General features: G+C 51.1%; 97 protein-coding genes, 1 rRNA gene and 1 riboswitch. Of the genes, 55 read left to right on the forward strand and 43 right to left on the reverse strand.

What is annotated here, in order from left to right:
- The 3 genes from J1781_RS10180 to btuB all read right to left on the reverse strand — a co-directional run.
- Nucleotides 1–68 (reverse strand): 16S ribosomal RNA (locus J1781_RS10180); the annotation flags it as partial.
- A 402-nt stretch (nt 69–470) separates the two neighbouring features.
- On the reverse strand, nt 471–1,352 hold the full coding sequence (gene murI, locus J1781_RS10185; protein ID WP_129955347.1) for a glutamate racemase: 882 nt from the start codon (nt 1,350–1,352) through the stop codon (nt 471–473).
- Nucleotides 1,297–3,174: a TonB-dependent vitamin B12 receptor BtuB gene (gene btuB / locus J1781_RS10190; protein WP_129992178.1), complete on the reverse strand. Its 1,878-nt coding sequence runs from the start codon at nt 3,172–3,174 to the stop codon at nt 1,297–1,299. The genes murI and btuB overlap by 56 nt, the downstream gene beginning before the upstream one ends.
- A 71-nt stretch (nt 3,175–3,245) precedes the next feature.
- Nucleotides 3,246–3,518: riboswitch (cobalamin riboswitch) on the reverse strand.
- A gap of 141 nt (nt 3,519–3,659) precedes the next feature.
- Here btuB and trmA point away from each other — a divergent pair.
- Nucleotides 3,660–4,760 (forward strand): tRNA (uridine(54)-C5)-methyltransferase TrmA, encoded by a 1,101-nt coding sequence (trmA, locus tag J1781_RS10195; RefSeq protein WP_217233506.1) that lies wholly within the window; start codon nt 3,660–3,662, stop codon nt 4,758–4,760.
- Between the two features lie 66 nt (nt 4,761–4,826).
- Here the strand turns inward: trmA and bglB are convergent, their stop codons facing one another.
- The 4 genes from bglB to fabR all read right to left on the reverse strand — a co-directional run bounded on the left by bglB (nt 4,827) and on the right by fabR (nt 8,867).
- Nucleotides 4,827–5,966: a beta-galactosidase BglB gene (bglB, locus tag J1781_RS10200; RefSeq protein WP_129955342.1), complete on the reverse strand. Its 1,140-nt coding sequence runs from the start codon at nt 5,964–5,966 to the stop codon at nt 4,827–4,829.
- 24 nt (nt 5,967–5,990) lie between these two features.
- Nucleotides 5,991–7,577: an MFS transporter gene (locus J1781_RS10205; RefSeq protein WP_129955340.1), complete on the reverse strand. Its 1,587-nt coding sequence runs from the start codon at nt 7,575–7,577 to the stop codon at nt 5,991–5,993.
- A gap of 274 nt (nt 7,578–7,851) precedes the next feature.
- Nucleotides 7,852–8,211 (reverse strand): YijD family membrane protein, encoded by a 360-nt coding sequence (locus tag J1781_RS10210; RefSeq protein WP_129955338.1) that lies wholly within the window; start codon nt 8,209–8,211, stop codon nt 7,852–7,854.
- Nucleotides 8,212–8,231: 20 nt separating this feature from the next.
- Complete coding sequence (gene fabR / locus J1781_RS10215) at nt 8,232–8,867, reverse strand: HTH-type transcriptional repressor FabR (protein ID WP_165383770.1); 636 nt, start codon at nt 8,865–8,867, stop codon at nt 8,232–8,234.
- A 212-nt stretch (nt 8,868–9,079) separates the two neighbouring features.
- Here fabR and sthA point away from each other — a divergent pair, with 212 nt between their 5' ends.
- Nucleotides 9,080–10,480 (forward strand): Si-specific NAD(P)(+) transhydrogenase, encoded by a 1,401-nt coding sequence (gene sthA / locus J1781_RS10220; protein WP_015699169.1) that lies wholly within the window; start codon nt 9,080–9,082, stop codon nt 10,478–10,480.
- On the opposite strand, the gene oxyR is transcribed toward sthA, so the two are convergent.
- Nucleotides 10,463–11,386 (reverse strand): DNA-binding transcriptional regulator OxyR, encoded by a 924-nt coding sequence (oxyR, locus tag J1781_RS10225; RefSeq protein WP_129955334.1) that lies wholly within the window; start codon nt 11,384–11,386, stop codon nt 10,463–10,465. The two genes, sthA and oxyR, sit on opposite strands and share 18 nt — an antisense overlap.
- 160 nt (nt 11,387–11,546) lie before the next feature.
- On the opposite strand from oxyR, the gene J1781_RS10230 reads away from it, so the two are divergent.
- A complete protein-coding gene (locus J1781_RS10230; protein WP_129955332.1) occupies nt 11,547–12,308 on the forward strand; it encodes a glutathione peroxidase in 762 nt (253 codons plus the stop codon).
- 112 nt (nt 12,309–12,420) lie between these two features.
- Here the strand turns inward: J1781_RS10230 and argH are convergent, their stop codons facing one another.
- From argH to argC, 3 genes are all read right to left on the reverse strand, one after another.
- Nucleotides 12,421–13,794 carry an argininosuccinate lyase gene (argH, locus tag J1781_RS10235; RefSeq protein WP_129955330.1) on the reverse strand — a complete coding sequence of 458 codons (1,374 nt, stop codon included), beginning with the start codon at nt 13,792–13,794 and terminating at the stop codon, nt 12,421–12,423.
- A gap of 104 nt (nt 13,795–13,898) precedes the next feature.
- Nucleotides 13,899–14,672 (reverse strand): acetylglutamate kinase, encoded by a 774-nt coding sequence (gene argB, locus J1781_RS10240; RefSeq protein WP_129955328.1) that lies wholly within the window; start codon nt 14,670–14,672, stop codon nt 13,899–13,901.
- 131 nt (nt 14,673–14,803) lie between these two features.
- Complete coding sequence (gene argC / locus J1781_RS10245; protein ID WP_217233507.1) at nt 14,804–15,808, reverse strand: N-acetyl-gamma-glutamyl-phosphate reductase; 1,005 nt, start codon at nt 15,806–15,808, stop codon at nt 14,804–14,806.
- Between the two features lie 137 nt (nt 15,809–15,945).
- Here argC and argE point away from each other — a divergent pair, with 137 nt between their 5' ends.
- Together argE and ppc are read left to right on the forward strand one after the other, a co-directional pair.
- Nucleotides 15,946–17,097 (forward strand): acetylornithine deacetylase, encoded by a 1,152-nt coding sequence (gene argE, locus J1781_RS10250; RefSeq protein WP_129992180.1) that lies wholly within the window; start codon nt 15,946–15,948, stop codon nt 17,095–17,097.
- Nucleotides 17,098–17,402: 305 nt separating this feature from the next.
- Nucleotides 17,403–20,048 (forward strand): phosphoenolpyruvate carboxylase, encoded by a 2,646-nt coding sequence (gene ppc, locus J1781_RS10255; protein WP_129955323.1) that lies wholly within the window; start codon nt 17,403–17,405, stop codon nt 20,046–20,048.
- Nucleotides 20,049–20,119: 71 nt separating this feature from the next.
- Here ppc and metF read toward each other — a convergent pair whose 3' ends face one another.
- The 3 genes from metF to metB all read right to left on the reverse strand — a co-directional run bounded on the left by metF (nt 20,120) and on the right by metB (nt 24,906).
- Complete coding sequence (gene metF / locus J1781_RS10260; RefSeq protein ID WP_129955321.1) at nt 20,120–21,028, reverse strand: methylenetetrahydrofolate reductase; 909 nt, start codon at nt 21,026–21,028, stop codon at nt 20,120–20,122.
- Nucleotides 21,029–21,307: 279 nt separating this feature from the next.
- Nucleotides 21,308–23,743, reverse strand: a complete 2,436-nt coding sequence (locus J1781_RS10265) for a bifunctional aspartate kinase/homoserine dehydrogenase II (protein ID WP_217233508.1) — start codon at nt 23,741–23,743, stop codon at nt 21,308–21,310.
- Nucleotides 23,744–23,745: 2 nt separating this feature from the next.
- Nucleotides 23,746–24,906, reverse strand: coding sequence for a cystathionine gamma-synthase (gene metB, locus J1781_RS10270; protein WP_217233509.1), 1,161 nt, complete (start codon nt 24,904–24,906; stop codon nt 23,746–23,748).
- A 329-nt stretch (nt 24,907–25,235) separates the two neighbouring features.
- Between metB and metJ the strand changes: the two genes are divergently transcribed.
- A complete protein-coding gene (gene metJ / locus J1781_RS10275; RefSeq protein ID WP_004392248.1) occupies nt 25,236–25,553 on the forward strand; it encodes a met regulon transcriptional regulator MetJ in 318 nt (105 codons plus the stop codon).
- Between the two features lie 152 nt (nt 25,554–25,705).
- Here metJ and rpmE read toward each other — a convergent pair whose 3' ends face one another.
- Nucleotides 25,706–25,918, reverse strand: coding sequence for a 50S ribosomal protein L31 (gene rpmE / locus J1781_RS10280; protein ID WP_129955316.1), 213 nt, complete (start codon nt 25,916–25,918; stop codon nt 25,706–25,708).
- Nucleotides 25,919–26,119: 201 nt separating this feature from the next.
- On the opposite strand from rpmE, the gene priA reads away from it, so the two are divergent.
- The 7 genes from priA (at nt 26,120) to rraA (ending at nt 34,204) form a co-directional block, all read left to right on the forward strand.
- The gene (priA, locus tag J1781_RS10285) at nt 26,120–28,315 is read left to right on the forward strand and encodes a primosomal protein N' (protein WP_217233510.1); all 2,196 of its coding nucleotides are present in this window, start codon (nt 26,120–26,122) and stop codon (nt 28,313–28,315) included.
- A gap of 203 nt (nt 28,316–28,518) precedes the next feature.
- On the forward strand, nt 28,519–29,547 hold the full coding sequence (gene cytR / locus J1781_RS10290) for a DNA-binding transcriptional regulator CytR (protein WP_129955312.1): 1,029 nt from the start codon (nt 28,519–28,521) through the stop codon (nt 29,545–29,547).
- 99 nt (nt 29,548–29,646) lie between these two features.
- Nucleotides 29,647–30,582, forward strand: coding sequence for a cell division protein FtsN (gene ftsN / locus J1781_RS10295; protein ID WP_217157654.1), 936 nt, complete (start codon nt 29,647–29,649; stop codon nt 30,580–30,582).
- 115 nt (nt 30,583–30,697) lie between these two features.
- The gene (gene hslV, locus J1781_RS10300; RefSeq protein WP_015699184.1) at nt 30,698–31,228 is read left to right on the forward strand and encodes an ATP-dependent protease subunit HslV; all 531 of its coding nucleotides are present in this window, start codon (nt 30,698–30,700) and stop codon (nt 31,226–31,228) included.
- A gap of 11 nt (nt 31,229–31,239) precedes the next feature.
- Nucleotides 31,240–32,574 (forward strand): ATP-dependent protease ATPase subunit HslU, encoded by a 1,335-nt coding sequence (hslU, locus tag J1781_RS10305; RefSeq protein WP_129992182.1) that lies wholly within the window; start codon nt 31,240–31,242, stop codon nt 32,572–32,574.
- 97 nt (nt 32,575–32,671) lie between these two features.
- Nucleotides 32,672–33,598 (forward strand): 1,4-dihydroxy-2-naphthoate polyprenyltransferase, encoded by a 927-nt coding sequence (locus J1781_RS10310; RefSeq protein ID WP_129992183.1) that lies wholly within the window; start codon nt 32,672–32,674, stop codon nt 33,596–33,598.
- A 120-nt stretch (nt 33,599–33,718) separates the two neighbouring features.
- Nucleotides 33,719–34,204, forward strand: coding sequence for a ribonuclease E activity regulator RraA (rraA, locus tag J1781_RS10315; RefSeq protein WP_129955306.1), 486 nt, complete (start codon nt 33,719–33,721; stop codon nt 34,202–34,204).
- A gap of 64 nt (nt 34,205–34,268) precedes the next feature.
- On the opposite strand, the gene zapB is transcribed toward rraA, so the two are convergent.
- Nucleotides 34,269–34,508, reverse strand: a complete 240-nt coding sequence (zapB, locus tag J1781_RS10320; protein ID WP_129955305.1) for a septal ring assembly protein ZapB — start codon at nt 34,506–34,508, stop codon at nt 34,269–34,271.
- Nucleotides 34,509–35,085: 577 nt separating this feature from the next.
- On the opposite strand from zapB, the gene J1781_RS10325 reads away from it, so the two are divergent.
- From J1781_RS10325 to glpX, 3 genes are all read left to right on the forward strand, one after another.
- Nucleotides 35,086–35,934, forward strand: coding sequence for an MIP/aquaporin family protein (locus J1781_RS10325; RefSeq protein ID WP_129955304.1), 849 nt, complete (start codon nt 35,086–35,088; stop codon nt 35,932–35,934).
- A 45-nt stretch (nt 35,935–35,979) separates the two neighbouring features.
- Nucleotides 35,980–37,503, forward strand: a complete 1,524-nt coding sequence (glpK, locus tag J1781_RS10330) for a glycerol kinase GlpK (protein WP_129955303.1) — start codon at nt 35,980–35,982, stop codon at nt 37,501–37,503.
- A gap of 145 nt (nt 37,504–37,648) precedes the next feature.
- Nucleotides 37,649–38,659 carry a class II fructose-bisphosphatase gene (gene glpX / locus J1781_RS10335; RefSeq protein ID WP_129955302.1) on the forward strand — a complete coding sequence of 337 codons (1,011 nt, stop codon included), beginning with the start codon at nt 37,649–37,651 and terminating at the stop codon, nt 38,657–38,659.
- A gap of 54 nt (nt 38,660–38,713) precedes the next feature.
- Here glpX and emrD read toward each other — a convergent pair whose 3' ends face one another.
- Entirely contained in the window at nt 38,714–39,907 is a 1,194-nt protein-coding gene (gene emrD, locus J1781_RS10340) for a multidrug efflux MFS transporter EmrD (protein WP_129955301.1), read from the reverse strand.
- 309 nt (nt 39,908–40,216) lie between these two features.
- Here emrD and fpr point away from each other — a divergent pair, with 309 nt between their 5' ends.
- The gene (fpr, locus tag J1781_RS10345) at nt 40,217–40,963 is read left to right on the forward strand and encodes a ferredoxin--NADP(+) reductase (protein WP_217157658.1); all 747 of its coding nucleotides are present in this window, start codon (nt 40,217–40,219) and stop codon (nt 40,961–40,963) included.
- A 14-nt stretch (nt 40,964–40,977) separates the two neighbouring features.
- Here the strand turns inward: fpr and J1781_RS10350 are convergent, their stop codons facing one another.
- Entirely contained in the window at nt 40,978–41,400 is a 423-nt protein-coding gene (locus J1781_RS10350; protein ID WP_129955299.1) for a DUF805 domain-containing protein, read from the reverse strand.
- Nucleotides 41,401–41,558: 158 nt separating this feature from the next.
- Here J1781_RS10350 and J1781_RS10355 point away from each other — a divergent pair, with 158 nt between their 5' ends.
- Entirely contained in the window at nt 41,559–42,167 is a 609-nt protein-coding gene (locus J1781_RS10355) for a DUF1454 family protein (protein WP_217220933.1), read from the forward strand.
- 127 nt (nt 42,168–42,294) lie between these two features.
- A complete protein-coding gene (gene tpiA, locus J1781_RS10360) occupies nt 42,295–43,062 on the forward strand; it encodes a triose-phosphate isomerase (RefSeq protein ID WP_129955297.1) in 768 nt (255 codons plus the stop codon).
- A 66-nt stretch (nt 43,063–43,128) separates the two neighbouring features.
- On the opposite strand, the gene J1781_RS10365 is transcribed toward tpiA, so the two are convergent.
- The 3 genes from J1781_RS10365 to cpxP form a co-directional block, all read right to left on the reverse strand.
- A complete protein-coding gene (locus tag J1781_RS10365) occupies nt 43,129–44,118 on the reverse strand; it encodes a sulfate ABC transporter substrate-binding protein (protein WP_129955296.1) in 990 nt (329 codons plus the stop codon).
- Between the two features lie 183 nt (nt 44,119–44,301).
- On the reverse strand, nt 44,302–45,288 hold the full coding sequence (gene pfkA, locus J1781_RS10370; RefSeq protein WP_015699196.1) for a 6-phosphofructokinase: 987 nt from the start codon (nt 45,286–45,288) through the stop codon (nt 44,302–44,304).
- A 346-nt stretch (nt 45,289–45,634) separates the two neighbouring features.
- Nucleotides 45,635–46,144 carry a cell-envelope stress modulator CpxP gene (gene cpxP / locus J1781_RS10375; protein WP_129955295.1) on the reverse strand — a complete coding sequence of 170 codons (510 nt, stop codon included), beginning with the start codon at nt 46,142–46,144 and terminating at the stop codon, nt 45,635–45,637.
- Between the two features lie 152 nt (nt 46,145–46,296).
- Here cpxP and cpxR point away from each other — a divergent pair, with 152 nt between their 5' ends.
- From cpxR to trmL, 3 genes are read left to right on the forward strand one after another with little or no spacing between them, the layout of a single operon-like run.
- The gene (cpxR, locus tag J1781_RS10380) at nt 46,297–46,998 is read left to right on the forward strand and encodes an envelope stress response regulator transcription factor CpxR (protein ID WP_129955294.1); all 702 of its coding nucleotides are present in this window, start codon (nt 46,297–46,299) and stop codon (nt 46,996–46,998) included.
- Nucleotides 46,995–48,365: an envelope stress sensor histidine kinase CpxA gene (gene cpxA / locus J1781_RS10385; RefSeq protein WP_129955293.1), complete on the forward strand. Its 1,371-nt coding sequence runs from the start codon at nt 46,995–46,997 to the stop codon at nt 48,363–48,365. Before cpxR ends, cpxA begins: the two co-directional genes overlap by 4 nt.
- 37 nt (nt 48,366–48,402) lie before the next feature.
- Nucleotides 48,403–48,876, forward strand: coding sequence for a tRNA (uridine(34)/cytosine(34)/5-carboxymethylaminomethyluridine(34)-2'-O)-methyltransferase TrmL (gene trmL, locus J1781_RS10390; protein ID WP_129955292.1), 474 nt, complete (start codon nt 48,403–48,405; stop codon nt 48,874–48,876).
- Between the two features lie 52 nt (nt 48,877–48,928).
- On the opposite strand, the gene cysE is transcribed toward trmL, so the two are convergent.
- The 5 genes from cysE to J1781_RS10415 all read right to left on the reverse strand — a co-directional run bounded on the left by cysE (nt 48,929) and on the right by J1781_RS10415 (nt 52,128).
- Nucleotides 48,929–49,750 carry a serine O-acetyltransferase gene (cysE, locus tag J1781_RS10395; RefSeq protein WP_120133124.1) on the reverse strand — a complete coding sequence of 274 codons (822 nt, stop codon included), beginning with the start codon at nt 49,748–49,750 and terminating at the stop codon, nt 48,929–48,931.
- An 87-nt stretch (nt 49,751–49,837) separates the two neighbouring features.
- The gene (gene gpsA / locus J1781_RS10400) at nt 49,838–50,857 is read right to left on the reverse strand and encodes an NAD(P)H-dependent glycerol-3-phosphate dehydrogenase (protein WP_129955291.1); all 1,020 of its coding nucleotides are present in this window, start codon (nt 50,855–50,857) and stop codon (nt 49,838–49,840) included.
- Nucleotides 50,857–51,327 carry a protein-export chaperone SecB gene (gene secB / locus J1781_RS10405; RefSeq protein ID WP_129955290.1) on the reverse strand — a complete coding sequence of 157 codons (471 nt, stop codon included), beginning with the start codon at nt 51,325–51,327 and terminating at the stop codon, nt 50,857–50,859. The genes gpsA and secB overlap by 1 nt, the downstream gene beginning before the upstream one ends.
- Before the next feature lie 64 nt (nt 51,328–51,391).
- Nucleotides 51,392–51,643, reverse strand: a complete 252-nt coding sequence (gene grxC / locus J1781_RS10410) for a glutaredoxin 3 (RefSeq protein WP_129992184.1) — start codon at nt 51,641–51,643, stop codon at nt 51,392–51,394.
- 53 nt (nt 51,644–51,696) lie between these two features.
- Nucleotides 51,697–52,128, reverse strand: a complete 432-nt coding sequence (locus tag J1781_RS10415; RefSeq protein WP_013577604.1) for a rhodanese-like domain-containing protein — start codon at nt 52,126–52,128, stop codon at nt 51,697–51,699.
- A 303-nt stretch (nt 52,129–52,431) separates the two neighbouring features.
- Here J1781_RS10415 and gpmM point away from each other — a divergent pair, with 303 nt between their 5' ends.
- The 5 genes from gpmM to J1781_RS10440 all read left to right on the forward strand — a co-directional run bounded on the left by gpmM (nt 52,432) and on the right by J1781_RS10440 (nt 58,683).
- On the forward strand, nt 52,432–53,976 hold the full coding sequence (gpmM, locus tag J1781_RS10420) for a 2,3-bisphosphoglycerate-independent phosphoglycerate mutase (RefSeq protein ID WP_129955289.1): 1,545 nt from the start codon (nt 52,432–52,434) through the stop codon (nt 53,974–53,976).
- A 172-nt stretch (nt 53,977–54,148) separates the two neighbouring features.
- A complete protein-coding gene (gene envC / locus J1781_RS10425; protein WP_370278366.1) occupies nt 54,149–55,414 on the forward strand; it encodes a murein hydrolase activator EnvC in 1,266 nt (421 codons plus the stop codon).
- 2 nt (nt 55,415–55,416) lie between these two features.
- Nucleotides 55,417–56,346, forward strand: a complete 930-nt coding sequence (locus J1781_RS10430; protein WP_129992186.1) for a divergent polysaccharide deacetylase family protein — start codon at nt 55,417–55,419, stop codon at nt 56,344–56,346.
- Nucleotides 56,347–56,527: 181 nt separating this feature from the next.
- Nucleotides 56,528–57,751, forward strand: coding sequence for a glycosyltransferase (locus J1781_RS10435; RefSeq protein WP_129955286.1), 1,224 nt, complete (start codon nt 56,528–56,530; stop codon nt 57,749–57,751).
- 2 nt (nt 57,752–57,753) lie between these two features.
- Complete coding sequence (locus J1781_RS10440; protein ID WP_129992187.1) at nt 57,754–58,683, forward strand: hypothetical protein; 930 nt, start codon at nt 57,754–57,756, stop codon at nt 58,681–58,683.
- Nucleotides 58,684–58,750: 67 nt separating this feature from the next.
- On the opposite strand, the gene tdh is transcribed toward J1781_RS10440, so the two are convergent.
- Together tdh and kbl are read right to left on the reverse strand one after the other, a co-directional pair.
- Nucleotides 58,751–59,773 carry an L-threonine 3-dehydrogenase gene (gene tdh / locus J1781_RS10445; RefSeq protein WP_129955284.1) on the reverse strand — a complete coding sequence of 341 codons (1,023 nt, stop codon included), beginning with the start codon at nt 59,771–59,773 and terminating at the stop codon, nt 58,751–58,753.
- Between the two features lie 9 nt (nt 59,774–59,782).
- Nucleotides 59,783–60,979, reverse strand: a complete 1,197-nt coding sequence (gene kbl, locus J1781_RS10450) for a glycine C-acetyltransferase (protein ID WP_129955283.1) — start codon at nt 60,977–60,979, stop codon at nt 59,783–59,785.
- Between the two features lie 242 nt (nt 60,980–61,221).
- Between kbl and rfaD the strand changes: the two genes are divergently transcribed.
- The 12 genes from rfaD to coaD all read left to right on the forward strand — a co-directional run bounded on the left by rfaD (nt 61,222) and on the right by coaD (nt 73,704).
- Nucleotides 61,222–62,154, forward strand: a complete 933-nt coding sequence (gene rfaD, locus J1781_RS10455) for an ADP-glyceromanno-heptose 6-epimerase (RefSeq protein ID WP_129955282.1) — start codon at nt 61,222–61,224, stop codon at nt 62,152–62,154.
- A gap of 30 nt (nt 62,155–62,184) precedes the next feature.
- Nucleotides 62,185–63,234 carry an ADP-heptose--LPS heptosyltransferase RfaF gene (rfaF, locus tag J1781_RS10460; RefSeq protein ID WP_129955281.1) on the forward strand — a complete coding sequence of 350 codons (1,050 nt, stop codon included), beginning with the start codon at nt 62,185–62,187 and terminating at the stop codon, nt 63,232–63,234.
- Complete coding sequence (rfaC, locus tag J1781_RS10465) at nt 63,234–64,217, forward strand: lipopolysaccharide heptosyltransferase RfaC (protein ID WP_129955280.1); 984 nt, start codon at nt 63,234–63,236, stop codon at nt 64,215–64,217. The genes rfaF and rfaC overlap by 1 nt, the downstream gene beginning before the upstream one ends.
- A 2-nt stretch (nt 64,218–64,219) precedes the next feature.
- Nucleotides 64,220–65,317 (forward strand): glycosyltransferase family 9 protein, encoded by a 1,098-nt coding sequence (locus J1781_RS10470; RefSeq protein WP_217233511.1) that lies wholly within the window; start codon nt 64,220–64,222, stop codon nt 65,315–65,317.
- Nucleotides 65,310–66,314, forward strand: a complete 1,005-nt coding sequence (locus J1781_RS10475) for a glycosyltransferase family 8 protein (protein WP_217219148.1) — start codon at nt 65,310–65,312, stop codon at nt 66,312–66,314. The genes J1781_RS10470 and J1781_RS10475 overlap by 8 nt, the downstream gene beginning before the upstream one ends.
- Nucleotides 66,311–67,597, forward strand: coding sequence for an O-antigen ligase family protein (locus J1781_RS10480; protein ID WP_217233512.1), 1,287 nt, complete (start codon nt 66,311–66,313; stop codon nt 67,595–67,597). Before J1781_RS10475 ends, J1781_RS10480 begins: the two co-directional genes overlap by 4 nt.
- 67 nt (nt 67,598–67,664) lie before the next feature.
- A complete protein-coding gene (locus tag J1781_RS10485; protein WP_217233513.1) occupies nt 67,665–68,672 on the forward strand; it encodes a glycosyltransferase in 1,008 nt (335 codons plus the stop codon).
- A gap of 160 nt (nt 68,673–68,832) precedes the next feature.
- The gene (gene rfaQ / locus J1781_RS10490; protein WP_129955275.1) at nt 68,833–69,915 is read left to right on the forward strand and encodes a putative lipopolysaccharide heptosyltransferase III; all 1,083 of its coding nucleotides are present in this window, start codon (nt 68,833–68,835) and stop codon (nt 69,913–69,915) included.
- Complete coding sequence (locus tag J1781_RS10495; RefSeq protein ID WP_129955274.1) at nt 69,908–71,053, forward strand: glycosyltransferase family 4 protein; 1,146 nt, start codon at nt 69,908–69,910, stop codon at nt 71,051–71,053. Before rfaQ ends, J1781_RS10495 begins: the two co-directional genes overlap by 8 nt.
- A 120-nt stretch (nt 71,054–71,173) precedes the next feature.
- On the forward strand, nt 71,174–72,448 hold the full coding sequence (gene waaA / locus J1781_RS10500) for a lipid IV(A) 3-deoxy-D-manno-octulosonic acid transferase (RefSeq protein ID WP_129955273.1): 1,275 nt from the start codon (nt 71,174–71,176) through the stop codon (nt 72,446–72,448).
- Nucleotides 72,448–73,215 (forward strand): glycosyltransferase family 2 protein, encoded by a 768-nt coding sequence (locus J1781_RS10505; protein WP_129955272.1) that lies wholly within the window; start codon nt 72,448–72,450, stop codon nt 73,213–73,215. The genes waaA and J1781_RS10505 overlap by 1 nt, the downstream gene beginning before the upstream one ends.
- 6 nt (nt 73,216–73,221) lie before the next feature.
- Complete coding sequence (gene coaD, locus J1781_RS10510; protein WP_129955271.1) at nt 73,222–73,704, forward strand: pantetheine-phosphate adenylyltransferase; 483 nt, start codon at nt 73,222–73,224, stop codon at nt 73,702–73,704.
- Between the two features lie 8 nt (nt 73,705–73,712).
- Here the strand turns inward: coaD and mutM are convergent, their stop codons facing one another.
- The 4 genes from mutM to radC form a co-directional block, all read right to left on the reverse strand.
- Nucleotides 73,713–74,522 (reverse strand): bifunctional DNA-formamidopyrimidine glycosylase/DNA-(apurinic or apyrimidinic site) lyase, encoded by an 810-nt coding sequence (gene mutM, locus J1781_RS10515; RefSeq protein ID WP_217218714.1) that lies wholly within the window; start codon nt 74,520–74,522, stop codon nt 73,713–73,715.
- A 141-nt stretch (nt 74,523–74,663) separates the two neighbouring features.
- Nucleotides 74,664–74,831: a 50S ribosomal protein L33 gene (gene rpmG / locus J1781_RS10520; protein WP_004392084.1), complete on the reverse strand. Its 168-nt coding sequence runs from the start codon at nt 74,829–74,831 to the stop codon at nt 74,664–74,666.
- An 11-nt stretch (nt 74,832–74,842) separates the two neighbouring features.
- On the reverse strand, nt 74,843–75,079 hold the full coding sequence (gene rpmB / locus J1781_RS10525) for a 50S ribosomal protein L28 (RefSeq protein WP_004931195.1): 237 nt from the start codon (nt 75,077–75,079) through the stop codon (nt 74,843–74,845).
- A gap of 266 nt (nt 75,080–75,345) precedes the next feature.
- Complete coding sequence (gene radC / locus J1781_RS10530) at nt 75,346–76,026, reverse strand: RadC family protein (RefSeq protein WP_129992192.1); 681 nt, start codon at nt 76,024–76,026, stop codon at nt 75,346–75,348.
- Between the two features lie 183 nt (nt 76,027–76,209).
- Between radC and coaBC the strand changes: the two genes are divergently transcribed.
- The 3 genes from coaBC to slmA all read left to right on the forward strand — a co-directional run bounded on the left by coaBC (nt 76,210) and on the right by slmA (nt 78,631).
- Nucleotides 76,210–77,427, forward strand: coding sequence for a bifunctional phosphopantothenoylcysteine decarboxylase/phosphopantothenate--cysteine ligase CoaBC (coaBC, locus tag J1781_RS10535; RefSeq protein ID WP_217157268.1), 1,218 nt, complete (start codon nt 76,210–76,212; stop codon nt 77,425–77,427).
- The gene (gene dut, locus J1781_RS10540; protein WP_013577627.1) at nt 77,405–77,863 is read left to right on the forward strand and encodes a dUTP diphosphatase; all 459 of its coding nucleotides are present in this window, start codon (nt 77,405–77,407) and stop codon (nt 77,861–77,863) included. Before coaBC ends, dut begins: the two co-directional genes overlap by 23 nt.
- A 171-nt stretch (nt 77,864–78,034) precedes the next feature.
- Entirely contained in the window at nt 78,035–78,631 is a 597-nt protein-coding gene (slmA, locus tag J1781_RS10545) for a nucleoid occlusion factor SlmA (protein ID WP_013577628.1), read from the forward strand.
- A gap of 80 nt (nt 78,632–78,711) precedes the next feature.
- On the opposite strand, the gene pyrE is transcribed toward slmA, so the two are convergent.
- Both pyrE and rph read right to left on the reverse strand, forming a co-directional pair.
- Complete coding sequence (gene pyrE / locus J1781_RS10550; RefSeq protein ID WP_129955268.1) at nt 78,712–79,353, reverse strand: orotate phosphoribosyltransferase; 642 nt, start codon at nt 79,351–79,353, stop codon at nt 78,712–78,714.
- Between the two features lie 83 nt (nt 79,354–79,436).
- The gene (gene rph, locus J1781_RS10555; RefSeq protein WP_129992194.1) at nt 79,437–80,153 is read right to left on the reverse strand and encodes a ribonuclease PH; all 717 of its coding nucleotides are present in this window, start codon (nt 80,151–80,153) and stop codon (nt 79,437–79,439) included.
- A 126-nt stretch (nt 80,154–80,279) separates the two neighbouring features.
- On the opposite strand from rph, the gene J1781_RS10560 reads away from it, so the two are divergent.
- Nucleotides 80,280–81,143 carry a YicC/YloC family endoribonuclease gene (locus J1781_RS10560; RefSeq protein WP_015699232.1) on the forward strand — a complete coding sequence of 288 codons (864 nt, stop codon included), beginning with the start codon at nt 80,280–80,282 and terminating at the stop codon, nt 81,141–81,143.
- 80 nt (nt 81,144–81,223) lie between these two features.
- Here the strand turns inward: J1781_RS10560 and fabF are convergent, their stop codons facing one another.
- Both fabF and J1781_RS10570 read right to left on the reverse strand, forming a co-directional pair.
- Nucleotides 81,224–82,498, reverse strand: coding sequence for a beta-ketoacyl-ACP synthase II (gene fabF / locus J1781_RS10565; RefSeq protein WP_129955266.1), 1,275 nt, complete (start codon nt 82,496–82,498; stop codon nt 81,224–81,226).
- Nucleotides 82,499–82,641: 143 nt separating this feature from the next.
- Complete coding sequence (locus tag J1781_RS10570) at nt 82,642–83,262, reverse strand: TetR/AcrR family transcriptional regulator (RefSeq protein ID WP_129955265.1); 621 nt, start codon at nt 83,260–83,262, stop codon at nt 82,642–82,644.
- Between the two features lie 345 nt (nt 83,263–83,607).
- On the opposite strand from J1781_RS10570, the gene J1781_RS10575 reads away from it, so the two are divergent.
- Nucleotides 83,608–84,225, forward strand: a complete 618-nt coding sequence (locus tag J1781_RS10575; RefSeq protein WP_129955264.1) for a trimeric intracellular cation channel family protein — start codon at nt 83,608–83,610, stop codon at nt 84,223–84,225.
- A 19-nt stretch (nt 84,226–84,244) separates the two neighbouring features.
- On the opposite strand, the gene ligB is transcribed toward J1781_RS10575, so the two are convergent.
- Complete coding sequence (gene ligB, locus J1781_RS10580) at nt 84,245–85,942, reverse strand: NAD-dependent DNA ligase LigB (protein ID WP_217233514.1); 1,698 nt, start codon at nt 85,940–85,942, stop codon at nt 84,245–84,247.
- Between the two features lie 278 nt (nt 85,943–86,220).
- Here ligB and gmk point away from each other — a divergent pair, with 278 nt between their 5' ends.
- The 6 genes from gmk (at nt 86,221) to J1781_RS10610 (ending at nt 93,643) form a co-directional block, all read left to right on the forward strand.
- A complete protein-coding gene (gmk, locus tag J1781_RS10585) occupies nt 86,221–86,844 on the forward strand; it encodes a guanylate kinase (RefSeq protein ID WP_217219258.1) in 624 nt (207 codons plus the stop codon).
- Between the two features lie 54 nt (nt 86,845–86,898).
- Nucleotides 86,899–87,174, forward strand: coding sequence for a DNA-directed RNA polymerase subunit omega (gene rpoZ, locus J1781_RS10590; RefSeq protein ID WP_015699238.1), 276 nt, complete (start codon nt 86,899–86,901; stop codon nt 87,172–87,174).
- Nucleotides 87,175–87,193: 19 nt separating this feature from the next.
- Nucleotides 87,194–89,302 (forward strand): bifunctional GTP diphosphokinase/guanosine-3',5'-bis pyrophosphate 3'-pyrophosphohydrolase, encoded by a 2,109-nt coding sequence (spoT, locus tag J1781_RS10595; RefSeq protein ID WP_129955261.1) that lies wholly within the window; start codon nt 87,194–87,196, stop codon nt 89,300–89,302.
- A 5-nt stretch (nt 89,303–89,307) separates the two neighbouring features.
- Nucleotides 89,308–90,006, forward strand: a complete 699-nt coding sequence (trmH, locus tag J1781_RS10600) for a tRNA (guanosine(18)-2'-O)-methyltransferase TrmH (protein WP_129955260.1) — start codon at nt 89,308–89,310, stop codon at nt 90,004–90,006.
- On the forward strand, nt 90,003–92,084 hold the full coding sequence (gene recG / locus J1781_RS10605; RefSeq protein WP_217219259.1) for an ATP-dependent DNA helicase RecG: 2,082 nt from the start codon (nt 90,003–90,005) through the stop codon (nt 92,082–92,084). Before trmH ends, recG begins: the two co-directional genes overlap by 4 nt.
- A gap of 233 nt (nt 92,085–92,317) precedes the next feature.
- Nucleotides 92,318–93,643 (forward strand): PTS sugar transporter subunit IIC, encoded by a 1,326-nt coding sequence (locus J1781_RS10610; protein WP_217233515.1) that lies wholly within the window; start codon nt 92,318–92,320, stop codon nt 93,641–93,643.
- Between the two features lie 55 nt (nt 93,644–93,698).
- On the opposite strand, the gene gltS is transcribed toward J1781_RS10610, so the two are convergent.
- Nucleotides 93,699–94,910, reverse strand: coding sequence for a sodium/glutamate symporter (gene gltS / locus J1781_RS10615; protein ID WP_129955257.1), 1,212 nt, complete (start codon nt 94,908–94,910; stop codon nt 93,699–93,701).
- Between the two features lie 238 nt (nt 94,911–95,148).
- Between gltS and J1781_RS10620 the strand changes: the two genes are divergently transcribed.
- Together J1781_RS10620 and J1781_RS10625 are read left to right on the forward strand one after the other, a co-directional pair.
- A complete protein-coding gene (locus J1781_RS10620; protein ID WP_129955256.1) occupies nt 95,149–96,540 on the forward strand; it encodes a nucleobase:cation symporter-2 family protein in 1,392 nt (463 codons plus the stop codon).
- 154 nt (nt 96,541–96,694) lie between these two features.
- Nucleotides 96,695–98,389 carry an AsmA family protein gene (locus J1781_RS10625; protein ID WP_129955255.1) on the forward strand — a complete coding sequence of 565 codons (1,695 nt, stop codon included), beginning with the start codon at nt 96,695–96,697 and terminating at the stop codon, nt 98,387–98,389.
- A gap of 66 nt (nt 98,390–98,455) precedes the next feature.
- On the opposite strand, the gene fabY is transcribed toward J1781_RS10625, so the two are convergent.
- The 5 genes from fabY to typA all read right to left on the reverse strand — a co-directional run bounded on the left by fabY (nt 98,456) and on the right by typA (nt 103,332).
- Complete coding sequence (fabY, locus tag J1781_RS10630) at nt 98,456–99,388, reverse strand: fatty acid biosynthesis protein FabY (RefSeq protein WP_129992199.1); 933 nt, start codon at nt 99,386–99,388, stop codon at nt 98,456–98,458.
- A gap of 33 nt (nt 99,389–99,421) precedes the next feature.
- Nucleotides 99,422–99,859, reverse strand: a complete 438-nt coding sequence (dtd, locus tag J1781_RS10635) for a D-aminoacyl-tRNA deacylase (protein ID WP_129955253.1) — start codon at nt 99,857–99,859, stop codon at nt 99,422–99,424.
- 18 nt (nt 99,860–99,877) lie between these two features.
- Entirely contained in the window at nt 99,878–100,747 is an 870-nt protein-coding gene (locus J1781_RS10640) for a virulence factor BrkB family protein (RefSeq protein WP_129955252.1), read from the reverse strand.
- An 11-nt stretch (nt 100,748–100,758) separates the two neighbouring features.
- Nucleotides 100,759–101,346 carry a glucose-1-phosphatase gene (gene yihX, locus J1781_RS10645; protein WP_217157263.1) on the reverse strand — a complete coding sequence of 196 codons (588 nt, stop codon included), beginning with the start codon at nt 101,344–101,346 and terminating at the stop codon, nt 100,759–100,761.
- 162 nt (nt 101,347–101,508) lie between these two features.
- The gene (gene typA / locus J1781_RS10650; protein ID WP_129955250.1) at nt 101,509–103,332 is read right to left on the reverse strand and encodes a ribosome-dependent GTPase TypA; all 1,824 of its coding nucleotides are present in this window, start codon (nt 103,330–103,332) and stop codon (nt 101,509–101,511) included.
- 471 nt (nt 103,333–103,803) lie between these two features.
- Here typA and glnA point away from each other — a divergent pair, with 471 nt between their 5' ends.
- The 3 genes from glnA to glnG all read left to right on the forward strand — a co-directional run bounded on the left by glnA (nt 103,804) and on the right by glnG (nt 107,936).
- Nucleotides 103,804–105,213 (forward strand): glutamate--ammonia ligase, encoded by a 1,410-nt coding sequence (gene glnA / locus J1781_RS10655; RefSeq protein WP_129955249.1) that lies wholly within the window; start codon nt 103,804–103,806, stop codon nt 105,211–105,213.
- A gap of 253 nt (nt 105,214–105,466) precedes the next feature.
- Nucleotides 105,467–106,516 carry a nitrogen regulation protein NR(II) gene (gene glnL / locus J1781_RS10660; protein ID WP_013577653.1) on the forward strand — a complete coding sequence of 350 codons (1,050 nt, stop codon included), beginning with the start codon at nt 105,467–105,469 and terminating at the stop codon, nt 106,514–106,516.
- Between the two features lie 7 nt (nt 106,517–106,523).
- A complete protein-coding gene (gene glnG, locus J1781_RS10665) occupies nt 106,524–107,936 on the forward strand; it encodes a nitrogen regulation protein NR(I) (protein WP_095924078.1) in 1,413 nt (470 codons plus the stop codon).
- The last annotated feature ends 38 nt before the right edge of the window (nt 107,937–107,974 follow it).

The raw sequence follows: 107,974 nt of genomic DNA on the forward strand, positions 1-107,974 counted from the left end.
CGCTCGACTTGCATGTGTTAGGCCTGCCGCCAGCGTTCAATCTGAGCCATGATCAAACTCTTCAATTAAAAGTTCGATTTGCTTAAACATGTTAAGCGGTGCTCAGAGATTACTTCGTAATAATTCACTAAATGAATTACTGCTTGGTCACTCTAAGACTTGATATTTTTTGCCACCGAAGTGGCTGATATCGTCTTGTGAGTGCCCACACAGATTGTCTGATAAATTGTTAAAGAGCATGCCGCGGTTCGCAAGGAATCTTATGCGGCGCGGGAGGCGTATATTACGTTTTCCCGCTGAAGAGTCAAGAGATTATTCATTCGAACATTCTTCTTTTTCTCTTCCTGGCCAGGCGACTTGTCAGTCGTTGTTCCCGGTCAGTGGAGGCGCATTATAGGGAGTTCTCAAAAGCCCGCAACCCCTAAAATACAAATAATTTACTGACCGCTGAATCTTTCATCAAATGCCGTTTAAAGCGGCAATTCCTGGATACTTCTGAAGCCATATGCTTGTAAAACAGGCAGCAAACTTTGCGCTTCTGCAGTCATCGCCATGCAATAAGCGACACACTCGATTTCCACATCGGCTTTTTTTACCGGGACCGGCACATGAGAAGTCTCAATTAGCCAATGTGCGCGCCTCGCAATCGCAGAACCCGAGTCGATCATACGCGTGCCATCGGGCAAAACCTGTGACAGCTCCTGCGAAAGCAACGGGAAATGGGTGCAACCTAACACCACCGTGTCGGGCGGTTCACGTAAACGCAGCCACGGATGCAGGATTTTCTTTATTGCGACTAACGAAACCTCTTCGCCATGCAGCTTCGCTTCTGCCAGTTCCACCAGTTCCGCAGAACCCAGCATCAGAATCTGACAATCCGTCGCAAAGCGAGCAACCAGGTCATGAGTATAAGGACGCTGAACTGTCGCACGAGTCGCCAGCAATCCGACCACGCCATTACGGGTTAATTTAGCCGCAGGTTTGATGGCGGGGACAACCCCGACAACAGGGCAACTGAATTTAGCGCGTAATGCAGGAAGGGAAACGGTACTCGCGGTATTACAGGCGATGACAATAACAGAGAGGGGATGACGTTTTGCGACAGCGCTGACAATTTCAACCACACGCTCAACGATAAACGCTTCGGATTTCTCCCCGTAGGGGAACGCCACATTATCGAAGGCATATATATAGTGCAGGTCCGGCAACATTTGCCGGACCTCATCATAAACCGATAACCCGCCGACGCCGGAATCGAAAACCAGCACTGTCGGGCGATCAGGCACTTGGGTTGTATCAGAAGGTATAGCTTCCAGTAAGGTTGTACTCACGTCCTGGTGTTTCGTAGCCATAAACCGTCTCGTAATCTTTATCAAAGAGGTTGGCAATTCTACCACGAACCGTGAGATGTGACGTTACCGGATATGACACCGCAAGATCCCAAAGACTCACGCCTCCCAGACGTACATTTTCACTGGTGTTGTAATTCTTATCGTATCGTTCACCCAAATACTGATAATTGAGCGACCAGTCAAAATCAGCGACTGTCCAGTCGAGCTGATATTTCGCCTGCTGTTTAGCGCGGCGTAATAAAATCTCGTTGGTTTCAGCATTGCGGGGATCTAAATATTCCAGTGTGACCTGATGCCTCAACGGGCCAGTATCGAAAGATCCGGTCCATTCAACCCCCTTGATTGTTGCCTTATCGACATTGTAATAACCGGATTGCTGATTGTCGTAACTGATCATCTGATCGATGTCATTACGATAAGCGGACAAACGCCAGTTTAATGGCCCGGTCAGGCCTTCCAGCCCACCTTCCCATTCTTTACTTTCTTCAGGCTTAAGATCGGCATTACCGCCAAAACTGCCATATAGCTGCCCCAGATTAGGCGCTTTAAAGGCTGTCCCGTAAGACGCAATCAAACGATAGCCGTCAATAAACTCCCAGGCAGCACTACTTTGCCAGGTACCATGTGAACCAAACTGTGAGTTATCGTCATTACGCACTGCGCCTTCAAAAGTGAAATCGCTCACTTTTTGCTGAGCTGTCGCGTATACACCCGTGTTTCGTTGGGTGTAGCCATCGGTAATATAATTGGTGCCTGGCTGAGTGCTGAGTTTCTGCCAGTCAGCGCCAGCGCTGAGGGTCCCCTGCCCTACCTGGAAAGTATTCCCCCATTGCAGGTTGTATTGATCCGAATCGTCCAGCGTTGCAGAAGCGGAATACGGACCGTATTTCGGGTCATAATTATAGTCTTTAGTATTGCTGTAGCTTCCGCTGATTTGCGTCGAATAGATCCCTTGCTGGAAGCGCAACCCGGTATCGTAAGTCCGGCTGTATAACTGGCGCGTGTCAGGCAACGCATCACTGTGTGCCGGGTCTGCGTAACTGTATGTTCCGTCATAGGCCGTGCGGTTATCAAAACCGTATGCGCGGGCAAAACCGCTGAACTGATCATTGAACTGATGCTCAAGACCTGCCCAGAGTGTCTTACTCATGAAGCCATCACGATCGGGCTGACGCGGATCACCGTAAGTATCCGGCAGATTCGCCACCACATCGGTCCCTTTTGTATAGGTATAGTTCCCCGCCAGCGTCAGAACCGTATTCTCACCGAGTTTCTGCTGCGTTGAGCCATCATAAGTCTGATAGCCATTTGATCCGATACCGGCTGTCAAAGTCGTGCCTAATTTATCGCGCGTGGTAATGATGTTAACCACGCCACCAATGGCATCGGAACCATAAACTGCGGAGCGTGGGCCACGAATAAACTCAATACGCTGAACAAGAGAAATAGGGATCTGACTGATATCCACCGCGCCGGAAATACCCGCCTGGTTAAGACGCACGCCATCCATCAGCACTAATGTGTGACTGGCATTCGTTCCGCGAACGAATAATGAAGTCTGCTGGCCCATTCCGCCGTTCTGAGCAATATCCACGCCTGGTAAACGACGCAATACATCAGCTACGGATTTGGACTGCCATCTGTCAATATCTTCACGCGTGACGATATCCGTCGGCGCTAATACAGAAGAAACAGGTTGTGGAAAACGGTTGGCAGTAACGACCATGTCATCGCTGCTGTTTGTGGAAGTGTTGTCCTGCGCCCACCCTGAAAAAGCCGTGACGGATAATGCCGTCAGCAGCACATGCTTTTTAATTGTCATAAATCGAGCATCCAAACTTAATTGGCGGATGCCGCAGAGGATCACCGACGGTATTTCGCGACGACGATGATTAATGCGACGTAACATCGGCAGGTCTTCGGACTTAGGATTTGCAGGCTAATTAATTACATCGTAATCAATTAAAATATCCGCACCGGGCGATGACTTCCCATTTCCTCTTCTCTCTTGCCTTTATATAAAAAGGGAAAGAGAAAAAAGAAACAGTGTCTGCATAATAAAGAATGCTATCGCCGTGATTTCCCCATACCGCTGCGCGCCAGTTCCGGATTCACACCGGATTCCCTTTTAACTCAGTCAATGAGGCCGAAACGCAATCCTACGATCAACCCATTTGGAAATCCAGACATCCGTAATGTCGGATGAACTTTCCTGATATAAATACAACAAAGGTAGACATAGGGGAGACTTTCCCTACAATCCCCCGCAAAGTTTGCCCATTTACTTCCTGTTAGACGAGATAACCGATGACGCCTGAAAACCTGCCCATTGAACAATACGACGACCAGCTGGCGGAAAAGACCGCACGTCTCACGGCGATGATGTCGCCTTTTAATGCGCCGCAGCCTGACGTTTTCCGTTCTCCTGTCAGCCATTACCGTATGCGCGCCGAGTTCCGCGTCTGGCATGATGAAGGCGATTTGTACCACATCATGTTCGATCAGCAGACCAAAGCCCGCGTGCGTGTGGATCAGTTCCCGATCGCCAGCGAATTGATTAACCGTCTGATGCCAGTGCTTATCGCGGCCATCAGGCAGGATCCGGCATTGCGCCGCAAGATTTTTCAGATCGACTATTTATCGACCCACAGCGGCAAAATCATCGCCTCGCTGCTTTACCACCGTAAGCTTGATGACGAATGGCAGCAGGCTGCCAGTACTCTGCGCGACCACCTGCGCGCCGAGGGATTTGATATCCATCTGATTGGCCGTGCCGCCAAAACCAAAATCATGCTCGACCAGGATTATGTCGACGAGGTCCTTCCGGTGGCTGGCCGCGATATGATTTATCGTCAGGTGGAAAACAGTTTCACCCAGCCAAACGCTGAGATGAATATTCAGATGCTGGAATGGGCGCTGAAGGCCACGGAAAACTCGACCGGCGATTTGCTTGAGCTTTACTGCGGTAATGGCAACTTCTCGCTGGCTCTGGCGCGTAACTTCCGCCGCGTGCTGGCAACAGAAATCGCCAAGCCTTCCGTGGCTGCGGCACAATTCAACATTGCAGCTAACCAGATTGATAATGTGCAGATTATCCGCATGGCGGCTGAAGATTTTACCCAGGCGCTCAATGGGGTGCGCGAATTCCGTCGTCTGCAGGATGTGGATTTAAGCGGATATGAATGCAACACGATTTTTGTCGATCCGCCACGCAGCGGACTGGATGATGAAACCGTGAAAATGGTCGCGGGCTACGAACGTATTCTTTATATCTCCTGCAATCCGGAAACGTTGTGTGCAAATCTGGAAACCCTGAGCAAAACGCACCGCGTGACCCGTCTGGCGTTGTTTGATCAGTTCCCGTACACCCACCATATGGAATCGGGTGTGCTGCTGGAAAAATTCTGACGGCGAATACAAAAAAACGGGCACCTTCTGAGTGCCCGTTTTTATATTATTCCGTTATCCACAATATTATAAATAAACACGCATATATTCTGACAGACACAGGATAGCCATCGCCTGCCCGTAAGGCATTGAGGTCAGCGCGATTTCACGATAAAAATCGAGATCGTTACCCATCGCCGTACCGAATGACGTTTGCGTCAGTTCCCCTGCGGGATTGATGTGCTTAATTACGCCCTGAATGGCTTTTTCCGCTACCGGCGCATATGACGCGTCAATGTAGCGTTTACGCACGGCTTTCAGAATGCCGTAGGCGAAACCGGCAGTCGCTGAGCTTTCAAGATAAGACTGCGGGTCATCAAGCAGCGTATGCCACAAACCGCTATCGTCCTGACATTTTGCCAGCGCACTGACCTGACTTTCCAGCACCTGCAATAAATAGCGGCGGGTGGCGTTGTTTTCCGGCAAATCCACCAGTTCAAGAAATTCCGGGATAGCAATCGTCAGCCAGCTGTTACCGCGCGCCCAGCGGGCCTGAGCAAAGTTATGATGGCCGTCAAATGTCCAGCCGTGGAACCACAGACCAGTCTCGCGATCCATGAGATATTGCACGTGCATCAGGAACTGATACGTCGCTTCTTCGACAAATTCCGGGCGACCCAGCAATGTACCGATTTTCGCCAGCGGCAGCACGCTCATCATCAGCGTGTCGTCCCACATTTGCTGATGATTTTCGTTGTTATAAACAATGTGCTGCATCGCACCTTTGTCTGTGCGCGGCATTTCGTACATTACCCATTCAGCCCAGCGCTCCAGATAAGGACGCCATGCCGCATTACCGGTTTCCTCGTAGCGATACGCCAGCGTCAGGAACGGGCTCATGGTATTAACGTTCTTGGTCGGTGTACCTTCCGCCAGACGCGCAGTAAACCAGTCATCTATCACCGCACGCATTTTTTCGTCGCCGGTCTGTTGATAATACTGATAAATTCCATAAAGCCCGATGCCGTGCGTCCATTCCCAGCCCGCCCAGCCTTTGGTATCAATCACGCGGCCATCGTCCAACCGCAGCAGGAACTCACCGGTTTTATCTTCGATATTCACCAGATTGTTGGTCACGTTGTGGATCAGCGATTTCAGTTCCCCGCGGGAAATGAAATGTTCCGGCTGTCGCAGCAAAGCACTGTGTTTAACTTCAAAAACTTTCATGGTGTTCTCCTGTGAACTCAAAATTTATAAACGTCCCTGGACCGGCATTTCGGCAGTATTTTCACGGGTAAGCTTTTCAGGGGGCGGGTTATTGCGATGCAGATAACCGATGTTGTTATTACCCCACAGCGATTCATATTTCATCCCCGTCAGCATTTCGACCGTAGCGCGGTCTTCCGGCGTAATTTGCTCCGGCACGATACGGTTAGCATCACGCATTTTCTGCGTTTCGCGGGTCAGCACGCCGTGTGTTTTCTGGTTAAGACGGAAGAACAGAGAGATGGTGAAACCGATACTGAGCATCAGCAGGGAACCCACCACCAACACGCCAAGGATAGTATGACCGACTGCCGGAACCTGCTGGCTTTGTCCGGAAACAAACCCGGCCAGTTGTAAGATAATACCCACCAGCATCACCGCACCGGCCTGTGACGCCTTACGGGTCAGTGTCATCACGCCGGCGAAAATCCCTTCGCGGCGCTGGCCGGTGATAGTTTCATCAACGTCAGCGATATAGGTGTAAATGTTCCACGGCACGTAGTTGATCCCCCCACGGCCCAGACCGGCCAGCGCGGAAATTAACAACAATAATGACATCGAGTCATTCATGCCTGCGTAATAGAGTAAGCCGTAAGAGATAGCGGCCAGCCCGAACAGAGAAACAGCCAGACGATAAGAAGGCGCAGGGCCAAAGCGGATACACAGTGGGATCATGCCGATCACCGCCACAAATTGCAGGATGGCCATCATGCCCATAAGGTTGGAGGCCGTGGCAGCACTTTGCATCAGCACGAACACCACGTAATAGGTGAACACGGCGTTAAACACGTCCTGCGCGATATACCCGCCCAGATATAACCCCAGATGCTGACGGAAAATTTTGATGCGCAGCGTCGAGGATAATTCGACTTTCAGGCGTTTCAGGCTTTGCGCCAGGGTCAGTTGCTGACGTTCGCGCTCAATTTTCTTCGTGGCTTCAGATTTGAGCTCTTCCGGTCTTTCCCAGGTAAAGAAATACACCAGCGTCAGAACGAATGCGCAGATTACGGCAAAGACCAGGCTCGAATAGAAGAAGGAGATGGCGTTATCTTTACCAAAATGCTGCAACAGAATACCCGGCAGGAAGGCCGCCAGAATCGCTGACAACTGTGCCAAAGCAATACGGGCGCCGGAAAATTTAGTTTTCTGTTTGAAATCATCGGTCATTTCCGGCACCAATGTTTCATACGGCACCAGAATCATCGTGTAAACAATATCAAACAGCAGATAGGTCAGCAGATAATAGGCATATCCCATATCGCCCACCCACATGAAGCTGTAGCTGAACACGCAGGGAATGCCTAACAGGATGAAGAATTTGCGGCGACCAAATCGCTTACCGAGCCAGGTATTGCCGAAGTTATCGGTGAGATACCCCATCAGCGGACTCAGCACAGCATCAGCGACGCGTGCGGTGGCAAAAATAAATGTCGCTTCGATGGGCGAGAGCCCGCAGAACGTGGTGTAAAAATAGAGCAGCCACGCTGCGGTCAGGGCTGTCGTCCCCGCCCCCAGAAAATCGCCTGACCCGTAGGCGATGTAATTAAAGAATCCGATTTTACGTGTTTTCATTGCCGTGTTGCCTCTGTTAAATCACCTATAGGCGTAGGCGGAATGCGAACGAAAATATTTCGTCCGGCCATGATTCAAATTAACGAGGAGCAGGAATGAAAACCTTTTGGTTTTTGCCACTCAAACGAACTTTATGGCAAAAAAATGAAGAAGTGGGCGATCAATCTCTAAATATTGAACATCGGTTTGATATTAATGAAATGACAGTTCATTAACTGGCGGGAAATAATAAAAGGCAATCCGCAGATTGCCTCGTTGGGTTATCAGAAAGGGACTACTGCGAGGAAGACTTACGTTTTTTAAGCTTCAGACCTATCCAGAAGATCAGCGCCACACAAATCACCGACGGCACGAAGTTCGAGCCCAGTTCAGGGTATTCCGCGCGCACAATGGTGCTGTACAGCAACAGCCCCAGCAGAAAGCAAGCCGCGGCTAAAACCGGTAACCCTTTCGGCATTTCACTGCGGTGGTAACGAACGTGCAGGCAATACACCGCTAACACCAGAGAAATGATCGGGAAGATCGAAAACGTTACGACAGAACTGAATAACGCATCGAAAGTGCCATTAATCGACAGCCCGGCAATCAAAGCCAAAACCAGAGTGCCATTATCCTGGTTCGGTTGTTCGGTCATTTTCTTTACCTCTGGTCATATTATTGAGGGGGAGTCACGGCCGTCCGTTCCTGCTGACGGCGATACCAGTAATATGCGCCTTTGGAAATCATCCGCAGCTGCAATACCAGCCGCTCTTCCAGCTGGCGGCGCTGTGCAATATCCACATCCAGCGCTTCCGCACCGGCGTTAAAAACGATGATAACCATCGCTTCAGCCTGCGCTTCGGTAAAACTGCGCGGCATATGGTTTTCGAGTTGCAGATAATCGGCAAGTTCCGCAATAAAATGCTGAATTTCGCGGGCGACGGCGGCACGAAACGCCGATGACGTACCGGAGCGTTCACGCAACAACAGACGAAATGCGTTGGGATTGTTACCGATGAATTCCATAAATGTGGAAACTGAGGTGCGGATCACGCTGCCACCTTTCGCAATGCGCTGGCGTGCCTGGCGCATCAGCTGACGCAGCATCAGCCCGCTTTCATCAACCATTGTCAGGCCCAGTTCATCCACATCGCGAAAATGCCGGTAAAAGGAGGTTGGCGCGATGCCTGCCTCGCGGGAAACCTCACGCAGACTCAGACTCGCAAAGCTGCGCTCGGCACTGAGCTGGCTGAAAGCCGCCTCAATCAGTGAACGACGCGTGCGCTCTTTTTGTTGTGCTCTTACGCCCATAACCTTCATCCGGATAGTATTCTTCTTTTTGATTATTCGCCTGATATCGCTTCACTATATCAAAATTTTTAGCGGTCGGAGCCAAAGATACAACAGCATAAAGTGGGTCAGAATGTTGCTGCATTACCATTAAATGACAACTGCATGTGGGGTAAATAGGTGTAATATGTTACTTTCTCGTTGTGATTTTGTATAAAAATAGGTTTCGAACTATGCCACAGCACTCACATTTTGATGCCATCATCATTGGCTCAGGTCCTGGCGGAGAAGGCGCTGCCATGGGACTGGTTAAACAAGGCGCCCGGGTTGCTGTCATCGAACGCTATAACAATGTCGGTGGCGGATGTACTCACTGGGGAACCATCCCTTCCAAAGCATTGCGCCACGCCGTCAGCAGAATCATCGAATTTAACCAAAACCCGCTCTACAGCGATAACTCCCGCACAATGAGCTCCACTTTCCCGGACATCCTGCGTCACGCCGATTCAGTGATTAATCAGCAAACACGTATGCGCCAGGGTTTCTATGAGAGAAACCAATGCCAGCTGTTCTCGGGTGATGCCAGTTTTGTGGATGCCAATACCATCAGTATCCGCTACGCCGATAACACACACGAAGTGATTACCGCAGATAACATTGTGATTGCCTGCGGCTCGCGCCCGTACCGGCCTGCCAATGTCGATTTTGGTCATCCGCGCATTTACGACAGCGATTTGATCCTCGAACTGAGCCATGAGCCACGCCACGTGATTATTTACGGCGCGGGGGTGATCGGCTGCGAATATGCGTCAATCTTCCGCGGTCTGAACGTCAAAGTAGACTTAATCAATACCCGTGACCGCCTGCTGTCTTTCCTCGATCAGGAAATGTCAGATGCGCTGTCCTATCACTTCTGGAATAACGGTGTGGTCATCCGCCACAACGAAGAGTTCGAGATGATCGAAGGCGTGGAAGACGGTGTGATCATGCACCTCAAATCCGGTAAAAAAGTGAAGGCTGATGCGCTGCTGTATGCCAACGGACGCACGGGTAACACCGATAAACTGGGTCTGGAGAATATTGGTCTGGAAGCTGACAGCCGCGGGCTGCTGAAAGTGAACAGCATGTATCAGACTGCGCTGTCACATATTTATGCGGTAGGTGACGTCATTGGCTATCCAAGTCTGGCATCAGCGGCTTATGATCAGGGCCGGATTGCCGCGCAGGCCATGATTCAGGGCGAAGCGAAAGTCCACCTTATCGAAAACATTCCGACCGGTATTTATACCATCCCTGAAATCAGTTCCGTGGGTAAAACCGAGCAGGAACTGACGGCGATGAAAGTGCCATACGAAGTGGGCCGCGCACAGTTTAAACATCTGGCACGCGCACAAATTGCGGGTATGAACGTGGGCAGCCTGAAGCTCCTGTTCCACCGGGATACTAAAGAAATTCTGGGGATTCACTGCTTTGGTGAACGTGCGGCCGAGATTATTCACATCGGCCAGGCGATTATGGAACAGAAAGGTGAAGGTAATACTATCGAGTATTTCGTTAATACCACCTTCAACTATCCGACCATGGCAGAAGCCTATCGCGTTGCGGCACTGAACGGATTAAACCGCCTTTTTTAACACTGCGGTTCGGTCCATGTAAGGCTGCATGTGCTCTTTGATGGCTTCCGCAAGTTGCTCGTAACGCCCGCGCAGTGGCGAACCGGGACGATATACCAGCGCGATTGTGCGTCGCGGTTCCGGTTTGTCACACGTCAGATACGTCACTCCGTCACGGCTGCGCTCATTGGGCACAGCCAGGGATGGCAGCAAGGTAATCCCGCTGCCCGCCGCCACCATATTACGCAGCGTTTCCAGACTGGTTGCCCGGAAATGGGTATCTTCATCCGCCCCCGCCTGGAAGCAGAAACCGAGTGCCTGATCACGCAGGCAATGCCCGTCTTCCAGCATCAGTAATTTTTCACCCGCCAGATCGGCCATCGCCACACGATCGCGCGATGCCCACGGATGATCATCGTAGATCGCCAGCCTCATCGGCTCATCAAACAACGGCACTTCAATAAACGCTTCGCTCTCTTTTACCAGCGCCAGAATCGCACAGTCGAGTTTTCCGCTGTCAAGCTGAGACAGTAACTGATGGGTTTGCGCCTCATGCAGATACATTTCCAGTTTCGGGAAGGTTTTATGCAACGAGGGGATAATCTGAGGCAGCAGATAAGGCCCGACTGTCGGGATCAGGCCGATATGCATCGGGCCGGACATCGCTTCGCCTTGTTGACTCGCCATCTCTTTCAGAACTTTCACTTCACGCAACACCGTGCGCGCCTGATCCACCAGCAACAAACCGGCTTGCGTAAACAGCACTTTGCGGCTGGTTCTTTCAAGCAACATAACGCCAAGTTCATCTTCCAGTTTACGTATCTGACCACTTAATGTCGGCTGGCTGACATGGCATGAATCTGCTGCGCGTCGAAAATGACGAAACTCAGCCAGTGCCACCAGATACTCTAGATCACGAATGTTCATTTTTCCTCCAGTCCCTAAAAGGCAATGCGATAGTCGTTAACGATAGATAAGATAGCAATCAACGATTATATCTATCAACTACTATCGTGAATAATGCTTTCCAACAAGGCAGAAATGCCGAAAAAACTTTCTATTTTATTGATTAATTAAGAGGTTATTCATGTTTGCAAGCCAGGAAGGTAGACACGTACCGCACGTTACTTTTCACACCCGACAGGGCGATCAATGGGTAGATCTCTCCAGCGACAATCTGTTTAAAAATAAAACAGTGATCGTATTTTCATTGCCGGGTGCATTCACCCCGACCTGTTCTTCGAGTCACCTGCCACGTTACAACGAACTGGCTCCGGTGTTTAAAAACCACGGCGTCGACAGCATCCTGTGCGTTTCCGTGAATGACACCTTCGTGATGAACGCCTGGAAAGCCGAACAGAACGCCTCCAACATCACTTTCATCCCGGACGGTAACGGTGAATTCACCAAAGGGATGGACATGCTGGTAGAGAAAGCGGATTTAGGCTTCGGCCCGCGTTCATGGCGTTATTCCATGCTGGTACGCAACGGTGTCGTCGAGAAAATGTTCGTTGAGCCAAATAAGCCAGGCGACCCGTTTGAAGTGTCTGATGCTGACACCATGCTCAAGTATCTGGCACCAGAATTTAAAGTGCAGGAATCCGTGTCCGTATTCACCAAACCGGGCTGTCCGTTCTGTGCGAAAGCCAAACAAATGTTGCAGGAACGCGGCATTCAGTATGAAGAAATTGTATTAGGTAAAGACGCGACCACCGTCAGCCTGCGCGCCGTGACGGGCCGGGCAACAGTGCCGCAAGTCTTTATCGGAGGACGCCACATCGGGGGAAGTGACGATCTGGAGGTTTACCTCCATTCAGAAACACAAGACGTGTGCGAAGTGGCACAGTAAGCGTCAATAAGGATCTGCTGTAAGAAGTAAGGCAAGAAATCCCTGCATTACCGACAAAAAAGCAAAGTAAGACTAGTGAATTTTCGGCGGATCTATGATCCGCCTTTTTTATTTACGCTAAACGCGCCTTCGCATCAGCAATCGCCTGTGCAACCTGCTGCGGAGAAACACCGCCTTTAGCGGCTCGTTTGTCGAGACAAGATTGCAGTTCGAGAATGGCGTAAACATCGTCGCCAATCACGCTGCTGAATTTCTGCAAATCTGCCAGCGGTAATTCTTCCAGCGCTTTGCCCTGATTAATCGCTTCCACTACCGCTTCACCCACAATATGGTGCGCCTCACGGAACGGAACACCCTTGGCAACCAGATAATCTGCCAGTTCGGTGGAGTTAGCATAGCCCTGTTGCGCGGCTTCTTTTGCCCTTGGGCGTTTTACCTGAATACCATCCAGCACCAGCGATGCCATGTTCAGACAATCCATCCAGGTATCGAGTGCGTCGAACAGCCCTTCTTTATCTTCCTGCATGTCTTTGTTGTACGCCAGCGGAAGACCCTTCATCGTCATCATCATACCGGTAAGCGCGCCCTGCACACGACCACACTTACCACGGATCAGCTCCAGTGCATCCGGGTTCTTCTTCTGTGGCATCAGGGAAGAGCCGGAGGTGACACGATCGGACAAATCGATAAACGCCGCTTCACCGGTATTGAAGAAAATCAGGTCTTCTGCAAAACGTGAAAGGTGAACCATGCTGATGGCCGCGTTGGAAAGCAGCTCCAGAACATGGTCACGATCAGAAACACTGTCGAGGCTGTTACGTGTCGCAGAAGCGAAACCTAACCAGCCAGCCAGTTGTTCGCGATCCATCGGATAGGCAGTACCGGCCAGTGCGCCACAGCCCAGCGGACTGACGTCCAGACGAGCCAGCGTGTCTTTCAGGCGGCTTTCGTCACGCGCCAGCATTTCAACATACGCCATGCACCAGTGTGCAAACGTCACCGGCTGGGCGCGTTGCAGATGGGTGTAACCCGGCATCACGGCGTCCTGATTAGCTTCGGCCGTGGCGACCAGCGCCTGCTGCAAATGATGCAGCGCCTCACGCAGTTCAACCACCTGTGTTTTACACCACAGTTTGATGTCAGTCGCGACCTGATCGTTACGGCTGCGGCCGGTGTGCAATTTCTTACCGAGATTGCCAACTTTGTCGATCAGTTTGCCTTCAACCCAACTATGAATATCTTCGGCATCACTGGCTAAAATAGCGCGGGGATTGGCACGGACTTCTTCCAGCAACACAGTCAATGCGTCTTCCAGCTGAAGCTGTTCGTCAGCGGTTAATACATTCACAGTCACCAGCGCTTTGGACCAGGCTACCGAGCCCACAATATCCTGCTCCGCCAGTCGGTAATCGAAACGCAGTGAGTCATTCAGTTCTTTAAACCGCTGATCTGCTGCCTGAGTAAAACGTCCGCCCCAAAGTGCCATTTTCCTGCTCCTGAAATTTTTTATGCAAAAGGGCGCAATATGGCTGCGCCCTGACAAAAGTGTGTACCGAATGCGCGTCAGATTTAAACCTGCCGGGAGGTGAATTACCCCAGAATGCGTGTTCCGATCGCAACGCCATTAAACAGTGCGGGTAATTGCTCAGCGTGACGCCAGCTGGCGATATCCACAGGACGTCCGAGAGAACGTGCAGCGTCCAGCGCAGCGTTAACTTTGACGATCATGCCATCGGTGATAATACCCTGCCCGATAAGCTGTTCGGCTTTCTCTGCACTCATTTCCGGAATACGCTGGCCTTTGCCATCAAGAATTCCGCTGACATCAGACAGCAGGATCAGATCCGCGCCCAGCGTGGCCGCCAGTGCAGTTGCTGCCTGATCGGCGTTAACATTCATCAGCTCACCGGTTGCGGTGATGCCAATAGAACTGACAATCGGCAGGTAGCCTGCGCCATGCAATGTGTTAATCAGCGCCGGATCACCCGCTTCGGCTTTACCGACGAAGCCCAGTGATGCATCCAGTTGCGTAACGCTGACGGTGCCGCCGTCAGCCAGAGACAGGCCAACCGCGTTGATGTGATTTTTGACCGCCCACGCCAACAGAGTTTTGTTCGCGCTGCCGGCGAGTGCACCCGTGATAATGTCAATCTGATCAGCCGGTGTCACGCGCAGACCGGCTTTTTTCACGACAGGCAGATTCAGCTTTTTCATCAGCTCGTCAACCAGGCAGCCACCACCATGAACAATAACCAGCGGGCGGTGATATTCCTGGCGATAAGCCACTATTGCCATGAACAGGCGCTCAAGTGCTTCTTCATTGTCCAGCAACACACCACCTAACTTGATGACTAACGGATTCATAGCTGTTCGCGCCCCGACCGGTTGAGAATGTTAATTAATAACAATACGTTTAATTTAATCTAACACCCCTGCGCGTCTGAATAAACGCTCAGGGGCGGTTGTTTTCTGTTTACAGTCAATCTGACGGCTGGTTAAAGCAATGATTGTGTTTCCGGGAAGCCGAAACGGATATTCATGCACTGAACTGCCTGAGCAGACGCGCCTTTGAGCACGTTATCTTCCGTCGCTACCACAATCAGATGTTCACCTTTCACCGCAAAACCGATATCGCAGAATGGCAGACCGACCACATCTTTCAGCGCCGGGACGCCTTTGGTGTACAAACGTACCAGCGGTTTATCGTGATACGCATTATGGAAGGCTTCCGCCACGTCCTGCTCCGTCACACCCGCGTTCAGACGGCAGGTGATAGTCGCCAGAATACCGCGCGGAAAATTGCCCAAATGCGGCGTGAAAATCACCGGCACGCCAAGATGTTCGGCAATTTCTGGCTGATGACGGTGGCTGAAGAGTTTGTAAGGCTGAAGACTGACTTCGCAGAAACTGTTGCCGAGTGTCGCTTTACGGCCAGCGCCGCTGACACCGCTGGTGGCATTGATGACCGGCCACTGGCTGTCATTAAGCAAACCATTGTCGATAAGGGGTTTGAGCGCCAGCTGTGACGCGGTCGGGTAACAGCCCGGAACAGCAATCAGCTGTGCGTCTTTTAATTTGTCAGCCTGCCATTCGGCCAGGCCGTATACAGCCTGATCGAGCAGTTCGAGATGCTGATGCTCAAAGCCGTAGAATTCAGTGTAAAACTCAGGTTTGCTGACGCGGAAAGCACCGGACAGGTCAAACACCACGCAGCCCGCCGCCAGAAACTGTGGTGCTAAATCGTGGCTGACTTCATGCGCTGTCGCCAGAAAAACAACATCGACACCTTTCGCTGCTTCAGCCACATCAGTCAGAGGCAAAACAGGCAAATCGACGATGCCTTTTAATTGAGGATGCAAATCAGAAAGTGATTTTCCTGCATCTGCACTTTGCGCTGAAACCGTTAAACCGGTTATGTTCATCTGTGGATGGCGATTCAGGTAAGCAGCGAGTTCAGCTCCGGCATAACCTGTGGCACCAACAATCAGCGTATTCAACATAGGGCTTGTTCACCTTCTCAATTTTGGGGTAGGGCCGGATGAATTTTTTTCCGGTTTCCTTACGCGCTGGCTTATTGTATTTTTATTCACAATTATTGCATGAATATGAATACTACCCTAACTAAAGGCTGTCAACAGTGAAGATGAAATTACCTCCTTTTATTGAGCTCTACCGGGCGTTAATCGCCACCCCTTCCATCAGCGCGACAGATGCTGCACTGGACCAGAGCAATGAAACGTTAATCAATTTACTGGCAGGCTGGTTCGGTGATTTAGGCTTCAAAGTCGAAGTGCAACCCGTTCCAGGAACACGCCATAAATTCAACATGTTAGCCAGTACTGGCGAAGGCGCGGGTGGTTTACTGCTGGCAGGCCATACCGATACCGTTCCGTTCGATGATGGCCGCTGGACACGTGATCCTTTCACCCTGACCGAGCATGAAAATAAGCTCTATGGTTTAGGGACTGCCGACATGAAAGGTTTCTTCGCCTTTATCCTCGATTCACTGCGCGATGTTGATCTGACTAAACTGACTAAACCGCTGTATATTTTGGCGACTGCGGATGAAGAAACCACGATGGCCGGTGCCAGCTATTTTTCCAAAAACGCAAAGATCCGCCCTGACTGCGCCATCATCGGTGAACCTACTTCGCTCAAGCCGGTTCGTGCACACAAGGGACATCTGTCAAATGCTATTCGTATCACCGGTCAGTCCGGCCACTCCAGTGATCCGTCCCGCGGCGTGAACGCTATTGAACTGATGCACGAATCGATTACCCATTTAATGACGCTGCGCAATACGCTGAAAAGCCGTTACAACCACAGTGGTTTCGTGATCCCGTACCCGACCATGAACTTTGGTTATATCAACGGCGGCGATGCGCCAAACCGCATTTGCGCGTGCTGCGAAATGCATATGGATATCCGCCCGCTGCCGGGTCTGACGCTGACTGAGATTGACGGTCTGCTGAACGAAGCGCTGGCCCCGGTCAGTGAACGCTGGCCGGGACGTATTGAGATTGAAGAACTGCATCCGCCCATCCCAGGTTATGAATGTCCGCCGGATCACCCGCTGGTACAGGTAGTCGAAAAACTGCTGGGTGTGGAAACAGAAATTGTTAACTACTGCACCGAGGCACCGTTTATTCAGGAACTGTGTCCGACACTGGTACTCGGACCGGGTTCTATCGATCAGGCGCATCAGCCAGATGAATATATTGATATGGCGTTCATTAAACCGACTCGCGAGCTGATTTCTCAGGTCGTTCATCATTTCTGCTATCACTGATACTGAATGACGCACTGATGAAGAAACAAACAGGGCGCTTACGGGCGCCCTTTGATACTGTACAACGTTGCTATTGAACAAAAGCAGGATTAGCCAAACTGATATCGTCGCGGTTGTAATTAAATTTCAGCGACATGGCCAAAAAGACCATTTTTCACGTGAGTGATGAGGGGTTTTTGGGTTAAAACAAGTGCTGCATTTAAAAGTATGGCCAGGTTGGCAGGGTGAACGGGGCAAGAATGCCTGACGGGTGAAAGTTATTTACAGAATATAAAAATTAAACGAGAGAACGGGTCAGAGGTAATATGAACGAACAATATTCCGCAATGCGAAGTAATGTCAGTACCTTAGGTAAATTGCTAGGCGACACGATCAAAGATACGTTGGGAGAGCATATCCTGGATCGTGTTGAGAAAATCCGTAAGCTGTCGAAATCCTCCCGTGCCGGAAACGACGCGGATCGACAAGAATTACTGTCAACGTTGCAAAATCTCTCCAATGATGAGCTGCTGCCTGTTGCCCGTGCTTTTAGCCAGTTTCTGAATTTAGCCAACGTGGCTGAACAATATCACAGCATTTCGCCACATGGCGAAGCGGCCAGTAATCCTGAAGCCCTGGCACAATTGTTCGATCGCCTGAAATCCAAAAATCTCTCAGAACAACAGCTGCGTGATGCTGTCGACCAGCTTTCTATTGAACTGGTACTGACCGCGCACCCGACAGAAATTGCCCGCCGCACACTGATCCACAAACTGGTCGAAGTGAATAACTGCCTCAAGCAGCTCGACCATAACGATCTGGCCGATTACGAACGCAAACAAATCATGCGTCGTTTGCGTCAGTTGATCGCGCAGTCATGGCACACCGATGAAATCCGTAAAAACCGGCCTTCTCCTGTGGATGAAGCTAAATGGGGCTTTGCGGTCGTTGAAAACAGCCTGTGGGAAGGCGTACCCGCTTTCCTGCGTGAACTGAACGAACAACTGGAAACGTCACTGGATTATAAAATGCCCGTGGAAGCCGTGCCGGTTCGCTTCACTTCATGGATGGGCGGCGACCGCGACGGTAACCCGAACGTGACGGCCGATATTACCCGCCACGTGCTGTTGCTGAGCCGCTGGAAAGCGACTGACCTGTTCCTGCGTGATATCGCGGTGCTGGTATCAGAATTGTCGATGACCGAATGTACGCCGGAACTGCGTGAGCTGGCGGGAGGGGCGGATATCATCGAACCTTACCGTGAAATCATGAAACAGCTGCGTGCTCAGCTGACCAATACGCAGGTTTATCTGGAAGCTCGTCTGAAAGGCGAACGCGTTGCGCGCCCTCATGATTTATTGGTGAAAAATGACCAGCTGTGGGCACCGCTATACGCCTGTTACCAGTCGCTGCAAGCCTGCAATATGGGCATTATTGCCAACGGCCAGTTGCTGGATACCCTGCGCCGCGTGCGCTGCTTCGGCGTGCCTCTGGTGCGTATCGACGTGCGTCAGGAAAGTACCCGCCACACCGATGCTATCGCTGAAATCACCCGCTATCTCGGTCTGGGCGATTATGAAAGCTGGTCAGAATCCGATAAACAGGCTTTCCTGATCCGTGAACTGAATTCAAAACGTCCGCTGGTGCCACGTCACTGGGAACCGAGTGCCGACACCAAAGAAGTGCTCGATACCTGTCAGGTGATTGCCGAGGCACCGGAAGGCTCGATTGCAGCGTATGTCATTTCGATGGCGCGTACACCGTCTGACGTGCTGGCCGTACACCTGCTGCTCAAAGAAGCCGGTTGTCCGTTCCCGATGCCTGTCGCGCCGCTGTTCGAAACGCTCGACGACCTGAACAATGCCGACGATGTCATGAAACAGTTGCTGAGCATTGACTGGTATCGCGGTTTCATTCAGGGCAAACAAATGGTGATGATTGGCTATTCCGACTCCGCAAAAGACGCGGGCGTGATGGCCGCATCATGGGCACAATACCGTGCTCAGGATGCTCTGATCAAAACCTGCGAGAAAGCCGGGATTGCCCTGACACTGTTCCACGGACGCGGCGGTTCTATCGGCCGTGGCGGTGCACCGGCACAGGCAGCGTTGTTATCTCAGCCTCCGGGCAGCCTGAAAGGCGGCCTGCGCGTGACCGAACAGGGCGAAATGATCCGCTTCAAATTCGGATTGCCGGAAGTCACTATCAGCAGCCTGGCGCTGTACACGTCTGCGATTCTGGAAGCCAACCTGTTGCCACCGCCTGAGCCGAAGCAAGCCTGGGTAGATATTATGGAACAGCTGTCTGACGTGTCCTGCAAAATGTACCGGGGTTATATCCGCGAGAATAAAGACTTCGTGCCTTACTTCCGTGCAGCAACTCCGGAACAGGAACTGGCGAAACTGCCGCTGGGTTCACGACCGGCGAAACGTAAAGCCAGTGGTGGCGTCGAAAGCCTTCGCGCCATCCCGTGGATTTTCGCCTGGACGCAAAACCGTCTGATGCTACCAGCCTGGCTGGGCGCCGGTGCCGGTTTACAGGCCGTGGTCGATGGCGGGAAACGTGACGAGCTGGAAACCATGTGCCGCGACTGGCCGTTCTTCTCCACCCGCATCGGCATGCTGGAAATGGTATTTGCGAAAGCGGACCTGTGGCTGGCGGAATACTACGATCATCGTCTGGTAGAGAAAGAGCTGTGGCCGCTCGGTCAGCAACTGCGCGATCAGCTGGCAAGCGACATTAAAGTGATCCTGGCGATTTCTAACGACGATCACCTGATGGAAGATTTACCGTGGATTGCGGAATCTATCGCCCTGCGTAACGTCTACACTGACCCGCTGAACGTATTGCAGGCTGAATTGCTGCACCGTTCCCGCGAGCTGGAAAAAGACGGTAAGCAGGATGCGAATGTAGAGCAGGCGTTGATGGTGACGATTGCCGGCGTGGCAGCGGGTATGCGTAATACCGGCTAATGTCTGCTGAAGCTATCTAAAGAAAAACCCGCGAATTCGCGGGTTTTTTGTATTCAGCGTAGGGCAAAATATTAGGCGCGAACCGGCACGTCAATTTCCGGACGCACACCCAGTGTGTGGCAAATTGCGTAACTCATTTCTGCACGGTTCAGGGTATAGAAATGGAAGTCCTTTACACCTTCACGGCTGAGGATTTTCACCATGTCCATCGCGATGTTGGCGCCAACCATTTTGCGGGTTTCGGCGTCGTTATCCAGCCCTTCGAACAGGCTGTTCATCCAGTGCGGTACACGCACATTGGTCATCGTCGCAAAGCGGGTCAGCTGTTTGAAGTTGGACACCGGCAGAATACCCGGCACAATTTCCACATCAATCCCCTGACCGGCACAGCGGTCACGGAAACGCAGATAGCTTTCCACATCGAAGAAAAACTGCGTGATAGCGCGGTTCGCACCGGCATCAATTTTGCGTTTCAGGTTAATCAGATCTGACTGTGCGCTTTTAGCTTCAGGATGCACTTCCGGATAGGCCGCAACGGAAATATCAAAGTCACCCACTTCTTTCAGCAACTTTACCAGATCGGTGGCATACATTTCCGGCTTGCCGCCGCCTGCCGGTAAATCACCACGCAGAGCTACAATGTGGCGGATGCCACTTTCCCAGTAATCCTGTGCGATTTGACGTAGTTCATCACGGCTGGCATCAATACAGGTCAGATGCGGTGCAGCTTCCAGACCGGTACGTTCTTTAATACCTTTGATGATGCTGTGTGTACGGTCGCGTTCACCGGAGTTTGCCCCGTAGGTGACAGAAACAAACTTAGGCTTAAGGCTGCTGAGGCGGTCAATAGAACTCCACAACGTATCTTCCATCTCGCTGGTGCGTGGCGGGAAAAATTCGAAAGAAACGTTAATCTGACCCTGTAACTCTGCCAGATTCTGGTTCAGCGCTTCGCGCTGGTTTGCGTGGAAAAAGCTCATAAACACTACCTCATGGATCACTGCGTTTTGATTATGGTTCGTTATAATGGACGTTTGGACGTCTAAACGTATAGATAGAAAATGACGGAAAGCGGGCAAAGTGTCAACGTTAAAATGAGGCCAGGGGATGATTAATATTCACGCTTTCTGAAAGAATTTCATTTTGAGGACGTTTTGCTGGGGGGAATTAAGCTCCTCCCCCTGCGAAGGGGGAGGCTGGGAGGGGGTTTAGCAGACCACTTCGCCCCCCATTCCCATGAGAAGGACAGGCGCAGGGAATTACAGAAGTTGCGTCAAGCGGTTAAGATCAGACTGCAACGCACCTGCGGTGACGTCACGCCCTGCGCCCGGCCCGCGGATCACCAGCGGATTATCACGATACCAGCGGCTTTCGATAGCAAACACGTTATCACAAGGCAGCAACGCAGCCAGAGGATGGTCGTCACGCACGGCTTCAACACCCACACGCGCTTTGCCATTAGCATCGAAACGCGCCACATAGCGCAGCACAAGACCCATTTCGCGGGCCGCTTCCAGACGTTGCAGCATTTGCTGGTTCAGCGCCTCACCGTCTTCGAAGAACTGATCAACCGATCCGGTCACACAGCTTTCCGGCACCAGCGATTCCACACGAACCTGCGTCGGTTCAATATCATACCCGGCCTCACGCGCCAGGATAACCAGCTTGCGCATGACGTCCTGACCGGATAAATCATCGCGCGGATCAGGCTCCGTTAACCCCTGCTGCCAGGCTAAATCCACCAGTTCGGTGAACGGCAGCGTGCCATCGAATTGCAGGAACAGCCATGACAAGGTACCGGAGAAAATTCCGCTGATGGCCAGAATGCTGTCACCGCTTTCACGTAAATCGCGCACCGTATGGTTGACCGGCAAACCGGCACCTACCGTGGCGTTATACAACCAGTGGCTGCCAGTTTTGGAAAACGCATCGCGGATCTGACGATATTTATTCGTATCCGATGCCCCCGCCAGTTTATTGGCGCTGATAACATGGAAACCGTAACTGGCAAAATCCAGATACTGATCTGCCAGTTCAGCGCTGGCGGTGACATCGAGAACCACTAAATCGTCATAAGGATGCGCACGCATCCACAGGAACAGCGATTCTTCATCGTGTGCCTGCGCTTCATCATCAAAGAAAGCCAAAGCACGGCTGGCGTCCAGCCCGTCGTAATTGAGCAGGCTACGCTTGCTGTCAACCACACCCGCCAGTACAAACTCAAAACCGCTGCGGGCAGAAATATTCTTTTGTTCACGGGCGAACAGTTCCAGCCAGCGTGAACCGATATTGCCTTTACCAAACAGCATCAGACCGATTTGCTTTTCAGCACGGAACAGCGTTTTGTGCAGCCCCTGAATCAGGTGCGCGGTCGGGCCGATACGCAGCACGGCCACCAGACTGATACCGTCTTCGGCCTGCCAGATAAACTCCACCGGCTGATCTTTCATCTCCTGATAGAAACGGTGACTGTGCAGCGGGTTCTTGCACACGCCCGCACCGACCAGCGCCACCAGCGCCAGCCCTTCACGCAGCGTCAGACGCGCCGGAAGGGCCGCCTCTTCGAGAACCTGCAACGCACTGCCCGCCACTTCAGAGGTGTAGCACAGTTGCAGTAAATTACGATCAGGATGAATGCCGGTACACAGCGGTTTGATCTGCGCCCGTTTGAGCAGCAGTTCGACATCTTTTTGCGCCAGACCGAAATCATGACCTGACGGAATGACCATTTCGATCAGACAAATATCATCGTGACTGGTGACAATTTTCGCACCGGTGCCGGAAGCCAGTACACGTTCGATACGCGTTGATCCTTGCTCCGGCTGATAACTGCAACGCAGCTGTAAATCGATATCGCTACCGGAAACCGGTTGAAGAGTACGGGTGTGAAGAACCGGTGCGGCCAGGCGTGCCAGTTCACTGGCCTCATCGAGACGCAACAAGGGCAGCAGACAGGCATCTTTTACTTTACGCGGGTCAGCGCTGTAGACGCCGGCCACGTCACTCCAGATGGTCACGCGGCTGGCATTCGCCAGTGCACCAATCTGGGTGGCGGAATAGTCACTGCCGTTACGGCCAAGCAGCACGGTTTCACCCGCGTCGCTGCGGGCAATAAAACCGGTCACCACCAGATATTGCTGAGGGTGCTGCACGAGAAGTTGTTGCAGCAGCGGGTAAGAACGGCCTTCATCAACCTGAGGTTGTGCAGCACGTTCAGCCCGCAGAAATTCACGGGCATCCAGCCAGGCGGCCGGTAATTCCAGTTTGCATAACACCGCAGACATCAGGCGTGCGGACCAGACTTCGCCGTGCCCTACCACTTCAGCATAAATTGCATCGGTCATTTTGCCGTCAAGCAAAACAGCCAGACGTTCGAGATCATGAATAAAAGAAGCAATAAGCGGTTCGGCCATTTCCGGCGGCAACAGGCCGGTTATCAAATCACTCTGATAACGGCGCAAAGCTTGCTGAACCTGATGCGCGGAAAGTCTGTCTGTCTGGCTGAGCTTCAGCCAGCTGATCAGCTGGTTAGTTGTACTGCCAGCCGCCGACACCACCATCATGTCACCCGGCTTCGCATACTCGGCCATAATACCGGCGACGCGCAAATAACATTTCACGTCGGCCAGACTGCTACCACCAAACTTGTGCAACTGACGGCTTCCCGCCGGCGCTGCAACCGCTATTGCATTCATACTTACCTCGTTGCCACTGACTGGAATGCATTTTCCAGATCAGCAATCAAATCTTCGCTGTCTTCAAGACCTACAGAAATACGGAGCAAGCTGTCAGAAATCCCGGCGGCTTTGCGCGCTTCCGGCGCCATGCCAGCGTGTGTCATGGTCGCGGTATGAGAAATCAGGCTTTCGACGCCCCCCAGTGATTCTGCGAGGGTAAATAACTTCAATTCTTTCAGGAAATGGCGCAACTGAGCTTCATCTCCGTTAAATTCAAAACTGATCATGGCACCGAAGCCACGTTGCTGACGGCGGGCAATTTCATGTCCCTGGTTTTCCGGCAGCGACGGATGATACAGCTTTTTAACCTGCGATTGTTTCTGTAAATAAGCCACAATCGCCAGGGCATTTTCCTGTTGCTGTTTCACACGAACCGTTAATGTGCGCAAACCCCGCAATAACAGGTAGCTGTCAAAGGCTGCGGCGGTCACGCCAATGTTGTTCGCCCACCATGCCAGCTCTGTCGAGTGTTCTGCGGTCTTAGATATTACCGTACCGGCGACCACATCAGAATGCCCGTTCAGATATTTAGTACAGGAATGGACGACTAAATCCGCACCAAGCTGCAACGGGTTCTGCAACGCCGGGCTGAGGAAGGTATTGTCCACTACCGTCAGAGCACCGGCGGCACGTGAGGCATCGCAAATCGCCTGTATATCCACCACACGCAGCAAAGGGTTGCTCGGGGTTTCAATCAGCACCAGCTTCGGTTTTTCTTTCAGCGCATCCGCCAGCGCCTGCGGATCACCCTGATCCACAAACAGTACGCGATACGCGCCACGTTTGCTCAGACTGTCGAACAGACGATAGCTACCGCCGTAGCAGTCATGCGGCGCAATCAGTAAATCGCCAGGTTTCAGGAATACCGTACACACCAGGTGAATGGCAGACATCCCACTGCTGGTCAGAACCGCACCGGCACCGCCTTCCAGATCAGCCAGCGCCCGCTGGACAACATCGCGTGACGGGTTGCCGCGACGGGAATAGTCATGCGCTCTTGGCTGGTTGAAATCTTCAAAGTTATAAGTGCTGGAAAGGTAGATTGGCGGAACTACACAACCATATTGCTGATCATTGTTCAGGCCACTGCCCACGGCAATGGTGGCTTGCTTGTGCGTCATAATCGTTTATTCCTGACGAATTGCGAAGGATGAGGATATAAAGAGTAACCGCCGGAGATATAGACGTCAATACATCTGGACATCTAAACTTCTTTGCGTATAGATTGAGCAACAGCGCAATACCCGCTAAAATTATGCCATTAATGAAGATGTCAGGCAGATGTGTCGCGCCGGAAGATTTAAGCGCAAGGTAGCAAAATGAACAGTGCCGCAGGGAAAACGTGAGATATCCCTGTTAAATTCCGACATTTACTTAGTGAGAACAGGGAAAATCGGGCATAATCACGCGGTTTTCAGAATTTTATTTTTTGATAAATTTAAGGTGTCCCATGGCTGAGTGGAACGGCGAATATGTCAGCCCTTACGCTGAACACGGTAAGAAAAGCGAACAAGTTAAGAAAATCACGGTATCCATTCCGCTGAAAGTCCTCAAAATTCTCACCGATGAACGCACCCGTCGGCAGGTGAACAACCTGCGTCATGCGACCAACAGTGAATTATTATGTGAGGCTTTTCTGCATGCCTTCACCGGCCAGCCTTTGCCGAATGACGAAGACCTGCGTAAAGAACGCAGTGACGAAATACCGGAAGCGGCGAAGATCCTGATGCGTGAATTGGGTGTGGATCCTGATACCTGGGAATACTGATCGCTGCAACGCAGAGATATGCTGAAAAGACCGTGCGACCCCGTCGCGCGTTTTTTCAGTATCTTTGTGAGAAAAAAATTGTTTGTCAGGAAGTGAAACGGCAGGCAACAAAAAAGGCGCCAAAGGCGCCTTTTTTTGCTCTCAAGCGAAGCTTATTTGCTGCTTGGAACGCTGAAACGCTTGTTGAAGCGGTCAACGCGGCCACCGGTAGCCACTTCACGTTGCTTACCAGTGTAGAACGGGTGACATTCGCCACAAACGTCCAGGTTCAGATCGTGACCCACAGTTGAGTGAGTTTTGATAACATTACCGCATGAGCAAGTTGCAGTAATTTCTACATATTTAGGGTGAATACCTTGTTTCATGGAAAACCTCTTCTTAAGGCCGCGTCGCTATCCAACCCTGTTCTGTCAGACACCACGCGTAGTGGATGATAGGCTTTGAGTACGAAATGCACCAAAGGCGGCGAATCATACAGAATCTCTGAGTACCGCGCAATGATGTTCATGCATTTCGAAGGACACAGTGTACACTATCTCGTCATTTTTTTATAGTCTGGACCCCCAATGCCTGTTGCCCACGTTGCTTTACCTGTCCCGCTCGCCCGTACTTTTGACTATCTGTTGCCGCCTGATATGCAGGTTTCACCGGGTTGCCGGGTCAGTGTGCCTTTCGGTAAACGTGACGCCATCGGCATCGTGACCAAAGTCAGTGACTTCAGCGAATTTGGCCTGGAAAAACTGAAACCGGTACGGGAAATCCTCGACAGTGCCAGCCTGTTTACCCCCGATTTGTGGCGCATCCTGTTCTGGGCTGCCGACTATTATCATTATCCGATCGGCGAAGTGCTGTTCCATGCGTTGCCGGTGTTATTACGTCAGGGAAAAGCCGCTGAACTTACGCCGCTGTGGCAATGGTTCGCCACCGAGCAGGGGCGGGCCACGCCGCTCGACAGCCTGAAACGGGCACCCAAACAGCAGCAGGCAATGGCCGCACTGATGCAAAAACCGTTGTATCGTCATCAGGTCGCCGACCTGGATCTTACTGATACCGCCTTGCAGGCACTCCGTGCCAAAGGGCTGACGGATTTACGCAGTATCGCGCCCGCCACGCACGACTGGCGGCTGGATTTCTCGGTGATCGGTGAGCGTTTACGGCTCAATACCGAGCAGGCCACCGCCGTCGGTGCGATCCGCAGTGAAGATCAACAATTTTCCGCCTGGTTGCTGGCCGGTGTGACCGGCTCGGGTAAAACCGAAGTGTATCTGAGTGTGCTGGAAAACATTCTGGCGCAAGGTCGGCAGGCGCTGGTGATGGTGCCGGAAATTGGCCTGACGCCGCAAACCATCGCGCGTTTTCGCGAGCGTTTCAGTGCGCCGGTGGATGTACTCCACTCCGGTCTGAACGACAGCGAACGCCTCGCCGTCTGGCTGCGGGCGCGCAATGGCGAAGCAGGCATTGTGATTGGCACCCGCTCGTCGCTGTTTACGCCGTTTGCACGCCTTGGTGTCATTATCATTGATGAGGAACACGACAGTTCTTATAAGCAGCAGGAAGGCTGGCGCTATCACGCCCGTGATCTGGCGGTATACCGCGCTCACGCTGAAAATATTCCGATTATTATGGGCTCGGCAACCCCGGCTCTGGAAACGCTGCACAATGTTGAACGGGGAAAATATCGCCAGCTCAGACTGACCAAACGAGCCGGAAATGCCAAACTCGCCCGGCAAAATCTGCTGGATTTAAAAGGGTTGCAGCTAAAAGTCGGGCTGTCTCAACCGCTGATCCAGAAAATGCAGGAACACCTGAAGGCCGATAATCAGGTGATGTTGTTCCTCAACCGCCGTGGCTATGCGCCTGCCCTGCTGTGCCATGAGTGCGGCTGGATAGCGGAATGTCAGCGCTGCGATCACTATTACACCCTGCACCAGAATCAGCGTCAGTTGCGCTGCCACCATTGTGACAGTCAGCGCGCCGTGCCGCATCAGTGTCCGCATTGCGGCTCAACACAACTGGTCTCGGTCGGCGTCGGTACAGAACAGCTGGAAAATGAACTGGCACCGTTGTTCCCGGATACGCCTATCACGCGGATTGACCGCGATACCACCAGCCGTAAAGGTTCACTGGAACAGCATCTGAGTGAAGTCCATCGTGGCGGCGCACGTATTCTTATCGGTACGCAAATGCTGGCAAAAGGGCATCACTTCCCTGACGTCACGCTGGTATCACTGCTGGATGTAGACGGTGCCTTGTTCTCAGCGGATTTCCGTTCTGCCGAGCGCTTTGCCCAGCTTTATACGCAGGTGTCAGGCCGTGCCGGTCGCGCAGGTAAGCAAGGGGAAGTGGTATTGCAAACTCACCATCCCGAACATCCTCTACTGCAGGTATTGTTGCAACAGGGCTACGACGAGTTTGCCAGACAGACGCTGGCGGAGCGCAAAAGCGTCTTTCTTCCTCCCTATACCAGCCATATTATGATCCGTTCGGAAGACCACGATAATCAGCAATCGGCGCTGTTTCTTCAGCAGTTACGCAATCTGATCGAATCCAGTCCGCTGAAAGATGATTCGCTGTGGATCCTGGGGCCGGTTCCTGCGTTACAAGCCAAACGCAGCGGACGCTTCCGCTGGCAGCTTTTATTGCAGCACCCTTCACGTCGCGTTTTGCAGCATCTGATCAAAAGCTCCCAGCCGCTGATTTTAAGTCTGCCACAAGCCAAAAAAGTGAAATGGACCCTGGATGTCGATCCGATTGATAGCTGATCTCCAAAGCAAATATGCATAAAGAGTCAGGTTTTTTGCGTGATGGATCGAAAAAAGCATCTGCGTCACACTTTTAATGCAAATTAGGTAACAAATCCTACTCACATTCTGTTTAGAATGTGATGAGCTACACATCATGCGTAGCCAGGTGAGGAATGTTGATGTTGTTGTGTCAGTTTGATGCTGTTGCAAGGAGAGAGACGTTGGAGCACAAGAAAGAATTACCCGCCGCAACAATGAAAGATGTGGCTGAACAGGCAGGCGTTTCAACAGCAACCGTATCCCGTGCGTTAATGAATCCGGAGAAAGTCTCCGCCGCGACCCGTCAGAAAGTTGATCAGGCTGTGATGGCCGTAGGGTATTCTCCTCATGCACTGGCCCGCAATCTGAAACGTAATGAATCACGCACTATTCTGGTGATCGTCCCCGACATTTGCGATCCGTTTTTCGCCGACCTGATCCAGGGGATCGAGCGTACAGCCGCCGAAAGCGGTTATCTGGTGTTGATCGGAGATTGTGCTCACCAAAATCAGCAAGAGAAAACCTTTATCAATCTGATTATTACCAAGCAAATTGACGGTATGCTCCTGCTTGGCTCTGATTTACCTTTCGATGCCAGTAAAGAAGAACAACGCAACTTACCGCCGATGGTGATGGCCAATGAATTTGCGCCGGAACTTGAACTGCCGACAGTCCATATTGATAACCTGACAGCCGCGTTCGAAGCCGTGCATTATCTTCTTAAACTGGGGCATCAGCGTATTGCCTGCATCGCCGGCCCGAAACATATGCCGTTGTGCCAGTACCGTTCGCAAGGTTATGTACAGGCACTGCGCCGCAACGGACTGAGTGTCGAGAGTTCGCTGACCATTGATGGCGATTTCAGCTATGAATCGGGGGCGCAAGCCGTCACCGAGCTGATGGCACTGCCCGTCCCGCCGACGGCGATTTTCTGTCACAACGATGTGATGGCGATTGGCGCTATGTTCCAGGCGAAAAAAATGGGTCTGCGCATTCCGCAGGATTTGTCGGTTGTCGGTTTCGATGACATTAAGGCCAGCCAGTATACCGATCCTCCGCTGACCACCGTTGCGCAGCCGAGATTCCAGCTTGGCCGTCAGGCCATGTTATTATTACTTGAGCAGTTACAGGGGAATCCGGTACAAAACGGTTCACTGTTGCTTGATAGCGAGCTGGTGGTGCGGGAAAGCACCGCTGCCCCCAAAGCGTGAGTCCGTTTTTATGTTCTTCGACAGTTTTAGTTTCAGTAAATGTTCAGGGTTGAGTAACATGACGCACTTCTTCATTCATCACGACACAGCGAAACGATAGTGGCACAAAGAGACTATGTAAGCCGTGGGCGCTCAGGAGCGCGGCGGAAAAGTACCAGCCGGAGTAAAAAACGCAGTTCCACAACGATCTCCAAAACCATGGTGGTGTTAGCCGTTGCGGTACTGGTGGTGTTTGTCGGTGGCCTCTATTTTATTGCGCACAATAAACGTGAAGAAGCGACAGTGTTGCCAACGCACGCTGTCCGTCCGGGTAATGGATTGCCGCCTAAACCGGAAGAACGCTGGCGTTACATTAAAGAATTGGAAAACCGCCAGATGGGCGTGACCACGCCGACAGAACCGACAGCGGGCGGGCAGGTCGAATCCAAAACACAACTGACGCCGGAACAGCGCCAGCTTCTCGAACAGATGCAGGCCGATATGCGCCAGACGCCAACACAGTTGTCTGAAGTGCCGTATAACGACCCTAACCAGGTGGCGCAGGCGCCGGCACATACTCAGCGCCAGGTTCAACAACAGCAGCCAACATACGCACAGCAACAACCGGTGCAAACTCAGCCGCGCCAGGTTCAGCCGCAGCCGACGTATACGCCACAAACGCAGCCGGTACGCGCGCCGCAAGCTCAGGTGCAAGCGCAGCCAAAACCGAAGCCACAGGTTAAAGAGCCGGTGAAAGAAGTACCGAAACCGCAACAGCCAGCCGCCATTACTCAGGCTGAGCCGGAAAAACCAAAAGCACAGGAAAAAACCCAACGCTTTATGGTGCAGTGTGGTTCTTTCAAAGGTACGGAACAGGCAGAATCGCAGCGCGCGAAGCTGGCATTTGAAGGCTTTGAAGGCCGGATCACTACCGGCGGTGGCTGGAACCGCGTGGTGATCGGCCCTTACAACAATCGCTCCGGTGCAGACAGCACCTTATCCCGCCTGAAGAGCGCAGGCATCTCCGGTTGCATACCCCTCGCAACCGGGGGTTGAAAACCCGTAATCCTTCCCCAATCTATACTTTCAATATGCCTCGTAAGCTTGTGAGACACCCGACGTGTCCCCCAAGCCTGCGGGGATCTTTTCAGTCTGCAACGAGGAACCGCTCGTGACAACAATTGTAAGTGTACGCCGCAACGGCAAGGTCGTTATCGGTGGTGATGGCCAGGCCACATTGGGAAATACCGTCATGAAGGGCAACGTCAAAAAAGTACGTCGCCTGTATAACGACAAAGTGATTGCGGGCTTTGCTGGCGGCACGGCTGATGCCTTCACGCTGTTTGAGCTGTTCGAGCGCAAGCTGGAAATGCATCAGGGTCATCTGGTGAAAGCTGCCGTTGAACTGGCAAAAGACTGGCGAACCGACCGCATGCTGCGACGTCTGGAAGCCCTGCTGGCCGTCGCGGATGAAAACGCGTCGCTTATCATCAGCGGTAACGGCGATGTTATCCAGCCGGAAAACGACCTGATCGCCATCGGTTCCGGTGGCCCGTATGCCCAGGCCGCGGCACGCGCATTGCTGGAAAATTCCGAGCTTGAAGCGCGCGACATCGTTGAAAAATCGCTGAGCATCGCCGGTGACATCTGCATCTATACCAACCATTTCCACACTATCGAAGAATTATCTTCTAAAGCGTAAGGATCGAAATTATGTCTGAGATGACCCCGCGCGAGATTGTCAGCGAATTAGACAGTTACATTATTGGCCAGGATAAAGCGAAACGCGCCGTGGCCATTGCTTTGCGTAACCGCTGGCGCCGCATGCAGCTCGATGAAGCGCTGCGCCATGAAGTCACCCCGAAAAATATTCTGATGATCGGCCCGACCGGTGTCGGCAAAACCGAAATTGCCCGCCGTCTGGCGAAACTGGCTAACGCGCCGTTCATCAAAGTAGAAGCGACCAAATTCACTGAAGTCGGTTATGTGGGTAAAGAAGTGGATTCTATTATCCGCGACCTGACCGATTCCGCTGTGAAAATGGTGCGTCTGCAATCTATTGAAAAAAACCGTTATCGTGCTGAAGAACTGGCCGAAGAACGTATTCTGGACGTACTGATCCCGCCGGCTAAAAATAACTGGGGGCAGCCTGACGAAGCGCAGGAACCTTCTGCTGCGCGCCAGAACTTCCGCAAAAAACTGCGTGAAGGCCAGCTCGACGACAAAGAAATTGAAATCAGCCTGGCATCCGGCCCGATTGGCGTTGAAATTATGTCTCCGCCGGGCATGGAAGAAATGACTAATCAGTTGCAGTCGATGTTCCAGAGCATGGGTGCTCAGAAACAGAAACCACGTAAACTGAAAATCAAAGAAGCGCTGAAGCTGCTGATTGAAGAAGAAGCGGCGAAACTGGTGAACCCGGAAGATCTGAAAGAACAGGCGATCGAAGCCGTTGAACAACACGGTATCGTGTTTATCGATGAGATCGACAAAATCTGTAAACGTGGCGGTCAGAGTTCAGGCCCTGACGTATCCCGTGAAGGTGTTCAGCGTGACCTGTTGCCACTGGTGGAAGGCTGCACGGTGTCTACCAAGCATGGCATGGTGAAAACCGATCATATCCTGTTCATCGCATCCGGCGCATTCCAGACGGCCAGTCCGTCAGACCTGATCCCAGAATTGCAGGGTCGTCTGCCCATTCGTGTGGAACTGCAGGCGCTGTCGACTGAAGACTTCGAACGTATCCTGACCGAGCCAAGTGCTTCGCTGACACATCAGTACAAAGCATTGATGGCGACCGAAGGCGTAACCATTGATTTCACCGCTGACGGTATCCGGCGCATTGCAGAAGCCGCATGGCAGGTAAACGAAACCACCGAGAATATCGGTGCGCGTCGTCTGCACACCGTTCTGGAGCGTCTGATGGAAGATATCTCTTACGACGCCAGCGAAAGTAACGGAATCTCCATAAACATTGATGCAGATTATGTTAGAAGCCACCTTGACCAGCTGGTAGCTGATGAAGATCTGAGCCGTTTTATCTTATAATTTGCTCATACGTTCCGAAAGTGATCTTCAGGGAGGCGTTTGCCTCCCTGATTTTTTTTAGATTTCGGACTGATTCTTCACCTGAGCGAAATCATCTATGAGCATAATCACTTCCTGCACACCGACGACGCCCGCCCGCGCCTGGCTGGAAAGCTTGCGCCCGAAAACCTTGCCACTGGCGTTTGCCTCTATCGTCATGGGTTCTGCCATTGCCAGCCTGCAAAATACCTTCCATCCGCTTATTGCATTGCTGGCACTGCTGACTGCCGGCTGTCTGCAAATCCTGTCGAATCTGGCGAATGACTATGGGGACGCAGAGAAAGGCAGCGATACCCCGGATCGCGTCGGCCCTCTGCGCGGAATGCAAAAGGGGCTGATTACCGCTGCGCAGATGAAGCACGCCATTATCCTGACCATCGCGCTGACCATAATTTGCGGTATCGCGCTCATCGCCGTGGCCTGCCATAAACCCAGTGATGTGGTCGGGTTTTTGGTTCTCGGCTTGCTGTCGATTGGTGCGGCGATTACCTATACCGTCGGCACACGGCCTTATGGCTACATGGGGCTTGGCGATATTTCCGTTCTTATTTTCTTCGGCTGGATCAGTGTCGCGGGGACGTTTTATTTACAGGCAGGCTATTTCGACTGGATCGTGATGCTTCCGGCGACGGCAACCGGTTTGCTCTCCACCGCCGTGCTCAATATCAATAATTTGCGCGATATCGAAACCGACAGTATCAATGGCAAGAATACACTGGCGGTTCGCCTCGGGCCGGTTAACGCCCGCCGTTATCACACTATCATCCTGACCGCCGCCGTGCTGTGTCTGGTCATTTTCTCCGCCGTATACCTGCATCATTGGACCGGCTGGCTGTTTATTCTGGCGATTCCGATGCTGGCGAAACATGTGGCGCGGGTGATGAAATCCACAACATCCACCGAAGTCCGCCCGTTACTGGAACATATGGTAAAAACGGCGTTGCTGACTAACGTCTTGTTTGCAGTAGGACTGTTACTCAATTGAACAAAGTTGGCCTGATGTGCGTTTATCAGGTCACTTTTCACATTTAACAATTGATGATTTTGCCAACATCCGCCGGAAAGGGATATACTGAGCATTCATGCAGCAACCAGATGAAAACCTATGAAATACGATACTTCCGAACTTTGCGACATCTACCATGAAGAAGTGAATGTCGTCGAACCCTTGTTCTCCAACTTTGGCGGCCGTACTTCATTTGGCGGGCAAATCACCACCGTGAAATGCTTCGAAGATAATGGCTTGCTTTATGACCTGCTGGAAGAAAACGGCCGTGGCCGTGTGTTAGTGATTGATGGCGGCGGTTCTGTGCGTCGCGCACTGCTGGATGCCGGACTGGCACGCCTCGCGTTCCAGAACGAATGGGAAGGCATCGTGATTTATGGTGCAGTCCGTCAGGTTGACGATCTCGAAGAGTTGGACCTGGGTATTCAGGCGATGGCGGCTATCCCGGCTGGCGCAGGCAGTGAAGGAATCGGCGAAAGCGACATTCGTGTCAATTTCGGCGGCGTCACCTTCTTCTCCGGCGACCATCTTTATGCCGATAATACCGGTATCGTGCTGTCAGAAGACCCGCTCGATATAGAATAATTTTCTTCTGTGCACAACAAAAAAGGACGCCTTGGCGTCCTTTTTTATTTGGAATATGAAGTCATTAAACTTCTTCCATTTTTCCCAACAGTGCACGCAGACGATCCTGCCATACGTGTTGTTCTTCTTTCAGCTGCGCATTTTCACGCACCAGAGACTCATGATTGCCGCTGGCTTGCTGAACTTCCTGAGACAGGGCGTTGTTCTGCTCTTTCAGTTCTTCGATTTCCATCTGCAACAGAGTAATGGTATCGATCGCTTGCTGAACTTTAGCTTCTAATTTCTCAAATACTTCAAATGACATTTTTCGGTCCCCTTATGTTCGCAAGGCGCACATCTTATGTTCTGCCGCATCGTCCGGACACGGCTCAAAAATTCCTGCACTCCGTCGATTTTTATAACGAATTCATCAGAGAATTGCATAAAACCGGCAGGTGTCTTAACGGGTGATTGTATGTAGCCAGCTTTGATCTGTCTACCCGCAACCCCTCTATCCACGCAGTCTGTTGCAATTTTACAGTGCCGGGTATCAGGAAATGCCTAAAAAGCAGCGTCACACGCCAGAAATAGCCTTTAATGCCGAATAACCGTAGCCACCGTGCAACACGTAATAGTGATGCTCGTTTGTCAGCAACGCGCGCTGAAAATGTTAAATCCAGGCCTTTTGGCGCGGCATCATGGTCCGACAATACGCGAAATCGCTCATTTTTATGACGCAACACACAAAATTTGATTTCGCTATTTCTCGTTTATGCTCGTTAACGATAAATTCACATTACGTTCTCATTTAATGATGAACGCCAAAATCCGATTACGTTCACAAACGATATAACAGAAAAACTATAACTAACCATTAACATCATCCTTAGCAGGATCAAACTATGAGCCAAACCATGAGTTCCACATTAAAAGGTCAGTGCATCGCTGAGTTTCTGGGTACCGGGCTTATCATTTTCTTTGGTGCGGGCTGTGTCGCAGCAATGAAACTTGCCGGGGCAACCTTTGGCCAGTGGGAAATCAGTATTATCTGGGGTCTGGGTGTGGCAATGGCCATCTACCTGACAGCCGCCATCTCCGGTGCACACCTGAATCCGGCGGTGACCGTTGCACTTTGTTTGTTTGCAAACTTTGAAGGACGCAAAGTTCTGCCTTACATCGTGGCACAGGTCGCCGGTGCTTTTTGCGCCGCTGCACTGGTTTATGGCCTTTACTACAATCTGTTCTTCGATTTTGAGCAAAGCCACAATATGGTCCGCGGCAGCGTCGAAAGTCTGGATCTGGCCGGTATTTTCTCTACCTATCCGAACCCGCACATCAGCGTATTGCAGGCGTTTCTGGTAGAAACGGTGATTACAGCCATTCTGATGGCGTTAATCCTCGGCCTGACTGATGATGGCAACGGTATTCCACGTGGCCCGCTGGCACCGCTGCTTATCGGTATCCTGATCGCGGTTATCGGTGCATCCATGGGGCCACTGACCGGATTCGCCCTGAACCCGGCCCGTGACTTCGGTCCGAAAGTGTTCGCCTTCTTCGCTGGCTGGGGCAAGGTTGCCTTCACCGGTGCGCGCGATATTCCTTATTTCCTGGTGCCAATTTTTGGCCCGTTGCTCGGGGCTTCTCTGGGTGCCATCGCCTACAAGGCGCTGATTGGTCGCCATTTACCAAATCAGATTAATGAACCGGCAGAAGAAAAAGCACCTCAGCCATCCAAACAACGTAAGGCCTGATCGGCTAAACTGTTCCACAGCTTACTCATTCGTAGGATGAATATTATGTCAGCAGATACGACTCACGAAAAAAAATACATTGTTGCACTCGACCAGGGTACAACCAGTTCACGCGCCGTAGTTCTGGATCACGATGCCAATATCGTCAGCGTGGCACAACGCGAGTTCACCCAGATCTACCCGAAATCGGGCTGGGTTGAGCATGACCCGATGGAAATCTGGGCATCGCAAAGCTCGGTGCTGGTGGAAGTGTTGGCAAAAGCCGACATTAATTCCGATCAGATTGCCGGTATCGGTATCACCAACCAGCGCGAAACCACCATTGTGTGGGAAAAAGAAACTGGCAAGCCAATCTATAATGCGATTGTCTGGCAATGCCGCCGCACTGCTGACATCTGCGAAACGCTGAAAAAAGACGGTCTGGAAGAATACATTCGCCACAACACCGGCCTGGTTATCGACCCGTACTTCTCCGGTACCAAACTGAAATGGATCCTCGACCACGTTGAAGGCTCACGTGAACGCGCTAAACGCGGCGAACTGCTGTTCGGCACCGTCGACACCTGGTTGGTCTGGAAAATGACGCAGGGTCGTGTTCACGTGACGGATTACACTAACGCCTCACGTACCATGTTGTTCAACATCCATGACCTTCAATGGGATGAGCGCATGCTTGAAGCGCTGGATATTCCGCGTGAAATGCTGCCGGAAGTTCGCCCTTCTTCTGAGATTTACGGCCAGACCAACATCGGGGGTAAAGGCGGTACGCGTATCCCTATCGCCGGTATCGCCGGTGACCAGCAGGCGGCCCTGTATGGCCAGCTGTGTGTCCAACCGGGTATGGCGAAAAATACCTACGGCACCGGTTGCTTCCTGCTGATGAATACCGGTACTGAAGCGGTAGCGTCTAAAAATGGTTTGCTGACTACCATCGCCTGCGGTCCGCGCGGCGAAGTGAACTATGCGCTGGAAGGTGCTGTGTTTGTCGGCGGTGCGTCCATTCAGTGGCTGCGAGATGAACTGAAGCTTTTCAGCGATGCAACCGACTCCGAATATTTCTCCATGAAAGTGAAAGACACCAATGGTGTTTACGTGGTGCCCGCCTTCACCGGCCTCGGCGCGCCTTATTGGGACCCGTATGCCCGCGGCGCTATCTTCGGTCTGAGCCGTGGTGCGAACAGTAACCACATTATCCGCGCGACGTTGGAATCTATCGCCTACCAGACCCGCGACGTGCTGGATGCGATGCAGGCCGACTCAGGCGCTCGTCTGCAGGCGCTGCGAGTGGATGGCGGTGCGGTTGCCAATAATTTCCTGATGCAATTCCAGTCAGACATTCTCGGCACCCGTGTAGAGCGCCCTGAAGTGCTGGAAGTGACCGCGCTGGGTTCTGCCTACCTCGCCGGTCTGGCCGTCGGTTTCTGGAGCGATCTGGAAGAGGTGCGCAGCAAAGCAACTATCGAACGTGAATTCCGCCCAAGCATTGAAACGACGGAACGTAATGTCCGCTATAAAGGCTGGCAAAAAGCGGTGGCACGTGTTCGTTCCTGGGAAGATCACGACGAGTAATCGCCGGGTATTTTATCGCCAACACCTCTTTCTGAAACTCCCCGCCTGGGGAGTTTTTTTATGTGCCTTTTCCCATTGTGCTAAAATCTGCGGCACAGATGAGCCTCGTCTCACCGACCTCTTTTTTCTTTCTACAGGCTTTCCAATGAAACGTGAATTAGCAATCGAGTTCTCCCGCGTGACCGAAGCTGCTGCGCTGGCTGGTTACAAATGGCTGGGGCGTGGTGATAAAAACCTTGCCGATAATGCTGCCGTTCAGTCCATGCGTATCATGCTCAATAAAGTTGATATTGATGGCACCATCGTGATTGGTGAAGGGGAAATTGATGAAGCGCCGATGTTATACATCGGCGAAAAAGTCGGTACCGGCAATGGCGATGCGGTAGATATTGCTGTCGACCCGATTGAAGGCACACGTATGACGGCCATGGGGCAATCCAACGCGCTGGCCGTGCTGGCCGTGGGCGACAAAGGTTCCTTCCTCAATGCGCCGGACATGTACATGGAAAAAATTGCCGTCGGGCCGGGCGCGAAAGGAGCGATTGATCTGCAACTGACACTGGCTGAAAACCTCGCAAATATTGCGAAGGCGCTGAATAAGCCGCTCACCGAACTGACTGTCGCGGTTTTAGCGAAACCACGCCACGACGATGCGATCCGCGAAATGCTGGCGTCAGGCGTGCGAGTGTTCGCGTTTCCGGACGGTGATGTGGCGGCGACGATCCTGACCTGTATGCCGGAAAGCGAAGTGGATGTGCTGTATGGCATCGGCGGCGCACCGGAAGGGGTAATTTCTGCCGCCGTAATCCGCGCACTGGATGGCGATATGCAGGGCCGGCTACTGGCACGGCATGACGTGAAAGGCGATACACCGGAAAACCGTCGTATCGGCGAAGAAGAGCTGACGCGCTGTAAAGTGATGGGAATTGAAGCCGGTAAGGTGCTGCTGCTTGATGATATGGCGCGTAACGATAACGTGATTTTCTCCGCGACCGGTATTACTAAAGGCGACCTGCTGGAAGGCATCAGCCGTCAGGGGAATATGGCGACCACCGAAACACTGTTGATACGGGGTAAATCACGCACTATCCGCCGTATCCGCTCCACCCATTACCTCGACCGTAAAGACGCGGCGTTGCACGCATTTATTATCTGATCATTCCTTCCGGTCATCAAAAAGCAGGGCCATCAGCGCCCTGCTTTTGCACTATCAGGCCGTATGCCCTTCATGCTGACTGCGGTTCGACATCGGCCACCAGCACAGCAAAATCAGCACTGCCATGGCAAACATCAGTAACCCGAGACTGAACTGACCGGTTTGCGGCAGCATTGCTGACATCCAGGCTACCAGCCCTGAACCCATATTCTGTAAACCACCGACCAGAGCACCCGCAGCGCCTGCCAGATACGGGAAAGGCTCCATTGCGCCGGTGGTCGCCAGCGGGAATAACATACCCGCGCCGAAGAAGAACAGCGAAGCTGGCACCACCAGCGTCCAGATATTCATGATACCCAGCCAGCCGGGGATCCACATCGCCAGACCAGCCAGCAGACAACTGATGACCGAATGCCACATCAGTTGCTGGAAACTTTTCTCTGTACGCCCGGCATACCAGGCACCAAAGAAAGCTGCCGGGATCGGCAGGATAAACAGGACGCTGACCATCACACCGCTCAGCCCGAGAACGCCGCCCATCAGCACTCCGCAACTGGCTTCAAACACCGCCACGCCGGCCAGCGCACCGACCAGCATCACCAGATAACGGCTGAAATTGGCATCGGCCAGCAATAAACGCAGACTGCCCAGCATTTTGCGCGGCGGATGATCGGCAGTGAATTCAGGACGGGTTTCAGGCAACCAGCGGTACATCGAAAAAGCCACTCCTGCGCACAGGATAAGCAGAAACCCAAAACTTGCACGCCAGCCCAGCCACGCCGACAAAGCGCCGCCGATCACCGGTGCCAGCAGAGGACTGACCAGAATGCCCATGTTCAGCAGACTGTTGGCATGGCGTAACGCGCCGCCGCTGTATAAATCACGTGGCATGGTTCGCGCCATCACACCTGCTACGCCGGTGCCCAGTCCCTGAATGGCTGCAAAAGCGATCAGCATATTCAGGCTCGTTGACATCATCGCGCCCGCCGCGCCAAGCAGGAAAATTATCAGGCCGGTCAGGATCACCGGTTTACGGCCAACGTTATCGGAAAGCGGACCATAAACCAGTTGCGAGCCGCCGTATGTCAGCAGATATGCCGCCATTACCCGCTGCACGGCACCGGGTTTTACGGCAAGACTGGCGGCCATGTCCGCAATATTCGGCACATAAATGGTCTGTGCCATTTGCCCGACAGCCACCAGCAAAATGAGCATAATAAGCAGGTGAATATTTTCCAGTTTTTTCATTTTTCAGTTCATTATCGGATAAGTATGGAAAAGAGCAGAATAAATAACCCATCATTTCAGCCAGACACCGGCGGCGCATAAGTTAACAAATTAAGATGAATAAGCGAGTACTGCGGGGAAGACTTCTGTCAGTTCGCTGGCAGCGGCGGGAACCACTTCTGTAACGCTGGGTGTACAGAAATCGATACTGACTAACCGGTAATAAACAGGCTGATAACATTTAACCGATACGGGATCGGGAAAATTTGAAATAAAATCAGGACATAATTTCGCACCACGTGAACAAACCAGAAACCACGGGAGTTTTTTATGGCTGATTGGGTGACAGGAAAAGTCAAAAAAGTTGAACACTGGACTGACAGTTTGTTCAGCATCACGGTCAATGCGCCCGTTGACCCTTTTACCGCAGGCCAGTTCGCCAAACTTTCACTGGATATTGACGGTGAGCGGGTTCAGCGCGCTTATTCCTATGTGAATCCGCCCTCAAGCGGTGAGCTGGAATTCTATCTGGTCAACGTGCCGGAAGGAAAACTCAGCCCGCATCTGCATGTGATGCAGCCCGGAGATGAAATCAACATCACCAGGGAAGCCGCCGGATTTTTCGTCATTGAAGAAGTGCCCGAATGCGAAACCTTATGGATGCTGGCAACGGGCACCGCCATCGGGCCGTATCTGTCGATTTTACAGGAAGGTACGGGGCTGGAACGGTTCAAAAATATTGTTCTGGTTCATGCGGCACGCTTTGCTGCCGATCTGAGTTATCTGCCGTTGATGCAGCAACTGCAACGCCGTTATGAAGGCAAACTGCATATACAGACCGTGGTCAGTCGCGAGGAAATTTCAGGCTCGCTGACCGGGCGAGTTCCTGCGCTGATTGAAAGCGGTGCGCTGGAAGCAGCTGTCGGCCTGAAAATGCTGGCAGAGGACAGCCACATAATGTTGTGCGGCAATCCGCAGATGGTTCGCGATACACAGCAGTTACTCAAAGACACGCGGGGTATGCGCAAACACCTCAAACGTAAACCGGGTCATATGACCAGCGAGCATTACTGGTAAGCAGTGACTGAAAACTAGCGAAATTTAACGTCGTCCGGTTCCGGGCCAAAACGATTTGTGCCCGGCGTGCCGGTAAACGCACCGCAGTCGATCAGCAACATAATGAAAATCACTGAAGGCGCCAGCCGTCCCAGAACCCAGCTCCATATCTGAGGCATCGCCGCTGCCCAGTTCCCCGCCACCAGCATCCACGCCAGCACAAACAACAGCGCCCACCAGGCAGATTTATTACGGTCATGTAATCTTTTCACCAGCACAGCCGCCGTCGGCCACAGTAAAACCACCAGCGCGAATCCGGCGGACTGATAGGTAATCCATTCCTGTGCGGCAAAAAAGAAGTCAGCCACCATCAGGATCAGCCAGCTGACCATCCACATCCAGAAATCACGTCGGCCCAGGCGGCCGTTAAAAGAAAATAGTGCATGCTGTAACGTCATTGACAGTCCGTTCCGTAAAGTACAATGGGAGTAAATTGTTAAACCAGCCGGAGTGTACCCCACGGACAACAACGACGAGAATCTTTACGCACTCCTTTTGACATTACCCCCCGTTCCCCGCTTTAATCGGTTTGTTGAAATAAAATAAGAAACGCCCTATGACTGTTGCTCAATCCTTATTACGACTGGCACTTCCCGCGCTGCTTATGCTCACCGGCCAGAATATTGCACTGGCCGATCCGTCGGCAGAGCACGCCGGCGCGGAAGAAATGCCAAAAGCCCCTTACCTGCTTGCCGGTGCGCCAACCTTTGAAACGACGCTGATCAATTTTCGCGCCAGATATAATGAAGCTAATCCGACTCAGCAGATTGGCGAGTTCCGTTCTATCAGCGATAAGTCTCCCAACAGTTTCCTGACCCGCGCTGCCAGCAAAATTAACGAAAATCTGTATGCGTCGACCGCGCTGGAAAAAGGCACCGGCAAAATAAAAACGCTGCAAATTACTTACCTGCCGATTCAGGGGGCTGAAGAAAAAGCCGCACGCACCCTGGCGATAAGCTATATGGCCAACCTGATGCGTCAGTTCGACGCCACACTATCCACTGAGCAAAGCGTGGCGAGAGTGGCTTCTCTGATCGAGAAAGGCAAAGGTCAGCAGTTTTATAAGCAGGAAGTAGGCGCAGTACGTTTTGTCATTTCAGACAATGGCGAAAAAGGTCTGACATTCGCCGTTGAACCGGTCAAGCTGGCGCTTGCTGAGCCATGAGATGACGGTTTTTAATGACAAAAAGCAAAGCCTTTATGACCAATGATCTCTATACTGTTGCACAGGTAATCTGCTTATTTGGCAGAAATTTTAATCGACACTCGCGTCCCCTTTTGGAGGAAAAAACATGCGACATCCATTAGTGATGGGTAACTGGAAGCTTAACGGCAGCACCCACATGGTTAACGAACTGATTGCTGCTCTGCGTACTGAACTGAGCACAGTTGTAGGTTGTGGCGTTGCAATTGCTCCACCAGAAGTTTACCTGTCACAGGCTAAACACGCTCTGGCTGGCAGCCGTATTGCGCTGGGTGCTCAGAACGTTGATGCGAACCTGTCCGGCGCATTCACTGGTGAAATCTCTGCCGACATGCTGAAAGACATCGGTGCGAAATACATCATCATCGGTCACTCAGAACGCCGCACTTACCACAAAGAAAGCGACGAGTTCATCGCGAAAAAATTCGGTGTGCTGAAAGACGCTGGCCTGACTCCTGTTCTGTGCATCGGTGAAACCGAAGCAGAAAACGAAGCAGGCAAGACTGAAGCCGTTTGCGCGAAACAACTGGATGCGGTGCTGAACACTCTGGGTGCAAAAGCATTCGAAGGCGCTGTTATCGCTTACGAACCTGTCTGGGCGATCGGTACCGGCAAGTCTGCCACCCCGGCTCAGGCTCAGGCGGTTCACAAATTCATCCGTGACCATATCGCAAAACAAGATGCTGCGGTTGCAGAGCAAGTGATCATCCAGTACGGCGGTTCTGTTAACGCGGCCAATGCTGCTGAACTGTTCACCCAGCCAGACATCGATGGCGCGCTGGTTGGCGGTGCGTCACTGAAAGCAGATGCTTTCGCTGTGATCGTCAAAGCCGCTGCTGAAGCTAAACAAGCGTAAGCTGTTTCTTCCGCACAATAAAAAACCCCGGCATGCCGGGGTTTTTTATTGTCTGTAAAAGCGCGATTAACGTTTGGTGATTTGGTCGAAAATTCCATCGGTCGCGAAATGGTCTTTCTGCGCCTGAGCCCAGGTACCTGCAACCTGATCAATGGTGAACAGTTTCAGTTTCGGGAATTCAGCCGCGAATTTCTTCTCGACTTGCGGATCACGCGGACGGTAATAGTTTTCTGCTGCGATGGTCTGGCCTTCCGGTGAATACAGGTACTTCAGGTAGGCATCCGCCACTGTACGGGTGCCACGCTTATCCACCACTTTATCGACTACGGAAACCGTTGGCTCCGCCAATATTGATTCGCTTGGCGTGACGATTTCAAACTTGTCTTTGCCGACTTCTTTGGTCGCCAGCAGCGCTTCGTTTTCCCATGCGATCAGCACATCACCGATACCGCGCTCAACGAAGGTGTTGGTTGCGCCACGAGCACCGGAATCCAACACTTCCACGTTTTTATACAATGCTTTCACGAAATCCTGAGCCTTCGCTTTGTCATTGTTGTTGTGATGCAACGCATAACCCCAGGCAGCGAGATAGTTCCAGCGTGCGCCGCCAGACGTTTTAGGATTCGGCGTAATCACCGACACACCCGGTTTGATCAAATCATTCCAGTCATGAATTTGTTTCGGATTACCTTTACGCACCAGGAACACAATGGTAGACGTATACGGCGCAGAATTGTCCGGCAGGCGGGTGATCCAGTTTTTATCAATACGACCGCGCTCGGCAATGGCATCAACGTCATAAGCCAGCGCCAGTGTCACTACATCCGCTTCAATGCCATTAATAACTGACGTAGCCTGTTTGCCTGAGCCGCCATGCGACTGGCGCACAGTAACCGTATCACCGGTTTTGCCCTGCCAGTATTTGCTGAACGCCTTATTATATTGTTCATAGAACTCACGGGTTGGATCGTATGACACGTTCAGAATCTGAATATCTTTGGCAATCGCTCCCGTTGCTACCAACAGTAATCCCAAACCTGCAGCCCATTTACGCATCGTACTCTCCCGAAATAGTTTCTATGGATTTCATTTATTTGTTCGTTAAAGAGAGCGTGCCAGATAAAAATGAAACACATAAAGAATAAAAGGTTTTTTTCTATTACTTTATGGAATAAACAAAAGGCGGGCGAAAAAAAACCTCCCGCCAGGGAGGTTCTTCTAAACACGCAATAAACTGAATCAGAAAAGTTTTTTCGCCGTGTCGTACCAGTCTTCTTTGAACTTGCTTTTCTTGTTCTCTGGCGCGATACAAATCGAGATTAATTCGTGAACCATTTTCTCGTTTTCTACACCCACACAGAAACCGCCTTGAGAATAGTCGCGGTCTTCTTCCAGCAGCAGGTCAACAGCATAAGCACCCATGCGGGAAGCCAGGATACGGTCATAAGCGACCGGTGCTCCGCCACGCTGAATATGGCCTAAGACAGTGCCACGCGTTTCACGACAGGTTTCTTTCTCGATGTATTTAGCCAGTTCTTCGATGTTATCTAACTTCTCGGTGATGGCGACAATCGCGTGTTTTTTACCTTTCGCGATACCGGCTTTGATTTCAGCAACCAGATCATCACGTTTAAATTCAACTTCAGGGATAGCGATAAATTCGCACCCCCCGGCAATCGCTGCCGCTAAAGTCAAATCACCGCAATAGCGGCCCATCACTTCAACAATAGAGATACGCTGGTGTGAGGATGAGGTATCACGTAAACGGTCAATCGCCTCAACCACAGTGCCTAATGCGGTGAAAAAACCGATAGTGTAGTCAGTCCCGGCAACATCGTTATCGATGGTACCTGGCAGGCCGATACAACGGATGCCACCTTCTTTCGTCAGCAGGTCTGCACCCGCATATGAACCGTCACCGCCGATAACCACCAGGCCATCAATACCGCGGTCTTTCATATTCTGTAGGGCAACTTTACGCATTTCTGGATCACGGAATTCCGGAAAACGTGCTGAACCCAGGAAAGTACCACCACGGTTGATCATATCGGAGACGCTGTAACGATCCAGTTTGCGCATGCGGTTTTCATACATGCCGAGGTAGCCATCTTCAATACCGTAGACTTCCAAATCTGCAGATAAAGCGGCGCGGACAACGCCACGGATCGCAGCATTCATGCCTGGGGCATCGCCACCACTTGTCAGTACACCAATTTTTTTGATCATGACTACCTCTGAACTTGTAGATGCAATTTCTTAAGAATCTTGAGCCAGCCTGTTGGGCGAATTTTTCTTATGCAGCCAAAAGGGCTTATTAGCGTTTGAGCCTATAGTATAACAAAACACCGGTGCTGAATTGATTCAAGTCAGCAAGAATACGCATACATCGCTCGGTACATCGCAATTTACTGATTCATACGGCTTTTACAAGATATTTCCCGTTCGTTACGCGCAGATTTCCACCTTGTTAATTTCCTATTTGCAGATCCCACCCAAATTGAGGGCAAAAAAAACCCCACCTTTCGGTGGGGGAAGACAGGGATGGTGTCTATGGCAAGGAAAAACAGGGATCTTACTCGGTCGTGCTGGTACTACTCGTCTTCTGGGCAGAAGAGGGCTGTAATCCAGATAACTGCATTTGCATCTGTTTCATGCGCTGCTCGTGTTTCTGGTTCAATACATTTTTTTGCTCAGGGGTCAGCAGATTAAACATCTGGTTGCGGATGCGGGCCATTTCGACCTGACGATCCACCTGCTCCTGAGCCATCAATTCAGCTTGCGCACGGACGGCGGCCTGATCGAACTTTTCGGCGGTAACCAATCGGTGCATCGTTTCTATCTGTTCTACATTTACATTAGGCAAATCTTTTCGAGCCTGGTGCATCAGGTCACGCATTTGCTGGCGCTGCTGTTCAGTGAGATTAACACCATCAAACATAGTGTTGCGTTCCAGAGGCTTCTCCAACATCGTGCTATCATGTTCTGCTGGCATCGCTGACACTGGTTTTGCGCCATCTGCTAAAACGACACCTGAACTGAGTGTCAGAAGCGTGGCCAAACCAAATGAAGCTGCCTTAAACATCACATACTCCTAAAGTCTTTATCGCTTCATCGCGAATCATTGAAAAGCAGTCTAAACCTGCTGCTGCAAACAAGCGTCAGTGCTTGTAAAAGTACGTAAAGTCATGGAATAGCGGCAATTGATGACGTATTTTGCGTCTAGAGGTAAATACAATGAATAAAATTTTGTTAGTTGATGACGACCGTGAACTGACTTCACTTTTGAAAGAATTGCTCGAAATGGAAGGCTTTAATGTTGTAGTGGCTTACGATGGTGAGCAGGCATTAGAGAAAATCGATAATACCATCGATCTTCTGTTACTTGACGTGATGATGCCGAAGAAAAACGGCATTGAAACCCTTAAAGAATTACGCCAGCGCCATCAGACGCCAGTGATTATGTTAACCGCTCGTGGCAGTGAATTAGATCGTGTTCTTGGCCTTGAGCTGGGTGCCGATGACTATCTGCCAAAACCGTTTAATGACCGCGAGCTCGTGGCTCGTATCCGGGCCATGTTGCGTCGCTCTAACTGGAGCGAACAGCAGCAAAGCAATGAAAACAGCGGCTCACCGACGCTCGAAGTGGACGGGCTGCAACTCAACCCAGGCCGTCAGGAAGCCAGCTTTAACGGGGAAGCGCTGGATTTAACCGGCACTGAATTCACCCTTTTGTACTTACTGGCAAAACATCTTGGACAAGTTGTTTCCCGCGAACACCTTAGTCAGGAAGTGCTGGGGAAACGTCTGACGCCGTTTGACCGTGCTATTGATATGCATATCTCGAATCTGCGCCGTAAATTACCTGATCGCCAGGATGGTCATCCGTGGTTTAAAACCCTGCGTGGACGGGGTTATCTGATGGTTTCTGCTTCATGATAAACAGCCTTACGGCACGTATTTTTGCCATTTTCTGGTTCACATTAGCCTTAGTGCTGATGCTGGTATTAATGGTGCCGAAACTCGATTCACGCCAGATTACACCGCTGCTCGATAACGAGCAGCGGCAAGGCCTGATGATTGAACAACACGTTGAGGCTGAACTGGCGACCGATCCTGCAAATGACCTGATGTGGTGGCGCCGCTTGTTCCGTGCCATCGACAAATGGGCTCCGCCAGGTCAGCGCCTGTTGCTGGTGACCAGCGAAGGGCGGGTGATTGGCGCTCAGCGCAATGAAATGCAGATCGTGCGTAACTTTATCGGCCAGTCTGATAACTCAGATCGCCCGAAGAAGAAAAAATATGGCCGCGTCGAAATGGTGGGCCCTTTCTCCGTTCGTGACGGCGAAGACAATTACCAGCTTTATCTGATGCGCCCCGCCAGCAGTTCCCAGTCTGACTTTATCAACCTGATGTTCGACCGCCCGCTGTTGCTGTTAATCGTCACCATGCTGATCAGCGCCCCGCTGTTGCTCTGGCTGGCCTGGAGCCTGGCGAAACCGGCGCGCAAGTTGAAAAACGCCGCTGATGATGTTGCACGCGGCAATCTTAAGCAGCATCCGGAACTCGAAGCAGGGCCACAGGAGTTCCTCGCGACCGGTGCCAGCTTCAACCAGATGGTCAGCGCACTCGAACGGATGGTCACGGCGCAACAACGGCTGATTTCCGATATCTCACATGAACTCCGTACCCCGCTGACGCGTTTGCAACTGGCAACCGCGTTGATGAGACGTCGTCATGGTGAAGGGAAAGAGCTGCAACGCATCGAAAATGAAGCTCAGCGCCTTGATGGCATGATCAATGACCTGCTGGTGTTGTCACGCAGCCAGCATAAAAATGAATTATCGCGCGAAACCCTAAAGGCACACGAATTGTGGGCTGGAGTGATTGACGACGCACAGTTTGAAGCCGAACAAATGGGCAAAACACTTGAAGTCACATCACCACCTGGCCCGTGGAAACTGATCGGTAATGCGGCGGCGCTCGACAGCGCGCTGGAGAACATCGTGCGTAACGCCCTGCGTTATTCGAATCATCATATTGTGCTGAACTTCGCCCACGACAACGAAGGGATCACCATCACCGTAGATGATGACGGCCCCGGCGTAAGTGAGGAAGATCGTGAGCAGATTTTCCGTCCGTTCTACCGTACTGATGAAGCGCGTGACCGGGAATCCGGCGGTACCGGCCTTGGGCTGGCTATCGTCGATACCGCTGTTCAACAGCACAGAGGCAAGGTAAAAGCCGAAGACAGCCCGCTGGGCGGCCTTCGTTTGATTATCTGGCTGCCGCTGCACCAGCGTTAAGTTTCTGCTATTCTGCGTCCCTCTATCAGGGGGACGCATGCTTAACATTGTTTTATTTGAACCAGAAATCCCGCCCAACACCGGCAACATTATCCGCCTGTGTGCCAACACCGGATGTCAGCTTCACCTCATCGAACCTCTGGGTTTCGGCTGGGACGATAAACGTCTGCGCCGCGCCGGGCTCGATTACCATGAATTCGCCAATATCAAGCATCACGCTAATTATGATGCCTTTCTCAGTAGTGAAAACCCACAGCGCCTGTTTGCACTGACAACCAAAGGCACGCCAGCACATAGCGCCGTCAGCTATCAGGAGGATGATTTCCTGCTCTTCGGCCCAGAAACTCGCGGCTTGCCGGCATCCATACTGGATAACCTGCCAGCACAACAGAAAATCCGCATTCCCATGCGCGCAGAAAGCCGCAGCATGAACTTGTCGAATGCTGTGTCCGTTGTGGTTTATGAAGCCTGGCGTCAGTTGGGATATCCGGGCGCATTGCTGAAAGAATAGCGTATTGGAAGTGAAGAGGATGGCATGCAGATTCATGCCATCTGAAAACCTGTCAGATGCCGTCGCCGAATTCAAAACCCTGCACAATACCGTTGAAATGCTGATCCATATCCATGGAAGGCCGCTCGCTTTCCGGCCGCCCGACAATACGCGCCGGAACGCCTGCAGCCGTGGTATGTGGAGGAACTGATTGTAATACGACTGAACCCGCACCGATTTTTGCGCCAGCACCCACTTCGATGTTGCCGAGGATTTTCGCACCGGCACCAATCATGACGCCTTCACGAATTTTAGGGTGTCGGTCACCGCAGGTTTTCCCTGTACCACCCAGTGTCACAGATTGCAGAATCGACACGTCATTTTCCACCACGGCCGTTTCACCGATGACAATACCGGTGGCGTGGTCAAACATGATGCCACAGCCAATGCGTGCCGCCGGGTGAATATCTACGCCAAATGACACTGAAATCTGATTCTGGAAATAAATTGCCAGCGCTTTGCGATCCTGCTTCCATAGCCAGTTACCGATGCGGTAAGCCTGCAGCGCGTGGAACCCTTTCAGATAAAGCAGCGGTGTGGAATATTTGTCGACCGCCGCATCACGCTGATGCACAGCCAAAATGTCGCGGGCAGCGGACAGGATCATTTGTTCGTCGTTACGATAGGCTTCTTCGACAACTTCACGGATCGCCATCGCAGGCATAATCGGATTGCCCAGTTTGTTGGCCAGAATGTAGCTCAACGCGCCGCCCAGCGTTTCATGTTTTAGCAACGTCGCATGGAAAAAACTGGCCAGCATCGGTTCACACTCAGCCAGCGCTCTCGCCTCTGATTTAATGTTATTCCAGACCAGTTCTAATTCTTCTAACGACATCACTTTTCCTTACGACTTTGCAAGTTCGGGTAATAAAAAGCCGCCCTGTGGGGAATACCAACAAGGTGGCTATTCTGCAAATGCCTTTCAGTGGCTGTGTTTTTCGTCCTTGCTCGCACGGGCAAGCAGACTGATTGCTGCTTCACGCGCATCTTTACCGCAATACAGCACCTGGTAAATCTGTTCCGTGATCGGCATTTCAACATTATTTCGCTGCGCCAGAGCCCGCACTTCTTTTGTATTGCGATAGCCTTCAACAACCTGGCCGATGGTGTCCTGAGCAGTCTGAACATCTTTGCCTTGCCCCAGCATAATGCCGAAGCGACGGTTGCGGGACTGGTTGTCTGTGCAGGTTAACACTAAATCACCCAAGCCTGCCATGCCCATAAATGTGGCTGGGTCAGCGCCTAAAGCGGAACCCAGGCGTGTCATTTCTGCCAGACCACGGGTAATCAGCGCGGTTCTTGCATTAGCCCCAAAGCCGATACCATCAGACATCCCGGCACCAATCGCGATAACATTTTTAATCGCACCGCCCAGCTGAACACCGATAAAATCGGGGTTGCTGTAAACACGGAAGCTTTTGCCACAGTGCAGCAATTGCTGCAAATCTTCGGCAAAACGGGTATCCGTTGCGGCCAGTGAGATTGCCGTTGGCATGCCGGCCGCCAGTTCTTTAGCAAATGTCGGCCCGGAAACGACGGCTAATGGAATTGCATCGCCGAGTTCTTCGCGCGCAACATCTTGCAACAAACGTCCGGTTTCGGCTTCCAGACCTTTCGTCGCCCACACCACGCGCGCATCAGGGCGCAGATGCGGTTTCAGCTGGCGTAATACGTCACCAAATACGTGGCTTGGCACCACAACCAGTACATTACGACTGGCAGCTAACGCGATAGAAAGATTGGTTTCGAGCAACAGATTATCGGGGAAATGAACATCAGGAAGGAATTCCTGATTACAACGGGCGCGCTGTAACGCATTGATGTGGTCGGGATTATGTCCCCACAGCACAACGGGATGACCATTTCTGGCAAGAGTAATCGCTAAAGCGGTGCCGTACGAGCCGGCACCGATCACTGTCATTGACGCATTGACGGTTTTCATCAGGCATCCTGATGCGGTTCAGCACCTTCGCCTTCAGCTTGCTGTTGCAGATAGTTCATGAACAGAGCGTCAAAGTTAACAGGTGCCAGATTCAGTTGCGGGAAGGTACCGCGGGAAACCAGGCTGGTGATGCACTCACGGGCATACGGGAACAGAATGTTCGGGCAATATGCCCCCAGGCAATGTGCCATCTGGTTGCCATCAATACCGGAGATAGTGAAGATACCACCTTGCTGAACTTCGCACAGGAACGCAGTTTCGTCGCCCAGGGAAGACGTTACGGTCACACGCAAGACGACTTCATATACGCCGTCAGCCAGCTGGCTGGAAGCAGTATCAAGATCCAGTTTAACTTCTGGCTGCCAGTCTTGCTGGAAAACCTGAGGCGCATTTGGCGCTTCAAAAGAGATGTCTTTGGTGTAGATACGTTGGATCTGGAAAGCCATCTCGGTGTTATTTTGTTCTGACATGTGAGTAGTACCCTCGGGTTAATAGTCCTTTTAAACACTTAATGGAAAACAGGCGCCGCCTTTATTAACCCAGCATTGGGTCAAGGCCACCGCGTGCATCAAGTGCATGTAAATCATCACAACCGCCTACGTGTTGCCCATCGATAAAAATCTGAGGAACGGTTGAACGACCGCTACGGGCGATCATTTTTTCACGTTGATCCGCGTCGCCGTCGATAGCGATTTCATCGAATGAAGCCCCTTTGCTATTAAGGAGAGCCTTCGCACGATGGCAGTAAGGGCAGGTTGCCTTGGTGTAGATTTCAATTTTGGCCATGGGTTCCACCTCAGAGTCGTAAAATTTATTGCCGTAGCAGTTTGCTTAATGTCTTATTTACCGCGCACTAATGGCAGATTTTCACTGCTCCAGCCGCTGATACCTTCTTTGAGTGTAAAGACGCGTTCAAAACCCGCAGCAATAAGGCCTTCAGCCGCAGTGCGGGAAGTCTGGCCTGTGGCACAAACCACGATAACAGGTTGTGCTTTATGTTTGGTCAGTTCACCCAGGTTGTTGTTCTTGATGTCGGCAGACAACACATTTTGTGATTCAGCGATGTGGCCTTTGCGGAATTCTTCACGCGCGCGGACATCGACAACAATGGCGTCTTCTTTGTTAATCAGGCGGGTTGCTTCGCCACGGGTGATCTCTTTTACTTTAGAAAAACGTGTTTTAAAAGTGGTTACAATTACTGCAATCAGTAACGCAACCCACGCCAGGCTGAGAACCGGATGCGCACTGATGAATGGCATAATATCTTGCATGGGGTGTAGCAACTCCCGTCAGTTGGGGGAAAATTCAAGGCTTCAGAGTATACCTGCGCGTCGGAGCAAATACAGCCAGTAAGCGCGGCGATTGCCACAATCTGCGGCACGTCTCGGAAAATTAACACGCCTTTATAGCGAAAGTTAACCCTCACCTCACCTCATCTTTGATCTCCTCCGGCTATTCACTTACCGCGCTGAGGTAAAATCAGCCGCCTTAAATGCCCTTAGCCGCGCCTGTTCAGACTGTTTCAGCTGGCGAGCCTAATGAGCATTTCATCTTTCAAACTGAGGTCAATTGACATGTCGAGCAACAAAAAACCGATGGTTCTGGTGATTCTTGATGGCTACGGGCATCGTGAAGAACAACAAGATAATGCAATTCTGAACGCCAAAACCCCCGTCATGGATAATTTGTGGGCCACTCATCCGCACACCCTCATCGCCGCATCCGGGCTGGACGTCGGTTTACCCGACGGGCAGATGGGTAACTCCGAAGTCGGCCATGTCAATTTAGGTGCCGGTCGCATCGTGTATCAGGATCTCACCCGTCTGGACAAAGAAATTAAAGAAGGTGATTTCTTTAATAATAGCGTACTGACTGGCGCTGTTGATCGTGCAATCGCCGCCGGCAAATCGGTTCATATTATGGGTCTGCTGTCTGCGGGTGGCGTTCACAGTCACGAAGATCACATTATGGCGATGATTGAGCTGGCGCAACGCCGTGGTGCGAAAGCCATTTATCTGCATGCCTTCCTGGATGGCCGCGATACCCCACCGCGCAGTGCTGAAGCAGCCCTGAAACGCTTCTCAGAAAAATTTGCACAGATAGGTACAGGCCGTATCGCGTCAATCGTGGGGCGTTATTACGCCATGGATCGCGACAACCGCTGGGATCGTGTGCAACAGGCCTATGACTTAATGTCACAGGCAAAAGGCGCATTCACTGCCGATAACGCCCTTGCAGGTCTGCAAGCCGCTTATGCCCGCGACGAAAATGATGAGTTCGTCAAACCGACTGTGTTGCAAGCCGCTGGCGAAGAAACTGCCGCAATCAATGATGGCGATGCGCTGGTCTTTATGAACTTCCGTGCAGACCGTGCACGTGAAATCACCCGTGCTTTCATTAGCCCGGATTTTGAGGGCTTTACCCGCGAAAAAGTGATTAATTTCGGCGATTTTATCATGCTGACCGAATATGCTGCAGACATCAATGCAGCCTGTGCCTATCCACCGGCATCCCTGAAAAATACGCTGGGCGAATGGTTGATGGCGCACGGGAAAACGCAGTTGCGTATCTCTGAAACCGAAAAATATGCCCATGTCACCTTCTTCTTTAACGGTGGCATGGAAGACTCATTTGAAGGCGAAGATCGTATCCTGGTGAAATCACCCAATGTGGCGACTTATGACCTGCAACCGGAAATGAGCTCTGCTGAACTGACGGAAAAATTGCTCGGCGCAATCAGCAGCGGTAAATATGACGCCATCATTTGTAACTATCCAAATGGCGACATGGTCGGCCATACCGGTGTTTACGATGCGGCTGTCAGTGCCGTTGAAGCGCTCGATAAATGTGTTGCTCAGGTCGTGGACGCAGTGAAAGCCGCCGGTGGTCAGTTGCTGATTACAGCCGACCACGGCAATGCGGAACAGATGCGTGATCCTGCCACCGGCCAGGCGCATACCGCACATACCAGCCTGCCGGTACCGCTCATCTATATCGGTGGAAATGCACAGGCTGTTGAAGGCGGTAAATTATCTGATATCGCGCCAACCATGCTTTCACTGATGGGCATGGAAATTCCGACGGAAATGACCGGCAAACCGCTGTTTATCGCCCGCTAATTGCTGTTAAAGCGTGTTAAAAAAGGTGTACTGACCTCCGTTGGTACGCCTTTTTTGTTTGTGCATCAGCCGGTTGATTAGTGTTACGATACGATAAGGGACAGCCATATTGTCTATCATCCACGGTCGACAAGCGGAAAAAAGTTTGAGCAAATTCATTCATTTCAGCCTGATGAGAACCCGCCTTTCCGCTCAGGACAAGGCCGTATCTGCCTTCCCATCTCCAGCCTTATTACTGTGCGTATCTCTGCTGTCTCTCTCTGTGAGCGTGCATGCTGACGACAATAAAGATCAGCTCAAAACCATTCAGCAAAACATTGCGGAAAAAGAAAAAAGCGTAAAACAGCAGAAACAGCAACGCGGCACTTTACTGCAGCAACTGCAGGCGCAGGAAAAAACCATCGCTTCAGCCAGCAGTCAGTTGCGCAGTACACAGTCAACCCTCGCCACTTTGGGAAAAGACATTTCCGGGCTGAATGCGTCCATCGATAAATTGCAAAAACAACAAAAGACGCAGGAAACTATTCTGGCAAAGCAGCTCGATGCCGCCTTCCGCATCGGGCAGCATAAGGGCCTGCAATTACTGCTGAGCAGCGAAGAGAGCGAACGCAGCGAGAGGATCCTGGCTTATTTTGGTTATCTGAATGAAGCACGACAGAAAACCATCGAAGATCTGAAACAGACCCGCACTACGCTGGCGGCACAGCGTGTGTCTTTGCAATCTAAACAAGCCCGGCAAAAAAGCCTGTTGGATGAACAGCAAACCCAGCAGCAGAAACTCGAACAGGCACGCGCCGCACGCAAACAAACACTGACCGCGCTCGAATCCTCATTGCAAAAAGATGAGCAGAGCCTGACTGAACTGCGCGCCAACGAATCCAGCCTGCAAAACAAAATTGCAGCCGCTGAACGTGCCGCCAAAGCACGCGCAGAAAAAGAAGCGCGTGAAGCTGCGGCAGTCAGAGCGAAAGAGCAACAGGCGAAGAAATCCGGCTCCACCTACAAACCAACCCAAAGCGAGCAATCCCTGATGGCCCGTACCGGCGGTCTGGGCAGACCATCAGGTCAAAATATCTGGCCTGTTAATGGTTCGTTGATACATCGCTTCGGCGAACAGCTTCAGGGTGAACTACGCTGGAAAGGGATGGTGATCTCAGCAAGGGAAGGCAGTGATGTCCGTGCGATTGCTGACGGACGGGTCATTCTGGCGGACTGGTTACAGGGATACGGGCTGGTTGTGGTTATCGATCACGGTAAAGGCGATATGAGCCTGTACGGCTACAATCAGGATGCGCTGGTCAGCGTAGGCGACCAGGTCAGAACCGGTCAGGCCATTGCTAAAGTTGGGAACAGCGGCGGACAGGGCCAGCCATCGCTGTATTTTGAAATTCGTCGTCAGGGCCAGGCAGTTAATCCACAGCCGTGGTTGGGAAGATAGCATTGCGATATAACAAGTCCGTTTTAGCTGCCGTTTGCGGTACTGCGTTCTTTGCCTGTCAGGTTCAGGCAGCGAAATTATCCATCCTGATCGATGACTTCGGTTATCGCCAGCATGAGGAAAACCAGGTACTTCAGATGCCAAAAGCGGTATCCGTCGCGATTTTCCCCAATGCACCCGATTCGCAGATGATGATGAACAAAGCGCACCAGCAGGGACGTGAGATTCTGATCCACCTGCCGATGGCACCGCTCAGCAAGCAACCTCTGGAAAAAGATACGCTCACACCTTCCATGAGTGCCGCAGAAGTGAAACGCATTGTCGATCAGGCGATCAGCAATATTCCCTACGCGATTGGTATCAATAACCATATGGGTAGCGCTATGACCTCCAGCCTGACCGGCATGGAAAATGTCATGCAGGCAATGAATGCTCACAACCTGTTTTTCCTCGATAGTATGACCATCGGCAACACCCAGTCAGTCAAGGCGGCTCAGGGTACCCGGGTGAAAGTGATTAAACGCAATGTCTTTTTAGATGATGTGCAGAATGAAGCGGAAATCCGCCGTCAATTTGAACGTGCAATTCAACTCGCACGCAAGAATGGCTATGCCATCGCGATCGGGCACCCACATCCCACTACGGTGAAAGTGCTGCAGCAAATGTTGCCAAACTTACCTGCCGATATCGTTCTGGTCAGGCCAAGCGATCTGCTGAACGAACCCCAGCGCAGCGCAGCAACCCGCAAAGCCACGATCGGGCCAGTAAAATCATCGCGTAAAGGCATCAGTGTCTGTCGCCTCAGGCAACCCATCCCGCAGATTTATGCGGACAGCATGTTTAAAGTTCTGGGAGAAAGCCTGAAATCTTTACCTGCCTTGGAGTTTGTGGAACGGCAGTATTCTGTGATGACAACTTTTACGCAAAACTAGAAATCGCACACATTGACGATTTCCTGATTATATTGATGGTAAGCATACCTCCGCTACCATTAACTAACTTATTGATATACATAAGTTTACGAGCCAAACTAAAAAGTAGAGCTTCTGGGTTTTGCCTCATATAATAGGCGCTGTATATTTTTTTGACCGGACTGAGCAAGGGCGCTAACCGATGGGACAAGATCGATCTAAAATTCTGCTACTGGATAGTGGCAAGGAATGGGGAGGCGGTACTAACAGTATGTTAGAACTGCTGAAAAGAATCGATCGTGAAAAATTTGAAATCAGCTGTTGCTTTTATAACGATTATGCCCGGGATAACGGCGAAACTATCGGCCAGATTTTAAACTCACTGAATGTTCCGGTATTCTTTATTCCGCAGGTTAAACAACCTGCCTGGGCAAAAATCGTCAAAGAAGTATTAAGAACGCTGTTTTTCTTTAACAGTAACTTGCGTCAGAAAGCCATTTATTCCATCGACAAAATCTGGCGTATTAACCCCAACATCCGCAAAATTCACTCCCTGCTTGAACTCGGTCAGTTTGACATTCTGTATATGAATAATCAGCCCAGCTCGAATGTTGAAGGCTATTATTCTACTGCCGGTTTACCCACAGAAATCGTACAACATTGTCGTATTGAGCCGGTGCTCAGCCGGGAAATTGTGCGTATCGTTAACCAGTTCTGCCACAGCATTATCTCTGTTTCTCAGGGTGTGCAGGAACAACTGCTCAAACGCGGTGTACGCAAGGAGTTATGTTTTACCGTTTTTAATGGCATTGATATTCATCAGCCATTGCCTGACGGCAATAAAATCCGGGAAGAATTAGCGGCAGACAACGATACGTTCATCTTTGGCAGTATCGGTTCTCTGATTAACCGCAAAGCCCATCACTTCACGTTACTGGCGCTGGACAAATTTAACCGCGCATTTCCGGAAGCTAAATGGAAAATGGTGTTTGTGGGTGAAGGCCCGAACTTACGCCGTCTCATTCAGCAAGCTTCGGCTCTGAATATGATGGATAAAGTCATATTCACAGGCTTTCAGAGCAATGCGCTGGAATACCTGTCCGCGTTTGATACCTTTATTTTGGGTTCAAAAAGTGAGGGCCTGCCACGGGTCGTGTTGGAATCGATGCTGCTAAAAACACCTGTGATTGGATCGAATGTCACCGGAACGGCCGAACTGATTAAAAATGCAGAAACCGGCATGTTATTTGAGTATGGCGATATTGAAATGCTCTTTAACCATATGAAAACACTGTATCTCAATGCCCATCTGAGAAATGAAATCGCAGAGCAGGCAAACCTGATTGTTCGCGAAAAATTTGCAATTGAAAAATATGTCTCAGGCGTTGAAACCGTTTTAAGCAGTGTGAAAAAGAAACAAGGCTGAATATGTTCAAATTTCTAAATCCAAAATATCGTCACATACTTTCGCGCCATAATTTGCCGTATACCGATACCGTCACGCCAGACAAACCCAAAAACAGTGTTACGTCAGTAGTGATCCCTTCTGCAGGGGCCGACTATATTGAAGAGGCGTGTCTGTGTGCAGAATTTGCCGATAAATTCGCGACCGCATTACAGGAAATCGTGATTGTTACCGATCAGGATGCCAGCCATTTCCGCCCGTTGCCTGAGAAAGTCCGCATCGTCACGCTTAACCCTGAGACCAAATCCGGTGATTATCGTTATAAACAAATTTATCTCAGCCGCCTGATCAAACTGATGGCACCTTTGCAGGCCAAAACTGACGGTATTTTGATGATCGATTCCGATCTGAATTTACTCAAAATGCCTGAAATTCAGTTACATGAAAATCACATTTACTCAAGTTTCCGCCAGGGAAAGATGATTGCCAAACTGGACGGTTGTGATCCTGAGATAATCCCGGCGTATTACAAAAACAGCGTGCGCCCTTATATTGTTGATCATGTCAACGGCGCTTTCTTAGCCGCCACCCGTAAAACCTGGGAGCGTTTGTGCCCGCTGTGGATTATGTTTTTCAGAGATACCTGGAACCTTCTGCCAGACAATCAGCCACCGACTGATCAGCTACCTCTGGCCGCCATGCTGGATACACTGGATATCAAAAGCGTCAATCTGGGCGACTGGATGAACTGGCCGGTATCGAAAAAAATTGGCGGTACGCCATCGGTTATCCCGAAAGAAGTGATTGGCGCTCATGGCGGCTTCCCGCTGACAGAATGGCAAAAGTATCTGGCTTCACCGGATAATGAACTGTTATTCAAAGGGCAGGATTACACCCGTAAAGTACGTTATCTGACGGATGCCGAGAAAAAAACGGCCGATCCTGCGGCGTAACAACTGCGCCATTTTCAGCAAAAAGCCCGCTATTTCAGCGGGCTTTTTTCGTTCCCGGCGTACCGGATTACCAGTTGAGTATCACTTTGCCTGAATGCCCGGAGCGCATTGCATCAAACCCTTTCTGGAATTCATCAATAGGAAAATGGTGCGTAATGAGAGGGGTAAGATCTAATCCTGACTGAATCAGGGCGGCCATTTTGTACCAGGTTTCGAACATTTCCCTTCCGTAAATGCCTTTAATAAACAGCCCTTTGAAAATCACCTGATTCCAGTCGATCGCCATCTCAGTGGAGGGAATGCCCAGCATCGCAATCCGGCCTCCGTGATTCATGGCGTTGAGCATGCTGCGAAATGCGGACGGTGCACCTGACATCTCCAGTCCGACGTCAAACCCTTCCGTCATACCCAGTTCATCCATCACATTCTGCAAGCTTTGCTGACTGACGTTCACTGCCCGCGTTACGCCCATTTTACGCGCCAGTTCCAGACGGTATTCGTTCATATCTGTAATGACAACATGGCGGGCACCAACGTGTTTACAAATCGCAGCGGCCATGATGCCAATCGGGCCGGCACCGCTGATCAGCACATCTTCACCGACCAGATCAAACGACAATGCGGTATGCACAGCATTCCCGAAGGGATCAAAAATCGCAGCCAGATCATCGGAAATATTGTCCGGAATTTTAAACGCATTAAAAGCAGGCAATACCAGATATTCCGCAAAAGCACCCGGACGGTTTACCCCGACGCCCTGTGCATTGCGGCACAAATGTGTGCGTCCTCCGCGACAATTACGGCAATGTCCGCAGGTAATATGCCCCTCACCCGACACCCGGTCGCCGATACTGAAACCTTTAACTTCCTGGCCGATACCCACCACTTCGCCGACATATTCGTGTCCGACAACCATCGGCACGGGAATCGTTTTTTGTGACCACTCATCCCAGTTGTAGATATGCACATCAGTGCCACATATGGCCGTTTTACGGATTTTGATCAGCAAATCGTTGTGCCCTAATTCAGGTACCGGCGCATCCGTCATCCAGATGCCTTCTTCTCGTTTGAGTTTTGCTAAGGCTTTCATCGACATTCCTCAGGCGATCACGCCAAGTTTTTTGCCAATACGGGTGAAGGCTTCAACGGCCTTTTCGATCTGTTCCGTGCTGTGCGCCGCTGACATTTGAGTACGAATGCGCGCCTGTCCCTGAGGCACCACCGGATAAAAGAAACCGGTGACGTAAATCCCCTCCTGCTGCAAAAGCGATGCAAATTCCTGAGCCAGACGGGCCTCGCCCAGCATCACCGGGATAATCGCGTGATCGGCACCCGCCAGCGTGAAACCAGCGGCGGTCATTTTTTCACGGAACAGTCTGGCGTTGCTGAGCAAACGTTCACGAAGGTCGTTGCCTTCTTCGAGCATGGAAAGCACTTTAAGCGAGGCGGAGACAATCGACGGTGCCAGAGAATTAGAAAAGAGGTAAGGCCGCGAACGCTGGCGCAGCCAGTCGATCACTTCCTGACGCGCTGCGGTATAGCCGCCGGAAGCACCGCCCAGCGCTTTGCCGAGCGTGCCGGTGATGATATCCACACGCCCCATCACATCACAATATTCGTGCGTTCCCCGCCCTTCGGCTCCGACAAAACCAACCGCATGAGAATCATCGACCATTACCAGCGCGTCAAATCGTTCAGCAAGGTCGCACACGCCTTTCAGATTAGCAATCACACCATCCATCGAAAATACACCGTCGGTTGCCACCAGAATATGGCGGGCACCGTCGTCTTTTGCCTGCTGCAAACGGGTTTCCAGTTCAGCCATATTGTTGTTGGCATACCGGTAACGCCTGGCTTTGCATAACCGGACGCCGTCGATTATTGAGGCGTGATTCAGCGCATCCGAAATGATGGCGTCTTCTTCACCCAGTAATGTTTCGAATAACCCGCCGTTGGCATCAAAACAGGAGGAATAGAGGATGGCATCATCCATACCGAGAAAATCAGCCAGACGGTGTTCGAGCTCTTTGTGCGTATCTTGTGTACCACAGATAAAGCGGACCGAAGCCATGCCGAAACCGTGGCTGTCGAGACCAGCTTTTGCCGCGTCGATTAATGCAGGATGATTGGCCAGGCCAAGGTAGTTGTTAGCGCAAAAATTGATGACCGGATGGCCGCCAGCAACGGCGACTTCTGCCTGCTGGGGCGTGGTGAGAATGCGTTCTTCTTTAAACAGCCCTTCAACCCGAGCCTGATCCAGCTGATCTTCCAGCTGCCGATAAAACGAAACAGACATACAGTATTCTCCTGAAATGACTCATTCACGGAATACCTTACTAATCTGCATATGAAATAACGATGAAAGTGCTCACAATATCTTTGTTTTGCAGCATAGTTCACGCCTTACGCCCTGAAACATAAGAATCCCTGTTATAGGACACCTTCCCAATGTGAGCTTCATAATGAAGTGTTATGATATTACCCATTATACAGGCTGTGCATGGTGCGCAGTTCTTCAAATGATTAAAGGTGAATCCCATGATAATCGTCACTGGCGGCGCTGGTTTTATCGGCAGCAATATTATTAAATCGCTCAATGATATGGGATACCGCGATATTCTGGTGGTGGATAATCTGAAAGACGGCACCAAGTTCGTCAATCTGGTTGATCTGGATATTGCGGATTATTGCGACAAAGAAGATTTCATCGCCAGCATCGTCGCCGGCGACGATCTGGGTGATATCGACGCCATTTTCCATGAAGGCGCGTGCTCTTCCACGACCGAGTGGGACGGCAAATACATGATGGATAACAACTATCAGTACTCCAAAGATGTTCTGCATTATTGTCTGGATCGCAGTATTCCCTTCCTGTATGCCTCTTCCGCAGCAACCTATGGTAGTCAGAGCACCAGCTTTGTAGAAGATCGCCAATATGAGCAGCCGCTGAACGTCTACGGTTACTCTAAGTTCCTGTTTGACCAGTATGTACGCGAAATTCTGCCGCACGCTGAATCTCAAATCTGTGGTTTCCGCTATTTCAACGTTTACGGACCGCGTGAAGGCCATAAAGGCAGCATGGCGAGCGTAGCATTCCATCTGAATAATCAGATCAAAGCCGGGGAAAACCCAAAACTGTTCTCTGGCAGCGAAGGCTTCAAGCGCGATTTCATCTATGTAGGTGATGTGGCAGCCGTGAACCTGTGGTTCTGGCAAAACGGGGTTTCAGGCATTTTCAACTGCGGTACCGGCCGTTCGGAATCCTTCCAGGCTGTAGCAGACGCCGTTGTGGCGTACCACAATTCTGGCGATATCGAATACATTCCTTTCCCGGAAAAACTCAAGGGCCGCTACCAGTCTTTCACGCAGGCCGATATGACTGCTCTGCGTAACGCCGGTTATGACAAGCCCTTCAAAACAGTGGCTGAAGGTGTGACGGAATACATGAGCTGGCTTAACCGCACAGTTTAAGCCCTGCACCTTGAGGAATGGATTAACGGTATGAAAATACTGGTAATTGGGCCGTCATGGGTCGGTGACATGATGATGTCACAAAGTCTTTATCGCACCCTGAAAGCTGCGCACCCCGATGCTCAGATTGACGTGATGGCACCTGCATGGTGCCGTCCTTTACTTGATCGCATGCCGGAAGTGCATCAGGCGCTGGCAATGCCGCTGGGCCATGGAGCGCTGGAATTGGGCGAGCGTCGTCGTCTGGGTATTTCACTGCGCAATGAGAAATATCAGCGCGCATACGTTCTGCCTAACTCGTTTAAATCGGCGCTGATACCTTTCTTTGCCCGTATTCCTCAGCGCACCGGCTGGCGTGGCGAAATGCGTTATGGCCTGCTCAATGATTTGCGGGTACTGGATAAACCCGCATTCCCACTGATGGTTCAGCGTTATGCCGCACTGGGCTATGATGCCCGGCAAATCAAAACTGCCGCTGATCTTCCGCAACCTGTTCTGTGGCCGAAATTAGCGGTCAGCAACGCGGAAGTCACTGCGGTTAAAACCGCCTTCTCTGTGGATAATACCCGCCCGCTGATAGGTTTCTGCCCTGGCGCGGAATTTGGCCCGGCAAAACGCTGGCCTCATTATCACTACGCGGTGCTGGCTGAAAAGCTGATCAGCGAAGGCTATCAGGTGGTGCTGTTTGGTTCCGCAAAAGATAACGCTGCAGGTGAACAAATCCGCCTGGCGCTGACAGAAAACGCACAGCCTTTCTGCCTCAATCTGGCGGGGAAAACCTCCCTGGATCAGGCGGTCGTGATGATTGCCGCCTGTCATGCGGTGGTCAGTAATGATTCAGGTCTTATGCATGTTGCCGCTGCTCTGGATAAACCGCTGGTGGCACTTTACGGGCCCAGCAGCCCGGACTTTACGCCACCACTCAGTCATCAGGCAAAAGTTATACGCCTTATCACCGGCTATCATAAAGTCCGTAAAGGCGATGCGGAAGAAGGCTATCACCAAAGTTTAATTGATATTCAACCCGGGCAGGTTTACCAGGAACTCACCCAGTTGCTGAACGCAAGGAAGGAGCTTTAATGCGGGTTCTCATCGTCAAAACCTCGTCCATGGGCGACGTTCTGCATACTCTTCCGGCGTTAACGGATGCGATGCAGGCCATTCCTGGGATCCGCTTTGACTGGGTTGTGGAAGAAGGCTTTACCCAGATCCCCGGCTGGCATCCTGCCGTTGATCGCGTGATACCTGTCGCCATCCGCCGCTGGCGTAAAAACTGGTTCGGTTCTGAAACCCGGCATCAACGCTGCGATTTCAAACGCGAAGTTCAGTCTCAAACCTATGATGTCATCATCGATGCTCAGGGTCTGATGAAAAGTGCAGCACTGATCACCCGCGTCGCCAAAGGCGAAAAACACGGGCAAGATTGTAAAAGTGCCCGCGAGCCATTCGCCAGCTGGTTCTACAATCAACGCCATGAAATCGATAAAAAGCAGCATGCGGTAGAGCGTACCCGGGAGTTATTTGCGAAAAGCCTGGGTTATGAAAAGCCATCAGGCCAGGGGGATTACGCTATTGCGGCACGTTTCCTCTCCCATCTTCCTGCTGATACGCAGCCGTATCTGGTGTTTCTTCATGCCACCACCCGCGCAGATAAGCACTGGCCGGAAGAGCACTGGCGTGCGCTGATCAGCATGTTCGACGGGCAAAATATTTGCATCAAACTTCCATGGGGGGCAGACCATGAATATCAACGCGCATTGCGCCTGGCGGAAGGTTTTCCTTATGTCGAGGTGCTGCCTAAACTGAGCCTGGAAAAAGTTGCTGAGGTTTTAGCGGGGGCGAAAGCGGTCATTTCTGTTGATACCGGGCTGAGCCATCTGACCGCCGCGCTGGATCGTCCCAATATCACACTTTACGGACCGACCGATCCCGGCTTGATTGGCGGGTATGGAAAGAATCAGTTTATCCTCAAAGCCGATGACAACGCATTGAAAAACTTATCTGCAAAAAGCGTCTTTGAACGTCTGAGTGACCTGCTGGCGGCGAAAGAGGAAATGAACTGACCATGAGCTACGTGATTATTTTCATTTTGCTGTGGCCGTTCAAAATGCTGATGAAGCCTTTTCATCAGGGAAAAGGACGAAATCTGGTCATACAAACCGCCAAAATTGGTGACTTCGTCAATATTACGCCTTTACTAAAACACTTAAAAAAATCAGATGTTTTGCTCAGTAAAACGGTTATGCCTTTGGCTTCACATGATGCGACGATTGATTCTATTTATCTCATTGAAGATTATAAAAAATCTTTAGTCAGTAAAATTGGTCTCGCCTTTCACCTGCTTAACCGCTACGACAATGTTTATCTGCTGCAACCTAACAGCGTTAATGCTTTCTATGCCGCCTTCTGTAACGCCAGGCATAAAGCCTTTCTGATTGCTTATACCCGCAAGTGGTATCACGGGATTTTTTATCAGACGGCAGACGTTGTTCGTTTACACCAGAAAACTGATTTCACGCTGGAAAGTTACCTGAAGCTGGCAGATCCCAGCCTCAGCGCAGACAGTTATACTAAACATGCCACCCTTCCTTTGTGGGTGCCTGAAAAAATCTTGCCGGAGCTGGCTGAAAACAAGCAGATCAAAATAGGTATCAGCATTTCGGCAGGCAATAAAGCGAAAACAATTCCAACGGCAGTATGGATTAAAATCCTTAACGCCCTGAAGGATATTCCTTGTCAGTTTTATATTTTTGGCCCGGAGAATGAGCAGAAATACCTTGACCAGTTGCTGGGGAAACTCAGTCACCGCGAAAATATCACTAGCCTGATCGGTAAGCTAAAATTGCATGAAGTCCCTCATGCCATTTCTCAGATGGATATGTATATCGCCTCAGACTCCGGCAATGTATATATCGCTGATGCCATGAAGATACCGGTGGTCTGTTTAGCGGGGCCTTGTGACTTAGCCGAACAACATCCGACCTATGCGCCGCTCATCCTGACACCAGAAAATAAGCAACTCGCGCCTGAATCGTTCATTTTCTCAGCACCTTATCAATTCAGGCACAGCGCTGAAGAACTCTTTTCCCTCAGTGATGCACAACTGGAGAAAATACGTTCATTTGTTATAAGCAAAACAAGTCAGGTACAAAACTATGTCTGACCATGAATACCTGAGCTATCTCGAGCATAAAGAAGAGCTCGTAAACCATTTAGAGGATTCAGCCTTCCCTGTGGTTCATATCGCATTCGGAATAAATAATGCGTATGCCCGTGGTATGGGGATCACTGTCTTTTCTGTTCTGAAAAACAATCCTGACTTAGCTTTTCATATTCATATATTTGGCAGTGCGCTCGATGACAAATCAAAAGACCGGCTGCTCGAGCTGGCAGTAAACCAACCGCTGGCCATAACCTGTTACGTATTCAAAGAGTCTGCGTTCACGGATTTGCCGCTGATGGGCCGCTATCCGCAGGCTATTTATTACCGTTTGTTTACTCCTTATATCCTTTCTGATGTCACCTCAAAATTACTCTATCTTGACGCGGACACATTATGTTTAGGCAGTTATAAGGAGCTGAACGAGATGGATATCAGCGCCTGTACACTGGCGGCTGTCAATGATACGCGGCGGGCCAGAAATAAACTTTGTTCACAGTTAAGCCTGACAAAGGGTAACTACTTTAACTCAGGATTTTTATACATCAACATCCCTCAGTGGATCGAAAAAAATACCACTGAGCGGATCATCCAGGCGCTTTCCTGTCAGGGAAATGAATTTAAATTCCCTGATCAGGATGCACTTAATATTGTCCTTGAACATGAAGTTTTACTACTTCCCAAAAAGTACAATTTCGTGTGTGATATTATTTTAAATAAAGTAGGGAACAAAGTTGATATTCCTAAAGATACCATCCTGATTCATTACACAGGTAAATGTAAACCCTGGCATCTTTGGGGAATGGGAGAACTGGCTGATATTTATGATCACTATTATGCTCAATCTCCATGGCAAGCAGTTCCACATGATGTGCCTGTTTCCTACAAAGAAATGAAACGTTATGCGCAAGCGCTCTGGTATAAGGGTCGCTACCTGACCAGTTTGTGCTGGATGTCCAAGTATATGAACAAGAAGATTTTCAGGAAAAGTCCTTTATGATCAACGTGCTAATTGATAATATAAAGAAATCGTCTCTGGACGATAAACTGGCATCAGTATTTTTTTTATTTATTACTATCTCTATTTCTTTCTTTATGTATTCCGGTGAAATTACCCGTAATTTCTTTTATATCGTTACTTATATTTCAGTCATATACTTTATCTATATTAGTTTACGGGTTGAAAAGAAAATTCACTTCTATCCTGTAGCCTGCACAATTCTGCTCCTGGGTATCAGCAAGTTACTTTGGGTTATGCTGACCGTCAACCATCAGTATCCGCTTATTGCATACCATTACCAAATCAGTGGCAAACGACTCATACTGGCATCATTCATCCTTTATGCCATTGAGCATAATATTCATAAATGGAAAATCCCCACACTGACAGTACGCACGGGTATTTCCATTATGACGCTTCTGTTTTTAATCATATCAGCAACGCGCATCGCTTATTATTTAAAAACAGGCGACCGTATTCAAATAAACTCTGATGCCCCGACATCCGGTGCCTATACATTCACGATTTTTTCCTTACTGGTCATGTACAGCCTGAAATATCATGCTTTAAAACATTACCGATTCATTTGCCTGATTGTAATGACCATGACATTTGCTGTACTTGCGGCCACCGAAACTCGTTCAGCAATGCTACTTTTTACGCTCATTAGTGCAGGCAGCATCATTTACGACTTTGTCAAAAGTTCCCATACTTCTAAAATGATATACGGTTTTGGCATCACCGCTTTGATTATTGCCGCCGTTCTCTCAGGCCATCCTTATTACAATAAGGTACTCACCCGCCTCGACAACCTTCAGAACGAGGTCGCCTCATATCATGAAGGCAACCGCAATACTTCAGTCGGCGCGCGTTTCTCAATGTGGCGCGCCGGATTGAATGTTTTCGAACAACACCCGTTTGGTCAGTCTGCTGACAGCCGCAATGCACTGGCGACAACGTTCATCGATCAGCATGAAGGCGGCAATCCGGAAGCGTTACGTAATCTGCAGTTCCATCTGCATAATGACATTATCGATACCTTGTCATTACAGGGAATTTTCGGCGCATTGATTATGGTACTTTTCTTCGCTGTATTATTGCTCTATCCCTTCAGACTGATACCCAAAGGTTACGAATTTTTATTGTTGTCGGTTCCGGTAATTTACTTCAGTCAGGGCGATACCCAGTTTTATAATCGCGAATCACCGTATTTTATTGTGCTGGTCTTCGCCTATCTGTTGATGCTGAGAATGAGGACGCGGCCCTCTTTAGAAAAACAATGATTTTTCCGGGCTGTGAGCTCGCACCGGCCCGGTTGTTTGCCATCTTTATCAGTGGAAAATCTGTGATATGCCTTTAACAACGACATCGGACAACATTAAGCTCAGCGCGATTATTCCCCTGTATAACGGCGGGGAGATGTTCCGAAACTTTATGGATTCGCTCGTCGCCCAGACGCTGGAAAACCTCGAAGTCATCATCGTTAATGATGGCTCGACAGATGGTTCCGAGCGCGTTGCGCAAGAATACGCCAGCAAATACCCGCATATTCGCGTCATTCATCAGGCTAACGGCGGTGTTTCACGTGCGCGCAATGCCGGCCTGGATGTCGCCAAAGGTCAGTATGTCACTTTTCCGGATGCCGATGACATACTCTATCCGGACATGTATAAAACGCTGATTGAGCTGTGTGAACAAGATGATCTGGATGTCGCACAATGCAATGGTGAACGTTATTTTGTCAGCTCAGAAAAAGTTAAACCCATCATCCCCACCGATCGTTTAACGTCGACAGCCGTTCTGGATGGCCCGGACTGGCTTAAAATGGCGCTGGCAACAAACCGTTATTTGCACGTTGTATGGCTTGGAGTCTACCGTCTCCAGCTCATTAAAAAGCATAATCTGTATTTTGAACCGGGCCTGCATCATCAGGATATTCCCTGGACAACCGAATTAATGTTCAACGCACGCCGCGTGAAATATACCCAAAAGGTTCTTTATCGCTATTACATTCACGGCCAGTCAATCAGTAACCAAAAAAGAACTGGAATGAAAAACGTTGAATATCAAAGGCATTATCTAAAAATAGCCAAAATGCTTGATGCGTTAAATGAGCGATATAAAGACCAGGTAAAGATCTATGCGGAGTTTCCAAGACAGGTCACCCGTGAAGCCCTGACGGTCTGCCATTCTGTCCGCCGTGAGCCTGATCAGGCCGCCCGGAAAGCCATGATCGACGATATTTACACCTCCGGCACACGCAAAATAATGCTGCGTAACGCGCGCGGACTTAAACAATGGTGGCAACTGTTATTGTGGCTGTATCGCCTCCATAACCTGCGTAAAAAACTCGGTTAATCTGTTTCAGAAAGAGACGATTCCATTATGTCTTTAAGTGGAATCTAACTATTTCTTAAATGAAGTTATTTATCTTTCTATATCAGGAGGATAAATAACTTCACACCATACGATTCTTCACCTAAAATCAATTCACTATATTCTACTATCAGATAATAGAATGCCTAATTCAGAAGCCAAATACGCAGCATTCAGACCCCAAAGAATTCTTCTGGTGAAACTCCGTCATCATGGAGATATGGTGCTGACCACGCCGGTGATAAACAGGCTACGTGAGCATTATCCCGATGCTGAAATTGATGTGCTTCTGTATAAAGAAACCCGCCCTATTCTTAGTGAACACCCGGCCCTTTCCTATATCCATGTGATTGATAGAACATGGAAAAAACAAGGTGTCCGCTATCAGTTACAGCAAGAATATCAGCTACTCAAAGCGGTACGCGAACGACATTATGACCTGGTGATTAATCTGGCCGATCAGTGGCGTAGCGCGCTGATTTCCCGCTTCAGCGGTGCGAAAGTTCGTTTAGGATTCGACTATAAAAAACGACGTTCTGCTTTCTGGCGGGCAGGTCATACACAATTAGTGACCACCGAAAATCACAGCCTCCTGCATACTGTCGAACAGAATATGTCGATTTTGTCCCCTCTTGGCATCTCCACCGATAATGCGGTGACATCAATGCATTATTCAGAAAGTGACAAGTCTTTCTGTCAGCAATTACTTCTGAAAAACCAGGTAAGCGGCGAATATATTGTGATTCAGCCGACGTCACGCTGGACGTTCAAATGCTGGGATGATGACAAATTCGCCAATGTGATTGATGGACTCGCTGAAACCGGCCTGACGATTGTAATGACCTCCGGCCCGGATAAGAAAGAGCTGAATATGGTGCGCAAAATTCAGGATCTCACCCACAATCCGCAGGTTATCTCTGTTGCCGGGCAGCTATCACTGACACAGCTTGCGGCAATGATTGATGGTGCAAAACTCTTTATCGGGGTGGATTCTGCGCCGATGCATATGGCTGCCGCGCTTAATACACCTTGCGTGGCCTTATTTGGCCCGACGAAAATGCAGCACTGGCGTCCATGGGGCAATAACAATACCACTATCTGGGCCGGGGACTACGCGCCGCTGCCCGCACCCGATTCTATCGATACAAAAACTCAACAACGTTATCTGCATGCAATCCCTGTCAGCGATGTGATTGATGCCGCCAGGAGTTACCTGCATGACTAATGCTGCCAGTGAGAAAAACATTCGTTTAGCAATTGTCAGACAAAAATATCGCCCTGATGGCGGCGCGGAACGTTTTATCTCACGCGCTCTTGAAGCACTGGATGATCAAAATATTGATCTGAATATTATTACCCGCCAGTGGGAAGGCAAACCCAATCCGAAATGGAAAATTCACCTGTGCAATCCGGCAAAATATGGCCGGGTTTCACGTGAGAAAGGTTTTGCCGCCGCAGCACAACAATGTTGGGAACGGGAACAGTTCGACATTGTGCAAAGCCACGAGCGCATTCCAGGTTGCGATATTTTCCGCGCGGGCGATGGTGCACACCGTGTCTGGCTGGAACAAAGGGCGCGCGTTATTTCACCTCTCCAGCGTTTTCTCACACAAATCAGTTCATATCACCGGTATGTACTGCAGGCTGAGGAAGCCATGTTCCACTCTCCGGCGTTGAAAAAAATCATCTGTAATTCTGAGATGGTAAAACGCGATATCATCCGCTGTTACGGGGTGGAGGAAAGTCGTTTTGAGGTGATCTATAACGCCATTGATTCCCAAAAATTCGTACCGGCGACCCTTGCACAACGGCTTGCTTCACGTGAAATGCTTGCCATTCCTGCGCAGGCCGTGGCACTGATTTACGTAGGTTCTGGTTTTGAACGCAAAGGGTTAAAGCCCGCCATTGAAGCAATTGCTTCCGGCGATCGTTACCTGATTATTGTCGGACAAGATAAAGACCAGAAAAAATACGCATCGCTGGCTCAGCAAACAGGCTGCGCCGACCGGATCCGCTTTGTCGGGGTACAAAACAATGTTCTGCCTTATTACCACGCAGCCGATGGCATGATCCTGCCGACATTATATGACCCGTTCCCGAACGTTATTCTTGAAGCCATGGCCTGCGGATTGCCCGTCATCACCAGTGAAACTTGTGGGGGGGCAGAATTTATCAGGCAGGGGCGCGAGGGCTTTGTTTGCGATGCACTGGATGTGGCAAGCCTAAGCGAATATGTGAATAAAATTCCTTCCCGTCAGGAAAATGACGAGATGGGAAATGCGGCAAGAGAACGGATTTTACCTTACACTCCGAAAAACCTTTCACAGCAGTTAGTTACGCTTTATCACTCGTTACTGGTCTGAGGACGCAGGCGCTGACATGATGAGTCGATCACACTTATCTGATACCATGTGCCCATCTATCCGCCGGGACTATTTTCGCTTTATGAAATTAACTTTCCCTTATGCAACGCCTGATAAAAGATGAATATTTTTTATAATATAATCATATATTTAATTCAGCCATTGATTTGGATCCGTTTACTTTTGCGCAGCCGCAAGTCCCCGGCCTATCGTAAACGCTGGGCTGAACGTTATGGCTTCTGCAAGGGAAAGGTTGTCTCCGGTGGCATCATGCTGCATTCCGTTTCCGTCGGAGAGACGCTGGCCGCGATCCCTTTAGTCCGCGCATTGCGTCATCGTTATCCTTCCTTGCCGATTACCGTCACCACCATGACACCGACCGGCTCAGAGCGCGTTCAGTCCGCTTTTGGTAAGGGGGTGCACCACGTTTATCTGCCTTATGATCTGGCGGGTTCGGTAAATCGTTTCCTGGATGAGGTGAACCCAAAGCTTGTCATCATCATGGAAACCGAGCTTTGGCCGAACCTTATCAGCGCACTGCATCGTCGCCAGATTCCGCTGGTGATAGCCAATGCCCGCCTCTCTGACCGCTCGGCAAAGGGATATCAGAAGCTAGGCAAATTCATTCGTACCATTTTGCAACGCATCACCCTGATCGCGGCGCAGAATCAGGAAGATGGTGAACGCTTTCTGTCCTTAGGGTTAAAACGCAACCAGCTTGCGGTGACGGGTAGCCTGAAATTCGACATCTCGGTTACGCCGGAACTGGCAGCAAAAGCCATTGCACTGCGCAGTCAATGGGCGTCACGCCGTCAGGTGTGGATCGCCACCAGCACGCATGAAGGGGAAGAAACCTTGCTGCTGGAAGCGCACAAAGAATTACTGAAAGCACATCCGACCTTGCTGCTTATTTTGGTTCCACGCCATCCTGAACGTTTTCCAGTTGCTTGTGAGCTGACGCGCAAAGCCGGCCTTTCTTTTATCCAGCGTAGCTCAGGTGAAGTCCCTTCATCAGCCACACAGGTGGTGATCGGCGATACGATGGGTGAATTAATGTTGCTGTATGGCATTGCTGATCTGGCTTTTGTCGGCGGCAGCCTGGTCGATCGCGGAGGCCATAATCCGCTGGAGGCGGCAGCCCATGCCATTCCGGTACTCATGGGGCCGCATACCTTCAATTTCAAAGATATCTGCGCCAAGCTGGCCCAGGACGACGGTCTGATCACAGTCACTGATACCGCATCACTGGTGAAAGAAATTTCTACACTGCTGACCGATGAAGATTATCGCTTGTATTACGGTCGCCACGCCGTTGAAGTTCTGCATCAAAATCAGGGAGCCTTACAGCGCCTGCTGCATTTACTGGAGCCTTATCTGCCTGTCCGGAGTCATTAATGACTGATAAAAAACGTTTATCCGTCGTACTGATTGCCCGTAATGAAGGGGATTTATTGCCGGCATGCCTTGAGTCAGTGACCTGGGCAGATGAAATAATTCTGCTCGATTCCGGCAGCAACGATGCGACACAGGATATTGCCCGCAGCTTCGGCGCCAAAGTATTCCTTAACACTGACTGGCCGGGGTTTGGCAAACAGCGACAGCTGGCGCAAAGCCATGCCACAGGCGACTATATTTTGATGATAGATGCCGACGAGCGTGTATCCTCTCCGTTGCGTCAGTCGATTGAAAATGTGCTGAATTGCCCGCAGGAAAATACCGTTTACAGCCTCGGACGCAGTAACCTGTTCCTCGGGAAATTCATGCGTCACAGTGGCTGGTATCCTGATCGTGTCAACCGTTTGTATCCTTCAACGTTCAGCTATAACGACGATCGGGTACATGAATCACTGAACACAGGGAATGCCACTGTCGTTCCGTTGCAAGGCGACCTGTTGCACCTCACCTGTCGCGACCTTTTCAGTTTCCAGCGAAAACAACTCAGCTATGCGCAGGCATGGGCAGAGCAACGCCATCAGCAAGGCCGCCGTTGCAGCTTCTTCTCGATTATTTCCCATACGCTGGGCGCATTCGTCAAAACCTGGATCCTGCGGGCCGGTTTTCTGGACGGAAAGCAGGGGTTGATCCTGGCGGGCGTCAATGCACAATATACATTCAATAAATATGCCGCCCTGTGGGCGCTCAGCCACCAACTGCAAAAGTGAGCCGTTATGAGCACTAAGGCAATTTATCCCGGTACTTTCGACCCGATGACCAACGGGCATCTCGATATCGTCACCCGTGCGGCGCAGATGTTCGACCATGTCATTCTTGCAATTGCAGCCAGCCCAAGCAAAAAACCGATGTTCACGCTGGATGAACGCGTGGCGCTGGCAACTCAGGTTACATCCCATCTGGATAACGTTGATGTCATTGGTTTCAGCGATTTGATGGCAAATTTTGCCAGGGCTCAGGGCGCAAACGTGCTGGTACGCGGATTACGTGCGGTGTCTGATTTTGAATATGAGATGCAACTGGCGAACATGAACCGGCATTTGCTGCCCACGCTGGAAAGCGTGTTCATGATGCCGTCAAAAGAATGGTCATTTATTTCTTCATCTCTGGTCAAAGAAGTCGCCCGCCACGGTGGTGATATTGCGCCTTTCCTGCCGCAAATCATCACACAGGCACTGATGGAAAAAATCAGCGCCTGAATCAGGTATTAACGCTGGCAGCGCGGGCAGAAAAATGTGGTGCGCTGCGCCTGTTTCTTACTTTCAATGGGCATACCGCATGCCCGGCATGGCTCGCCCGCTCTTCCATATACCTGCAATTCCTGTGCGAAATATCCCGGTTTCCCATCCGACTGGAGAAAGTCCTTCAGCGTCGTCCCGCCTTGTTCAATAGAGCGCAACAATACCGCTTTGATGGTTCTGACCAGCAACTCTGCCTCATCACGTTTGAGTGAATGTGCAGGCCGGTCAGGGGAAATTCCCGCTACAAACAAAGATTCACTGGCATAGATATTTCCTACGCCAACCACGAGTTTATTATCCATCAGCCAGGGCTTAATGGGGGATTTCTTCGTGCGGGATTTCTCACACAAGTAATCCGACGTGAAATCTTCGCTTAGCGGCTCCGGCCCCAGATGGGCTAAAACATTGCTGGCAGTCAGATCCGAAGACCATAACCAGGCACCAAAACGGCGCGGATCGGTATAACGCAGCACATGGCCGGTATCCATCACCAGATCAACGTGGTCATGTTTGCCTGCTTCGGTTTCTTCCGGCAATACCCGCAAACTCCCTGACATACCCAGATGAATAATGATCCACCCGGTTTGCAGCTCAACCAGCAGATATTTTGCCCGACGCTGCACACTCAGAACCGGCTGATCGCTTAATGCTAAGATTTCCGCCGAGACAGGCCAGCGCAGGCGCGGATTACGCACGATGGCATGCAGTATTGTGTGGCCTTTAAGATAGGGTTCAATCCCTCTGCGGCTGGTTTCAACCTCAGGTAATTCCGGCATAATTTTCCCTTGAGCAAAAATCGTGTTCAGAGTTTGTCGCAGACACTGACATCAGGCAAATAAAAGTCGCAATGAAAAGAAATCATGAAATTCAGGCAATAAAAAACCCGGCCGGAGCCGGGTTTTAGCAATCCACTAAAATTATTTAATTTTAGCTTCTTTGTAGATCACGTGTTGACGGACAACTGGATCGAATTTCTTCAGTTCCAATTTTTCCGGCTTAGTACGCTTGTTCTTCGTAGTGGTATAGAAGTGACCAGTACCAGCAGAAGAAACCAGCTTGATCTTCTCGCGAACACCTTTAGCCATGATGCAGTTCCTTAATACTTCTCACCGCGGGCACGCAGATCGGCCAAGACCGTCTCAATACCCTTCTTATCAATAACACGCATACCTTTAGCAGATACACGCAGAGTTACAAAGCGCTTCTCAGCCTCAACCCAAAAACGGTGGGAGTGCAGGTTCGGCAGAAAACGGCGTTTGGTCGCGTTCATTGCGTGGGAACGGTTGTTACCGCTCACCGGGCGCTTGCCAGTAACTTGGCAGACTCGGGACATGTCTATTCTCCAAAAATCAAATCAGCTCGAGCTTCGTATAGGGTATGGCCGCCTCGTCAGGCTTTTAGAGCCCATCTCAGCAAACTCCACTGAGAACCGACTCACTGTCGTCGGGTAAAAAACCAATTCATCAGGTCAGAAACCTGCTGAGATAGGCTCTTAACGCCAAACCCAAGATTCTCAAAGGTGGCGTAGTATACGCTCTGTAGCGTAAGTGCTCAAGTCCCGAACAGCTAAAGATCCCTAAGGATCTTCAAAAAACGACGCTAAATCCAGCCGCGTTCGGCAAAAGATACCGTTTCTCCGTGGCCTACAACCAAATGGTCAAGGACACGAATTTCCAGCAGCTGGCACGCACGAATAATCTGTTCAGTCACTTTTCTATCCATCAGGCTGGGCTCAGCCCGACCAGATGGGTGATTATGCGCCAGAATTAGGGCTGCCGCATTAACCTTCATCGCACCACGAACAATTTCGCGGGGATACACTTCTACGTGCCCAATAGTACCAGCAAACATCTCCTCATGGCGAATAACGCGATGCTGGTTGTCGAGAAAAAGTACCAGAAACACCTCTCTTTCCCGAAAAACGAGTAAATTCTGCAAATATTCGCGGATGACTGCGGGGCTGAGCATCGCATTTTCAGCACTCAGATGGCGCAAGTAGGCGCGGCGGGATAATTCGGATACGGCTACCAGCTGTGAAAACTTGGCCACTCCCATTCCTTTTGTGCGTGCCATGGTGTCAAAATCGGCCTTCAGTAATTTAGGTAATGAACCAAATTCATCCAGCAGATTTTTTGCCAGCTCCATGACATGCAATCCCTTGCATCCCGTGCGCAAATAGATCGCCAGCAACTCCTGATCCGTCAGCTCTTTCGCTCCCTGTTGCAATAATTTTTCGCGCGGTGGCATCTCTCCCGGCCACGGGTCTTGCTGTTTCGTCATCCTGACTCCTTTTCGCGGCGATTGTGGCACAACATTCTCCCCGTCGTGAGGTCCGGTGCGTCAGCTTGCGAGATGTTACGCAGAATTTTTATTCCTCAACTTTCGTAGTATCGCCAATAGCTGTCATCATTCCCCGTTATGCTAAAATGTCGCTTCTTTCAGCTTTCAACTAATCGGACAATGATGATGACGGGACTTTCCGGCAAACATATTGTGCTCGGTATCAGCGGTGGTATCGCTGCCTATAAAGCACCAGAACTGGTACGTCGCTTACGTGAAAGAGGCGCTGAAGTCCGCGTCGTCATGACAGAAGCGGCGAAATCTTTCGTGACGCCGCTGAGCCTGCAGGCGGTTTCCGGCTATCCGGTTTCTGACGACCTGCTTGATCCGGCGGCCGAAGCGGCAATGGGACATATCGAGTTAGGGAAATGGGCAGATTTAGTCATTATTGCCCCCGCCACTGCGGATTTGCTGGCTCGCATGAATGCCGGCCTGGCAAATGATCTGCTGACAACGGTATGTCTGGCGACTGCGGCACCGGTCGCAGTACTGCCTGCGATGAACCAGCAAATGTATCGTGCGGCCGTCACACAAGAAAACCTGCAAAGCCTGGCAGCACGGGGCACATTGATGTGGGGTCCGGACAGCGGCAGTCAGGCCTGCGGTGATGTGGGGCCTGGACGTATGCTGGATCCGCTGGTGATTGTTGATATGGCGAATACGCATTTTTCTTCACGCAACGATCTGGCGCACCTGAACATTATGGTGACCGCAGGCCCGACCCGCGAGCCTCTGGACCCTGTCCGCTTCATCAGCAATCACAGCTCCGGCAAAATGGGTTTTGCGATTGCCAGAGCCGCCGCTGAACGGGGTGCCAAAGTGACACTGATCGCCGGGCCGGTAACACAACCGACGCCCGCGAATGTCCGCCGTGTTGATGTGGAAAGTGCGCTGGAAATGCAACAAGCCGTGCAGCTTTCGGCGGCATCTCAGCATATTTTCATTTCCTGCGCGGCCGTGGCAGATTATCGCGCAGAGCGTATTGCTGATGAGAAGATCAAAAAGCAAGGCGATGAAATCACGGTAAAAATGATTAAAAACCCTGATATCGTTGCCGGTGTTGCAGCGATGAAAGAGAACCGACCTTACGTCGTGGGGTTTGCCGCTGAAACCCAGAATGTGGAAGAATACGCGCGGCAAAAAAGGATCCGTAAGAATCTGGACCTGATTTGCGCCAACGATGTTTCACGTGCCGGGCAAGGTTTCAACAGCGATTCCAATGCTTTGCATCTTTTTTGGCAGGACGGGGATAAAATCTTACCGCTCAGCGATAAGTCCCTGCTTGGTCAACGATTATTAGAAGAGATTGTCAGCCGTTATGATGAAAAAAATCGACATTAAAATTCTCGACCCGCGCATCGGTTCGACTTTCCCTTTACCGGCTTACGCGACACCCGGGTCTGCGGGTCTGGATTTGCGCGCCTGTCTGGATGCTTCAGTAGAGCTGAAACCGGGTGAAACCACACTGCTGCCAACCGGTCTGGCTATTCACATTGGTGATGCTAATCTGGCGGCGGTTATTTTACCTCGCTCCGGCCTGGGGCATAAACACGGTGTCGTTTTGGGTAACCTTGTCGGTCTTATCGACTCTGATTATCAGGGCCAGCTGATGGTGTCGGTGTGGAACCGCGGTCAGACAACATTTGTTATCGAACCAGGCGAGCGTATTGCTCAGATGGTGTTTGTGCCTGTCGTTCAGGCTGAATTCAATCTGGTGGAAGATTTTGACGCCAGTGAACGCGGCGAAGGTGGTTTTGGCCATTCAGGTCGCCAATAAGAACCTGTTCAGCACCGCTGATTTTGACGCGATATTGAACAGATCCTTATCACTATCAGACCGTAACAACACATAGGGAACGAAATAAGCCGCAGGATCACAGTGATTCATGCGGCAGTTGTGCGGTTTCTCCATGATTTTAGCCGTTTTTTAGCAAGGGTCTATTCAGACATGGCAGAGAAAGAAACGACAAAAAGGAACAGGCGCGAAGAGATTTTGCAGGCCCTGGCGCAAATGCTTCAGTCCAGCGATGGCAGCCAGAGGATCACGACTGCAAAACTCGCCGCCAGTGTAGGTGTTTCAGAAGCAGCGCTTTACCGTCATTTTCCCAGTAAAACACGCATGTTTGACAGCTTAATCGAGTTTATCGAAGACAGTCTGATCACCCGTATCAACCTCATTCTGCAGGATGAGAAAGATACGTTAAACAGAATACGTCTGATTTTGCTGCTGATTTTGGGCTTCGCCGAACGTAATCCGGGACTGACCCGAATTATGACCGGTCATGCCCTGATGTTTGAACAAGATCGCCTGCAAGGCCGCATCAATCAGCTTTTTGAGCGAATTGAAGCGCAACTGCGTCAGGTGCTTCGGGAAAAGAAAATGCGTGAAGGCAGCGGATTCATCAGCGATGAAACTCTGCTCGCCAGCCAGTTACTGGCATTTTGCGAAGGGATGCTGTCGCGTTTTGTACGCTCTGAGTTTAAGTACAAACCGACGCAGGATTTCGATACCCGCTGGCCACTGATCTCTGCTCAGTTGCAATAAAACCTGCCCGGCAGAGGCAAACATCAATATCAAAAAGGGCCGAAAGGCCCTTTTGTTTTACTCATAGGATAGTGACTACATTAAACGCCATATTCCTGCTGGTAAGCCCGGACAGCCGCCAGATGATCAGCCATTTCCGCTTTCTCTTCCAGGTACTCAATCAGGTCAGCCAGCGTAATAATTGAAATTACTTTGCAATGGTAATCACGCTCAACTTCCTGAATAGCAGAGATATCCGCACGTCCGCGTTCCTGACGATCAAGAGAAATCAATACGCCTGCCAGAGTGGCTTTGTTCGCACTGATGATTTCCATTGATTCACGGATAGCGGTACCGGCAGTAATCACATCGTCGACCAGCATGACACGGCCCTGTAACGGGCTGCCGACCAGCAAGCCACCTTCACCATGATCTTTGGCTTCTTTGCGGTTAAAGCAATATGGCACATCGCGCTCATGATGCTCAGCCAGAGCAACGGCAGTGGTCGTCGCGATGGGAATACCTTTATAAGCCGGACCAAACACTAAATCGAAATCAATATTGGAATCCATCAATGCTTCGGCATAAAAACGTCCCAGTAACGCCAGATCACGGCCAGTATTAAATAAACCGGCATTGAAGAAGTAAGGACTGATGCGCCCGGACTTCAGGGTAAATTCGCCGAATTTCAAAACCTGTTTGTTCAGTGCGAACTCAATAAACTGGCGCTGATAGGCTTTCATTGATGGTCTCCTCGATAACGTCTTGTTTCTCATTGTCAGCCCGCAGGCCATAAAAAAGGCGACTTCTCAGTCGCCTTAAAAAATTATTCCGCCAGCGCCGCTTTCTGCGCCTGGAAGATAGTGTCGATGCCCTCTCGTGCAAGAGCAAGTAAGCCGAGTAACTCTTCGTGGCTGAACGGCTCACCTTCTGCGGTGCCCTGCACCTCAATCATGCGGCCATCTTCCATCATCACGACATTCATATCGGTTTCTGCCGCTGAGTCTTCAACATATTCGAGATCACACAGTGCTTCGCCTTTCACGATACCGACAGAAACTGCAGCAACCATACCCTTCATCGGGTTCGCTTTCAGTTTACCGGCAGCTACCAGCGCATTCAGCGCATCGGCCAGCGCAACACAAGCACCGGAAATGGACGCAGTGCGCGTGCCACCATCCGCCTGTAACACATCACAATCGAGCGTAATGGTGAATTCACCCAGCTTTTTCAGATCGACGGCTGCGCGCAGGGAACGGGCAATCAAACGCTGGATTTCCAGAGTACGGCCGCCCTGCTTGCCTTTTGCGGCTTCACGGGCATTACGGGTGTGGGTAGAACGTGGCAACATGCCATACTCTGCGGTGATCCAACCTTGTCCCTGACCTTTCAGAAAACGCGGAACACCTTCCTCCACCGTCGCGGTACACAGCACTTTGGTATCACCAAACTCCACCAGCACGGAACCTTCAGCGTGTTTAGTGTAATGGCGGGTCAGTGTTACGGGGCGCACTTGTTGTGCATTTCGGCCTGCTGGACGCATGGATACTTCTCCGGGTCGCGAATCATGTTTGGCTGCGCATTATACGGACTTCGCGAGGTAATGCCTATCATGACCCGCTCGCGGGGGCTATAATCGCTTCATCTTTACATTAACAGGTACGCATACATGATCCGTAGTATGACCGCTTATGCCCGACGCGAAATTAAGGGTGACTGGGGCAGCGCAGCGTGGGAACTCCGCTCCGTAAACCAACGTTATCTCGAAACCTACATCCGTCTGCCCGAGCAATTCCGCAGCCTGGAGCCGGTTGTCCGTGAGCGTATTCGCGCCCGGCTGACCCGTGGTAAAGTCGAATGTAATTTGCGTTTTGATCTCGACCCTGGCGCACAAAGCACGTTACAGCTTAATGAAAAGCTGGCGAAACAGCTGGTTGAAGCGGCGCAATGGGTGAAAATGCAAAGTGATGAAGGCGAAATTAATCCGCTGGAAGTCCTGCGCTGGCCGGGCGTTATGCTGGCCGAAGAACAGGATCTGGACGCTATAAGCACCGAACTGCTGCTGGCGCTGGAAACCGCACTGGATGATTTCATCAGCGCGCGCGAAAGCGAAGGTGCAGCACTGAAAACGATGATCGAACAGCGTCTCGACGGCGTGAGCGCAGAAGTGGTGAAAGTCCGCGCCCAGATGCCAAATATTCTGCAATGGCAGCGCGAGCGTCTGGTCAGCAAACTGGAAGATGCACAGGTCCAGCTGGAAAATACCCGTCTGGAACAGGAACTGGTTCTGATGGCACAGCGTATCGATGTGGCTGAAGAGCTGGACCGGCTGGAAGCGCACGTCAAAGAAACACACAAAATCATGAAGAAAGAAGAAGCCGTGGGCCGCCGTCTTGATTTCATGATGCAGGAATTTAACCGCGAATCAAACACGCTGGCGTCTAAATCCATCAATGCCGATGTCACAACGTCAGCTATCGAGCTGAAAGTATTGATCGAACAAATGCGCGAGCAGATTCAGAATATCGAGTAAATCCTCTGCCCTGCTTAATAAAAAACGCCTCAGGTCATTAAAGTCCGAGGCGTTTTTTTATGCGTCAGCGAAAAAGGAAATTAGTCTTCCCAGCGTTTCAGCAGTACGCAGGCGTTCACGCCACCGAAACCGAAGCCGTTTGACAGCGCGTACGTAATATCATGTTTCTGCGCGATATTACCTACAATATTCAACCCCGCAGCCGCTTCGTCTTTGTTTTCCAGATTCAGCGTCGGAGGAACAATTTGGTCGCGTACGGCCAGAATGGTGAAAATGGTTTCCAGCCCGCCAGCCGCCCCCAACAGATGCCCGGTTGCAGATTTGGTAGACGTGACAGCCAGTTTACCGTCAGTGCCGAACAGGGTTTTAATCGCATTGATTTCACCCAGATCGCCCACCGGCGTAGAAGTTGCGTGAGCATTCAGATGCTGCACGTCTGAAGGCTGAATACCTGCCTGGCGCAGCGCGATTTTCATCGCGCGGCCCGCACCGTTGCCATCTTCCGCACCGGACGTCATGTGGTAGGCGTCACCGCTGGTACCGTAACCGACAATCTCAGCCAGAATTCTGGCGCCACGTGCTTTCGCATGCTCCAGTTCTTCAATCACCAGCATGCCCGCGCCTTCGCCCATAACAAAGCCATCACGTGCGCTGTCGAACGGACGGGAAGCTTTTTCCGGATGATCTTCATGGCCGGTAGACATGGCTTTCGCCGCCGCAAAACCGCCCAGGCTCACAGTATCGATAGCCGCTTCCGCGCCGCCACACAGTGCAACATCGGCTTCGTCATTGCGAATCAAACGCACCGCATCACCAATCGCCTGAACACCTGCCGCACAAGCCGTTACCGGCGCGCCAATCGGGCCTTTAAACTGATGTTTAATGGAAACCTGACCAGACGCCAGATTCACCAGGAACGACGGTATCGTAAAAGGCGACAAACGCTTAGCGCCACGGCTGTCGTTGGTACGCACGGCATGGGCAATCGCCGGGAAGCCACCGATACCCGAACCGATGACGGTTGCAGTACGTTCCTGTTGTTCCGGTGTTTCGGCTTTCCAGCCCGCGTCAGCAACGGCCATATCGGCAGCAGCCATCGCAAACAGGATGAAACGGTCCATTTTTTTCTGGTCTTTTGGTACCACGAACTGATCCGGATCGAAACCAGACTCAGGATCCTGTTCTTTAGTTTGTACCTGACCACCAATTTTCACGGTCAGTGTTTCTACAATTTCTTCCGGCAAAACACGGATACCAGACTGACCGGCCAGCAGACGCTTCCAGATAGTTTCGATATCACAGCCCAGAGGACTCACAGCCCCCATGCCGGTAATAACCACTCGACGATGAGTCATAAACATTCCTCTCTGTCTGTATAAGACGTAAGTTTCCGCAGGCGATATATGAACCGGCCAGAAACGGGTTTCTTGATAATAACGGCTGACAGTATGTGACGAATTACGTTTTTGTAAACCCGTAACCCAAAATTTTGTTGCGTCTACTTTGCCAGACTTCGCAGGACCAGGCTGGTGATCGCCTGAACACGCTCTTCCAATTGTTCAGGTGTTTTTTGTTCCAGCAATAACGGATGCGAAAATGGCGTTGTCACCGTGGTGATCGCCATACAAACCTCATCCAGTGGCGTTTTACGCTCAAACTCACCGGACTCCCGGCCATCGGTAACCACTTTTTCAACAATGCTGTAAATCATAGCACGATGATTTAATGTCGATTTCCATTGCTGAGCCGAAGCTGTTGCAGCCAGATCATGCAATTTCCTGTCCTGGAAGAAGAGATCCAGACTACGCGTCAGCAGCGTTTTAAAAATAGATCTCAGGCGCAGGGTCGCACTTTGGTTACTTTGCGCAATAACCATGAGTGCCTCATCTATCTGACCCACCCGCTGCGAGCAAATAGCTTCGCCAATGGCCTGTTTCGATTCAAAAAATTTATAAATGTAAGCGCTTGAAACACCGATGGATTTGGCAAGATCAGCCACTGATGTTTTGGCATAACCATAAAGACGAAAGAGCTCAAAGGCCGCATTTATAATTTGTTCACGACGTTCATGCTCGGCAGGTCCACGCTGTGTTAACGCAACCGGAATATCGGGCTTCATACACTCCTCCGGAGCAGATTTAACAATTAAGCAATGCGTCAATGAGTGACGATTTTAATTAATCGTAACCTATAAAAGGAGAAAATTCACTGCTGAGAAGAAATCGGGGGCATGGATAAATGTTAAAGCAGGGTCAAAACAGGCAAGCAATCCCTGTTTTTCTAATCTAAAATAACCCGGCATTCTTCTTTATCCTTTTACTCTGGCGGATTAAAAGTCTATTCACATTAGATTTAATAATCCTAAAACCAATGCAAAAGAAAAATTCAGTCGAGCATCAATGAGGAACTCCTTACTCTACGCGGCTACTGTTTTCCCATTTACTGATTTGTCTGGCGAACATCCATGTTACTCACCGTTCTTTATATTATTGGGATCACCGCAGAAGCCATGACCGGTGCCCTGGCTGCCGGACGTCGGAAAATGGACTCCTTTGGTGTCATTATTATTGCGGCAGCGACGGCCATTGGTGGCGGCTCTGTCCGCGACATGCTGTTAGGCCATTATCCATTGGGATGGGTGAAGCATCCGGAGTACATCGTGATTGTGGCTGTTGCAGCGCTCATGACCACCTGGCTGGCTCCTCTCATGCAACATCTGAGAAAGCTTTTTTTAGTGCTTGATGCCCTGGGGCTGGTGGTATTTTCCATTATCGGGACACAGGTGGCCCTCGATATGGGACATGGCGCTATCATTGCTTCCGTTTGTGCAGTCATTACCGGTGTTTTTGGCGGTGTGCTGCGGGACATGATGTGCAATCAGATCCCGCTGGTGTTTCAGAAAGAAATTTATGCCGGCGTGTCGTTTGCTTCCGCCTGGGTTTATATCGGGCTGCAATATTTCTCATTGCCCCACAATCTGGTCGTTATCATTACACTGCTGATCGGCTTTACCGCACGTCTTATCGCCCTGCGTTTTCGCCTTGGATTGCCTGTCTTTAATTACCCGCATTCGGACCATTAATGCGCCGCCGTGTAGCCCGCTAGCGGAATGCAGGCAATTGCGCCTGCTTCAAAGCATTGGCCAAAACCTCAACGTCCGGATGATGTATAAAGTCAAAAACCTGAGCGGCCCGTTTGGCCCCGATCCCCTCAGTCATCTCCCAGTCGTGAGAGGTCAGCTGTGTCAACCTGTTCCAGCTTTGCTGCTGTTCTGCAAATCCCAGTGCAAAAGAAGGAAATCCTATTGCTGACAGCCAGCGGCGGAAGCTCTTTTCACGCGCAAGTTGGATCTGCGCCATCAGTTTTTGCGCCTGTTTAACACTGATACCCGGAACCGCAGCCAGCTCTTTTTCGTTAAGGCTTAACCAACTGAGCAAAGTATCCACCAGGGAAGCATCCAGTAACTTTTGCCATGTGGCCCCGCCAAACCCTGCCATATCCAACGCTTCCGGCCCGCTGAGCCAGATCAGGCGTGAGAGAAATTGTTGTATGCAGTCCGGTTCAGGTGTAAAGCAGGAAAGTGCGTTATAGCGCGTTGGATCAGGCAAAGGCATCTCCGTACGCTCATTTACCCGCCATGTCACTTCATCAAGTCGTGGGATCCCCTGTCCGGCCAGCGCGATTGCGACCTGATCACCGGGAAGAACATCCCATTGCCGGAACCGGCTGACCGATCCCAAACTCACCTTACTGACTAACTTATCGTCCAGCCGCAGGGGTTTCAGGTTGAGGATAACGGTGACTTTCCCGTTTCGTCCTGTCGTGGTGCTGATGCCCGTGACATCGGTGAGCTGTCTGGCGGGCGGATATTTCCAGGCGACCGCCCAGATTGCAGGCTTACTTTGCCAATATTTCCCCGCAGGTTCTTCTTGCTGACGAACGACCACGCCATCTGTCGCAAAAGGCAGGGGTTGGTGAAACCAGTCTTCACGCCATTTTTCGACGTCTTCGACAGAGCTCACCGCCAGCGTGAACTGAGCCACAACCGGAAAACCGAACTGTCTGAGTTTCTCCAGGTGATCAGCCATAAGCACCGGACCGTCCGGCCATGACCAGATAAAAATACCCGTTTGCTTCAGCAGGTCAGAAGCAGAGGTACGCATCATTGCACCTGCGACTTTTGATCTTGCATTCATCCCGCCATCAACATTTTGATGATGACCGTTCATCTTCAGATAAAGCTCGCCCTGCAATACCAACTCAGGGCTCATGTCCGGAATGTTGAGCGGGATCGCCGGAATTGACGCAGCTTTTGCCGTCCAGTTTTGCCCTTTCTCGCCATCGCCGCGACTTACCAGTGCGGCCAGTTTCCCGTAACGGTAAATCAGCGATACTGCAACGCCATCGATTTTGGGCTGTACCCACAGATTCTTTCGTCCCTGCATCCAGTTTGCGACCGCGTGTTTATCTTTCATTTTATGCAGGCCGGTATGGGCCACCGGATGCACATATTCTGCATCATCACTGGCTGGCATTGTCAGCTCAGGTACCGGTTGGCTGGCGCACTGCAACCAGAATTGTTGTTTTTGACGCAAATGATCATAGACCGAATCTTCAATCGGGCTGCTGCCAGACTGATGATAGGCGGCATCCCATTGGGTCAACTGAGCGGTGAGGTGACGGGTTTCCTGTGTCAGACGTTCTGATGGCCAGCCGGGACATTCCGGCGACAGCGTATCCTGACCTGAAGCAGAGAAAACAAAAGTGAGCAGGCAGATAAGATAAATAAACTGGCGCATTAGCACCTCCTTGTGGAGACCAGTAAACGCCGGTGTGATTTTTCCTGCCAGTGGCATAACCCCTTATTGCGAGATGCCTTCCTGATTATTTCATCTGTTGCTGCAACGAAAAGAAAATGTGGAATGCAGCACGTAAATCTCTCAGGAAAGGCTATTTTCTGCGGCAAAGTTGCGATGAAATACGTCTGGACGCTGCACCGAATGCGGCGAGCGTGTATACTGTGCGGGAGATCACTCTTCGCATACTTCCTATCAACCCATTCAGTTGAAACGTCATTATGGTTCAAGGCACGCTGTATATTGTCTCCGCCCCGAGTGGAGCAGGTAAATCAAGTCTGATTCAGGCTTTACTTAAAACACAACCGCTCTACGACACACAGGTTTCTATTTCTCATACCACCCGTGCTATACGTCCGGGCGAGAAACATGGCGAGCATTACTTCTTTGTCGACAAAGCAGCGTTTCGCGAGATGATTGAACGTGATGCCTTTTTAGAACATGCAGAAGTTTTCGGTAATTATTACGGGACGTCGCGTGAAACCATCGAGCAGGTTTTAGCGTCGGGTGTGGATGTTTTTCTGGATATCGACTGGCAGGGCGCGCAGCAAATCCGGAAAAAAATGCCGCAGGCACGCAGTATTTTTGTCTTGCCGCCATCGAAAGATGAGCTAGACCGACGCTTGCGTGGCCGCGGGCAAGACAGCGAGGAAGTTATCGCAAAACGTATGGCACAAGCCGTGGCTGAAATGACCCACTTTGCCGAATACGACTATTTAATTGTGAATGATGATTTTGATCTGGCTTTATCGGATTTAAAAACCATTATTCGCGCTGAACGTCTGCGTCTGAGCCGTCAGCGGCTCCGTCATGACGGATTAATCACCAAACTATTGGCAGACTGAAGACACTTTCAGTATTATGCCCAGTCTTTCGTCACCCTGTGGAGTAGCACATATATGGCACGCGTAACTGTTCAAGACGCTGTTGAAAAAATTGGTAACCGTTTTGACCTGGTGTTGGTGGCTGCACGTCGCGCACGCCAGCTGCAATCTGGTGGTAAAGATCCACTGGTTGCTGAAGAAAACGATAAATTCACTGTCATTGCCCTGCGCGAAATCGAAGAAGGCCTGATCACCAATCAGATCCTCGACGTTCGTGACCGTCAGGAGCAACAAGAGCAGGAAGCCGCAGAGATTCAGGCAGTGACTGCCATCGCTGAAGGCCGTCGTTAATTAACGAAACGGATCCCACTTGTATATCTTTGAAAGCCTGAATCAACTGATTCAAAAATACCTGCCGGAGGAGCAAATTAAGCGCCTCGTGCAGGCTTACCTCGTGGCGCGGGACGCGCACGAGGGGCAAACACGTTCCAGCGGTGAGCCGTATATTACTCACCCGGTAGCCGTGGCATGTATTTTGGCTGAAATGAGGCTCGATCATGAGACTTTGATGGCGGCGTTATTACACGACGTTATCGAAGACACGCCTGCAACTTACCAGGATATGGAACAACTGTTTGGCAAAAGCGTTGCTGAACTGGTTGAAGGCGTTTCAAAGTTAGACAAGCTGAAATTCCGCGATAAGAAAGAAGCACAGGCGGAAAACTTCCGCAAAATGGTCATGGCGATGGTGCAAGACATTCGCGTCATCTTGATCAAACTCGCTGACCGTACCCATAACATGCGCACGCTGGGCTCTTTGCGTCCGGACAAACGTCGCCGTATTGCCCGCGAAACGCTGGAAATTTACAGCCCGCTGGCACACCGGTTGGGTATCCACCACCTGAAAACCGAGCTCGAAGAGCTGGGCTTCGAAGCCCTCTATCCAAACCGTTATCGCGTCATCAAAGAAGTGGTGAAAGCCGCGCGGGGTAACCGTAAAGAGATGATCCAAAAAATCCTCTCGGAGATTGAAGGCCGTTTAACCGAAGCCGGTATTCAGTGTCGTGTCAGTGGTCGCGAAAAACACCTGTATTCTATCTATTGTAAAATGCACCTGAAGGAACAGCGTTTCCATTCCATTATGGATATCTACGCCTTCCGGGTGATCGTTAAAGAACTCGATACCTGTTATCGCGTGTTAGGGCAGGCGCATAGTCTGTACAAACCGCGTCCGGGTCGGGTTAAAGATTACATCGCCATCCCCAAAGCCAACGGCTATCAATCTTTGCATACTTCGCTAATCGGCCCGCATGGTGTGCCGGTTGAAGTGCAGATCCGTACTGAAGATATGGATCAGATGGCGGAGATGGGGGTTGCGGCGCACTGGGCTTATAAAGAGAACAGTGAAACCAGCACTACGGCGCAGATCCGCGCTCAACGTTGGTTACAGAGTCTGCTTGAACTGCAACAAAGTGCGGGCAACTCCTTTGAATTTATCGAGAGCGTAAAATCAGATCTGTTCCCGGACGAGATTTACGTCTTTACGCCGGAAGGTCGTATTGTCGAATTGCCTGCGGGTGCGACACCGGTCGACTTTGCTTACGCCGTGCATACCGATATCGGCCATGCCTGCGTTGGCGCGCGCGTTGATCGCCAGCCTTACCCGCTCTCGCAGCCGCTGACCAGCGGACAAACTATCGAAATTATTACCGCACCGGGTGCCCGCCCGAATGCCGCCTGGCTGAACTTTGTCGTGAGCTCACGTGCGCGCGCCAAAATCCGCCAGATGCTTAAAAACCTGAAACGTGATGACTCCGTTTCACTGGGGCGTCGCCTGCTCAATCATGCGCTGGGTGCGGGTAAAAAACTGTCAGATATTCCGCCGGAAAACATTAAAAACGAGCTGGATCGTATGAAGCTCCCGGCGATGGATGACCTGCTGGCAGAAATCGGCCTCGGCAATGCCATGAGCGTTGTGGTGGCCAAAAACCTGATGGGTGACCAGTCTTCAATGGCATCGTCAGGGACCCGTAATCTGCCGATTAAAGGCGCAGATGGCGTGCTGATCACGTTCGCGAAATGCTGCCGTCCGATCCCGGGCGACCCGATTATTGCGCACGTCAGTCCAGGTAAAGGGCTGGTGATCCACCATGAATCCTGCCGTAATATTCGCGGTTATCAGAAAGAACCTGAGAAATTCATGGCCGTTGACTGGGATGACCACCAGGAAACTGATCAGGAATTTATCGCTGAAATAAAAGTCGATATGTTCAATCATCAGGGCGCACTGGCGAACCTGACCGCCGCGATAAATGCCGCGCAGTCGAACATTCAGAGTCTGAGCACCGAAGAAAAAGACGGTCGCGTCTACAGCGCCTTTATCCGCCTGACGACCCGCGATCGCGTTCATCTGGCGAATATCATGCGTAAAATTCGTATTATGCCGGACGTCATTAAAGTTACCCGCAACCGAAACTGATTGTTATGACCCCAGAACGTTATGCGCGCATCCGCGAAATGCTTACAGCCCGACAGCCAGACCTGACGGTTTGCATGGAGCAGGTGCATAAACCGCATAACGTTTCTGCCGTCATCCGCACGGCAGACGCCGTCGGCGTTCACGAAATTCATGCTGTCTGGCCCACCACCCGAATGAAGACACTGGTCTCTTCGGCGGCGGGTAGCAACAGCTGGGTTCAGGTCAAAACGCACAAAAATATTCAGGATGCCGTCGCCAAAATGAAAGCGAAGGGCATGCAAATCCTGGCAACAAACTTGTCAGAGAAAGCCGTCGACTTCCGCGCGATTGATTACACCCGCCCGACCTGTATTTTGCTCGGTCAGGAAAAAACCGGTATCACACCTGAAGCATTAGCGCTGGCAGACAGCGATATCATCATTCCGATGATCGGTATGGTGCAATCTTTGAACGTTTCTGTCGCCTCAGCGTTAATCCTGTATGAAGCGCAGCGCCAGCGCGAAAATGCCGGTATGTATCGTCGCGACAACAGCCTGTTGAACGAGAAAGAACAGCAGCGACTGCTGTTTGAAGGCGGCTATCCGGTCCTGTCGAATGTGGCAAAGCGGAAGAAACTGCCCCGCCCTTTCATTGACGATCGCGGGCAAATCATTGCCGATGATGAATGGTGGTCTGCGATGCAAATGACGGTTAAGAAAAGATGAAAGGCCGCCTGCTCGACGCTATCCCACTGACGTCGCTTTCCGGCGTCGGAGCCAGCCAGGCAGACAAACTCGCCAAACTCGGCCTTGAAACTATTCAGGATTTACTGTTTCATCTTCCTTTACGCTATGAAGATCGTACCCGCCTTTACACCATCAATGATTTACAACCCGGCATTTTCGCGACAATAGAAGGCGAAGTCCTGCGCAGCGATATCAGTTTTGGTCGCCGCAGAATGCTGACCTGTCAGATAAGTGACGGCACAGGCATGGCGACGTTACGCTTCTTCAACTTTAACGCCGCAATGAAAAACAGTCTGGCTGCAGGGCGTCGTGTTACCGCTTATGGTGAAATCAAACGCGGCACGATCGGCGCTGAAATCATTCACCCGGAATACCGTATTCAGGGTGAAAACAGCGAAGTCGTTCTGCAGGAATCACTGACGCCGGTTTATCCGACAACAGAAGGTATCCGCCAGGCGACATTGCGTAAACTGACGGATCAGGCACTTGAACTGCTCGACACAGTACCTATTGCCGAACTGTTACCAGAGGAACTGAGCCGTTCGCTGATCCCCCTTCCTCAGGCCCTGCATTTACTGCATCGCCCGCCGCCAGATATCCAGCTTGCCGATCTTGAGAAAGGTCATCATCCTGCTCAACGCCGACTGATTATGGAAGAATTGCTGGCACATAATCTCAGTATGCTGGCCGTCCGTGCCGGTACTCAGAGTTATAAAGCTCTGCCGCTGCGTCATGACGATCGCCTGAAAAATCAGTTCCTTGCCTCTCTTCCTTTCAGCCCCACCGGTGCGCAGCAACGGGTTGTGGCGGAAATTGAACAGGACCTGGCCAAAAGTTATCCCATGATGCGTCTGGTGCAAGGCGACGTGGGCTCAGGTAAAACGCTGGTGGCCGCCCTTGCCGCACTTTGCGCTATTGCTCAGGGGCAACAGGTCGGATTAATGGCACCGACAGAATTGCTGGCCGAACAGCATGCGAATAATTTCCGTCAGTGGTTTGAACCGCTGGGTATTCAGGTCGGCTGGCTGGCGGGTAAACAAAAGGGTAAAGCACGGCAGGCGCAACAGGATGCGATCGCCAGCGGACAGGTTTCGATGGTGGTGGGGACGCACGCTATCTTTCAGGAACAGGTTTTGTTCTCGTCACTGTCGCTGGTCATTATCGATGAACAACACCGTTTCGGTGTGCATCAGCGTCTGGCGTTGTGGGAAAAAGGTTTGCAACAGGGCTTCCACCCGCATCAGCTGATCATGACCGCCACGCCGATCCCACGCACACTGGCAATGACCGCTTACGCTGATCTGGATACGTCAGTCATCGACGAACTGCCGCCAGGGCGCACGCCGGTGACTACTGTCGCCATTCCGGACACACGACGCAGCGACATTATCAGCCGCGTCAAAAGTGCCTGCGAGCAGGAAAATCGTCAGGCTTATTGGGTGTGTACACTGATTGAAGAGTCGGAGATGCTGGAAGCGCAGGCCGCAGAAGCCACATGGGAAGGCCTGAAGGAGGCACTCCCGGCTCTGAATATCGGACTGGTTCACGGTCGCATGAAAGCCCTGGAAAAGCAGTCCGTCATGCAGGCCTTCAAACAAGGTGAAGTACAACTTCTGGTGGCAACGACTGTCATTGAAGTCGGCGTTGACGTCCCGAACGCCAGCCTGATGATTATCGAAAACCCGGAGCGTTTAGGGCTGGCCCAGTTACACCAGTTACGCGGGCGCGTGGGTCGTGGTGCCGTGGCTTCTCACTGTGTTCTGCTCTATAAAACGCCGCTCAGCAAAACAGCACAGAAACGTTTGCAGGTTTTACGCGACAGCAACGACGGCTTCGTTATTGCTCAGCAGGATTTAGAAATCCGCGGGCCAGGTGAACTATTGGGCACGCGTCAGACGGGCAGTGCCGAGTTTAAAGTCGCTGACTTATTACGTGATCAGGCGATGATCCCGGATGTACAGCGCATTGCACGTTATCTGCAGCAGCAATTCCCTGACCATGCCCAGGCCCTGATTGAGCGCTGGCTGCCAGAAAGAGTCCGTTACACTAACGCCTGATCTCTCTTCTCGCTCATTCACACTTCATCAAATCATTATTAATAATGATGTTTTGTTTTCAACATATTCTCTTCCCTTTTCCCCATTGCGTCTTCAAAACAGCTTTCCGCTCAGGTTATTTGATAACCTTCACAGAGTGGGGCAAAGCAGGTAACCGGTTCCACACCCCGCCACTACACTGATGATTATTAAGGCAACCCTGTCTGATGTCCTCAACATAAGGTCAAATCATCATGAGTATCAGTCAATCCCTCTTTACCTTTATAGAACAAAAAATCAGCCCCTTTGCCGCACGACTGTCTTCACAGCGACATGTCATGGCGGTACGGGATGGCTTTATTTCAGCAATGCCCTTTATGATTGTGGGTTCGTTTTTACTGGTTTTTGTTCACCCGCCGTTCTCGCCTGAATCGTCCTGGGGCTTTGCCAGAAACTGGCTGGCGCTCTCGGCAAAATATGAAGTGCAGATCCTGACGCCGTTCAATATGACGATGGGTATCATGTCCATCTATATCTCGGCATCGATCGCCTACAATCTGGCGAGAAGTTATAAACTCGATCCGTTCATGACCGCAATGCTGGCGCTGATGTCTTTCCTGCTGGTCGCAGCACCGCAGATTGATGAAAAGATGTCGACGGCAGCGCTGGGCGGCGTGGGGATCTTTACCGCCATTCTGGTGGCAATTTATGTCACCGAACTGACGCGGTTACTGAAAAAATACAATATTGGTATCCGTTTACCCGAACAGGTGCCTTCAAACATTAAGCATTCGTTTGATTTGCTGATCCCGATTGTTGCCGTGGTGATTACGCTTTTCCCGCTGAGCTTACTGGTACAGTCAGGGTTTGATATGTTGTTGCCACAGGCGATTATGGCCCTGTTTGAACCGCTGATTTCTGCCGCAGACTCACTGCCTGCAGTACTTCTCGCCGTGCTGATTTGCCACCTGCTGTGGTTTGCGGGCATCCATGGCTCGGCCATTGTTTCCGGTATGTTGCAAGCTTTTTGGTTAACCAATCTCGGTCTGAATCAGACTGATCTCGCTGCCGGTTTACCCATGACACACATCATGACCGAGGCCTTCTGGAATTTCCTGATCGTTATTGGCGGTTCAGGAGCGACGATGGGGCTGGTGCTGTTATTCTGCCGAAGTAAATCAGCACATCTGCGTACGATGGGGAAACTCAGCCTGGTGCCAAGTTGTTTCAATATCAATGAGCCGGTGATTTTTGGCACGCCTATCGTCATGAACCCGGTATTTTTCATCCCTTTCCTGCTGGCACCGATGGTCAATGCTGTTATCGCCTATTTTGCCGTTTCGACGGATATTCTTCCGCACATGATTTCACTGGTTCCGTGGACATCGCCGGCACCGGTGGGTGCGGCATGGGCAATGGGCTGGGATTTCAAAGTATCAATACTGGTCATACTACTGATGGCGCTGTCGATGGTGATTTATTACCCGTTCTTCAAAGTTTATGAGAAGCAGTTACTGACGCAGGAGAAAACCGCTGAAGCCGAACCGATGTTCACTAAAAAAGCGGACGCAGCACAATAAACCTGACGGGAAGGAATGAGTCAGGCACAGAAGCGACGTTTCTGTGCCTGTTTTTTTAACTGATCGCCGGGAATACGGGCAACATCAGATAGAGTTTAATCACAATCGCATTAGCAATATCAATGAAGAACGCCCCCACCATCGGCACCACCAGAAACGCAAGGTGCGAAGGACCAAACTGATTGGTGATCGCCTGCATATTGGCAATAGCCGTCGGGGTAGCACCCAGCCCGAAACCACAGTGTCCTGCCGCCAGCACCGCTGCATCGTAGTTTTTTCCCATCACGCGATAAGTCACGAAAATTGCGTAACACGCCATCGAGAGCGTTTGCACGATAAGAATCGCCATCATCGGCAACGCGAGAGATGCCATCTCCCATAATTTAAGACTCATCAAAGCCATGGCGAGGAACAGCGACAAACTGACGTTACCCAGCACGGATACCGCACGGTCAAAGACACGGTAAAAACCGAGCCATGCCAGTACGTTACTCATGATAACGCCCACGAAGAGCACGCAGACAAAGGTTGGGATTTCAAAGGCCGAACCTTGCAACATGCTGGAGGTATATGTGCCTGCCATCAGGCAAATCGCGATCAGGGCGATAGTTTCCACCATCACCAGTGGCGTAATCATCCTGCCAATTGACGGTTTCTCAAATGCGCTCGGATCGACCGTATCTTCAGGATTTCCGTTGGGGGAGGAGGAATGGCTAACCAGATAGCGCGCCACCGGACCGCCAATAATACCGCCAAGAACCAGTCCAAAAGTCGCGCAGGCCATAGCGACTTCTGTGGCATTTTCAAAGCCATAACGCTCAATAAACAGTTTGCTCCATGCCGCCCCGGTGCCATGCCCGCCGGAAAGGGTAATCGACCCCGCCAGCAATCCCATCAGCGGATCCAGCCCCAGCATTTTCGCCATACCGATGCCGATGGCATTTTGCAAAAGCAGTAAACCCAGAACAACAAAGACCAGCAGAAACAGCGATTTCCCACCTTTCCGCAGGCTTGCCAGGTTAGCGTTAAGACCGATCGTGGCAAAAAACGCCAGCATCAGTGGCTCTTTTAAAGACATGTCGAAACCGACTTCCCAGCCGAACATCTGATTAGCGAGCAGCAGCAATAAAGCGACCAGTAAACCACCGGCAACAGGTTCAGGAATGGTGTATTTCTTGAGGAATTTGACCGACTGGACGCATTTTCGTCCTAAAAGGAGTACCAACGTGGCAGCAACCAGGGTGCCGTAGGTATCGAGTTGAATCATTGACGAACTCCATTCTGAAATAAATCCAATAAAATTATTGGCTTATAAAATTTACACTGACATATTTTTTCCCAGAAACTGAATTAGAAGTCATACACACTACATCAGGCAAGAAAAACAGGTCATAAATCCCACCCAATCCCAAACCTGCTGCGGAAAATCCCGCTTAGCAAACGATTGCTTTTGTCGCTGATTTCTATAAAAATGCCCGCTTTGCCGCTTATTGGAATGCCACAGCATGAGTTCGCAAACCGCAGAACAAGAAACACAGCAACCCGATCTCTCCCGCCAGCAAAAAAGTGAACTGATTTACCGGCTCGAGGACCGTCCGCCATTACCACAGACATTATTCGCCGCCTGTCAGCACTTGCTGGCGATGTTTGTTGCGGTAATAACACCCGCATTGCTGATTTGTCAGGCGCTGGGTTTACCTGCACAGGATACGCAGCACATCATCAGCATGTCGCTGTTCGCCTCCGGTCTGGCCTCTATTTTACAGATTAAGACCTGGGGACCGGTCGGCTCGGGTTTACTCTCTATTCAGGGCACCAGCTTTAACTTTGTGGCACCGCTTATCATGGGCGGGATGGCGCTGAAAAATGGCGGTGCGGATGTGCCGACCATGATGGCGGCGCTGTTCGGTACGCTGATGCTGGCTTCCTGTACCGAAATCATTCTTTCCCGTTTCCTGCATCTCGCGCGCCGCATTATTACGCCGCTGGTTTCCGGCATTGTGGTGATGATTATCGGGCTGTCACTCATTCAGGTCGGTCTGACGTCTATCGGCGGCGGTTATGCGGCCATGAGCGATCACACTTTTGGGGCACCGAAAAATCTGCTGCTGGCTGCTGTTGTGCTGGTGGTGATTATCCTGCTAAACCGTCAGCGCAACCCTTATCTGCGTGTCGCGTCTCTGGTTATCGCGATGGCCGTGGGTTATCTGGTAGCCTGGATGACGGGCATGTTGCCAACCGTCGCGCCAGCCACACAAAGCAACTGGATAACATTACCGACACCGTTGTATTACGGTCTGGGTTTTGACTGGAATCTGCTGATCCCGCTGATGCTGATTTTCATGGTGACATCACTGGAAACCATCGGGGATATTACGGCCACTTCAGACGTTTCTGAACAACCGGTCAGCGGCCCGCTGTATATGAAGCGCATAAAAGGTGGCGTGCTGGCCAATGGTCTGAACTCAATGCTTTCTGCAGTATTTAACACCTTCCCGAACTCCTGCTTCGGACAAAACAACGGCGTCATTCAACTGACCGGCGTTGCCAGCCGTTATGTTGGTTTTGTGGTCGCGCTGATGTTGATTATCCTCGGGCTGTTCCCTGCCGTTGCAGGATTTGTGCAGCATATTCCTGAACCGGTGCTGGGCGGTGCCACCATCGTGATGTTCGGTACTATTGCCGCTTCAGGTGTGCGTATTGTTTCCCGTGAGCGTCTGAATCGCCGCGCGATTATGATCATGGCGCTTTCTCTCGCCGTCGGCATGGGGGTTTCACAGCAGCCGCTGATCCTGCAATTCGCGCCAGACTGGCTGAAAACCCTTCTGTCTTCTGGCATTGCGGCGGGCGGTATTACTGCGATTGTTCTGAATCTGGTTTTCCCTCACGAAAAGTGATCACGGGATGTAATCTGTGTGCAACAGCGGCAGTGGGTCTGGAACCCCTGCCGTTTTTTATTGCCTCCGTTCTGCTAACCTGTTGAGAAAAGTCGCTGTTTGCGGCATAAACAAAGAATCTTTTTTCCACTTTCCCGTTACAGGGCTCCAGACGATGAGATTTATCGGTAAAATTTTGCTGACGTTCGCCTTACTTCTGGTGCTGGCGATCGTGCTGGTGTACGTCCTATTACAAACCCGCTGGGCGGCTGGCTGGGTCAGCCGCTGGGTCAGCAATAACAGCGAGTATCGTCTTTCCGTGGAGAAACTCGACCATAACTGGTCGTCGCCGGGTCGCGTGACGTTAACCCATGTGATTTTCGGGCAGAAGAATCAACCGGAAGTGCTGAATGCCGGTGAAGTTGATCTGGATTTAAGCTGGCGGCAAATCACCGAACCGCGCTTTTTCGATCGCGTCGTTTTGGTCAACGGACGCCTCAACGTCAGTCCCTCCTCAATCAGATTGCCGTTGCAGGCCAATACTTTGCAACTGAGCAAGATGGCGCTTACCGGCAATGCCGCGGGCTTAGACATTCAGGGCCAGCAAATTAACGCCGGTATTTCGCCGTGGCAGCCAAAATCCAGTCAACTATTAGGGGATAAGGCTGACTTCCAGCTGAGCGCTGCCGGCCTGACGGTCAACGGGCTGGCAACCGAAAATGTGCTGATTCAGGGTAATATCGATCATAAAAATCTGACGCTGAGTAATTTTGGCGGCGATCTGGCCCGCGGTCAGTTAACGGGCAAAGCCACACAGGCCGCCGACGGTAGCTGGAACATTGAAAACCTGCGTCTGAGCAATGTGCGCCTGCAAACTTCAAAACCGCTTTCCGCTTTCTTCGATGACTTCCAGACCCTGCCAAAAGTGACTATTCAACGCCTTGATCTGATTGATGCCCGTTTGCAGGGAACGGACTGGGCATTCAGTGACGTTGATTTATCCGTGCAGGATCTGACGCTCGAAAAAGGCGACTGGCAAAGCGACGAGGGTGAAATCACCCTGAATGCGACCGATATGATTGATGGGAATCTGCATATTCAGGATCCGATCATTAGCCTCGACCTTTCGCCGCAGGGTATCGCTATCAAACAAGCCACGGCGCGCTGGGAGCGCAGTTTATTGCGCACGACCGGTAACTGGCTGCGCGCCAACAAACGTCTGCAGCTTGATGAGGTTTCCGTTGCGGGCCTGGAATACACACTGCCGGAGAACTGGAAACAACTCTGGAACCAGGCGCTGCCAGATTCGCTGTCTGAAGTCTTTATCAGCCGGTTTATTGCTAACCGGAACCTGATTATTGATATCAATCCGCAGTTCCCCTTCCAGCTGACCGCGCTTGATGGCCTTGGCAATAACCTGCTGCTGGCGCGTAATCATCAATGGGGGATCTGGAGCGGTAAACTGAATCTGAATGCCAGCGAAGCAACGTTTAACCGCAATGACGTGCGTCGCCCTTCCATCACGCTGGAGGCGAACGACCGACAGGTGAATATTTCAGAGCTGAGTGCCTTTACCAAAGAGGGATTGCTGGAAGCCAGCGCGACGGTTGATCAGCAGCCACAGCGTCATTTCTCTATGAAAATGACCGGTCGCTCCGTACCGGCAAATCAGCTGGAAAACTGGGGATGGCCACATGTTGCACTGGAAGGTAATGCCAATATGCAGCTGAATCTGCAAGGACAAATGCCGGCAAACGTTGATTACAAACCGACGCTCAGCGGTACATTGCAGATAAACGGCAGCCAGACAATTGAACAGAGGATGGTGAACGGATTGGTTTCCGGTGCACCCGCGTCCGCAGCCCCTTAGTTCTGATCAGAACCGTAAATATAAAAAGGCACCGCAATGCGGTGCCTTTTGTTTGCGCGGAACCGGTCAGTTAATCTCAGGCTCCAGCGGTGCGCCGGGCGCGGCGGGCAGCACGAGATAGGTGCCTTCAAACACTGCGCCGTCGATCTCATCGCCATATAAATTCACTTCGAGCTGCACGCGCGCTTTACGCCCGCGAGCCAGACGGTCGAGATCACCGCGAACAGAACCCAGGTCAGCCACGGCACGCGGCCTGCCGGTCACCGGCATGCTGTAACGAATGTGTGCATCAGCCAGCACAATGGTGCCGCCCAGATGACGTTCGCGCAGCAGCAACCAAATCAGCCCCCAGCCGGTCAGCGTTGCCAGCGAAAATAGACTGCCCGCAAACAACGTATGGTGCGGATTCTGGTTGCCCGTTTCCGGCATCGTGGTGACAAATCGCTGGCCGGTGTACTGACTGATACGCACGCCCATTTTTTCACTGAGCGGGATATGATCATACCAGGCCTGTTGCAGCTGGCCGCACCAGTCGGGGCGATGCAAAATATCATCCAGCGTTTCGATGGGTTTAATCATCAGAAAATGGCGAACCGGCGTTGTTTGCGGCGTGGTGATTTCGCCCTGATTCATAAAGCCCAGTTTGGCAAAGAAATCCACAGCATCTTCACGGGCGCTACAGACCACACGTTTTACCCCTTCCTGACGCGCCACAGACTCCAGGGTCATCGCGACCAGCGTTCCCAACCCTTTGTCCTGAACATTTGGATCAACCGCCAGAAAGCGGATAGAGGCTTCGTTATCAGCATTGATGTATAAACGGCCAACCGCCACCGGCTCGCCGTCTTCATCAACCACCATCTGGTGATGTGCAATGGAATCGTAGGCGTCCCGCTCTGAACCCTCCGGCTGGTGCAACGGTTTACGCAGCATTTCCCAGCGGAACCGATAATAGGCGGCCAGTTCTTTTTCAGTCGTCGGTACTCTCAGATGATACATAGATGCTTTCTCTCCGGCGTTATGCCTTATCGATCAGACTTGTAGCCAGAAGGTCACCGGTCCGTCGTTCACCAGTGCCACTTTCATGTCCGCAGCAAAGCGTCCGGTTTCGGTAACAACGCCCTTTTCCCGGCATTGCCCGCAAAAATATTGATATAACCGGTCGGCTTCTTGTGGTTCAGCCCCGCGAGAGAATCCCGGACGCATGCCTTTTTGTGTGTCTGCCGCCAGCGTGAACTGCGACACCACCAGCAGGCTGCCGCCAGCCTGCTGCACATTCAGATTCATCTTGTCATTTTCGTCACCGAAGATCCGGTACCCGATCACCCGTTCACAAAGGCGTTTGGCTTTTTGTTCATCATCACCCTGTTCGACGCCCAGTAAAACCAGTAAACCCGGCCCTATCTGGCCGCAGATTTCTCCATCAACCGTAACGCTGGCATTCAATACCCGCTGAATTAACGCAATCATAAAAATCCTTCGGACTGATTATTCTTCTGCCACATATTGAGCAGATTGCAATTTTCGCAGAGAACGAAACTCACCCAGCGTGACGGTAATTTCCGCCCCGAGAAGTACGATACACCAGCTGACATAGACCCAGAGAAATAAAATCGGGATCACAGCCAGTACACCGTAAATCAACTGATACGACGGGAAAAGCTGAATGTATAAGGTGAAGATTTTTTTACTCAACTCGAATAATGCACCGGAGACCAGCGCGCCTATCAGCGCATCTTTTGCCGGCACTCTGACTGTTGGTACCACCTGATACAGCAGCCAGAATGTTACCCAGGAGATCAGTAAAGGCAGAATGCGCAGCGCGTGGTCGATCACCGAATGTACACCGCTGATGTTCAGCCAGTTCAGGGAAAGCAGATACGAGCTGACAGCCACGCTGGCTACCAGCAAAATGGGTCCGAGCGTTAATACCATCCAGTACACCGCAAAGGAGAACACAATCGGACGTGTAGTTTTGCTGTCCCAGATTTTGTTCAGCACGCTGTCTACGGAGGCTATCAGAAGTAATGCGGTAACGATTAATCCGCAGGTGCCCACGGCCGTCATTTTGCTGGAGTTGGCCACAAACTGTTCGAGATAACGCTGGATGGTATTACCGGTCGCTGGCATAAAGTTAGAAAAGATGAAGGTTTTCAGCTGAGCACTGATATCTGAAAATACCGGGAATAACGCAAACAGCGAAAATACTACGGCGATCAGCGGAACCAGTGAAAGCAAAGAGACATAGGCCAGATGGCCCGCAAGAAGCGTCAGGCCATCTTTATCCGAACGCTTTAAGAGCAGGCGTGTAAATTTCCACAACGATTTTGGGTAGTGGCTCAGTGCCCTTTTCTGCATCCTTACATCCTTTAGGAAAAATATTTCGGTACCGTCTGGTTATCTTCCACCCATACAGCCTCAATGCCAACCGTCCGGGCGGCTTCGATATTTTCAGCAACATCATCAAAGAACACAGTCTGATCGGCGGAGAACCCTTCTTTCTCCAGAACATGCCGGAAAATTTCAGGCTCCGGTTTGCGCATACCCAGATTTTGCGAGAGGTACATCGCATCAGTATTCGCTTCGATTTCAGGATAATGATGGGGCCAGAAATCCAGATGCAAGCGGTTGGTATTAGAAAGCACGACAACGCGATGACCTTCTTTGCGCAGCTTCTGGAATAACGTGATAACGTCAGGACGGAGGTCAACGAAAACGGCATGCCAGCCCGCACTGAACTGCTCGAAGCTGAGCGCAATGCCCATTTCATTGCACAGATCGGCAGCAAACTGCTCATCACTGATTTCACCCCGCTCGTGCTTCTGGAACACCTCTCCCATTTTGAACCGCTCGGTCAGCGTGGCCAGCGGCGTTCCGCTGAGATGGCTCCACACGCCAAGGACACGTTTGAAATCAATATCAATAATGACGTTTCCCATATCAAAAATGTACAGCATTGCACGCTCCTGATTTCAAAGATGACTTTTAACTTTAGCGGTAAAACATACAGCTGAACAGTGACAGAGTTGCGGTGTTTATCTCTGCGTTAGAAAAATGCCAAAAAAAACAGGGTTCCCGAGGGCACCCTGTTTCTGTGTAACGACAAGCGTTAAAGAAGATTAACCTTCTTTAGGACCACGCATTGCACGTTTACGATCATTCTCGGTCAGGTGACGTTTACGGATACGCACAGACAGAGGAGTCACTTCGACCAGTTCGTCATCATCAATGAATTCCAGAGCTTGCTCCAGAGACATTTTGATAGCAGGAACCAATGTCGTTGCTTCGTCAGTACCGGACGCACGCATGTTGGTCAGTTTCTTACCGGTCAGGCAGTTGACAGTCAGGTCGTTAGAACGTGAGTGAATACCGATGATCTGGCCTTCATACACTTCTGCACCATGACCCAGGAACAACTTGCCGCGATCTTGCAGACCGAACAGAGCAAACGCAACCGCTTTACCCTGACCGTTAGAGATCAGCACGCCGTTCTGACGCTGGCCGATTTCGCCCGGACGAACGTCATCGTAATGACTGAACGTGGAGTACAGCAGACCGGTACCTGAAGTCATGGTCATGAATTCAGTACGGAAGCCGATCAGGCCGCGTGCAGGGATCAGGTAATCAAGACGGATACGCCCTTTACCGTCAGGGATCATGTCCTTGACATCGCCTTTACGCTCACCCATGGCCTGCATCACAGAACCCTGGTGCTGCTCTTCGATATCCAGTGTCACGTTTTCGAATGGCTCTTGCATGCGGCCATCGATTTTACGGTTGATAACTTTAGGACGGGAAACCGCCAGCTCGAAACCTTCACGACGCATGTTTTCGATCAGAACCGACAGGTGAAGTTCACCACGGCCTGAAACGCGGAATGCATCAGCATCTTCAGTTTCTTCAACACGCAATGCAACGTTGTGCACCAGTTCTTTGTTCAGACGGTCAAGGATCTGACGTGAAGTCACATACTTACCTTCTTTACCACAGAACGGAGAGGTGTTTACGTTGAAGTACATGGTTACGGTTGGTTCATCAACGCTCAGCGCTGGCAGGGCTTCAACATTCGCCGGGTCACAGATAGTGTCGGAGATGTTCAGTTCGCCCAGGCCGGTGATTGCGATGATATCGCCCGCTTCAGCAACGGTCGCTTCGATACGCTCAAGACCCATATGGGTCAGAACTTTACCCACTTTACCGTTACGGGTTTTGCCTTCGCTGTCGATGACAGTGATTTGTTGGTTAGGCTTAACGGTACCGCGTTTGATACGGCCGATGCCGATGACGCCAACATAGTTGTTGTAGTCCAGCTGAGAGATTTGCATCTGGAATGGTGCATCCATCTCAACTTGTGGTGGAGATACGTGGTCAACGATCGCCTGGTACAGCGGGGTCATGTCTTCGGCCATATCGTTATGGTCGTTACCCGCGATACCCATCAGTGCAGATGCATAGATGATTGGGAAATCGAGTTGTTCGTCGGTTGCGTCCAGGTTGACGAACAGGTCGAAGACCTGATCAACAACCCAGTCAGGACGCGCGCCAGGGCGGTCAACTTTGTTGATTACCACGATCGGTTTCAGACCATTAGCGAAGGCTTTTTTGGTCACGAAACGGGTTTGCGGCATTGGGCCATCCATTGCATCCACAACCAGCAGCACCGAGTCGACCATTGACATCACACGCTCAACCTCACCGCCGAAGTCGGCGTGTCCTGGGGTATCCACGATGTTGATGCGGTAGTCTTTCCAATTAATGGCGGTGTTTTTTGCGAGGATGGTAATCCCACGCTCTTTCTCCAAATCGTTGGAGTCCATTACGCGTTCGGTAGCTTCTGCACGTTCTCCGAAAGTACCGGATTGTTGCAGCAGCTTGTCGACCAGGGTGGTTTTACCATGGTCAACGTGGGCAATAATGGCGATGTTACGCAAATTTTCGATCACAGCTTTGCCTCAGGCATTAGAAATAGCGCGCTATTGTACACGTATTAAGCGAGGTTCTAAACAAGATCACAAGGATCTTGTTGAAACAACTTATGGATGGTTACTTTGTGATCCCTTTCACGGTGCAAAAAGACCACTGAACCATTATGACGCACCCTTTTGGTGCCTTACCTCTCGCAATCAGCACCATTTTAGTGCATGAATTCCGTTATGGTGCATACTTATCGAGTGCAAAAGCCCTGTAAAATGGCGTTGTTTGCATTTTCTCAAAGTTGGCACAGTTTTCGCTAATAGTTTTTAGAGTAAAAGTTTTTTAGGGTAAAAAATTTTTTACAGGGTGAAGGACCTGACCAGACAAATAATAGCGCTGTTCAGCCTACACGCCAGTTCCAGTAAGGCTGTTATTTCCAACTAAAGACCAAAAATGGTTATTCGTTCCACGACGATAATGAGAAATTCGGGAGAACTAGTATGTCCGCTGAACACGTTTTGACGATGCTGAATGAGCATGAAGTGAAGTTCGTAGATTTACGTTTCACTGATACCAAAGGCAAAGAGCAGCACGTCACCATTCCTGCGCACCAGGTTAGCGCTGACTTCTTCGAAGAAGGCAAAATGTTTGATGGCTCTTCAATCGGTGGCTGGAAAGGCATTAACGAATCTGACATGGTTCTGATGCCAGATGCGAGCACTGCTGTTCTTGACCCATTCTACGAAGAAACTACCCTGATCATTCGTTGCGATATCCTTGAGCCAACCACGCTGCAAGGTTATGACCGCGACCCACGTTCTACCGCAAAACGTGCAGAAGATTTCCTGCGCTCTTCCGGTATCGCGGACACCGTACTGTTCGGGCCAGAACCAGAATTCTTCCTGTTTGATGATGTGCGCTTCGGCAGCAGCATCTCCGGTTCTCACGTCGCTATCGATGATATCGAAGGCGCATGGAACTCAAGCACCAAATACGAAGGCGGCAACAAAGGCCACCGCCCTGCAGTAAAAGGCGGTTACTTCCCGGTTCCTCCGGTCGACTCTTCTCAGGATCTGCGTTCTACCATGTGTCTGACCATGGAAGAAATGGGTCTGGTTGTTGAAGCTCACCACCATGAAGTCGCCACCGCGGGTCAGAACGAAGTGGCAACCCGCTTCAATACCCTGACCAAAAAAGCCGACGAAATCCAAATCTACAAATACGTGGTGCACAATGTGGCTCACGCGTTTGGCAAAACGGCGACCTTCATGCCAAAACCAATGTTTGGCGATAACGGTTCCGGTATGCACTGCCACATGTCCCTGTCCAAGAACGGTAACAACCTGTTCTCTGGCGACAAATACGGCGGCCTGTCTGAAATGGCACTGTTCTACATCGGCGGTATCATCAAGCACGCTAAAGCGATCAACGCCTACGCTAACCCGACCACTAACTCTTACAAACGTTTGGTCCCGGGCTATGAAGCGCCAGTAATGCTGGCTTACTCTGCACGTAACCGTTCTGCATCCATCCGTATTCCACACGTATCAACGCCTAAAGCGATGCGTATCGAAGCACGCTTCCCTGATCCAGCGGCTAACCCATACCTGGCGTTTGCTGCACTGATGATGGCTGGCCTGGACGGTATCATCAACAAGATCCACCCTGGTGATGCGATGGACAAAAACCTGTATGACCTGCCACCGGAAGAAGAAGCAGAAATTCCAAAAGTTGCAGGTTCACTGGAAGAAGCCCTCAATGCATTGAACGATGACCGCGAGTTCCTGACCCGTGGCGGCGTGTTCACTGATGACGCTATCGATGCTTACATCGGTCTGCGTAAAGAAGAAATGGACCGCGTGCGTATGACTCCGCATCCGGTTGAGTTCGAACTGTACTACAGCGTCTAATTTCCGAATGAGACCCTGAACTCAGTGCCCGTCTTATAGCAGGCACTGAGTGTAATACCCGACTGAAGGCTGTGTTAATAACCCCTTCAGCGTCAAAATTAAGTCAGACGATTTATATTTGTTGCCGTGGAAACTTTCAGCCCATCTCCGGATGGGCTTTTTTCTCCACACTCTTTCCTGCTTAACCCCTCTGGCCCGTGATTTCGCCGGGTAACGAGATAAAATGCACCAATCAGGTGCGGGAGACTGCGGTATGGCAACTGGCAAGCTGCCCGATGCTGGGCAGATCCTGAATTCACTTATCAACAGCGTTCTGCTGTTAGACGACGAATTGGCTGTGCATTATGCCAATCCGGCCGCTCAGCAGTTACTGGCGCAAAGTTCACGAAAGCTTTTTGGCACTCCTTTGCCAGAACTGGTGGGATATTTTTCGCTGAACATCGAATTAATGCGTGAAAGTCTGACAGCCGGACAGGGCTTTACAGACAGTGAAGTGACACTGGTCGTGGATGGCAGGGCACATGTGTTGTCACTGACTGCTCAGATGCTGCCGGAAGGTTTTATTCTGGTAGAACTGGCACCGATGGATAATCAACGCCGTCTGAGCCAGGAACAATTACAGCACGCTCAACAAGTTGCCGCGCGTGATTTGATCCGCGGTCTGGCACATGAAATTAAAAATCCGCTTGGCGGTCTGCGTGGTGCAGCGCAACTTTTATCCAGGGCACTGCCTGATCCGGCCTTGCTGGAATACACCAAAGTCATTATTGAGCAGGCTGACCGTCTGCGTAATCTGGTCGACAGATTGCTGGGTCCGCAACGTCCGAGTCAGCATGTGACACAAAGTATTCATCAGGTTGCGGAACGTGTTTGCCAACTGGTGTCGATGGAAAAGCCAGATAACGTTCAACTGGTGCGGGACTATGACCCGAGCCTGCCGGAACTGGCGCATGACCCTGATCAGATAGAACAAATTTTATTGAATATTACCCGTAACGCCTTGCAGGCGCTGGGGGAGGAAGGCGGCACAATTACATTGCGCACACGTACTGCTTTCCAGATTACGTTACACGGCGTGCGTTATCGCCTGGTGGCCCGTATCGATATCGAAGATGACGGCCCCGGCGTACCGGCGCATTTGCAGGACACCCTTTTTTACCCCATGGTCAGTGGCCGCGAAGGAGGCACCGGTTTGGGCCTGTCCATCGCGCGCAGTTTGATTGATCAGCATTCGGGTAAAGTTGAATTTAACAGTTGGCCAGGACATACCGAATTCTCGGTATTCCTGCCTATTCGCCAGTGAGGTTCTTATGCAACGAGGGATAGTCTGGATCGTCGATGACGATAGCTCCATCCGCTGGGTACTTGAACGTGCGCTCACTGGAGCCGGTTTAACCTGCACGACGTTTGACAGCGGCAATGAAGTGCTTGATGCCATTGCGACTCAAACCCCTGACGTTTTGTTATCCGATATCCGGATGCCGGGAATGGACGGTTTAGCGCTGTTAAAGCAGATTAAACAACGTCATCCGATGCTTCCGGTCATCATAATGACAGCGCACTCCGATCTGGATGCTGCGGTCAGCGCCTATCAGCAAGGTGCATTTGATTATCTGCCAAAACCGTTCGACATTGACGAAGCCGTGGCACTGGTTGAGCGTGCCATCAGTCATTATCAGGAACAGCAGCAACCGGCACGCAGCCAGCCGGCAAGTGGCCCGACCGCAGATATTATCGGCGAAGCGCCGGCGATGCAGGACGTATTCCGCATTATCGGCCGTTTGTCCCGTTCTTCAATCAGCGTGCTGATCAACGGAGAATCCGGCACCGGTAAAGAACTGGTCGCGCATGCCTTACATCGCCACAGCCCGCGCGCTAAAGCGCCCTTTATCGCACTGAATATGGCTGCCATCCCGAAAGACCTGATCGAGTCCGAATTATTCGGGCACGAGAAAGGGGCATTTACCGGCGCCAACACTATCCGTCAGGGACGTTTTGAACAAGCCGATAACGGCACGCTCTTTCTTGATGAAATCGGTGATATGCCACTCGATGTGCAAACCCGTCTTCTGCGCGTGCTGGCAGATGGTCAGTTTTATCGTGTGGGCGGTTATGCGCCAGTAAAAGTGGACGTGCGCATCATCGCCGCAACTCACCAGAATCTGGAATTACGGGTTCAGGAAGGAAAATTCCGCGAGGATTTATTCCACCGCCTGAACGTTATCCGTGTCCATTTGCCGCCACTGCGTGAACGCCGTGAAGATATTCCGCGTCTGGCGCGTTACTTCCTGCAGGTAGCGGCCAAAGAGCTGGGTGTGGAAGCGAAAAATCTGCATCCGGAAACGGAAACGGCACTGACGCGATTGCCATGGCAGGGCAACGTGCGCCAGCTGGAAAATACCTGCCGCTGGCTCACCGTCATGGCAGCCGGTCAGGAAGTCCTGATCCAGGATTTACCCAGCGAACTGTTTGAGACCTCGGCGCCGGAAACCGGTGGTCAGAGTCTGCCGGACAGCTGGGCGACGTTGCTGGCACAGTGGGCCGACCGCGCACTGCGTTCCGGTCATCAAAACCTGCTGTCAGAAGCGCAACCTGAAATGGAACGTACGTTACTGACCACGGCGCTGCGCCATACGCAGGGGCATAAACAGGAAGCGGCACGGTTGCTGGGCTGGGGGCGAAATACCCTGACCCGCAAACTGAAAGAACTGGGCATGGAATAAAAGTCCCTGCACCAGACAGCAAAACAGCCGCTCATGCG

This window comes from Rahnella perminowiae (assembly GCF_019049695.1).
GTDB classification, from domain to species: domain Bacteria; phylum Pseudomonadota; class Gammaproteobacteria; order Enterobacterales; family Enterobacteriaceae; genus Rahnella; species Rahnella perminowiae.

What these genes read in the sequence shown, in the direction of transcription:
- fabF (WP_129955266.1), bottom strand. Translation starts at nt 82,498, where the DNA reads ATGACTCATCGTCGAGTGGTTATTACCGGCATGGGGGCTGTGAGTCCT.
- gltS (WP_129955257.1), bottom strand. Translation starts at nt 94,910, where the DNA reads ATGATTCAACTCGATACCTACGGCACCCTGGTTGCTGCCACGTTGGTA.
- metF (WP_129955321.1), bottom strand. Translation starts at nt 21,028, where the DNA reads ATGAGCTTTTTCCACGCAAACCAGCGCGAAGCGCTGAACCAGAATCTG.
- dtd (WP_129955253.1), bottom strand. Translation starts at nt 99,859, where the DNA reads ATGATTGCGTTAATTCAGCGGGTATTGAATGCCAGCGTTACGGTTGAT.
- J1781_RS10625 (WP_129955255.1), top strand. Translation starts at nt 96,695, where the DNA reads ATGAGATTTATCGGTAAAATTTTGCTGACGTTCGCCTTACTTCTGGTG.
- rpmE (WP_129955316.1), bottom strand. Translation starts at nt 25,918, where the DNA reads ATGAAACAAGGTATTCACCCTAAATATGTAGAAATTACTGCAACTTGC.
- kbl (WP_129955283.1), bottom strand. Translation starts at nt 60,979, where the DNA reads ATGTCTGTTTCGTTTTATCGGCAGCTGGAAGATCAGCTGGATCAGGCT.
- waaA (WP_129955273.1), top strand. Translation starts at nt 71,174, where the DNA reads ATGAATATTTTTTATAATATAATCATATATTTAATTCAGCCATTGATT.
- J1781_RS10480 (WP_217233512.1), top strand. Translation starts at nt 66,311, where the DNA reads ATGATCAACGTGCTAATTGATAATATAAAGAAATCGTCTCTGGACGAT.
- mutM (WP_217218714.1), bottom strand. Translation starts at nt 74,522, where the DNA reads ATGCCGGAATTACCTGAGGTTGAAACCAGCCGCAGAGGGATTGAACCC.
- J1781_RS10575 (WP_129955264.1), top strand. Translation starts at nt 83,608, where the DNA reads ATGTTACTCACCGTTCTTTATATTATTGGGATCACCGCAGAAGCCATG.
- cpxA (WP_129955293.1), top strand. Translation starts at nt 46,995, where the DNA reads ATGATAAACAGCCTTACGGCACGTATTTTTGCCATTTTCTGGTTCACA.
- bglB (WP_129955342.1), bottom strand. Translation starts at nt 5,966, where the DNA reads ATGAAAGTTTTTGAAGTTAAACACAGTGCTTTGCTGCGACAGCCGGAA.
- J1781_RS10495 (WP_129955274.1), top strand. Translation starts at nt 69,908, where the DNA reads ATGACTAATGCTGCCAGTGAGAAAAACATTCGTTTAGCAATTGTCAGA.
- rpmG (WP_004392084.1), bottom strand. Translation starts at nt 74,831, where the DNA reads ATGGCTAAAGGTGTTCGCGAGAAGATCAAGCTGGTTTCTTCTGCTGGT.
- metB (WP_217233509.1), bottom strand. Translation starts at nt 24,906, where the DNA reads ATGACGCACAAGCAAGCCACCATTGCCGTGGGCAGTGGCCTGAACAAT.
- fabY (WP_129992199.1), bottom strand. Translation starts at nt 99,388, where the DNA reads ATGTATCATCTGAGAGTACCGACGACTGAAAAAGAACTGGCCGCCTAT.
- J1781_RS10210 (WP_129955338.1), bottom strand. Translation starts at nt 8,211, where the DNA reads ATGACCGAACAACCGAACCAGGATAATGGCACTCTGGTTTTGGCTTTG.
- rfaD (WP_129955282.1), top strand. Translation starts at nt 61,222, where the DNA reads ATGATAATCGTCACTGGCGGCGCTGGTTTTATCGGCAGCAATATTATT.
- J1781_RS10435 (WP_129955286.1), top strand. Translation starts at nt 56,528, where the DNA reads ATGGGACAAGATCGATCTAAAATTCTGCTACTGGATAGTGGCAAGGAA.
- J1781_RS10560 (WP_015699232.1), top strand. Translation starts at nt 80,280, where the DNA reads ATGATCCGTAGTATGACCGCTTATGCCCGACGCGAAATTAAGGGTGAC.
- glnL (WP_013577653.1), top strand. Translation starts at nt 105,467, where the DNA reads ATGGCAACTGGCAAGCTGCCCGATGCTGGGCAGATCCTGAATTCACTT.
- recG (WP_217219259.1), top strand. Translation starts at nt 90,003, where the DNA reads ATGAAAGGCCGCCTGCTCGACGCTATCCCACTGACGTCGCTTTCCGGC.
- J1781_RS10365 (WP_129955296.1), bottom strand. Translation starts at nt 44,118, where the DNA reads ATGCGTAAATGGGCTGCAGGTTTGGGATTACTGTTGGTAGCAACGGGA.
- dut (WP_013577627.1), top strand. Translation starts at nt 77,405, where the DNA reads ATGATGAAAAAAATCGACATTAAAATTCTCGACCCGCGCATCGGTTCG.
- rraA (WP_129955306.1), top strand. Translation starts at nt 33,719, where the DNA reads ATGAAATACGATACTTCCGAACTTTGCGACATCTACCATGAAGAAGTG.
- slmA (WP_013577628.1), top strand. Translation starts at nt 78,035, where the DNA reads ATGGCAGAGAAAGAAACGACAAAAAGGAACAGGCGCGAAGAGATTTTG.
- rph (WP_129992194.1), bottom strand. Translation starts at nt 80,153, where the DNA reads ATGCGTCCAGCAGGCCGAAATGCACAACAAGTGCGCCCCGTAACACTG.
- J1781_RS10205 (WP_129955340.1), bottom strand. Translation starts at nt 7,577, where the DNA reads ATGAAAACACGTAAAATCGGATTCTTTAATTACATCGCCTACGGGTCA.
- glpX (WP_129955302.1), top strand. Translation starts at nt 37,649, where the DNA reads ATGAAACGTGAATTAGCAATCGAGTTCTCCCGCGTGACCGAAGCTGCT.
- gmk (WP_217219258.1), top strand. Translation starts at nt 86,221, where the DNA reads ATGGTTCAAGGCACGCTGTATATTGTCTCCGCCCCGAGTGGAGCAGGT.
- rpoZ (WP_015699238.1), top strand. Translation starts at nt 86,899, where the DNA reads ATGGCACGCGTAACTGTTCAAGACGCTGTTGAAAAAATTGGTAACCGT.
- tpiA (WP_129955297.1), top strand. Translation starts at nt 42,295, where the DNA reads ATGCGACATCCATTAGTGATGGGTAACTGGAAGCTTAACGGCAGCACC.
- fabR (WP_165383770.1), bottom strand. Translation starts at nt 8,867, where the DNA reads ATGGGCGTAAGAGCACAACAAAAAGAGCGCACGCGTCGTTCACTGATT.
- J1781_RS10485 (WP_217233513.1), top strand. Translation starts at nt 67,665, where the DNA reads ATGCCTTTAACAACGACATCGGACAACATTAAGCTCAGCGCGATTATT.
- ligB (WP_217233514.1), bottom strand. Translation starts at nt 85,942, where the DNA reads ATGCGCCAGTTTATTTATCTTATCTGCCTGCTCACTTTTGTTTTCTCT.
- J1781_RS10355 (WP_217220933.1), top strand. Translation starts at nt 41,559, where the DNA reads ATGACTGTTGCTCAATCCTTATTACGACTGGCACTTCCCGCGCTGCTT.
- grxC (WP_129992184.1), bottom strand. Translation starts at nt 51,643, where the DNA reads ATGGCCAAAATTGAAATCTACACCAAGGCAACCTGCCCTTACTGCCAT.
- J1781_RS10640 (WP_129955252.1), bottom strand. Translation starts at nt 100,747, where the DNA reads ATGCAGAAAAGGGCACTGAGCCACTACCCAAAATCGTTGTGGAAATTT.
- pfkA (WP_015699196.1), bottom strand. Translation starts at nt 45,288, where the DNA reads ATGATCAAAAAAATTGGTGTACTGACAAGTGGTGGCGATGCCCCAGGC.
- priA (WP_217233510.1), top strand. Translation starts at nt 26,120, where the DNA reads ATGCCTGTTGCCCACGTTGCTTTACCTGTCCCGCTCGCCCGTACTTTT.
- J1781_RS10440 (WP_129992187.1), top strand. Translation starts at nt 57,754, where the DNA reads ATGTTCAAATTTCTAAATCCAAAATATCGTCACATACTTTCGCGCCAT.
- coaBC (WP_217157268.1), top strand. Translation starts at nt 76,210, where the DNA reads ATGATGACGGGACTTTCCGGCAAACATATTGTGCTCGGTATCAGCGGT.
- secB (WP_129955290.1), bottom strand. Translation starts at nt 51,327, where the DNA reads ATGTCAGAACAAAATAACACCGAGATGGCTTTCCAGATCCAACGTATC.
- trmL (WP_129955292.1), top strand. Translation starts at nt 48,403, where the DNA reads ATGCTTAACATTGTTTTATTTGAACCAGAAATCCCGCCCAACACCGGC.
- J1781_RS10350 (WP_129955299.1), bottom strand. Translation starts at nt 41,400, where the DNA reads ATGACGTTACAGCATGCACTATTTTCTTTTAACGGCCGCCTGGGCCGA.
- J1781_RS10620 (WP_129955256.1), top strand. Translation starts at nt 95,149, where the DNA reads ATGAGTTCGCAAACCGCAGAACAAGAAACACAGCAACCCGATCTCTCC.
- metJ (WP_004392248.1), top strand. Translation starts at nt 25,236, where the DNA reads ATGGCTGAGTGGAACGGCGAATATGTCAGCCCTTACGCTGAACACGGT.
- fpr (WP_217157658.1), top strand. Translation starts at nt 40,217, where the DNA reads ATGGCTGATTGGGTGACAGGAAAAGTCAAAAAAGTTGAACACTGGACT.
- glnG (WP_095924078.1), top strand. Translation starts at nt 106,524, where the DNA reads ATGCAACGAGGGATAGTCTGGATCGTCGATGACGATAGCTCCATCCGC.
- J1781_RS10230 (WP_129955332.1), top strand. Translation starts at nt 11,547, where the DNA reads ATGTTTGCAAGCCAGGAAGGTAGACACGTACCGCACGTTACTTTTCAC.
- rpmB (WP_004931195.1), bottom strand. Translation starts at nt 75,079, where the DNA reads ATGTCCCGAGTCTGCCAAGTTACTGGCAAGCGCCCGGTGAGCGGTAAC.
- gpmM (WP_129955289.1), top strand. Translation starts at nt 52,432, where the DNA reads ATGTCGAGCAACAAAAAACCGATGGTTCTGGTGATTCTTGATGGCTAC.
- rfaQ (WP_129955275.1), top strand. Translation starts at nt 68,833, where the DNA reads ATGCCTAATTCAGAAGCCAAATACGCAGCATTCAGACCCCAAAGAATT.
- envC (WP_370278366.1), top strand. Translation starts at nt 54,149, where the DNA reads ATGAGAACCCGCCTTTCCGCTCAGGACAAGGCCGTATCTGCCTTCCCA.
- gpsA (WP_129955291.1), bottom strand. Translation starts at nt 50,857, where the DNA reads ATGAAAACCGTCAATGCGTCAATGACAGTGATCGGTGCCGGCTCGTAC.
- pyrE (WP_129955268.1), bottom strand. Translation starts at nt 79,353, where the DNA reads ATGAAAGCCTATCAGCGCCAGTTTATTGAGTTCGCACTGAACAAACAG.
- J1781_RS10570 (WP_129955265.1), bottom strand. Translation starts at nt 83,262, where the DNA reads ATGAAGCCCGATATTCCGGTTGCGTTAACACAGCGTGGACCTGCCGAG.
- J1781_RS10470 (WP_217233511.1), top strand. Translation starts at nt 64,220, where the DNA reads ATGAGCTACGTGATTATTTTCATTTTGCTGTGGCCGTTCAAAATGCTG.
- J1781_RS10265 (WP_217233508.1), bottom strand. Translation starts at nt 23,743, where the DNA reads ATGAATGCAATAGCGGTTGCAGCGCCGGCGGGAAGCCGTCAGTTGCAC.
- coaD (WP_129955271.1), top strand. Translation starts at nt 73,222, where the DNA reads ATGAGCACTAAGGCAATTTATCCCGGTACTTTCGACCCGATGACCAAC.
- emrD (WP_129955301.1), bottom strand. Translation starts at nt 39,907, where the DNA reads ATGAAAAAACTGGAAAATATTCACCTGCTTATTATGCTCATTTTGCTG.
- J1781_RS10415 (WP_013577604.1), bottom strand. Translation starts at nt 52,128, where the DNA reads ATGCAAGATATTATGCCATTCATCAGTGCGCATCCGGTTCTCAGCCTG.
- J1781_RS10310 (WP_129992183.1), top strand. Translation starts at nt 32,672, where the DNA reads ATGAGCATAATCACTTCCTGCACACCGACGACGCCCGCCCGCGCCTGG.
- sthA (WP_015699169.1), top strand. Translation starts at nt 9,080, where the DNA reads ATGCCACAGCACTCACATTTTGATGCCATCATCATTGGCTCAGGTCCT.
- cysE (WP_120133124.1), bottom strand. Translation starts at nt 49,750, where the DNA reads ATGTCGTTAGAAGAATTAGAACTGGTCTGGAATAACATTAAATCAGAG.
- J1781_RS10505 (WP_129955272.1), top strand. Translation starts at nt 72,448, where the DNA reads ATGACTGATAAAAAACGTTTATCCGTCGTACTGATTGCCCGTAATGAA.
- glpK (WP_129955303.1), top strand. Translation starts at nt 35,980, where the DNA reads ATGTCAGCAGATACGACTCACGAAAAAAAATACATTGTTGCACTCGAC.
- radC (WP_129992192.1), bottom strand. Translation starts at nt 76,026, where the DNA reads ATGACGAAACAGCAAGACCCGTGGCCGGGAGAGATGCCACCGCGCGAA.
- glnA (WP_129955249.1), top strand. Translation starts at nt 103,804, where the DNA reads ATGTCCGCTGAACACGTTTTGACGATGCTGAATGAGCATGAAGTGAAG.
- cpxP (WP_129955295.1), bottom strand. Translation starts at nt 46,144, where the DNA reads ATGTTTAAGGCAGCTTCATTTGGTTTGGCCACGCTTCTGACACTCAGT.
- murI (WP_129955347.1), bottom strand. Translation starts at nt 1,352, where the DNA reads ATGGCTACGAAACACCAGGACGTGAGTACAACCTTACTGGAAGCTATA.
- btuB (WP_129992178.1), bottom strand. Translation starts at nt 3,174, where the DNA reads ATGACAATTAAAAAGCATGTGCTGCTGACGGCATTATCCGTCACGGCT.
- J1781_RS10610 (WP_217233515.1), top strand. Translation starts at nt 92,318, where the DNA reads ATGAGTATCAGTCAATCCCTCTTTACCTTTATAGAACAAAAAATCAGC.
- cpxR (WP_129955294.1), top strand. Translation starts at nt 46,297, where the DNA reads ATGAATAAAATTTTGTTAGTTGATGACGACCGTGAACTGACTTCACTT.
- J1781_RS10325 (WP_129955304.1), top strand. Translation starts at nt 35,086, where the DNA reads ATGAGCCAAACCATGAGTTCCACATTAAAAGGTCAGTGCATCGCTGAG.
- argC (WP_217233507.1), bottom strand. Translation starts at nt 15,808, where the DNA reads ATGTTGAATACGCTGATTGTTGGTGCCACAGGTTATGCCGGAGCTGAA.
- J1781_RS10475 (WP_217219148.1), top strand. Translation starts at nt 65,310, where the DNA reads ATGTCTGACCATGAATACCTGAGCTATCTCGAGCATAAAGAAGAGCTC.
- rfaF (WP_129955281.1), top strand. Translation starts at nt 62,185, where the DNA reads ATGAAAATACTGGTAATTGGGCCGTCATGGGTCGGTGACATGATGATG.
- trmA (WP_217233506.1), top strand. Translation starts at nt 3,660, where the DNA reads ATGACGCCTGAAAACCTGCCCATTGAACAATACGACGACCAGCTGGCG.
- hslU (WP_129992182.1), top strand. Translation starts at nt 31,240, where the DNA reads ATGTCTGAGATGACCCCGCGCGAGATTGTCAGCGAATTAGACAGTTAC.
- ppc (WP_129955323.1), top strand. Translation starts at nt 17,403, where the DNA reads ATGAACGAACAATATTCCGCAATGCGAAGTAATGTCAGTACCTTAGGT.
- argH (WP_129955330.1), bottom strand. Translation starts at nt 13,794, where the DNA reads ATGGCACTTTGGGGCGGACGTTTTACTCAGGCAGCAGATCAGCGGTTT.
- zapB (WP_129955305.1), bottom strand. Translation starts at nt 34,508, where the DNA reads ATGTCATTTGAAGTATTTGAGAAATTAGAAGCTAAAGTTCAGCAAGCG.
- rfaC (WP_129955280.1), top strand. Translation starts at nt 63,234, where the DNA reads ATGCGGGTTCTCATCGTCAAAACCTCGTCCATGGGCGACGTTCTGCAT.
- yihX (WP_217157263.1), bottom strand. Translation starts at nt 101,346, where the DNA reads ATGCTGTACATTTTTGATATGGGAAACGTCATTATTGATATTGATTTC.
- oxyR (WP_129955334.1), bottom strand. Translation starts at nt 11,386, where the DNA reads ATGAACATTCGTGATCTAGAGTATCTGGTGGCACTGGCTGAGTTTCGT.
- argB (WP_129955328.1), bottom strand. Translation starts at nt 14,672, where the DNA reads ATGAATCCGTTAGTCATCAAGTTAGGTGGTGTGTTGCTGGACAATGAA.
- trmH (WP_129955260.1), top strand. Translation starts at nt 89,308, where the DNA reads ATGACCCCAGAACGTTATGCGCGCATCCGCGAAATGCTTACAGCCCGA.
- tdh (WP_129955284.1), bottom strand. Translation starts at nt 59,773, where the DNA reads ATGAAAGCCTTAGCAAAACTCAAACGAGAAGAAGGCATCTGGATGACG.